This is a genomic window from Ruegeria sp. CG11 (assembly GCF_056537245.1).
Map to the genome: position 1 here is coordinate 1 of NZ_JBQFRE010000002.1, position 113,418 is coordinate 113,418.

Annotated in this window: 105 protein-coding genes, 2 tRNA genes and 1 riboswitch (1 of these 108 only partly in view); of the genes, 71 read left to right on the forward strand and 36 right to left on the reverse strand. The window is 58.3% G+C overall.

Annotated features, from left to right (window positions below; all coding sequences use genetic code 11):
* Window positions 1-474: 474 nt before the first annotated feature.
* The gene (locus tag ACR0KW_RS06075) at window positions 475-3,549 is read right to left on the reverse strand and encodes a peptidoglycan-binding domain-containing protein (protein ID WP_480804200.1); all 3,075 of its coding nucleotides are present in this window, start codon (window positions 3,547-3,549) and stop codon (window positions 475-477) included.
* 249 nt (window positions 3,550-3,798) lie between these two features.
* Here ACR0KW_RS06075 and ACR0KW_RS06080 point away from each other — a divergent pair, with 249 nt between their 5' ends.
* Together ACR0KW_RS06080 and ACR0KW_RS06085 are read left to right on the forward strand one after the other, a co-directional pair.
* Window positions 3,799-4,095, forward strand: a complete 297-nt coding sequence (locus ACR0KW_RS06080; protein ID WP_480804201.1) for a hypothetical protein — start codon at window positions 3,799-3,801, stop codon at window positions 4,093-4,095.
* A 4-nt stretch (window positions 4,096-4,099) separates the two neighbouring features.
* Window positions 4,100-4,669 (forward strand): hypothetical protein, encoded by a 570-nt coding sequence (locus ACR0KW_RS06085; protein ID WP_480804202.1) that lies wholly within the window; start codon window positions 4,100-4,102, stop codon window positions 4,667-4,669.
* Between the two features lie 191 nt (window positions 4,670-4,860).
* On the opposite strand, the gene ACR0KW_RS06090 is transcribed toward ACR0KW_RS06085, so the two are convergent.
* Window positions 4,861-5,817: an NAD(P)-dependent oxidoreductase gene (locus ACR0KW_RS06090; RefSeq protein ID WP_480804203.1), complete on the reverse strand. Its 957-nt coding sequence runs from the start codon at window positions 5,815-5,817 to the stop codon at window positions 4,861-4,863.
* A 103-nt stretch (window positions 5,818-5,920) separates the two neighbouring features.
* Between ACR0KW_RS06090 and ACR0KW_RS06095 the strand changes: the two genes are divergently transcribed.
* The 8 genes from ACR0KW_RS06095 (at window position 5,921) to cobJ (ending at window position 15,128) form a co-directional block, all read left to right on the forward strand.
* Window positions 5,921-6,796, forward strand: a complete 876-nt coding sequence (locus tag ACR0KW_RS06095; RefSeq protein WP_480804204.1) for a LysR substrate-binding domain-containing protein — start codon at window positions 5,921-5,923, stop codon at window positions 6,794-6,796.
* A gap of 72 nt (window positions 6,797-6,868) precedes the next feature.
* Window positions 6,869-7,077: riboswitch (cobalamin riboswitch) on the forward strand.
* A gap of 94 nt (window positions 7,078-7,171) precedes the next feature.
* Window positions 7,172-7,552, forward strand: a complete 381-nt coding sequence (locus ACR0KW_RS06100) for a DUF1636 family protein (protein WP_170325555.1) — start codon at window positions 7,172-7,174, stop codon at window positions 7,550-7,552.
* The gene (cobW, locus tag ACR0KW_RS06105; protein ID WP_480804205.1) at window positions 7,549-8,604 is read left to right on the forward strand and encodes a cobalamin biosynthesis protein CobW; all 1,056 of its coding nucleotides are present in this window, start codon (window positions 7,549-7,551) and stop codon (window positions 8,602-8,604) included. Before ACR0KW_RS06100 ends, cobW begins: the two co-directional genes overlap by 4 nt.
* A 3-nt stretch (window positions 8,605-8,607) precedes the next feature.
* Window positions 8,608-11,898, forward strand: coding sequence for a cobaltochelatase subunit CobN (gene cobN, locus ACR0KW_RS06110; protein ID WP_480804206.1), 3,291 nt, complete (start codon window positions 8,608-8,610; stop codon window positions 11,896-11,898).
* Entirely contained in the window at window positions 11,898-13,025 is a 1,128-nt protein-coding gene (gene cobG, locus ACR0KW_RS06115) for a precorrin-3B synthase (RefSeq protein WP_480804207.1), read from the forward strand. Before cobN ends, cobG begins: the two co-directional genes overlap by 1 nt.
* Window positions 13,025-13,654 (forward strand): precorrin-8X methylmutase, encoded by a 630-nt coding sequence (locus ACR0KW_RS06120; protein ID WP_170325435.1) that lies wholly within the window; start codon window positions 13,025-13,027, stop codon window positions 13,652-13,654. Before cobG ends, ACR0KW_RS06120 begins: the two co-directional genes overlap by 1 nt.
* Window positions 13,651-14,379: a precorrin-2 C(20)-methyltransferase gene (locus ACR0KW_RS06125; RefSeq protein WP_170325436.1), complete on the forward strand. Its 729-nt coding sequence runs from the start codon at window positions 13,651-13,653 to the stop codon at window positions 14,377-14,379. The genes ACR0KW_RS06120 and ACR0KW_RS06125 overlap by 4 nt, the downstream gene beginning before the upstream one ends.
* Complete coding sequence (gene cobJ / locus ACR0KW_RS06130; RefSeq protein ID WP_480804208.1) at window positions 14,376-15,128, forward strand: precorrin-3B C(17)-methyltransferase; 753 nt, start codon at window positions 14,376-14,378, stop codon at window positions 15,126-15,128. The genes ACR0KW_RS06125 and cobJ overlap by 4 nt, the downstream gene beginning before the upstream one ends.
* Here the strand turns inward: cobJ and ACR0KW_RS06135 are convergent.
* Window positions 15,101-15,850: a cobalt-precorrin-6A reductase gene (locus ACR0KW_RS06135; RefSeq protein ID WP_480804209.1), complete on the reverse strand. Its 750-nt coding sequence runs from the start codon at window positions 15,848-15,850 to the stop codon at window positions 15,101-15,103. The two genes, cobJ and ACR0KW_RS06135, sit on opposite strands and share 28 nt — an antisense overlap.
* Here ACR0KW_RS06135 and cbiE point away from each other — a divergent pair.
* The 13 genes from cbiE (at window position 15,849) to mdoH (ending at window position 30,532) form a co-directional block, all read left to right on the forward strand.
* Window positions 15,849-17,048, forward strand: coding sequence for a precorrin-6y C5,15-methyltransferase (decarboxylating) subunit CbiE (gene cbiE, locus ACR0KW_RS06140; protein WP_480804210.1), 1,200 nt, complete (start codon window positions 15,849-15,851; stop codon window positions 17,046-17,048). The two genes, ACR0KW_RS06135 and cbiE, sit on opposite strands and share 2 nt — an antisense overlap.
* The gene (locus ACR0KW_RS06145; RefSeq protein WP_480804211.1) at window positions 17,045-17,413 is read left to right on the forward strand and encodes a cobalamin biosynthesis protein; all 369 of its coding nucleotides are present in this window, start codon (window positions 17,045-17,047) and stop codon (window positions 17,411-17,413) included. Before cbiE ends, ACR0KW_RS06145 begins: the two co-directional genes overlap by 4 nt.
* Complete coding sequence (gene cobM / locus ACR0KW_RS06150; RefSeq protein WP_480804212.1) at window positions 17,410-18,204, forward strand: precorrin-4 C(11)-methyltransferase; 795 nt, start codon at window positions 17,410-17,412, stop codon at window positions 18,202-18,204. Before ACR0KW_RS06145 ends, cobM begins: the two co-directional genes overlap by 4 nt.
* Window positions 18,197-19,513 carry a cobyrinic acid a,c-diamide synthase CobB gene (locus tag ACR0KW_RS06155; protein ID WP_480804213.1) on the forward strand — a complete coding sequence of 439 codons (1,317 nt, stop codon included), beginning with the start codon at window positions 18,197-18,199 and terminating at the stop codon, window positions 19,511-19,513. Before cobM ends, ACR0KW_RS06155 begins: the two co-directional genes overlap by 8 nt.
* Window positions 19,510-20,238: a uroporphyrinogen-III C-methyltransferase gene (cobA, locus tag ACR0KW_RS06160; protein WP_480804214.1), complete on the forward strand. Its 729-nt coding sequence runs from the start codon at window positions 19,510-19,512 to the stop codon at window positions 20,236-20,238. The genes ACR0KW_RS06155 and cobA overlap by 4 nt, the downstream gene beginning before the upstream one ends.
* Complete coding sequence (cobF, locus tag ACR0KW_RS06165) at window positions 20,231-20,977, forward strand: precorrin-6A synthase (deacetylating) (protein WP_480804215.1); 747 nt, start codon at window positions 20,231-20,233, stop codon at window positions 20,975-20,977. Before cobA ends, cobF begins: the two co-directional genes overlap by 8 nt.
* Window positions 20,978-21,038: 61 nt before the next feature.
* Window positions 21,039-21,497 (forward strand): DUF302 domain-containing protein, encoded by a 459-nt coding sequence (locus ACR0KW_RS06170; protein WP_480804216.1) that lies wholly within the window; start codon window positions 21,039-21,041, stop codon window positions 21,495-21,497.
* Between the two features lie 79 nt (window positions 21,498-21,576).
* On the forward strand, window positions 21,577-23,196 hold the full coding sequence (locus ACR0KW_RS06175) for a thiamine pyrophosphate-binding protein (RefSeq protein WP_480804217.1): 1,620 nt from the start codon (window positions 21,577-21,579) through the stop codon (window positions 23,194-23,196).
* A complete protein-coding gene (locus tag ACR0KW_RS06180; RefSeq protein WP_480804218.1) occupies window positions 23,183-24,367 on the forward strand; it encodes a CaiB/BaiF CoA transferase family protein in 1,185 nt (394 codons plus the stop codon). The genes ACR0KW_RS06175 and ACR0KW_RS06180 overlap by 14 nt, the downstream gene beginning before the upstream one ends.
* A 181-nt stretch (window positions 24,368-24,548) precedes the next feature.
* Window positions 24,549-25,919, forward strand: coding sequence for a tetratricopeptide repeat protein (locus ACR0KW_RS06185; RefSeq protein WP_480804219.1), 1,371 nt, complete (start codon window positions 24,549-24,551; stop codon window positions 25,917-25,919).
* A 34-nt stretch (window positions 25,920-25,953) separates the two neighbouring features.
* Window positions 25,954-27,171 (forward strand): OpgC family protein, encoded by a 1,218-nt coding sequence (locus ACR0KW_RS06190; protein ID WP_480804220.1) that lies wholly within the window; start codon window positions 25,954-25,956, stop codon window positions 27,169-27,171.
* Window positions 27,168-28,667: an OpgD/OpgG family glucan biosynthesis protein gene (locus ACR0KW_RS06195; RefSeq protein WP_480804221.1), complete on the forward strand. Its 1,500-nt coding sequence runs from the start codon at window positions 27,168-27,170 to the stop codon at window positions 28,665-28,667. The genes ACR0KW_RS06190 and ACR0KW_RS06195 overlap by 4 nt, the downstream gene beginning before the upstream one ends.
* Window positions 28,664-30,532 (forward strand): glucans biosynthesis glucosyltransferase MdoH, encoded by a 1,869-nt coding sequence (mdoH, locus tag ACR0KW_RS06200; protein WP_480804222.1) that lies wholly within the window; start codon window positions 28,664-28,666, stop codon window positions 30,530-30,532. The genes ACR0KW_RS06195 and mdoH overlap by 4 nt, the downstream gene beginning before the upstream one ends.
* 97 nt (window positions 30,533-30,629) lie before the next feature.
* Here mdoH and ACR0KW_RS06205 read toward each other — a convergent pair whose 3' ends face one another.
* Together ACR0KW_RS06205 and ACR0KW_RS06210 are read right to left on the reverse strand one after the other, a co-directional pair.
* Window positions 30,630-31,454: a CE1 family esterase gene (locus ACR0KW_RS06205; RefSeq protein ID WP_480804223.1), complete on the reverse strand. Its 825-nt coding sequence runs from the start codon at window positions 31,452-31,454 to the stop codon at window positions 30,630-30,632.
* A complete protein-coding gene (locus ACR0KW_RS06210) occupies window positions 31,451-31,924 on the reverse strand; it encodes a rhodanese-like domain-containing protein (RefSeq protein WP_480804224.1) in 474 nt (157 codons plus the stop codon). Before ACR0KW_RS06210 ends, ACR0KW_RS06205 begins: the two co-directional genes overlap by 4 nt.
* A 224-nt stretch (window positions 31,925-32,148) precedes the next feature.
* On the opposite strand from ACR0KW_RS06210, the gene ACR0KW_RS06215 reads away from it, so the two are divergent.
* The 7 genes from ACR0KW_RS06215 to selD are packed head-to-tail and all read left to right on the forward strand — an operon-like array spanning window position 32,149 to window position 40,232.
* Window positions 32,149-35,016: a monovalent cation/H+ antiporter subunit A gene (locus ACR0KW_RS06215; RefSeq protein WP_480804225.1), complete on the forward strand. Its 2,868-nt coding sequence runs from the start codon at window positions 32,149-32,151 to the stop codon at window positions 35,014-35,016.
* Window positions 35,016-35,375 carry a Na+/H+ antiporter subunit C gene (locus ACR0KW_RS06220; protein WP_170325456.1) on the forward strand — a complete coding sequence of 120 codons (360 nt, stop codon included), beginning with the start codon at window positions 35,016-35,018 and terminating at the stop codon, window positions 35,373-35,375. The genes ACR0KW_RS06215 and ACR0KW_RS06220 overlap by 1 nt, the downstream gene beginning before the upstream one ends.
* The gene (locus tag ACR0KW_RS06225; protein ID WP_480804226.1) at window positions 35,372-36,910 is read left to right on the forward strand and encodes a monovalent cation/H+ antiporter subunit D; all 1,539 of its coding nucleotides are present in this window, start codon (window positions 35,372-35,374) and stop codon (window positions 36,908-36,910) included. The genes ACR0KW_RS06220 and ACR0KW_RS06225 overlap by 4 nt, the downstream gene beginning before the upstream one ends.
* Window positions 36,910-37,407 (forward strand): Na+/H+ antiporter subunit E, encoded by a 498-nt coding sequence (locus tag ACR0KW_RS06230; RefSeq protein ID WP_170325556.1) that lies wholly within the window; start codon window positions 36,910-36,912, stop codon window positions 37,405-37,407. Before ACR0KW_RS06225 ends, ACR0KW_RS06230 begins: the two co-directional genes overlap by 1 nt.
* Entirely contained in the window at window positions 37,404-37,673 is a 270-nt protein-coding gene (locus ACR0KW_RS06235) for a K+/H+ antiporter subunit F (protein WP_170325459.1), read from the forward strand. Before ACR0KW_RS06230 ends, ACR0KW_RS06235 begins: the two co-directional genes overlap by 4 nt.
* 7 nt (window positions 37,674-37,680) lie before the next feature.
* On the forward strand, window positions 37,681-38,067 hold the full coding sequence (locus ACR0KW_RS06240) for a Na+/H+ antiporter subunit G (RefSeq protein WP_480804227.1): 387 nt from the start codon (window positions 37,681-37,683) through the stop codon (window positions 38,065-38,067).
* A gap of 5 nt (window positions 38,068-38,072) precedes the next feature.
* Window positions 38,073-40,232 carry a selenide, water dikinase SelD gene (gene selD, locus ACR0KW_RS06245; protein ID WP_480804228.1) on the forward strand — a complete coding sequence of 720 codons (2,160 nt, stop codon included), beginning with the start codon at window positions 38,073-38,075 and terminating at the stop codon, window positions 40,230-40,232.
* On the opposite strand, the gene mnmH is transcribed toward selD, so the two are convergent.
* Both mnmH and ACR0KW_RS06255 read right to left on the reverse strand, forming a co-directional pair.
* The gene (gene mnmH, locus ACR0KW_RS06250; protein ID WP_480804229.1) at window positions 40,223-41,275 is read right to left on the reverse strand and encodes a tRNA 2-selenouridine(34) synthase MnmH; all 1,053 of its coding nucleotides are present in this window, start codon (window positions 41,273-41,275) and stop codon (window positions 40,223-40,225) included. The genes selD and mnmH overlap by 10 nt on opposite strands.
* 44 nt (window positions 41,276-41,319) lie before the next feature.
* Window positions 41,320-41,985, reverse strand: coding sequence for an SOS response-associated peptidase (locus tag ACR0KW_RS06255; protein ID WP_480804230.1), 666 nt, complete (start codon window positions 41,983-41,985; stop codon window positions 41,320-41,322).
* Between the two features lie 55 nt (window positions 41,986-42,040).
* Here ACR0KW_RS06255 and ACR0KW_RS06260 point away from each other — a divergent pair, with 55 nt between their 5' ends.
* Entirely contained in the window at window positions 42,041-43,693 is a 1,653-nt protein-coding gene (locus ACR0KW_RS06260) for a tetratricopeptide repeat-containing sulfotransferase family protein (protein WP_480804231.1), read from the forward strand.
* Window positions 43,694-43,756: 63 nt separating this feature from the next.
* Here the strand turns inward: ACR0KW_RS06260 and ACR0KW_RS06265 are convergent, their stop codons facing one another.
* Entirely contained in the window at window positions 43,757-45,334 is a 1,578-nt protein-coding gene (locus ACR0KW_RS06265; RefSeq protein WP_480804232.1) for a bifunctional metallophosphatase/5'-nucleotidase, read from the reverse strand.
* A 108-nt stretch (window positions 45,335-45,442) separates the two neighbouring features.
* On the opposite strand from ACR0KW_RS06265, the gene ACR0KW_RS06270 reads away from it, so the two are divergent.
* The 4 genes from ACR0KW_RS06270 to arsC are packed head-to-tail and all read left to right on the forward strand — an operon-like array spanning window position 45,443 to window position 47,602.
* Window positions 45,443-45,781 carry a DUF952 domain-containing protein gene (locus ACR0KW_RS06270; protein WP_480804233.1) on the forward strand — a complete coding sequence of 113 codons (339 nt, stop codon included), beginning with the start codon at window positions 45,443-45,445 and terminating at the stop codon, window positions 45,779-45,781.
* Window positions 45,778-46,209: a DUF1330 domain-containing protein gene (locus tag ACR0KW_RS06275; protein ID WP_480804234.1), complete on the forward strand. Its 432-nt coding sequence runs from the start codon at window positions 45,778-45,780 to the stop codon at window positions 46,207-46,209. Before ACR0KW_RS06270 ends, ACR0KW_RS06275 begins: the two co-directional genes overlap by 4 nt.
* Entirely contained in the window at window positions 46,206-47,264 is a 1,059-nt protein-coding gene (locus ACR0KW_RS06280) for a quinone-dependent dihydroorotate dehydrogenase (protein ID WP_480804235.1), read from the forward strand. Before ACR0KW_RS06275 ends, ACR0KW_RS06280 begins: the two co-directional genes overlap by 4 nt.
* Window positions 47,261-47,602: an arsenate reductase (glutaredoxin) gene (gene arsC / locus ACR0KW_RS06285; RefSeq protein ID WP_480804236.1), complete on the forward strand. Its 342-nt coding sequence runs from the start codon at window positions 47,261-47,263 to the stop codon at window positions 47,600-47,602. Before ACR0KW_RS06280 ends, arsC begins: the two co-directional genes overlap by 4 nt.
* Here the strand turns inward: arsC and ACR0KW_RS06290 are convergent.
* The 3 genes from ACR0KW_RS06290 to ACR0KW_RS06300 are packed head-to-tail and all read right to left on the reverse strand — an operon-like array spanning window position 47,599 to window position 49,859.
* Window positions 47,599-48,915: an MATE family efflux transporter gene (locus ACR0KW_RS06290; protein ID WP_480804237.1), complete on the reverse strand. Its 1,317-nt coding sequence runs from the start codon at window positions 48,913-48,915 to the stop codon at window positions 47,599-47,601. The two genes, arsC and ACR0KW_RS06290, sit on opposite strands and share 4 nt — an antisense overlap.
* Before the next feature lie 6 nt (window positions 48,916-48,921).
* Window positions 48,922-49,440 (reverse strand): PaaI family thioesterase, encoded by a 519-nt coding sequence (locus ACR0KW_RS06295; RefSeq protein WP_480804238.1) that lies wholly within the window; start codon window positions 49,438-49,440, stop codon window positions 48,922-48,924.
* Entirely contained in the window at window positions 49,440-49,859 is a 420-nt protein-coding gene (locus ACR0KW_RS06300; RefSeq protein WP_170325473.1) for a PaaI family thioesterase, read from the reverse strand. Before ACR0KW_RS06300 ends, ACR0KW_RS06295 begins: the two co-directional genes overlap by 1 nt.
* Window positions 49,860-49,973: 114 nt before the next feature.
* On the opposite strand from ACR0KW_RS06300, the gene ACR0KW_RS06305 reads away from it, so the two are divergent.
* The 8 genes from ACR0KW_RS06305 to ACR0KW_RS06340 all read left to right on the forward strand — a co-directional run bounded on the left by ACR0KW_RS06305 (window position 49,974) and on the right by ACR0KW_RS06340 (window position 57,798).
* Window positions 49,974-50,342 (forward strand): MerR family transcriptional regulator, encoded by a 369-nt coding sequence (locus ACR0KW_RS06305; protein WP_170325474.1) that lies wholly within the window; start codon window positions 49,974-49,976, stop codon window positions 50,340-50,342.
* 284 nt (window positions 50,343-50,626) lie between these two features.
* On the forward strand, window positions 50,627-51,028 hold the full coding sequence (locus tag ACR0KW_RS06310) for a MerR family transcriptional regulator (RefSeq protein WP_170325475.1): 402 nt from the start codon (window positions 50,627-50,629) through the stop codon (window positions 51,026-51,028).
* Window positions 51,029-51,074: 46 nt separating this feature from the next.
* Window positions 51,075-52,856 carry an acyl-CoA dehydrogenase C-terminal domain-containing protein gene (locus ACR0KW_RS06315; RefSeq protein ID WP_480804239.1) on the forward strand — a complete coding sequence of 594 codons (1,782 nt, stop codon included), beginning with the start codon at window positions 51,075-51,077 and terminating at the stop codon, window positions 52,854-52,856.
* A gap of 53 nt (window positions 52,857-52,909) precedes the next feature.
* A complete protein-coding gene (locus ACR0KW_RS06320; protein WP_170325477.1) occupies window positions 52,910-53,122 on the forward strand; it encodes a hypothetical protein in 213 nt (70 codons plus the stop codon).
* Window positions 53,123-53,254: 132 nt separating this feature from the next.
* Entirely contained in the window at window positions 53,255-53,893 is a 639-nt protein-coding gene (locus ACR0KW_RS06325; RefSeq protein WP_480804240.1) for a glutathione S-transferase family protein, read from the forward strand.
* A gap of 11 nt (window positions 53,894-53,904) precedes the next feature.
* Window positions 53,905-55,116: an acetyl-CoA C-acetyltransferase gene (locus ACR0KW_RS06330; RefSeq protein ID WP_352988026.1), complete on the forward strand. Its 1,212-nt coding sequence runs from the start codon at window positions 53,905-53,907 to the stop codon at window positions 55,114-55,116.
* Window positions 55,116-55,604: a cupin domain-containing protein gene (locus tag ACR0KW_RS06335; protein ID WP_480804241.1), complete on the forward strand. Its 489-nt coding sequence runs from the start codon at window positions 55,116-55,118 to the stop codon at window positions 55,602-55,604. The genes ACR0KW_RS06330 and ACR0KW_RS06335 overlap by 1 nt, the downstream gene beginning before the upstream one ends.
* Window positions 55,597-57,798 (forward strand): 3-hydroxyacyl-CoA dehydrogenase NAD-binding domain-containing protein, encoded by a 2,202-nt coding sequence (locus tag ACR0KW_RS06340; RefSeq protein WP_480804242.1) that lies wholly within the window; start codon window positions 55,597-55,599, stop codon window positions 57,796-57,798. Before ACR0KW_RS06335 ends, ACR0KW_RS06340 begins: the two co-directional genes overlap by 8 nt.
* A 66-nt stretch (window positions 57,799-57,864) precedes the next feature.
* Here the strand turns inward: ACR0KW_RS06340 and ACR0KW_RS06345 are convergent, their stop codons facing one another.
* Together ACR0KW_RS06345 and ACR0KW_RS06350 are read right to left on the reverse strand one after the other, a co-directional pair.
* A complete protein-coding gene (locus tag ACR0KW_RS06345) occupies window positions 57,865-58,623 on the reverse strand; it encodes a Hint domain-containing protein (RefSeq protein WP_480804243.1) in 759 nt (252 codons plus the stop codon).
* Between the two features lie 256 nt (window positions 58,624-58,879).
* Complete coding sequence (locus tag ACR0KW_RS06350; RefSeq protein ID WP_480804244.1) at window positions 58,880-59,800, reverse strand: DMT family transporter; 921 nt, start codon at window positions 59,798-59,800, stop codon at window positions 58,880-58,882.
* A 140-nt stretch (window positions 59,801-59,940) separates the two neighbouring features.
* Here ACR0KW_RS06350 and ACR0KW_RS06355 point away from each other — a divergent pair, with 140 nt between their 5' ends.
* Window positions 59,941-60,957 carry a hypothetical protein gene (locus tag ACR0KW_RS06355; RefSeq protein WP_480804245.1) on the forward strand — a complete coding sequence of 339 codons (1,017 nt, stop codon included), beginning with the start codon at window positions 59,941-59,943 and terminating at the stop codon, window positions 60,955-60,957.
* Window position 60,958: 1 nt separating this feature from the next.
* Here ACR0KW_RS06355 and upp read toward each other — a convergent pair whose 3' ends face one another.
* From upp to ACR0KW_RS06390, 7 genes are all read right to left on the reverse strand, one after another.
* A complete protein-coding gene (gene upp, locus ACR0KW_RS06360; RefSeq protein WP_170325485.1) occupies window positions 60,959-61,591 on the reverse strand; it encodes a uracil phosphoribosyltransferase in 633 nt (210 codons plus the stop codon).
* Window positions 61,588-62,574, reverse strand: a complete 987-nt coding sequence (locus ACR0KW_RS06365; RefSeq protein ID WP_480804246.1) for an adenosine deaminase — start codon at window positions 62,572-62,574, stop codon at window positions 61,588-61,590. The genes upp and ACR0KW_RS06365 overlap by 4 nt, the downstream gene beginning before the upstream one ends.
* Window positions 62,571-63,782, reverse strand: a complete 1,212-nt coding sequence (locus tag ACR0KW_RS06370) for a phosphopentomutase (RefSeq protein WP_480804247.1) — start codon at window positions 63,780-63,782, stop codon at window positions 62,571-62,573. The genes ACR0KW_RS06365 and ACR0KW_RS06370 overlap by 4 nt, the downstream gene beginning before the upstream one ends.
* Window positions 63,779-65,086 carry a thymidine phosphorylase gene (locus ACR0KW_RS06375; RefSeq protein WP_480804248.1) on the reverse strand — a complete coding sequence of 436 codons (1,308 nt, stop codon included), beginning with the start codon at window positions 65,084-65,086 and terminating at the stop codon, window positions 63,779-63,781. Before ACR0KW_RS06375 ends, ACR0KW_RS06370 begins: the two co-directional genes overlap by 4 nt.
* A 4-nt stretch (window positions 65,087-65,090) precedes the next feature.
* Window positions 65,091-65,483 carry a cytidine deaminase gene (locus ACR0KW_RS06380; protein ID WP_480804249.1) on the reverse strand — a complete coding sequence of 131 codons (393 nt, stop codon included), beginning with the start codon at window positions 65,481-65,483 and terminating at the stop codon, window positions 65,091-65,093.
* Window positions 65,484-65,572: 89 nt separating this feature from the next.
* Window positions 65,573-66,670 carry a cupin domain-containing protein gene (locus tag ACR0KW_RS06385; RefSeq protein WP_480804250.1) on the reverse strand — a complete coding sequence of 366 codons (1,098 nt, stop codon included), beginning with the start codon at window positions 66,668-66,670 and terminating at the stop codon, window positions 65,573-65,575.
* Window positions 66,639-67,328, reverse strand: a complete 690-nt coding sequence (locus tag ACR0KW_RS06390; RefSeq protein WP_480804251.1) for a hypothetical protein — start codon at window positions 67,326-67,328, stop codon at window positions 66,639-66,641. Before ACR0KW_RS06390 ends, ACR0KW_RS06385 begins: the two co-directional genes overlap by 32 nt.
* 180 nt (window positions 67,329-67,508) lie before the next feature.
* On the opposite strand from ACR0KW_RS06390, the gene ACR0KW_RS06395 reads away from it, so the two are divergent.
* The 3 genes from ACR0KW_RS06395 to ACR0KW_RS06405 all read left to right on the forward strand — a co-directional run bounded on the left by ACR0KW_RS06395 (window position 67,509) and on the right by ACR0KW_RS06405 (window position 73,479).
* The gene (locus ACR0KW_RS06395) at window positions 67,509-69,782 is read left to right on the forward strand and encodes an NADP-dependent malic enzyme (RefSeq protein WP_480804252.1); all 2,274 of its coding nucleotides are present in this window, start codon (window positions 67,509-67,511) and stop codon (window positions 69,780-69,782) included.
* Window positions 69,783-70,055: 273 nt separating this feature from the next.
* Complete coding sequence (prpE, locus tag ACR0KW_RS06400; RefSeq protein WP_480804253.1) at window positions 70,056-71,945, forward strand: propionate-CoA ligase PrpE; 1,890 nt, start codon at window positions 70,056-70,058, stop codon at window positions 71,943-71,945.
* A gap of 94 nt (window positions 71,946-72,039) precedes the next feature.
* Window positions 72,040-73,479, forward strand: a complete 1,440-nt coding sequence (locus tag ACR0KW_RS06405; RefSeq protein ID WP_480804254.1) for an amidase family protein — start codon at window positions 72,040-72,042, stop codon at window positions 73,477-73,479.
* A 255-nt stretch (window positions 73,480-73,734) separates the two neighbouring features.
* On the opposite strand, the gene ACR0KW_RS06410 is transcribed toward ACR0KW_RS06405, so the two are convergent.
* Window positions 73,735-74,496 carry an NAD kinase gene (locus ACR0KW_RS06410; protein WP_480804255.1) on the reverse strand — a complete coding sequence of 254 codons (762 nt, stop codon included), beginning with the start codon at window positions 74,494-74,496 and terminating at the stop codon, window positions 73,735-73,737.
* A gap of 165 nt (window positions 74,497-74,661) precedes the next feature.
* Here ACR0KW_RS06410 and glyA point away from each other — a divergent pair, with 165 nt between their 5' ends.
* A complete protein-coding gene (gene glyA, locus ACR0KW_RS06415; protein ID WP_480804256.1) occupies window positions 74,662-75,957 on the forward strand; it encodes a serine hydroxymethyltransferase in 1,296 nt (431 codons plus the stop codon).
* A 61-nt stretch (window positions 75,958-76,018) separates the two neighbouring features.
* On the opposite strand, the gene ACR0KW_RS06420 is transcribed toward glyA, so the two are convergent.
* On the reverse strand, window positions 76,019-76,393 hold the full coding sequence (locus ACR0KW_RS06420) for a hypothetical protein (RefSeq protein ID WP_480804257.1): 375 nt from the start codon (window positions 76,391-76,393) through the stop codon (window positions 76,019-76,021).
* 49 nt (window positions 76,394-76,442) lie between these two features.
* On the opposite strand from ACR0KW_RS06420, the gene ACR0KW_RS06425 reads away from it, so the two are divergent.
* Window positions 76,443-77,243, forward strand: coding sequence for an alpha/beta fold hydrolase (locus ACR0KW_RS06425; RefSeq protein ID WP_480804258.1), 801 nt, complete (start codon window positions 76,443-76,445; stop codon window positions 77,241-77,243).
* A gap of 89 nt (window positions 77,244-77,332) precedes the next feature.
* Here ACR0KW_RS06425 and ACR0KW_RS06430 read toward each other — a convergent pair whose 3' ends face one another.
* The 4 genes from ACR0KW_RS06430 to ACR0KW_RS06445 form a co-directional block, all read right to left on the reverse strand.
* Window positions 77,333-78,685 (reverse strand): HlyD family type I secretion periplasmic adaptor subunit, encoded by a 1,353-nt coding sequence (locus tag ACR0KW_RS06430; RefSeq protein WP_480804259.1) that lies wholly within the window; start codon window positions 78,683-78,685, stop codon window positions 77,333-77,335.
* 12 nt (window positions 78,686-78,697) lie between these two features.
* Complete coding sequence (locus ACR0KW_RS06435; RefSeq protein WP_480804260.1) at window positions 78,698-80,719, reverse strand: type I secretion system permease/ATPase; 2,022 nt, start codon at window positions 80,717-80,719, stop codon at window positions 78,698-78,700.
* Window positions 80,720-80,968: 249 nt separating this feature from the next.
* Complete coding sequence (locus tag ACR0KW_RS06440) at window positions 80,969-82,909, reverse strand: type I secretion protein (protein WP_480804261.1); 1,941 nt, start codon at window positions 82,907-82,909, stop codon at window positions 80,969-80,971.
* Between the two features lie 128 nt (window positions 82,910-83,037).
* Window positions 83,038-85,350: a hypothetical protein gene (locus tag ACR0KW_RS06445; protein WP_480804262.1), complete on the reverse strand. Its 2,313-nt coding sequence runs from the start codon at window positions 85,348-85,350 to the stop codon at window positions 83,038-83,040.
* Between the two features lie 599 nt (window positions 85,351-85,949).
* On the opposite strand from ACR0KW_RS06445, the gene ACR0KW_RS06450 reads away from it, so the two are divergent.
* Window positions 85,950-86,717 (forward strand): helix-turn-helix transcriptional regulator, encoded by a 768-nt coding sequence (locus ACR0KW_RS06450; protein WP_480804263.1) that lies wholly within the window; start codon window positions 85,950-85,952, stop codon window positions 86,715-86,717.
* Entirely contained in the window at window positions 86,698-87,207 is a 510-nt protein-coding gene (locus ACR0KW_RS06455; protein WP_480804264.1) for a hypothetical protein, read from the forward strand. The genes ACR0KW_RS06450 and ACR0KW_RS06455 overlap by 20 nt, the downstream gene beginning before the upstream one ends.
* A gap of 9 nt (window positions 87,208-87,216) precedes the next feature.
* On the opposite strand, the gene ACR0KW_RS06460 is transcribed toward ACR0KW_RS06455, so the two are convergent.
* The 3 genes from ACR0KW_RS06460 to ACR0KW_RS06470 all read right to left on the reverse strand — a co-directional run bounded on the left by ACR0KW_RS06460 (window position 87,217) and on the right by ACR0KW_RS06470 (window position 90,997).
* Window positions 87,217-87,312 (reverse strand) — tRNA-OTHER (locus ACR0KW_RS06460).
* A 1,003-nt stretch (window positions 87,313-88,315) separates the two neighbouring features.
* The gene (locus ACR0KW_RS06465) at window positions 88,316-88,657 is read right to left on the reverse strand and encodes a hypothetical protein (protein ID WP_480804265.1); all 342 of its coding nucleotides are present in this window, start codon (window positions 88,655-88,657) and stop codon (window positions 88,316-88,318) included.
* A 492-nt stretch (window positions 88,658-89,149) separates the two neighbouring features.
* A complete protein-coding gene (locus ACR0KW_RS06470; protein ID WP_480804266.1) occupies window positions 89,150-90,997 on the reverse strand; it encodes an adenylate/guanylate cyclase domain-containing protein in 1,848 nt (615 codons plus the stop codon).
* Window positions 90,998-91,153: 156 nt separating this feature from the next.
* Here ACR0KW_RS06470 and ACR0KW_RS06475 point away from each other — a divergent pair, with 156 nt between their 5' ends.
* Entirely contained in the window at window positions 91,154-91,441 is a 288-nt protein-coding gene (locus ACR0KW_RS06475) for a tyrosine-type recombinase/integrase (RefSeq protein WP_480804715.1), read from the forward strand.
* A gap of 112 nt (window positions 91,442-91,553) precedes the next feature.
* Here the strand turns inward: ACR0KW_RS06475 and ACR0KW_RS06480 are convergent.
* From ACR0KW_RS06480 to ACR0KW_RS06490, 3 genes are all read right to left on the reverse strand, one after another.
* Window positions 91,554-91,638, reverse strand: a tRNA-Leu gene (locus tag ACR0KW_RS06480).
* A gap of 234 nt (window positions 91,639-91,872) precedes the next feature.
* The gene (locus ACR0KW_RS06485; protein ID WP_480804267.1) at window positions 91,873-93,636 is read right to left on the reverse strand and encodes an acyltransferase family protein; all 1,764 of its coding nucleotides are present in this window, start codon (window positions 93,634-93,636) and stop codon (window positions 91,873-91,875) included.
* Between the two features lie 258 nt (window positions 93,637-93,894).
* Window positions 93,895-94,080: a hypothetical protein gene (locus ACR0KW_RS06490; RefSeq protein WP_480804268.1), complete on the reverse strand. Its 186-nt coding sequence runs from the start codon at window positions 94,078-94,080 to the stop codon at window positions 93,895-93,897.
* Window positions 94,081-94,562: 482 nt separating this feature from the next.
* Between ACR0KW_RS06490 and ACR0KW_RS06495 the strand changes: the two genes are divergently transcribed.
* The 9 genes from ACR0KW_RS06495 to ACR0KW_RS06535 all read left to right on the forward strand — a co-directional run bounded on the left by ACR0KW_RS06495 (window position 94,563) and on the right by ACR0KW_RS06535 (window position 99,959).
* Window positions 94,563-95,873, forward strand: a complete 1,311-nt coding sequence (locus ACR0KW_RS06495; protein WP_480804269.1) for a tyrosine-type recombinase/integrase — start codon at window positions 94,563-94,565, stop codon at window positions 95,871-95,873.
* A complete protein-coding gene (locus tag ACR0KW_RS06500; RefSeq protein ID WP_480804270.1) occupies window positions 95,870-96,310 on the forward strand; it encodes a hypothetical protein in 441 nt (146 codons plus the stop codon). The genes ACR0KW_RS06495 and ACR0KW_RS06500 overlap by 4 nt, the downstream gene beginning before the upstream one ends.
* A gap of 85 nt (window positions 96,311-96,395) precedes the next feature.
* A complete protein-coding gene (locus ACR0KW_RS06505; RefSeq protein ID WP_480804271.1) occupies window positions 96,396-96,596 on the forward strand; it encodes a helix-turn-helix transcriptional regulator in 201 nt (66 codons plus the stop codon).
* 102 nt (window positions 96,597-96,698) lie between these two features.
* Window positions 96,699-97,076, forward strand: a complete 378-nt coding sequence (locus tag ACR0KW_RS06510; RefSeq protein WP_480804272.1) for a hypothetical protein — start codon at window positions 96,699-96,701, stop codon at window positions 97,074-97,076.
* 100 nt (window positions 97,077-97,176) lie between these two features.
* Window positions 97,177-97,383: a transcriptional coactivator p15/PC4 family protein gene (locus ACR0KW_RS06515; RefSeq protein ID WP_480804273.1), complete on the forward strand. Its 207-nt coding sequence runs from the start codon at window positions 97,177-97,179 to the stop codon at window positions 97,381-97,383.
* On the forward strand, window positions 97,384-98,217 hold the full coding sequence (locus ACR0KW_RS06520) for a hypothetical protein (protein ID WP_480804274.1): 834 nt from the start codon (window positions 97,384-97,386) through the stop codon (window positions 98,215-98,217).
* A 10-nt stretch (window positions 98,218-98,227) separates the two neighbouring features.
* Window positions 98,228-98,674 carry a DUF5681 domain-containing protein gene (locus ACR0KW_RS06525; RefSeq protein WP_480804275.1) on the forward strand — a complete coding sequence of 149 codons (447 nt, stop codon included), beginning with the start codon at window positions 98,228-98,230 and terminating at the stop codon, window positions 98,672-98,674.
* The gene (locus tag ACR0KW_RS06530; protein ID WP_480804276.1) at window positions 98,671-98,943 is read left to right on the forward strand and encodes a hypothetical protein; all 273 of its coding nucleotides are present in this window, start codon (window positions 98,671-98,673) and stop codon (window positions 98,941-98,943) included. The genes ACR0KW_RS06525 and ACR0KW_RS06530 overlap by 4 nt, the downstream gene beginning before the upstream one ends.
* Before the next feature lie 182 nt (window positions 98,944-99,125).
* The gene (locus ACR0KW_RS06535) at window positions 99,126-99,959 is read left to right on the forward strand and encodes a hypothetical protein (protein ID WP_480804277.1); all 834 of its coding nucleotides are present in this window, start codon (window positions 99,126-99,128) and stop codon (window positions 99,957-99,959) included.
* Between the two features lie 1,008 nt (window positions 99,960-100,967).
* Here ACR0KW_RS06535 and ACR0KW_RS06540 read toward each other — a convergent pair.
* Complete coding sequence (locus ACR0KW_RS06540; protein WP_480804278.1) at window positions 100,968-101,423, reverse strand: TniB family NTP-binding protein; 456 nt, start codon at window positions 101,421-101,423, stop codon at window positions 100,968-100,970.
* A 339-nt stretch (window positions 101,424-101,762) separates the two neighbouring features.
* Between ACR0KW_RS06540 and ACR0KW_RS06545 the strand changes: the two genes are divergently transcribed.
* From ACR0KW_RS06545 to ACR0KW_RS06570, 6 genes are all read left to right on the forward strand, one after another.
* On the forward strand, window positions 101,763-102,194 hold the full coding sequence (locus ACR0KW_RS06545; protein WP_480804279.1) for a hypothetical protein: 432 nt from the start codon (window positions 101,763-101,765) through the stop codon (window positions 102,192-102,194).
* 37 nt (window positions 102,195-102,231) lie between these two features.
* Window positions 102,232-103,041 carry a hypothetical protein gene (locus tag ACR0KW_RS06550; RefSeq protein ID WP_480804280.1) on the forward strand — a complete coding sequence of 270 codons (810 nt, stop codon included), beginning with the start codon at window positions 102,232-102,234 and terminating at the stop codon, window positions 103,039-103,041.
* Entirely contained in the window at window positions 103,038-103,259 is a 222-nt protein-coding gene (locus ACR0KW_RS06555; protein ID WP_480804716.1) for an HGGxSTG domain-containing protein, read from the forward strand. The genes ACR0KW_RS06550 and ACR0KW_RS06555 overlap by 4 nt, the downstream gene beginning before the upstream one ends.
* Complete coding sequence (locus ACR0KW_RS06560; RefSeq protein WP_480804281.1) at window positions 103,256-105,205, forward strand: transglycosylase SLT domain-containing protein; 1,950 nt, start codon at window positions 103,256-103,258, stop codon at window positions 105,203-105,205. Before ACR0KW_RS06555 ends, ACR0KW_RS06560 begins: the two co-directional genes overlap by 4 nt.
* Window positions 105,202-107,184, forward strand: coding sequence for a hypothetical protein (locus ACR0KW_RS06565; protein ID WP_480804282.1), 1,983 nt, complete (start codon window positions 105,202-105,204; stop codon window positions 107,182-107,184). Before ACR0KW_RS06560 ends, ACR0KW_RS06565 begins: the two co-directional genes overlap by 4 nt.
* 301 nt (window positions 107,185-107,485) lie before the next feature.
* A complete protein-coding gene (locus tag ACR0KW_RS06570) occupies window positions 107,486-107,740 on the forward strand; it encodes a hypothetical protein (protein WP_480804283.1) in 255 nt (84 codons plus the stop codon).
* A gap of 687 nt (window positions 107,741-108,427) precedes the next feature.
* On the opposite strand, the gene ACR0KW_RS06575 is transcribed toward ACR0KW_RS06570, so the two are convergent.
* Complete coding sequence (locus ACR0KW_RS06575) at window positions 108,428-108,601, reverse strand: hypothetical protein (protein ID WP_480804284.1); 174 nt, start codon at window positions 108,599-108,601, stop codon at window positions 108,428-108,430.
* Window positions 108,602-108,864: 263 nt separating this feature from the next.
* Window positions 108,865-109,449: a hypothetical protein gene (locus ACR0KW_RS06580; protein ID WP_480804285.1), complete on the reverse strand. Its 585-nt coding sequence runs from the start codon at window positions 109,447-109,449 to the stop codon at window positions 108,865-108,867.
* A gap of 1,118 nt (window positions 109,450-110,567) precedes the next feature.
* Between ACR0KW_RS06580 and ACR0KW_RS06585 the strand changes: the two genes are divergently transcribed.
* Entirely contained in the window at window positions 110,568-110,891 is a 324-nt protein-coding gene (locus ACR0KW_RS06585; protein WP_480804286.1) for a hypothetical protein, read from the forward strand.
* A gap of 56 nt (window positions 110,892-110,947) precedes the next feature.
* Window positions 110,948-111,385 carry a lecithin retinol acyltransferase family protein gene (locus ACR0KW_RS06590; protein WP_480804717.1) on the forward strand — a complete coding sequence of 146 codons (438 nt, stop codon included), beginning with the start codon at window positions 110,948-110,950 and terminating at the stop codon, window positions 111,383-111,385.
* 142 nt (window positions 111,386-111,527) lie between these two features.
* On the opposite strand, the gene ACR0KW_RS06595 is transcribed toward ACR0KW_RS06590, so the two are convergent.
* A complete protein-coding gene (locus ACR0KW_RS06595; RefSeq protein ID WP_480804287.1) occupies window positions 111,528-112,685 on the reverse strand; it encodes a hypothetical protein in 1,158 nt (385 codons plus the stop codon).
* Window positions 112,686-112,763: 78 nt separating this feature from the next.
* Here ACR0KW_RS06595 and ACR0KW_RS06600 point away from each other — a divergent pair, with 78 nt between their 5' ends.
* The gene (locus ACR0KW_RS06600) at window positions 112,764-112,955 is read left to right on the forward strand and encodes a hypothetical protein (protein ID WP_480804288.1); all 192 of its coding nucleotides are present in this window, start codon (window positions 112,764-112,766) and stop codon (window positions 112,953-112,955) included.
* A 102-nt stretch (window positions 112,956-113,057) separates the two neighbouring features.
* Window positions 113,058-113,418, forward strand: partial view of a hypothetical protein gene (locus tag ACR0KW_RS06605; protein WP_480804289.1) — the 5' portion only. Its footprint extends 92 nt past the window's final position; only the first 361 of its 453 coding nucleotides appear in the window; the start codon lies at window positions 113,058-113,060; its stop codon lies beyond the right edge, outside the window.

Genomic DNA, 113,418 nt, shown 5'->3' on the forward strand with positions numbered 1-113,418 from the left:
GGTCAGCCAGAAAAGATCGCTCATGTTACCGCTCCGTTTGTGGAGCCGTGAATCACGCGGCGCGGCGGAATTCAATGCATCCTGACCCTAGACTTCTTGCGCTGAGTTGCCTTTGCAATCGCATCATCCAACTCACCAGCTTCCGTCGCTGCTTTCAACGTTTTCAGCGCGCCAGCGACATCTTTCAACGCTTTCACAAAGACTGCGTTTCCGCTGCCAATCGTCAGCGCCTTGTTTCCGTATTTGCACTGCACGTACCAGTCTAAAGAAACGATTTGCTGTAGCGGTTGCTGATGCGAAGCAGCAGCAAAGTACGGTGCAAAGAGGTCATCGTATTTAGGCTTTCAAGCACCACTGTCTGCCCGTGGCGCTTGAACCAGCCCCAACTTGCGCAGGGCTATCGCCTGCACTCGCTGTTACAGGCTGTGGCCTCCACCAATGCTGGCACAGGCTCTGGGCTTTTCTAAGATAAGGTTAATTGCGCTTGGGGTTGGAAAAACCCATGCGCGAACTTAAACAAAGCTGTTTAATTTCCTGTTCAAATGCAATGTCATCATGAATCGTGCCGCGAAATGCGCGTGACGCTGCCATCAGAAGATTCGACCTACTAATTTCATCTATTCTTGTATTTCTATTCCACATATCAAAGTTGTAAAGGTATTGTTCTTGTAGTCGCGCTGGGTCATTGACTAGGAGATTATTTTGTCGAGCCATTCCAGCAGCCCAATCACCTAGCTCTACGCAATCAACAATTAATATTCCTGATGATTGTCGCTTGCGCTCAGGCTGCGCAACCTCGAACCGTTTGCGTTCCGCCCGCTTCTCAGCAAGACGTTCCAGTTCCAAATATGCGCCCTCAAATCGCTCGAGATCCATTTTCCCTGATTTCAAACCAGAAAGGCAAAGTATCAGCGTGCGTTTGACTGCGCCAGGATCGCGCATCATCAGTTCCTTCAATTCTGAATTCACAAGGGGTGTAAAGCCGTCAAAGCCAGACTCGGCTACTTGGGAGTTGATGTGAACAAACAACGCTTTTGTGTCGATCTTCTTTTTTCCCAAAGCCTGCAACGCTTCGTTTGCTAGAGGCACCGCTGTCGGACACGTGTAAACCATTGTGAAGACTTTGGAATTTTTCGCAGCCAATTTACCACACGCAGAATTTTTTTGATCCTCGCAGCTACCTTTCAAATCTACGTCGCGCGGGAGTAGTTTCTCATGTTTCCTAACCAGATTCTCAAGTTCTGCCTGCTCAGCAGCCAACCATTCGTTTTCCGCTTCCTCCGCTGCAACTCGCTGTCCATCCGTTAATTCACTTTGGGAACCGCTGCACTCCCGCCAGCTTTCTTCAAACGAGGCGCTGCTATCTTGGCCGTGACACCAGCTCATTCCCTCCAACACCTGCCCTATCGAGCTACGAATTTCACACCAATCCAATGTCGCTTGCGCATTTCCGCTGTCACCACGACAACGCCCATTCGCTTGATGCCACTGAGCAACCAATTCTAACGCACCTGCATCACCTGGAGAAACTTCTGGCTCATTCCGTTCGTTAGAGAACTTTTTTTGAAGGTTGTCAGGCGCTGCGCAACTCTGCCACTCTGCTGAAAACCCGTCACCGCTGAAGACAACACCAAAGTTAGTTTTTCTAAACGAATATTTGGCGTTGTACTCACTTCCCTCAATCGCGCACTGCGCGTCAAATGCCACCTCTGAAGTGCCTTTATTTTCAGTTGGATTACTCAGAGTGCAGGCTTCCTCAATCAGAGTGAGCTTATTTCCGCGAATGCCAAGAGCACCACCGTCTTGGCCAACACTCTCACAATCCCAATGAGAAAATTCCGCTCCGCGCGGTCTATAGAGACCGTCAAAAATATTAGCCGCTGCCTCAACGGAGTTTCCATTTGCCGTCTGGCCCACCTCATCATTGAGCGAAGCGTCTATTGCACACGGCGGTAGGAAATATGCGATATGCTCCAAAGCCTCAGATGAGCCTAGAAGCGATATTGGCGGCAGATCAACACCATTGACTGTAATAACGACACTGTCGTTTTCCATGAAACGCTCAGCGAGCCAAACCCAACTTCCTGTCGCAGCGCGATGTGTGCCGAACGACAAACGAGCAGCGTACCCCTGTGCATTTGCAGTACCATAAGGATCTTCCAGTGTGCCTACGTACAGTTCAGCACCATAGCTTTCATCCCATTCTAAAGTCTGCCCCTCGTCGAAGGAAAAGGATAGCTCCTGCTTACCCTGCAAGGGAACAGGTGTGTCAAAGAACACTTCTAAGGTAGGTCCCAGAAAACCAACTTCTGGAGAAGCGCAGGTAAATGCAACGCTCTTGTCTGCAGACAGCGCGACCTGACCATCGAAATCGTTAAACCATGCAGCAGCAAGTTTCGGAGCTATAGCTTCTCGCTGTGCGAGGCGCTTCTGCTCTACTGTTTCCGCCTCAAGTTTTTCACGTTTTGTTTTCTCAATCACCACCTGCTTCAGCGCCTTGGGCTGTTCTGCCGCTGGATCAACATCTGTATTCGAATGTAGCTGCTGCTTTAGGTTCGCAATTTGTTGGCGCAGTTTAGCGTTTTCTAGTTCAAGCCTTAACCGTTCATTTTCTGCTGCAAGTTTTTCAAGAGGTTTGGCGTCTTCGCTGTCAGTTGGCTGTTTCGCTGCGGATATTCCCAAAGTTTCTCGTAGAGCGTTCGCTTGCGCTAGTTGTTGCTCTTGAATTTGCGACGCCAGTTTTTCTGTTTCACTTTGAGTCGATGTATCAGCGGCTGATTTATAAGCTCTGTTTCGCTTCGCCTCCGCTTGGGCGACGAGCTTTGCTAGCTCCTTGTCGTCCAAGATACCGTTATCTGGTCCAACAGTTACTCTCTCGAACGCTTTGATCGCTCGCCTAGTTTGAGGACCTGACAGACCGTCAATATCGCCATTGTAGTACCCAAGCTCTGAAAGCAGTGGTTGGATCACTGTTCTTAGTTTTTCGTTGCCGCCACTAGAAGCAACTCGCTGTGGTTTGGCTTTTGATGCCAGCTTGGGATTTGGGTTTGCGAACAACTCAAGCGTTTTGACAGAAATGTGGGCTTGGAAAGCTTCGTCAAAGCCTTTGGGTTTCACGGTAGCGATATTCCCAACTTTTGGCCGTGCGCTAAGTTGGACAGACGGACGGACGGTAAACGGAGAGTTTTTACCTGCTCCAAGTAGTTTGTTCACCGTGACACTGAACCTAAAGACCCCATCCTTATTGACGCGACCTTTGAAGTTAGAAAATACAGGACCAGCTAGAGCGTTATTGGCCTCCAGCTTCAAAAAACGAGCCTTGTTGTTTCGAACTTCTATCATTGCAGCTTGAATTAGGTTCGTTTTCCCAGGCCTGTAAGCTGGGTCATTTCGACCGCTCCAATAACTATCTATCCAAATACGGCTGATACGGACCTCGTAAATCCCATCAAATTGCGCTTCACTTGTCGCATTTTGGGCCAAAGCGACGGACAACTGAGCGAAGAGAAATAGCAAGGGTAGAACCAAGAGCTTTAAAACAGAATTCATCCTATAGTCCTAAAATACCAATGCATGGTCTTGTGCCCATCAAAGTCACCAAGAGGCCAAAGGCAACTGCGCCAATGTTGTTCCTGACACCTGCACGACTCGCACGCATCCGTGTTCCTTATGTTCATTTTCCACTCGCCAGCAATAAGCCGCGAATGCGAATGCATATAAGTGCCAAATTGGAACTTGCTAACACGAATAGTCAAGCCATAATATCCTGTACTCAATCCATAACCTCTTGGCTTAAATATGGCAGGCATTGAAAAATTAGCGCGTCTGAAGCAACTGCTCCTTGGTATGGAACGCGACATAGGCATAGATGATTTAAGTGCCGTGCAGAGAAACATCGTGTACGCAGCAGCGCTGCTGAGCGAAACTTCAAAAACGGTTGAGACGGAAGAACTGCGGCAACATGAATTGCTGAGTGGCGTATCGCGCAGCGCTTTTTTTCGAGCCTTACGGGAGCTTGTAGAGGCAGGGTATTTGCAACACACGCAGGGGCGACAACGATCATCGTATGTCGTGTCGAAAGAGCTAGGTAGCTGAGCAATTGAAAGCACTTAACACCCAAATCCTGCTGACACCGTTCCTTATTATTTCGCTTGCGCACTTACTCGCATTTGGAATCTCAATTTACATTCTACTCCCCCTACAAGCCCAGTACACGCCAGAGCTAGCACCCTATGCCAGTTTACTTTTCCTTCCACATGGCGTCCGCATATTGTCAGCATGGATGATGGGCTGGAAAGCTATTCCGTTATTCGCACCAACTGCCTTGCTAACGCACTGGATAAACTTTGGGGCCGCGGGTTTCACACTCGCGGGACTTGCAGGTGTATTCTCTGGAATAGTGTGTGCCGCGGTAACTTTTTGGGGGCTAGCAAAGTTTGGGTTGGACTTTCGAATAACGGCAAATCGTGCAGCAAATTGGCGAGATGTGATGGCCGCAGGTGCAATTGCCTCGGCAATCAATACCTTTGGAATGGGTTGGGCTTTTAGCCACAACACAGATACGTTGATTGGTTATTTCATTGGCGACGTAAGTGGATTGTTCGCATGTATGTTTGTCCTCATGCTGGCTTTTAAGATCGCGCGCGAAGCGGAAGAAAAAGCCAGCTAAATCAGTTATATGCGGAAAAACTTAATCGTACACAAAACGGAACACAAGCGAACTTGATCAACATATAACATTGAATTTCTTTAGTTATTTTGGGTGTCGATCTCTTGCAAATCCGTGTATACTGACTCGATTGCGGCACTCGCCTCCACTCCACCACATTGGCAACTGAATACTATGCGCCACTTGGCGTGTCATTCTGCTCGTCGGCCTTGCGGGATGACTTCGTAGCCCGGCTCTTCAGGTTCGTCGTCCAGCATCTCGGGCGGGAAGCCGGGGGCGGTGATGTCCAGGCCAGTGGCCTCTTCCAACCGCTTGATAATGTTCGGGGACAGCTCACGCTCGCCGAAACGAGCGATGCCGTCGTTAAATATCTTGATCATCACCGGGTTGATTTCCAGCGGCACTCCGGCACGGTCGGCGACGTCCTGAAACAGACCAATATCCTTTTTCACAAGATCCATCGTGAAAGAGATATCGCGCGATCCGTTCAGGATGACCTGACTCTCGGTTTCATGCACGAAGGACGTGCCGGATGAAATCTTGATCGCCTCATAGGTGGTGTTGAGGTCCATGCCGGCGGCTTTGGCAGTCACCAACGCCTCAGCGCAGGTGATCAGGTTGGCGGTGGCCAGATAGTTGGTCAGCACCTTCAGAACCGAGGCTGTGCCCAGTTCCCCGGTATGCAGCACACGGCGGCCCATCGTGGTCAGAAACGGCAAAATCCGCTCGAAGGTTGCACGGTCGCAGCCGGCAAAGATCGAAATATTGCCGGTCGCCGCCCGGTGGCACCCACCGGACACGGGGCAATCGACGGCGGCGCCGCCGCGTTCGATCACCATCGCACCCAGACGTTTGACCTCGGCCTCGTCGGTGGTCGACATCTCCATCCAGATTTTGCCCGGGCCGACCTCAGGCAGCATCTGCTGCATCACGGCATTCGAGGCGGCGGGGGACGGCAGACAAGTGATGACCGCATCGCAATCCCGCATCATCTGCGCCGGGTTTTCGGCTGCTTTGGCGCCTTGGGCCACAAATTCTGCCACCAGATCGGGGTTGAGGTCATGAACAGTCAGATCAATTCCGTTGCGCAGCAGCGAGCCGGACAGCTTCCCACCGACATTTCCCAATCCGATAAATCCGACTTTCATATTACCCTCCCGAAGGTCGCTGTTTGCGCCGAGTAAACCTGTTGCCTGCCGGAAACAAAAATGAATAATAAAGCTAGTTATGGGCAAAATTTTTTGGTGATAGATGGATCGCCTTCCAAACCCCGCATGGCTACGCAGTTTTGAATCCGCCGCGCGCCATCTGAATTTCACCACAACCGCGCAAGAGCTTGGCCTGACGCAGACAGCGGTTTCGCTGCATATTCGGTCCCTCGAGGCCGAGCTGGGGCAAAAGCTGTTCACCCGAAATGCACGGCGACTGGAGTTGACCGAGCTGGGGCAGTCCTATTCGCTGACGGTGCGGCGAGCGTTGTCAGATATCGCGCTGTCTACCAACAGCCTGTTTGGCCCGGCCTCACGTCAGACCCTGACGATCCGGGCTGCGATTTCGACGGCGACCTACTGGGTGGCCGCTGAACTGCCAGACTTCTCTGCCCGGCATCCGGATATCCCTGTCCGTCTGGTCTCGCACATCTGGAACGACAGTGGGACGCCCGGCGATGTGGATGTGGAAATCCGGTTGGGTTATGGCGACTGGCCGGGGGTGCGGTCCGAAAAACTTACCGATGAAAGGCTGGTTCCAGTCTGCCGCGCCGGGGACGGCTCGCCAATACTGAACAACGGTCCGCTGATTCACATCCTCGGGTACGAGGACAACTGGGCGCGGTATTTTCAGGCCAACGGCACTGCGCCCCCCGACCAGCCACCTCGACATTCGGTGGATACGACAGTGGCGGCGCTGCAACTCGTGATGGCCGGTGCGGGATATGCAACGATCCTGGAGCGGTTCGCAGTAAACGCAATCCGGCAGGGCGCGCCGATTGCGATTGCAGGTCCGGCGATTCCCTTTGCCCAATCCCATTACCTGGTCAGCGCCCAGAGGGCTGCGCAGCCAACGGCGGCAGCGGGATTGTTTTGCGCCTGGTTGCGGGATCGGCTGGCAACCGATGCCGCTGATTGACATAGGCTGGTCGCTTTTCCGTCCTTGGGCGTTTCCTTCCATGTCTCACGCTTGACAACCCCCCTGCCCGTGCCGCATGTCGCTTGCGTTGGTGTCCATCCCCGGATGGATGAAAAGGGAATGCGTCAGCGGTTATCCGTCAAACGCAGCCGCCCCCGCGACCGTGACCGGAGAGGGTGCCCAAAGCCACTGGCCCAAAAGGCCGGGAAGGCGGGACATCCGACAGAGGCCCGCCTCTGACATCCGCAAGCCGGGAGACCTGCCAGCACCCGAAGATGAAACCGGGCGGGGTGTTCCGGTGTCGGGTCCATGTCGCAACACGTGGCCCGCATGAAACCCCGTCCCCCGCAATGAGGATTTGGGGGGATGAGAGACATGACCGTGACCGCACCAGTCGAGCTGCTGGTCTGTACCACGTGCCGCCGCGGCCTGCCCGTCGAGGACGACGCGCAACGGCCCGGAACCTTGCTTCACAAAGCATTGGAACAGGCGGATCTGCCCGAGGGCATCACGCTGAAAGCCGTGGAATGCCTGTCGAACTGTGACGAAGGCTGTTCCATCGTGCTGCGCGGTGGTCCGGGTCGTTGGACCTTTGTCTACGAACACCTCAACGAAAACGACCATGTCGAAACCATTGTCGAAGGTGCCACCAAGTACCTCGCGACTGAGGACGGCTTGGTCAAATGGCGCGAGCGCCCCGAACATTTCCGCAAAAACTGTGCGGCCCGTATTCCCCCGATTGGAGCCCTGAAATGAGCAACCTCGAGAAACTCCCCGTTACTGTGATCACCGGCTTTCTGGGTTCGGGCAAGACCACTCTGGTCAAGCACCTGATGCAGAACCCGCAGGGCAAGCGTCTGGCCGTGGTCGTCAACGAATTTGGCGATGTGGGCGTAGACGGCGACATCCTGAAATCCTGCGCCATCCCGGATTGCCCGGCAGAAAACATCATGGAGCTGGCAAACGGCTGCATATGCTGCACCGTGGCAGATGATTTCATTCCGACCATCGAGGCACTGATGGCGCTGGAGCCGCGCCCGGATCACATCCTGATCGAAACCTCCGGCCTCGCCCTGCCCAAGCCGCTGCTGAAAGCGTTCGACTGGCCGGATATCCGGTCAAAGATCACCGTGGATGGCGTGATCGCTCTGGCCGATGCCGAGGCCGTCGCCGCAGGTCGTTTTGCCCCCAATGTCGAGGCCGTTGACGCCCAGCGCCTGGCCGATGACTCGATCGACCACGAAACACCCCTGTCCGAGGTGTTCGAAGACCAGATCTCCTGCGCCGACATCATCCTGCTGACCAAGCCCGATCTGGCTGGTCCCGAAGGTGTGGCCAAAGCCAAGGAAATCATCGCCGCCGAGGCCCCACGCCCCCTGCCCATGGTCGAGGTTGCTGAAGGCGCCGTGGACGTGCGGGTCGTTCTGGGTCTGGAAGCCGCAGCCGAGGATGACATGGATGCGCGCCCCTCGCATCACGACGGCCACCACGATCACGAGCATGACGATTTCGAAAGCATCATCGTCGAGCTGCCGGAACAGACCGATCCCGCCGATCTAGTCGCCAAGATCGAACGTCTGGCCAATGAGCTGAACATCCTGCGCGTCAAAGGCTATGCCGCCGTCGAAGGCAAACCGATGCGTCTGCTCGTGCAGGCTGTTGGCGCCCGTGTCCGTCACCAATATGACCGTCCGTGGGAGCCCGGTGAAGAGCGCCGCTCGCGTCTGGTGGTCATCGCCGAGCATGACGACATCAAAGAAGCCGCAATCCGCGATATCCTCGTGGGTGTGACCGAGGCTGCCGAGTAAGCCATGCACGTCGTCTTCCGCGAAAGCCACGGGTTAGAAGAAACCGAAACCCCGACCGATCTGGGCCAGAGCCCGGCGGATCTGGTGGTGCTGTCCTTTTCCGACAGCGACCTTGGCGCTTTCGCGGCGGGCTGGCATCGCGGTGGCGGCCCCGAGGGGCGGATGCCGACGATGCGGCTGGCCAATCTGACGGCGCTGAAACATCCTCTGTCCGTCGACACCTATGTCGAGCAGACGCTGGAGGGCGCCAAAGGCATCCTGATCCGCCTGATCGGTGGTGTGCCTTACTGGTCCTATGGGTTGCAGCAAGTTCTGTCGCTGGCGCAGGCCAAGGGCATTGCGCTGGCCGTTCTGCCCGCGGATGGACGCGAGGACACGCGGCTGGATGACTATTCCACCCTGCCCGTCTCGACCCTGCGGCGGCTGGCGCATCTGTGCGACACCGGCGGAGAGGTTGCCGCACAAGCCGCGCTGGCGCAAATGGCGCTGGCAGCGGGTCTTTATGCTGGCCCGGTGATGGGGGCCAAAACCCTGCCCGAGTGTGGTGCATGGTGCCCGGATCGTGGCGTGATCCCAGCGGAGGCCGCCTTCTCAGGCGACGCGAAACGTATCCTCGTGACCTTCTATCGCGCCTATCTGACCTCGGCGGATACCGCCCCAGTCGCGGCCCTGATCCGCAGCTTGCGAGACCGCGGGTTCGAGGCTGTCGGCATGTTCGCCCCCTCTCTCAAAACGCCCGCAGCCGCCGAGTGGCTGCGCGAGAACATCGTCGCGTTGGAGCCCTCGGCGATCATCAACGCCACTTCTTTCTCGGGCAAAGGGGCGTCGGGCACCTCGCCACTGGACGCGGCCAATGTACCGGTGTTCCAGGTCGCCCTCGCCACCTCGCGCCGCAAAGCGTGGGCCGAGGCGGAACGTGGTCTCTCGCCCGCCGACCTCGCCATGCATGTGGTGTTGCCCGAGGTGGACGGGCGCATTTCGGCAGGCATCGCATCCTTCAAAGAACCCGGCAAGCGCGACCCGCATCTGGAATATTCCCGCTTTGCCCATCGAGCCGAACCCGAACGGATCGAAGCCATCATCGACCGCGTCACCGGCTGGCTGAGCCTGAACGACAAACCCAAGGCGGATCAGGTTCCCGCACTGGTTCTGTCCACCTACCCCGGCAAGGACTGGCAGATGGCCCATGCGGTGGGCCTGGACGCTTTGGCCTCGGCCGAGGCGATGCTGTCGGACCTGCAAGGCGAAGGCTATGACACTACGCCGGCAGAACCGATTGCTGAATCCCTGCTGAACGCGCGCCTTTCGTGGTCGCTGCAGGATTATCAGACCGCGTTGGCGGATTTGCCGGAGCAACTGCGCGCGGACCTGCACACGGTCTGGGGCAACGCCGAGGACGACCCAAACTTTTCGGATGGTGCATTCCACTTCACCGCGCTGCGCCGTGGCAAGGCCCTGATCGCCTTGCAGCCCGAGCGCGGAACGCCCGAGCTGCGCGATGACGACTATCACGACCTGTCGCGCACCCCGCGTCACAGCTATGTCGCCTTCTATCTGTGGCTCCGCAAAGGGCTGGGCGCGGATGCGCTGATCCATACCGGCGCACACGGAACTCTGGAATGGCTGCCGGGCAAATCGGTCGCCCTGTCCGCTGACTGCTGGCCTGAGGCGTTGATCCGCGATCTGCCGGTGATCTACCCCTTCATCGTCAACGACCCCGGCGAGGCCGCGCAGGCAAAGCGCCGGATCGGAGCCGTCACGCTGGGCCATATCCCGCCCGCGCTGAAGGAAAGCGGTACGCCGGATCGGATGGTGCGGTTGGAATCGCTGCTGGATGAGTTCTCGAACGCCGATGGGCTGGACCCCAAACGCCGCGACCGGCTGCAGGAAGACATCCGCGACGAGGCGCAAGCTATCGGGCTGGAAAGCGACCTTGGCCTAGATCAGGCCACCTGCACCGCCGAGGCGATCACCCGCATCGACCGTTTTGTCTGTGACATCAAGGAAAGCCAATTCGGCGACGGATTGCATGTCTATGGTCGCGTGCCCGAGGTAACGGGCAATTTTGACCCCGCGCCCTCGGCCCATGCCGAACGCAACGCCCTGATCGACGCGCTGGCCGGTAAACGGATCGAGGCCGGGCCGTCCGGCTCGCCCTATCGTGGGCGCTCGGATGTGCTGCCGACCGGGCGAAATCTCTACACCACCGACCCGCGTTCCGTGCCAACGCGTGCGGCCTATACCCAAGGCGTCAAGCTAGCCGAGGAACTGGTGCGCCGCCACCTGCAGGAAGAAGGCGATTACCCCAAAGGCCTGATCGTCGATCTGTGGGGCTCGGCCACCATGCGGACCGCTGGCGAAGAATTTGCCATGGCGCTGCACCTGTTGGGCGTAAAACCGGTTTGGGACAAAGGGTCCGAGCGGGTCTCGGGCATCGAAGTGCTGCCCATTACCGACCTCAGCCGCCCACGTCTGGACGTGACACTGCGCGTCTCGGGCCTGTTCCGCGACGTATTCCCGACGCTTTCGGCGCTGTTTGGTCAGGCCGTACGGGCGCTGTCCCAGCGCGATGAGGCCCCGGACTGGAACCCCTATGCCGGTCAGGTCCCCGCCGCCCGCGTCTATGGGCCGGCCCCCAGCAGCTATGGCCTGAACATGACCCATCTGTCCGAGACCTATACGGACGAGGCGCGCACGCAGGCCGGTGAGGCGTGGCTTGAGGCCAGCTCTTTCGCGTTGGAAGGCGAGCACATCGCTCAGGACAAAGACGGCATCACCCAGCGTGTCGCCAGTGCCGACAGTTTCGTGCACCTGCAGGACCTGACCGAGACCGACCTGCTGCTGGCCAATGACTATGCCACGCATGAGGCCGGGTTCGCCGCCGCAAAGAAGATTACAGGCGGCAGCGCGCAGCTGTATCATCTGGACAATACCAACCCGGAGAACCCGCGCGCCCGCACCTTGCCCGAAGAGATCAGCCGCGTCGTCCACGCCCGTGCTGCCAATCCCGGCTGGATCGCGGGTATGCAACGTCACGGATTCCGTGGCGCGGCCGAGATCGCGGCCACGCTGGATCACATGGCCTCGTTCGCGCATCTGTCCGGCACTGTCGCACCGCATCTGTTCGACCTCTACCACGATGCCACGCTGGGCAACGAAGAGGTCGATGCCTTCCTGCAAGAGGCCAACCCGCAGGCGCATCAGGCCATGCAGGACCGGTTCCGCGCGCTGTTGGAAGCCGGGCTTTGGAATACGCGCCGCAATTCGATCCGCGCCGATCTGGAGGGTCTGTGATGAGCGCCCCCGTTGTCCAGGGATGGTGCCCCGGCGCACATCGCCCGATGATGTCCGGAGACGGATTGGTTGTACGAGTACGGCCACGGCTGGCCCGGCTGAGCGCAGAGCAAGCGCTCGGTCTGTGTGAGCTAGCTGAACGGTTCGGCAACGGTACAATCGACCTGACCAACCGCGCCAACCTGCAATTGCGGGGGGTGAACGAGGCCGACCATCAACCCCTGCTGGCGGAACTCGCGGCACTGGACCTGTTGGATGCCGAACCCGGCATCGAAGTGCGGCGCAATACCCTTGTTTCGCCCCTGTACGAAACAGGCGATCTGACCGCGCGATTGGCACAAGAGCTTATCAATCGGCTGGGTGACCTGCCCGCCCTGCCAGCCAAATTCGGCTTTGCCATAGATACTGGTCCCGAACGTTTGCTGGCTGGTGACTCGGCAGATATCCGGCTTGAGACCGATGCCGCGGGTCTGATCCTGCGCGCCGACGGATGTGAAACAGGATGCCGCGTGTCGGAAGAGGACGCCGTCGACCGGGTGATCGCTCTGGCCGAGTGGTTCGCTGAACACTTCACACCCGAAACACGCCGCATGGCGCGGGTGGTTGCGGCGCAGGGCTTGCCGCAGAACTGGCTGGGCAGCACCCCGGGTCCCATCGGCACGCCATTGCAACCCGGCGCCTATGATCTGGGAGCCCTGTACGGCGCGGTCTTCGGCCAACTGCCTGCGCGGCGTCTGCACTCCCTGATCAAGGACTCGGGTGCCGCCGCCCTGCGCGTGACCCCGTGGCGGCTGATCCTGTTGGAAGGCGGGACAGCGATTCCTGCTTCGGCCTTTGTCACAGATGGTGCTGACCCGCTGATGACCACCGACGCCTGCCCCGGAGCGCCGTTCTGCCCTCAGGCGCAAGCGGAAACACGTAACATTGCCCGCGCATTGGCGCCGCGTGTCGCTGGCAGCCTGCACGTTTCCGGCTGCGCCAAGGGCTGCGCCCGGATGGGCGTGGCGGATGTCACTTTAGTCGGCCGTAACGGACGATTTGATCTTGTCAAACAAGGCCGCGCGGGGGATGAGCCCTGCCAGCACGGCCTGACCGAAGAAACACTTATGACCATGGACTTCACCTGATGCCCTATGAATACGAAACCGACGGCGCGGCGATCTATAAAGAGAGCTTTGCCACCATCCGGTCCGAGGCCGATCTGGCCCGGTTCGACGCCGACGAAGAGCAGGTCGCCGTCCGCATGATTCACGCCGCCGGGATGGTCGGGCTGGAAGAGTTCGTGCATTTCTCGCCGGGATTCGTGGCAACCGCCCGCACTGCGCTGGAAAACGGTGCGCCGATCCTGTGCGACGCGCGCATGGTCAGCGAAGGCGTAACCCGCTTTCGCCTGCCTTCCGACAACGAGGTGATCTGCACCCTGCATGACGAACGCGTGCGCCCGCTGGCCGCCGAGATGAGCAACACCCGCTCCGCTGCCGCGCTGGAACTGTGGCGCCCGCATCTGGAAGGCGCGCTGGTCGCCATCGGCAACGCGCCCACTGCCCTGTTCCACCTGTTGAACATGCTGGAAGATCCTGATTGCCCGCGCCCCGCCGCCATCATCGGCTGCCCGGTGGGCTTTGTCGGTGCGGTCGAATCCAAAGACGCCCTGTGGGAGGCGCAACCGGTGCCGTCCTGCATCGTCAAAGGCCGCCTGGGTGGCAGCGCCATCACCGTGGCCGCCGTCAACGCCATCGCGAGCCGCGCCGAATGAGCGCGGGCAAGATATACGGCGTCGGCCTCGGCCCCGGTGACCCGGACCTGATGAGCGTCCGCGCCGACCGCCTGCTGCGCAATGCGCGTCATGTGGCGTTCTTTCGCAAGCCGGGCCGCAGCGGTCAGGCGCGCAAAATCGTCAACGGCATGATCCCCGGTGACGCGGTTGAATTCCCGATGGAATACCCCGTCACCACAGAAATTCCGGTGACCGATCCGCGCTATAACGAGCTGCTTTCGGCCTTTTACAAGGACTGCGCCGCACATCTGAAAACCTTGTCTGATCAGGGTGAAGACGTTGTGGTTTTGTGTGAAGGCGACCCGTTCTTCTACGGCTCTTTCATGCATCTTTACAGCCGTTTGCGCGACGAAACTGATGTTGAGGTTGTACCCGCCATCACCGGCATGTCCGGCGCTTGGACAGCAACCGGCGACCCTATCACATGGGGCGACGATGTACTGACTGTGTTGGTCGGCACCCTGCCCGAGGAAACGTTGGCCGAGCGCATGGCGCAGACCGACGCTCTGGTCGTGATGAAGATCGGACGCAATATCGACAAGGTGAAACGGGCGCTGAAAACGGCCGGTCTTTATGATCGCGCCTGGATCGTGGAGTTCGCGCAAATGCCGAACCAGACCGTGACGAAACTGTCCGAGGCCTGTGAGAAGGTTACCCCCTATTTCTCGATCATCATCGTGCATGGTCAGGGGCGGCGGCCATGAGCGGCTGGGTCAAGATCGCGGGCCTCGGGCCCGGAAACGAAGACTTGGTGACGCCCGAAGTATCCGCTGCGCTGGCCGAGGCCACGGACCTCGTTGGCTACATCCCCTATGTCGCACGTGTTGCGGAACGCCCCGGCCTGACGCTGCACGCCAGTGACAACCGGGTCGAGATTGACCGCTCGCAGCACGCGCTGCAAATGGCCGCCGAGGGGAAACGGGTTGTTGTCGTTTCGTCCGGTGATCCCGGAGTGTTTGCGATGGCGGCGGCGGTATTCGAGGCGCTGGAGAACGGCCCCTCCGAGTGGCGTGACATTCCCATCGACGTCCTGCCTGGCATTACCGCGATGCTGGCGGCCTCGGCCCGGGCAGGCGCGCCTCTGGGGCATGATTTCTGCGCCATCAACCTCAGCGATAATCTGAAGCCCTGGTCGTTGATCGAGAAACGCCTGCGCCTTGCCGCACAGGGGGATTTCGCGATGGCGTTCTACAACCCGCGCTCGAAATCCCGCCCGGAAGGCTTCGTGAAGACGCTGGAAATTCTGCGTGAAGAATGCGAGCCCGAGCGCCTGATCCTGTTCGCCCGCGCCGTATCCCGAGCGGATGAAGCGATCCGGATTTCAACGCTGGCCGAAGCCACGCCGGACATGGCCGACATGCAGACCGTGGTCATTGTAGGTTCATCCCTGACCCGCGTGATCGAGCGGGACAGCACCCCGATCGTCTACACCCCGAGGTTCACGCCCGAATGAGCCAGCCAGTCCAGAACCTGTGCGACACTCGACAGCTCGGTCCGCTGCGGCAGATCCGGACGGTCGATCATCAGCACGGGCACGCCAAGCGCCCGTGCGGCGTCCAGCTTGGCGCGCGCGCCGGTGCCGCCCGCGTTCTTGGACACCACCAGCTCAATGCCGTGCTGCCGCATCAGCGCCTGGTCATCCGCAAAGGTGAACGGCCCGCGCGAGACAACAACATCGCAGTTCGGCAAAGGCAGCGCGCCCGGTTCATCGACAAGCCGCAGCAGATAATGGTGCTGGGGTTGGGCAGAAAAGTCCTCAAGATGCATCCGACCAACAGCCAGAAAGACGCGCTGCGGCGCACCGGACATCGCGGCGACCGCGCCGTCGATATCGGGGACGTGGTGCCATCGGTCGCCCTCTTGCGCCGTCCATGCCGGGCGGGTCAGCGCGGCCAATGTCACTCCGGCTTCGCGACACGCTGCGACGGCATTCCCGCTCATCTGCGCGGCAAAGGGGTGGGTGGCATCAACCACGTGGGTCACAGCTTGGTCGCGCAGGTAACGCGCCAACCCTTCAGCTCCGCCAAACCCGCCGACGCGTACCGGCAAAGGTTGCGGGCGTGGGTTTTCAACGCGACCTGCATAGGAATAAGTGGCTGGAATGCCCTGTTCGGCCACGGCTTTGGCCAGCGCGTTGGCCTCGGTCGTGCCACCAAGAATCAGGAGGTGTGTCATGCGTGAAGCTCCGTGGCTGACCGTTCTGGGCTTGGGCGAAGATGGACTGGATGGCCTGCCGCCCGCAAGCCGTCAAGTGCTGGAACGAGCTGAAATCATCATGGGCCCGCCACGCCACCTGTCGCTGGTGCCCGAGACCGGCGCACAACGCGTCGAATGGCCCGTCCCGTTTGCAGATGGCCTGCCGATTCTGACCGAATTTCGCGGGCGACCGACCGTTGTATTGGCGTCCGGCGACCCGTTCTGGTTCGGCGCAGGCTCGGTCATCGCACGCAATTTCGAGGCCGGGGAATGGGCAGCCCTGCCCGGTCAGTCGACCTTTTCTCTGGCCGCCGCTCGGCTGGGCTGGCCGCTGGAAAGCACGTTGACCTTTGGCCTGCACGCCGCGCCTTTGACCCGGCTGCGGCCACATCTGTCACCCGGCCTGCGTGCCATCCTGCTATTACGCAACGGCGCAGCGGTGGCGGAACTGGCGACTTATCTGACCGAGACCGGATTTGCAGACAGCGCTCTGCACGTGATGGAGGCCCTTGGCGGCCCCCGCGAACGCGCACGGACCGTGTCACTGACCGAGGCTCTGCTGAGCAGCTTTGACCATCCTGTCTGTGTCGGGCTTGAGGTCGCGGGCGAAGGGCGCGCTTTCCCGAAAGCCTCGGGCAAACCGGACGAGATTTTTGAAACCGACGGCCAGATCACCAAACGCCCGGTGCGCGCGCTGACGCTGTCGGCTCTGGCACCTCAGCGGGGCGAGCATCTGTGGGATATCGGCGGCGGTACTGGCTCGATTAGCATCGAATGGCTGATGTGCGACCCGACCTTGACCGCCACGACAATCGAACCCCGCGCAGATCGCGCCGAACGTATTCGCCGCAACGCCGATGCGCTGGGACAGGACCGTCTGAACGTGGTCCATGGTATCGCGCCTGATGCGCTGACCGGGCTCACCCCGCCGGATGTCGTCTTTATCGGCGGCGGGCTTAGCGCCAATCTGCTGGCATGGCTCCGCGACGCGCTGCCCGAAGGTACCCGGCTGGTCGCCAATGCGGTGACGCTGGAAAGCGAAGCGCTGCTTGCGCAATGGCACGAGCAATTGGGCGGTGAGCTGTTGCGGATTGAACTGGCACAGTCTGCGGCCCTAGGGCCCCGACGCGGCTGGAAGTCCGCCTACCCCGTCGTGCAATGGAGCGTCACCCTATGATCGTCGCGGGATTGGGATTTTCATCTAAGGCCACGGTGGACAGCCTGCAGGCGGCCTTCGATCGCGCCAGCGCGGGTCAGACCATCGACGCGCTGGCCACTGTCGCTGACAAAGAAGGCCACGCCGCACTGACCCAATTCGCAGCATCCACGGCCCTGCCCCTGCATTTCATTGCGCCCGCCGATCTGGCCGGGCAGCGCACCCTTACCTGCTCGAACCGCAGCCGCGCCACCTATGGCACCGGCAGTGTGGCCGAAGCATCCGCCCTTGCCGCCGCCGGCCCCGGCGCGCGGCTGACCTCACTCAGACATATCTCGGACGACCGGCTAGCAACCTGCGCCGTCGCCATCGGAGGACAATCATGACCGTTCATTTCATCGGTGCCGGACCGGGCGCTGCCGACCTGCTAACCCTGCGTGGGCGCGATATCATCGCCTCGTGCCCCGTGTGCCTGTACGCCGGATCGCTGGTGCCCGAGGAAATCCTGGGCCACTGCCCCGAGGGCGCAAAGATCATCAACACGGCGCCGATGGATCTGGACCAGATCATGGCCGAGATCGAGACCGCACATAAGGCCGGTCAGGATGTGGCCCGGCTGCATTCCGGTGATCTGTCGGTCTGGTCGGCGATGGGCGAGCAGATCCACCGTCTTAAAGAGATGGGCATCCCGGTCAGCGTAACACCGGGCGTGCCGTCATTCGCGGCTGCCGCGGCCTCGCTGGGAACCGAACTGACCCTGCCCGGGCTGGCGCAATCGGTGGTTCTGACCCGGACGCCGGGACGTGCGTCGTCAATGCCCGAGGGCGAAACGCTGGAAAACTTCGCCCGCACCGGGGCGACGCTGGCCATTCACCTGTCGATCGGCAATCTGGACAAGGTCATCGCCGACCTGACCCCGGCCTATGGCGCAGACTGTCCGGTTGCCGTCGTGTACCGTGCAAGCTGGCCGGATGAGCGGATCATCCGCGCCACATTGGCCACGCTGAAAGAATCGCTGGACGAGAGCATCTCGCGTACCGCACTGATCATGGTCGGGCCTGCGCTGGCCGGTGAAGGCTTTGACGAAAGCTGCCTGTATTCCAAGGATTACGACCGCCGCTATCGCCCGCAGAGCGCCGACAGCCCGTGGTCGAGCTGGAGCCACGGCGATGACTAACCCTCCGGGTCTTTTGATTTCCGCGCCCTCTTCGGGCACGGGTAAAACCACCGTCATGCTGGGCCTGTTGCGAGCGCTGGCCGAGGACGGGCTGGCCGTACAGCCGTTCAAGAGCGGACCGGACTATATCGATCCGGCCTTCCATCACGCGGCAGCGGGGCGGGCCTCGTTCAACCTCGACAGTTGGGCGATGGGTGATCCTTTGCTTGGTGCCATTTCAGCGCAGGCCGAAGGGGCTGATATCGTGGTCGCCGAAGGCTCGATGGGGCTGTTTGACGGCGTCGCCAAGCCTGGGGAACTAGGCCACGGATCGAGTGCTGAGACCGCGTTGCGGATGGGCTGGCCCGTGGTGCTGGTGCTGGATGTTGGTGGTCAGGCGCAATCGGCTGCGGCCACGGCGCTGGGGTTCCGGATGTATAACCCGGATCTGCCGTTCGCAGGTGTGATCCTGAACCGCTGTGCCAGCCCTCGGCACGAGCGCCTGACGCGGTTGGGGATGGAGCGTGCGGGCCTGCCGGTTCTGGGTGTGTTGCCCCGCCGTGGAGACCTGACCCTGCCCGAACGGCATTTGGGTCTGATCCAAGCGGTCGAGCACCCCGATCTGGAAAGCGCGATAGCCGGTTATGCGGCGTTTCTGCGCGAACATGTGGATCTGGAGGCGATCAAGGCGGCGGCTTCCTCAGGCCCTAAAGGGCCATCGTCAGCCGCGCTGCCGCGCCCTCCGGCGCAACGGATCGCGCTGGCTCGGGATGCCGCATTTTCCTTTACCTACCCGCATCTGCTGGAAGGCTGGCGCGCGGCGGGGGCAGAAATTCTGCCGTTTTCTCCGTTGGCGAATGAGGCCCCGGCAGCGGATGCCGATCTGGTCTGGTTGCCCGGTGGATACCCCGAATTGCACGCCGGGACGTTGGCTGCAGCCGAAACCTTTCTGACCGGATTGCGCGAGCACGCTGAAACCAAACCTGTTCATGGAGAGTGCGGCGGATACATGGCGCTGGGTCAGGCGCTGATCGACAAGGAAGGTGTTCAGCACCAAATGGCCGGTCTGTTGGGGCTGGTGACCTCGTATGAGAAGCGCAAATTCAACCTAGGTTATCGCAAGGCGGAACTGTTGGCGCCGATGCCCGGCTTTGCGTCCGGAGCGGCTCTGCGCGGGCATGAGTTCCACTATTCCTCGATTGTCGAACAACCTGATGCGCCGTTGGCGCGGGTCTTTGACGCCGAAGGGGCCGAGGGCCCGCAGACCGGATCGGTGCGTGGCAACGTCACCGGCACATTCTTTCACCTGATTGCGGAGGCCACGGCATGAGCGGTTTCGTTTCCTTTATCGGCTCTGGCCCCGGTGATCCGGAACTTCTGACACTGAAAGCGGTCGACCGGATGCAAAAGGCCGATGCGGTGCTATTTGACGACCTCAGCAGTGGCCCGATCTTGGGCCACGCGCGCGACGACACCGATCTGGTAGGCGTGGGCAAACGCGCCGGGCGCCCCTCGCCCAAGCAGGACCATGTCAGCCGCCTGTTGGTGGATTATGCCAAAACCGGTGCCCGCGTGGTGCGCTTGAAATCCGGCGATGGCGGGCTGTTCGGTCGGCTTGAAGAAGAGCTCGTCGCCCTGCGCGAAGCCGGTATCGAATACGAGATCATTCCCGGCATCCCCTCGGCCGTGGCGGCAGCGGCGGCGGCAGGTATCCCTCTGACGCGACGCTTGACCGCCCGTCGGGTGCAATTCGTCACTGGCCACGATGTCAGCGGCCAACTGCCCGATGACCTGAACCTGCCCGCTCTGGCCGATCCGGATGCGACAACAGTTGTATTCATGGGCAAGCGGACGTTCCCCCTCCTGGTCGAGACCCTGCACGCGCACGGCCTGCCGCTGGATACTCCCGCGCTGATGGCCGAGTCGGTTTCGACCCCTGACCAGAACCTGCGTCGCGCCACCATCGGCGCATTGTCGGAGCAACTGGCAACCGAGATTGGCACCGCACCGGCGCTGATCCTCTATGGCCCGCTGGCAGAGTTCGACGATGTATGACCTGACCCTGATTGGTATCGGCACCGGCAATCCGGATCACGTGACCTTTCAGGGCGCGCAGGCAATCCGCGATGCGGACCTGATCCTGATCCCCCGCAAGGGCGAGAACAAGGCCGATCTGGCCGGGCTGCGCGAAGAGATTATCGCGGCCGTAACAGACACACCGCCGCAGATTGCTTACTTTGACATCCCCAAGCGCCGCTCGGATGACGGTTACCTGCGTGGCGTGGATGAATGGCACGACGCAATTGCCCTGCGCTGGCACGAGGCGATCCAAGCCCACCCGGATGCGCAGCATGTGGCTTTGTTGATCTGGGGCGACCCATCGCTGTATGACAGCTCGCTGCGGATCGCCTCGCGGTTGGACCCGCAGCCGGAAACCCGAGTGATCCCTGGCATCACCGCGCTGCAGGCGCTGACGGCAGCCCATGCGATTCCGATCAACGATCTGGGCGCGCCTTATGTCGTCACCACCGGGCGTCGTATCCGGGATGAAGGCTGGCCTTTAAATGCCTCGAAAGTGGCGGTTATGCTGGACGGCGAATGCTCGTTCCAAAGCCTTGAGATGCAGGGCTATGACATCTGGTGGGGCGCCTATGTGGGCATGAAAGAGGAACTGCTGATCAAGGGACCTCTGACCGGCGTGGCGCAACAGATTCTGGACACGCGCGCCCGCGCGCGGGCCGATCATGGCTGGATCATGGATATTTATCTGCTGCAGAAACGCACAGAATTGTGAGTGCGCCGTATCCGGTTCTCTGTCATCAATAAGACCAGTTTTGGTGCTGGAGGTGACAAGAATGCGTGTTCTATGGGCGTTGCTTTGCTGTCTGACGCTGCCTGCCTGGGCCGAAGAACCCCTATCGGGCTGGGCGGTTTATCCAACTGACAAAAGCTACGAGGATCTCGTGGCCGACACCAAGGCTGCGGTGAAAGAAAACGGGTTGATCGTGGTCACACAGGCCGGGCCAACCAAGGCAGCGGCGGCGCGGGGCATCATCATTCCCGGCAATCTGGTGATTGGGGCCTTTAACAACGACTACGCGGTCCGCGTTCTGGAAACCTCGGTCCGGGCGATGATCGAGGCTCCGATCCGGTTCTATGTCACCGAAAACGAGGACGGCACCGCCACCCTGTCCTACAAAACGCCCAGCTTTGTGTTTGCGCCTTACGTCTATGAGGGTGGCGAACCGCTGAGCGACATTGCCTCTGAACTTGACACAAAGTTTCAGGCGGTTGCGGAATCCGCAGTCAAATAGTCACACTGACGTGAACCCGCTTGCGTCCGGGCGTGTCCTCCGCAATCTGCAATGCAGCAAAGAATTCGGAGTTTGACTGATGCAGGACCTGTCCCCCCGCGCGGCTGACCTTTTGGCACAACGTCTCTACGAGGCCGGGTGCCGCCACGCCTTTGGTATGCCCGGAGGTGAGGTTCTGACGCTGGTGGATGCGTTGACGCAGGCGGGGATCACCTTTCACCTGACCAAACACGAAAACGCCGCCGGGTTCATGGCCGAGGCCGTGCATCACCGCGACGGTGCGCCCGCGATTCTGGTGGCCACCCTAGGCCCCGGTGCGATGAATGGTATCAACGTAGTGGCCAATGCGTTGCAGGACCGTGTGCCGATGATCGTGCTGACCGGCTGCGTCGATGCGGATGAGGCGCTGACCTATACCCATCAGGTTATGGATCACGCGCAGGTCTATCGTTCGATCACCAAGGGCACGTTCACCCTGACCGCGCAGGGTGCGGATATCGTGGCGGATAAGGCCGTATCGCTGGCCAATCAGCCGCGCCCCGGTCCGGTGCATATCGACGTGCCGATCTCGGTCGCGGATACGCGTGTATCCGGAGTGAAGCGTCGCCGTCTGACCAAACCTGCAGCCGTCGCGCCCGAAGGAAATTGCGTTGAAAAAGCTCGCCGCTGGGTGGCCGAGGCCGAGCGTCCCATCGCGATTGTGGGTCTGGACGTGCTCTATGACGACTCGCGCAACGTGGTGCAGGCGTTTCTGGAACATTTCAACATTCCCTTCGTGACCACCTATAAAGCAAAGGGCGTGGTCCCCGAGGATCATCCCCTGTGCCTTGGCGGCGCGGGTCTGTCGCCACTGGCCGACAAACATCTGGTGCCCTTAGTTGAACAATCCGATCTGGTGCTTTGCCTAGGCTATGACCCGATCGAAATGCGCCCCGGCTGGCGCGAGATCTGGGACCCCGAGGAAAAGCGCGTCATCGATATCTCTGCCGTGGTCAACGATCACTATATGCATCAGGCCGGGCTGAATCTGGTGGCCCATACCGGTGCCACGCTGGAGGCCATTGCTAAGGGCAACCCTGCCCGCGCGACATGGTCGAGTGGTGAGCCCGCGCGAGTCAAGGCCTCGCTGGCGCAGGCCTTCCCTACCGATGACGAGTGGGGTCCTGCCGCTGTGATCGCCGAAACCCGCGCCGTCCTGCCGCCTGAAACACTGGCGACCGCTGATAGCGGTGCGCATCGCATCCTGCTGAGCCAGATGTGGGACTGCCACGAAGAACGCGGGCTGATCCAGTCCTCGGCTCTGTGCACCATGGGCTGCGCCGTTCCGATGGCAATCGGTCTGAAACTGGCTGAACCGGAACGTCTGGTGATCAGCTTTTCAGGCGATGCCGGGTTTCTGATGGTCGCCGGAGAGCTGTCGACCGCCGCTGAAATGGGCGGCAACCCGATCTTTCTGGTCTTTGTCGACGCCAGCCTTGCGCTGATCGAGTTGAAACAACGGCAGCGCCAGATGGGCAATATGGGCGTCGATTTCGACCGCCACGATTTTGCCGCCATGGGCCGGGCCTTTGGCGGCAACGGTCACACGGTCCGCAACCGCGCCGAACTGCGCGCCGCACTGGACGCCGCTGTTAAGGCCGATACATTCACCGTGATCGCCGCCGAGATTGACCGTGGAGGCTATGATGGCCGGATCTGAAGGACCGCTGAAGGGTATCAAAGTACTGGACCTCAGCCGCATTCTGGCCGGGCCGACCTGTACGCAGTTGCTCGGTGATCTGGGCGCAACTGTCATCAAGATCGAAAACCCAGCGACGGGCGGGGACGACACCCGGCAATGGGGCCCTCCGTATGTCGAGGACGCAGACGGCAACCGCTCGGACCTAAGCGCTTATTTCATGTCGACCAACCGGAACAAGAAATCGGTGGCCATCGACATCACCACGGCCGAGGGTCAGGCACAGATCAAACGACTGGCCTCGCACGCGGATATCCTGATCGAGAATTTCAAACCCGGCGGGCTGGCGAAATATGGGCTGGACTACGCGACCCTGTCGCCAGAGTTTCCCAGCCTCGTCTATTGCTCGATCTCGGGATATGGCCAGACCGGGCCGAACGCGTCCAAACCCGGATATGACCTGATGGCACAGGGCTATGGTGGGATCATGTCGCTGACCGGTGACGCTGACGGGGCCCCGATGAAGGTGGGCGTCGGCATCTCTGACGTGATGTGCGGGATGTACGCGACTGTCGGTATTCTGGCAGCGCTGCGCCACCGCGATCAGACCGGCGAAGGCCAGCAGATCGATCTTGCACTGGTCGATACGCAAGTGTCATGGCTGATCAACGAGGGTGTGAATTACCTGACCTCGGGCGAAGTCCCCCAACGGCGCGGCAACGGTCATCCCAATATCGTGCCCTATGACGTCTATGAAACCGCCGATGGTCACGTCATTCTGGCCGTAGGCAACGATGGCCAGTTCCGCCGTTTTTGTGAGTTCATCGGCCATCCGGAACTTGCCGACGACCCGCGCTTTGCCACCAATCCCGCGCGGCTGGAAAACCGCGACGCCCTAAACGCTGTGCTGCGCCCGGCGGTACAGACCTACGCCACAGCTACTGTCATCGCCGAGTTGGAGACCCGCAAAGTACCCGTCGGACCGGTGCAGACGCTGGACCAGGTTTTTGCCACAAACCAGGTCGCGGCTCGGCAAATGCAGATCGCCATGCAGGCCGCCCCGGGCGAGGTGAAATTGATCGGCAACCCGCTGAAACTATCCCGTACACCTGTAACATATCGCAGTGCGCCGCCCGTATTTGGGGCGGACACTCAGAGCGTTCTGAACGCTGAAAATCCATTCGAAGATTGAAACACAGCACCCATTTCGGCGGCATGTTGCTGAAACATGCCGTTGAATCGGCGGTTTTTTTCACGTTTTCCCCACACGGCATTTCACCAATTCGAGAGCAGCGGCGATACTGATACGACGCCGCCAAAGTCTCTGCTAAATCAGATATTGTACAAATTCATAATTGGATCGGATCGCTCCCATGAAACAAGATGTGTTCGGACAGATGAACACCCTCAACCAGCCCGCAAGCGTCGAGGCGTGGAATGGTGTTCTGCTTGGCTTCATGGCGCATTCGGCCAGCACGCCGCAGCATCTGGGCAAAGTGCTTGAGCTTGAGCCCGACTTTGCCCTGGGCCATGCGATCAAAGGTCTGTTCATGGTCCTGCTGGGTCGGCGTGAGATGACAGCAGTCGCGGTTGAGGCGTTGTCAGCCGCCAACGCAGCGGCAGAACAGCAGCCGGTTTCCGCGCGCGAGCAACTGTATATCGACGCGCTGGGTCTGTATCTGGCCGACCTGCCCTCGCAGGCAATTCAGAAGTTCGAAGAAATCCTGCGCGCCCATCCGCAGGATACGCTGGCAATGAAGCTCAGCCATGCGACACGGTTTGTTCTGGGTGACTCGGCCGGGATGCGCCGGTCGATCGAACGGGTCATGCCCGCCTATGCGCCCGATCACCCCGGTCGCGGCTATCTGCTGGGCTGTCATTCCTTCGCGCTGGAGGAAACCGGCGCTTATGAAAAGGCCGAGATCGCCGGACGCCAGGCCCTGTGGATGGTGTCGGACGACGCATGGGGCCTGCACGCAGTGGCCCACGTGCATGAGATGACGGGCAACGCACAGCTGGGTCTGGACTGGCTAGCCGGGCGCGAGGACGCTTGGACGCACTGTAACAATTTCCGCTATCACGTCTGGTGGCACAAAGCGCTGATGCATCTGGATCTGGGTCAGGTCGAACAGGTGATGGAGCTGTATGACAACTACATCCGTCAGGACAAAACCGACGACTACCGCGATATCTCGAACGCCACCTCGCTGCTGTCTCGGTTGGAGTTGGAAGGCATTGATGTCGGCAACCGTTGGGAAGAGTTGGCCGATCTCAGCGCAGCCCGGACCGAGGATGGTTGCCTGATTTTTGCCGATCTGCACTACCTTCTGGCCCTGACCGGGGACAACCGCACCGACGCGACAAACAAGATGCTGAAGCGTATCCAGAAGGACGCGCAGCGCAATCAGGGGGACACCCCGATCCGCATGTCCGATCCGGGCATTGCAGCCGCCAAAGGGCTTGAGGCCTTCGGTGAAGGCCTTTACGGTTCGGCATTCGACTTTTTATCGAGCGCCCGTAGTGGTATGCAGCTGGCAGGGGGCAGCCACGCCCAACGTGATGTATTCGAGCGCATCACAATTGATTCCGGCTTGCGCGCGGGCCGTCTGGATGCTGTAGAGCGCATCCTGGACGATCGCCGCGCCAAACGCGCCGGAGGCGAGGATAATTACGCTCTGGCGCGCCGCGCATTAATAGACGCGGCCCGCGATGACCGAGACGCACAAAGCGTTCCGGCTGAATAACAAAACAAAAAAGACCAAGAAGGACAGAATACGTATGGCGACAGCTTCGCCCGCTTCTGATTTTGCGCCTGTGGTGGCCTCGACGGCTGCCCCTGCGCGCACGCGTGACCCGCGGCTGGATTTCTATCGCGGCATCGCGATGTTCATCATTCTGATCGCGCATATCCCCAACGACCCGTGGGCCAAGTGGATACCGGCCCGCTTCGGGTTCTCGGACGCGACCGAAATTTTCGTGTTCTGCTCGGGCATGGCCTCGGCCATCGCATTTGGCGGTGCGTTTTTGCGCAAAGGCTGGTGGATGGGCACGGCCCGTGTCGCCTTCCGAATCTGGCAGGTCTACTGGGCGCATATTGCGCTGTTCTTCTTTGTCGCCATGACCATGGCGGCGCTGGATCAAAGCGGGCTGTTCGAGAAAAGCTACATCTCATCACTGAACCTTCAGCATTTCTTCAACGACCCGGCACCGCAAATCGTCGGGATGTTCACCCTGACCTATGTGCCGAACTACTTTGATATTCTGCCGATGTATCTGGTGGTTCTGGCGATGATGCCGCTGGTCATGGGCCTGTCTCGGATCGGGTTTTGGGCGGTTGCTTTGGCCTCAGTCACGTTGTGGCTGGTGGCGCAAACTGACGTTCTGGACTTGCCGGCCGAGCCGTGGTCGGACCGTCAGTGGTTCTTCAACCCCTTTGGCTGGCAGTTGCTGTTCTTCACCGGGTTCGCCTTCATGCGCGGCTGGATTCCTGCCCCTCCGGTATCGAAGACCCTGATCTGGGCGGCGACACTGTTTCTGATCTTCTCGATGCCATTTGGTTCGTGGAAAGTGTTCACCTGGATTAACGCGGCTGCCCCCGATCTGGCCGAGGAAATCCGCAAGGTCTGGCCGGTTACCAAGGAACTGCGTGACAAGACCGACTTTGGGCTGTTCCGTTACTTGCACTTCCTATCACTGGCCTATCTGGGCTGGGTCGTTGCCGGAGAGCACGGCCACCGCCTGATCGCCACCGGGCACGGAGCAGCCGCCAAGGTCTGGCAATTCCTGCTGACCGTGATCACCAAGGTCGGGCAGCAATCGCTGGCAGTGTTCGTGTTTTCCATGGCAGCAGCACGACTTATCGGCGTCGGACTGGATCTGAGTGGGCGGGATGTTGCCAGTGTGTTCGTCGCCAACATGATTGGATTTGCGATGATCATAGGCGTTGCTTACATGGCCGCTTGGTTCAAGTCACAACCTTGGAAGTCGAAAAAATGAATTTTACACGTCGCGCATTTCTGGCCTCGACTTCGGCGCTTGCCTTTGCGCCGGCCACGTTTGCCACCGGTGGGGAAACTCCGTTTGACCGCAACGACGTCATTGCAATGGCCCGGGAACTGGCCAGCCAGCCTTATGCTGAACGCGAGATGGTGCCGCAGGAATGGCAAGATCTGACGTATGAGCAATACCGCTCGATCCGGTTCCGTCTGGACCGCGCGCTTTGGTATGAGACCGAGACGCCTTTCAACGTCGATTTCTTCACCCCCGGCCTGTACTTCCCGCGTACGGTTAAGGTGATGACGGTCGAAAACGGGATGGCCTCGCCTGTCGCCTTTGACCTGAGCATGTTCGACAAATCCGAGGACGTGCCAGAATTGCCGATCGACGACACGCTGGGTTTTTCCGGCCTGCGCCTGCGCACCGAAATGCACCGACCCGGCAAGACCGACGAATTCTGCGTCTGGCAAGGAGCCAGCTATTTCCGCGCCATTGGCCTGCACGAAGTCTACGGCCTGTCCGCCCGCGGTCTGGCCCTGAAAACCGGCGACCCGGATGGCGAGGAATTTCCCGAATTCATCCGCTTTTGGCTGGAACGCCCGAAACCTGGTCAGCGTGAAATGGTGGTCCACGCGCTGATGGACAGCCCCAGCGTGACCGGTGCCTACCGGTTCAAAGTGACCGCCGGTGCAGATTGCGTGATGGATATCGAGGCCACTCTGTTCCCGCGCGAAGAGCTGACCCATGTCGGCATCGCGCCCGGCACCTCGATGTTCCTTTTCGATCAGACCAACCACAGCCGCTTCGACGATTTCCGCCCTGCTGTCCATGACAGCGACGGCCTGCTGATCCGCAACGGCGCCGGAGAGGTGCTGTGGCGTCCGCTTGCCAACCCCACGCAGTTGCAGTTTTCGTCCTTTGTCGACATGAACCCGCGCGGGTTTGGCCTGTTGCAGCGCAAGCGTGAGTTCTCGGACTACGCCGATCTTGAGGCGAATTACCACAAGCGCCCGGGCCTGTGGGTCGAACCCAACGGCGATTGGGGTAAAGGGGCCGTCACTCTGGTCGAGATTCCGGCCGATCAGGAAATCTATGACAACATCGTCGCCTATTGGCGCCCGATGGAACCCTATGCGGCAGGCAGTCAAGTCGATCTGTCCTATCGCCTGATCTGGGGCGAGGAACCCCAGCGCACGCCGATGCCGCGCGTGATCAATACCGCGATGGGCGACAACACCTTTGGCGAAGGCCGTCTGGCCGTCATCGACTTTGAGGAAAGCGAGTTGTTCGACGACCCCGAAGCGATGACGATCTTTGTCGACTCGCCCCATGCCGAAACATCCGAGGGCGTATTGCAACGCAACCCCGACACAGGCGGCCTGCGACTGGCATTTTCGTTCCAACCGGGCGACCGCAACCACGTGGAACTGCGCGCGCAGTTGCTGAAAGACAAACAACCGGCCTCTGAGGTCTGGCTTTATCGTTGGACCGCATGACCCAGGATTTGCACATCATGCCCCCCGAGGCACCCTTGGCCATGCCCGCGCAAGATTTCAGCGCTGATTTCCGGGATGCGCAGGTGCCATCGGGTCAGCGCCCCTCGGCCGGGTTCTGGCGTACATTGGCGTTTTCCCCGGCCATGGCGGCCACGCTGGGCCTGTTATGGGTCATGAGCGATTGGTTCGGCGCCGAAGGGATCAACCTGATCGAAGGCATCCTGCTGGCGCTGATCTCGTTCAACTTCTTCTGGATTTCCTTCACGGTCTGCACCGTGTTGCTGGGCATGGTGTCCCTGTCGCGGCAGGAGCAGCCGAAACGCGAAACTCGCCCGCAGCCGCTTCGCGTGGCACTGCTGACGCCGGTCTACAACGAAGTGCCGTGGAACGTGCTGGGCAACGCCCGCACGATGCTTGAAGATCTGCGTGCTCGGGGTGGTCAGCACCACTATGCCATGTTCATCCTGTCCGACACCCGCAATCCCGAAATTGCGGCGCAGGAGCAGGCCAGCGTCGAGGCCCTGCGCACCACCCTCGCCCCCGGTCTGGAGCTGTATTACCGTCGCCGAGCAGAAAACACCGACCGCAAGGTTGGCAATATCGCCGACTGGGTCAGCCGCTGGGGCGCTGATTGGGACGCAATGCTGGTACTGGATGCCGACAGCCTGATGACGGGTCGCGCGATCCTGCGCCTCACGGATTCGCTGGCGCGTGATCCCGGCGCCGGTCTGATCCAGAGCTACCCGCAACTGATCGGCGCACAATCGGTCTTTGCCCGGATGCAGCAGTTCGCCAATGGTGTTTACGGCATCGCCTTTGCCGAAGGTCTGGCCCGCTGGTGCGGTCAAGAAGGCAACTATTGGGGCCACAACGCTATCATCCGCACACGTGCCTTTGCCACAAGCGCAGGTCTGCCAAAGCTGCGGGCCTACAATGGTCAGGAAAAGCTGATCATGAGCCACGATTTTGTCGAAGCCGGTCTGTTGCGTCGCGCCGGTTGGGGCGTGCGGTTCCTGCCGCGTATTCGGGGCTCTTACGAAGAAACTCCGCCCACACTGATCGACCACGCCCTGCGCGACCGTCGCTGGTGCCAAGGCAACCTGCAGCACCTTAAACTGCTGGGCTCGACGGGTTTCCGCGCCGTGTCGCGCTTCCACATGTTCCATGGTGCGGTTGGATATCTGATGTCGCCGCTATGGTTCGCGCTGCTGGTGATGTGGGCACTGATCGGTCAGGGCGAGGATGCCTCGGTCCTGCATTATTTCAGCCCCGACAACCCGATGTTCCCGCAATGGCCTGAGATGTCGGAAACCCGCCACGTGCTGATCATTCTGGTGATGTACGCGATGTTGCTGGCCCCCAAGGTTCTGGGCGTTCTGGCCCTGCCCCTGAGCGGTGTGCGTTATGCCGAGTTCGGCGGCGGGTCCAAGTTCGTGACATCCTTCCTGGCCGAGGTGCTCCTGTCGATCCTCTACGCCCCGATCCTGATGGTACAGCAGATGATCGCTGTATTCCGCACAGCACTTGGCATTCAAAAGGGCTGGTCCCCGCAGGCCCGCGACGGTGGCACCTATAGCCTGCGCACCCTGATCCTTTGCCACACGCTGGAAACCATCAGCGGCGCCGCGCTGAGCGTCGGCATCCTGTCCGGTCTTGTCTCGGTCTGGCTGGCTCCGATCGCGATCAGCCTTGCGCTGGCGATACCACTGTCCGCGCTCAGCGGTGTCTCGGCTGGCGCGGCGCGGCTTATGGTCGGGATGCGTGAGGATTTCCGCGAGCCCGCAATCACCCGCTCGGCCCGGCGTCACCGGGATGAATTGAAGCGTCTGATCGAAGGTAAAGGCGTGATGACCCCTGCCGAATAATGCGCTTTGCGTTTCCTCTGAGGGTTGTCAAACGAATGCGCGGCCAATCTAAGTGAGAGGCCGCGCGCTTTTTAAGTCCAAACGCAAAGCGCCGGGATCAGCCGCCCGGCAAACCTTCGTACCAATCCACCATCATGTCAGCCCAGCCCTTGGGCACTCCATGACCACCGGGGAACAGCGCGAATTCCAGCGCGCTGCCTTCGGCGCATCCGGTCCAATAGCGGCGCATGAACTGGCCGGTGGTGGAAAACCCGCTGGGTTTGGTGTCAACGCACTCGTTGGCAACGCGCCAAATCTCCAGACCGGCAAAGATGTCGCCCTGATGGAACCGGCCACCGCCGAGCAGACGCCCCTCTAGCGGCACCACATTGTCGGTCCAGCCATGGGTGTGAAACAACCGCACAGGACCGTCGCAAGCCTCGGGATGCGGACGCCAGAATCCACCCGAGACGGGCACATAGGCTGAAAACGTATCCGGCGCGGCGCAGGCGAGGTAGTAGACCATGAACGCACCGGCAGAAAACCCGCCCAGAACAACCCTCTCGGAGTCGATCCCGAACCTTTCTTCCGCATCTTGAACGGTTTCGGTCAGAAACGCGGTCTCATCTCGCTCGCCAAATCCCGGATAGAAGTTCCAGCTTTTGATACCCTCGCGATTTGGTCGCTCAAGCCCTTCAGGTGCCATTACGGCATATCCGCGCGCCAGCAGGGGTTCGACCATACTGCGGTTTTTCATCGTCCCTGTACCGCTGCCGCCATAGCCGTGCAGGAACACGACCAGTGGTGGGTTTTCAACCTCGGGCAGTTCGATGTGGTAGCCACCCGATGCGGTTTCGCACATGCCTTCCTGATCGGCACAAGCGGCAAGACTTGCCTGCCCGGCCAGCACCAGCCCGGTTGCCAGCGTCAATTCACGGATCATCCAGTCTCTCCTGTATTGCGCTCAACCGGCAACCCGGCGCGCACCCATCCCGGCCCTGCGGCCGACCCCAACATACCCTCAGGCACATCTAAGATATTTGTAAACCCGGCCTCAGATAGCCGGTTGCTCAGACGGGCCGAACGCACCCCGCGGGCGCAGATCAGCGCAACCGGAATAGTACGGTCTCCGCCGGTCAGTTGCGCCAGCGTCTGCTCGAAATCATCGCGACGCATATCCAGCGGGTACGCTCCTTGGCCAACGCCCGTGACCTTCCATTCCCGCGGAGTTCGGATATCTACCAGCAAGACATCGCCCGACAGCGCCTGCTGATGGGCTTCCTCGACGCTCAGCTGGCCACCTGCATAATCCGGAGGGATCAGGCGATATTGCCGAATAGCGAAACCGGCGGTGACGACAGTGCCACCGCCCAACAAAACCCACCTTCGGGTTCGGTTCACCGTTTCTGCCATACAGCACCCTCCTGCGCAGACAGGCTGGTTTTATCACAATCGCGGGGCAGGCGCTGTGCAGAAAACCGGCCCGTAGATCAAGATCGCGTCATTATTTCGCACCTGAAACGCCACCTGTTCCATGGTCCTAGGGCGCAGTGAAATTCTTGCAATAGCTGGACAGTCGGAAAATTATCCTTACAAAATCAGGACTACTATTGACCGCTCAGACCGGAGTATCGCACTTGTCCCTATTCCTCATCGCGGCCCTTCCCTTCCTCGGAGCTGTATTCCCAGCCCTTCTGATCCGGGCAGGACGAAACGCAGCCGCCTCGGCAGCAGGCCTGACCACATTCCTGGCACTCATGGGACTGTTGATCCACATCCCCGCAGTCATGCGCGGCGAGGTCGTGACCGCCCGGTTCGAGTGGATACCTGCACTGGGTCTGAATGCGAATTTCATGCTGGACGGTCTGGGGTTCCTGTTTGCCCTGCTGATCCTGGGTATCGGGTTGCTGATCATCCTTTACGCGCGGTTCTACCTGTCGCGCGAAGATCCGATGGGGCAGTTCTATACCTACCTGCTGCTGTTTCAGGGCGCGATGGTCGGGATTGTTCTCTCCGACAACATCCTGCTTCTGCTTATTTTTTGGGAACTTACGTCGCTCAGCTCATTCCTTCTGATCGGCTATTGGAAACACCTGCCCGAGGGCCGCCAAGGCGCGCGGATGGCGCTGGCCGTGACCGGTTCCGGCGGGTTGGCGATGATTGCCGGGATGTTGATCCTTGGCAATATCGTGGGGTCCTATGACCTGAGCGTCATTCTGCAGAACAAGGAACTGATCCAGGCCTCGCCCTATTACATGCCGGCGCTGATCCTGATCCTTCTGGGCTGTTTCACCAAGTCGGCGCAATTCCCGTTCCACTTCTGGCTGCCGCACGCGATGGCCGCACCGACGCCGGTTTCGGCCTATCTGCACTCGGCCACGATGGTGAAGGCCGGGCTGTTCCTGATGGCGCGGATGTGGCCGGTTTTGGCAGGGACCGATGCGTGGTTCTATATCGTGGCAACCACCGGTCTGATGACCATGCTGATCGGCGCCTGCATCGCGCTGTTCAAGGACGACCTCAAGGCGCTGCTGGCGTTTTCGACCGTGTCGCATCTGGGTCTGGTCACGATGTTACTGGGCTTTGGCACCAAGATTGCCGCCGTGGCCGCGATCTTCCACATCATCAACCACGCGACCTTCAAGGCCGCGCTGTTCATGACCGCCGGGATCGTCGATCATGAGGCCGGAACCCGCGATATCAAACGGCTGGGCGGGCTGCGGCAACTGATGCCGATCACCTTTACCATTGGTACGATTGCCGCCCTGTCCATGGCGGGCCTGCCGCCGCTGAACGGCTTCCTGTCCAAGGAAATGATGCTGGAGGAGACGGTCCACACCACGTGGCTGAACTCGCATTATCTGGTGCCGGGACTGGCGCTGCTGGCGGCGCTGTTCTCGGCGGCTTATTCCTTCCGCTTTGTCAGCCATGTCTTCCTTGGCCCGCAACGCACCGATTACCCGCACCACCCGCATGACCCACCTGTCGGGCTTTGGCTGGCCCCGGCCCTCCTTGTGGTGCTGGTGGTTCTGATCGGTCTGTATTCGGCGGCCATCGTCGGACCTCTGGTTGCAGTGGTGTCCAGCGCGGTAATCGGTGGTGAGAAACTGCCCTATTACTCGCTGAAACTGTGGCATGGGTTCACGCCCGCGCTGTACATGTCCGCTGTGGCCACGCTGGGCGGTCTGTTCCTGCTGGCGCTGCACCGTCGGGGAGAGGCGCTTTGGAACGCCCTGCCCCGCCCCGAGGCCAAGACGATCTTTGAAGCCGTGATCGGCGCCTTGACCGCGTTCAGCCGCTGGGTCACCGACACGCTGCACAACGGCGTGATCAGCCGCTATGCGATCATCCTGATCGCCTTCACCGTCGGGCTCGGCTACTACGCCTATACGACCGGGACGATTGGTCCGGAAACGCGCGAGCCCTTGCCGATTCAGATCATCCCGTTCATCGGCTGGATCTGTCTGGTAGCGGCAACGCTGGCGATCATGTGGTTCCACCGCAACCGCCTGTTGTCACTGGTGCTGATCGGTGTAGTCGGCCTGATCGTCTCAATGGCGTTCAACTATCTCTCGGCCCCTGATCTGGCGTTGACGCAGATCTCGGTCGAGGTGGTGACGATGATCCTGTTGCTGCTGTCGCTGAACTTCCTGCCTACGGACACACCGTGGGACAGCAGCGCCGCACGCCGCTGGCGCGATGCGGCGATTTCGGTCGTGGCGGGCCTTGGCACCGGTGGGCTGATCTATGCGCTTATGCTGCGGGATTTTGCCTTCCCGACCATCTCAGAGTTCCATCTGGCGAACTCTTACAAAGGCGGTGGCGGCACCAACGTGGTCAACGTGATCCTGGTCGACTTCCGGGGCTTTGATACCTTTGGCGAGATCATCGTTCTGGGTATCGCCGCCCTGATCATCTTTGCCCTGACAGAAGCTGTTCTGGGCTCGAACGTCCGCGCCTATCTGCTGAACCGCAAGCCGCATTGGCCACAATCGGGGGACTCGCATCCGCTGATGATGGTGGTCGCGACCCGCGTAATGATGCCCATTGCCCTGATGGTTGGAGCCTACATCTTTTTCCGCGGACACAACCAACCGGGTGGCGGATTCATTGCCGGACTGGTCGTGGCCATTGCGTACCTGATGCAATACATGGCCAGCGGCTACACCTGGGCCATTGAACGGCAGCGGTTCTATTACCACGGCACAATCGGTTGGGGCGTCCTGATCGCCGCTGCGACCGGTTTGGGCGCATGGTTCAACGAACGCCCGTTCCTGACCAGCGACTTTGGCTACATCCACTGGCCACCGCTGGAAGAGTTCGAATGGGCCACCGCGATCCTGTTTGACACCGGCGTGTTCCTTGCCGTTCTGGGCGCGGTGATGCTGGCGCTGGACAGCCTGTCTCGGTTTGCGTGGCAGCCGGGCATGGCACAGGAATTCCCGATGGATATCAACCCGCTGCGGGATGACCTGAAAGAAGACGAAAAGAAGGAGCAGGCCTGATGGAAGCGCTCGTAGCCTCAGCCGTAGGCATTCTGACCGCTGCCGGGATTTTCCTGATCCTGCGCCGCCGGACATTCCCCGTGATCCTGGGCCTGTCACTGATCACCTATGCGGTGAACGTGTTCCTGTTCGCCACCGGGCGGCTGGCGCTGGATGCGCCCGCTGTTCTGAACAAATACGAAGACGTCCCCTATACCGATCCGCTGCCACAGGCGCTGGTGCTCACGGCCATCGTGATTTCGTTCGGAATGACGGCGGTGATCGTGATGATTGCACTTTCAGCCTATCTGTCCTCGAAGGATGACCATATCGACATGACCGCGCAGGACAGCGTGGACGCGCCGGGAGAAGACGCATGAACCATTGGATCGTAGCGCCGATCGTCCTGCCCGCGATCCTGGCCCCGTTCATCATCATGGTTCTGCGGTACCATCTGGACCTGCAGCGTATCTTCTCGGTCGCCGGTGTGGTGGGCCTGCTGGGGATTGCCCTGACCATCACCGCGCAGGCCTCTGGCGGCGATATTCAGGTCTATGAGCTGGGCAACTGGCCCGCGCCGTTCGGCATCGTGATGGTGCTGGATCGGCTGTCGGCCATGATGGTCCTGCTGACCGCCCTGCTGGCCTTGCCTATTGTGCTATATGCCATTGCCTCGGGCTGGGACGAGAGGGGCAAGCACTTTCACGCGCTGTTTCATTTCCAGCTCATGGGTGTCTGTGGTGCCTTTCTGACTGGCGACGCATTCAACCTGTTCGTGTTCTTCGAGGTCCTGTTGATCGCATCTTACGGCCTGATGACGCACGGCGGTGGCGCGGTGCGCCTGAAGGCAGGCGTTCAGTATGTTGCCTATAACCTTCTGGGCTCGACCCTGTTCTTGTTTGCGCTGGGGACGCTCTATGGCGTGACCGGGACGCTGAATATGGCGGACATGGCAGTGCGCGTGGCGGAACTGCCCGCCGACGATACGGCGCTGCTGCGTGTGGGGGCCGTGCTGCTGCTGCTGGTGTTCTGCATCAAAGCCGCCGTTTTGCCGCTGCACTTCTGGCTGCCCGCCAGCTATGCCAACGCGCCCCTGCCCGTGGCCGCGCTGTTTGCGATCATGACCAAGGTCGGCGCTTATTCGATCCTGCGGATGTACACGCTGGGCTTCGGCCCCGAGGTCGAAGCGACGCAGGGACTGGTCGGCGCATGGCTGCAACCGGCGGCACTGGTGACACTGGCCGTTGGGGTTATCGGCATTCTGGGAACGCGGCACATCGCGCGGATGGTCGCCTTTTGCGCCATCGCATCGATGGGGACGCTGCTGATTGCCATTTCACTGTTCACGGAGACCGCCACTGCCGCGGCGCTCTACTACATCTACCATTCAACCCTTGCGACGGCATTGCTGTTCCTTGTGGCTGACCTTGTGATGGAGCGTCAGGGCGGTTCCATCGAACCCAAGACACCCATGCCACAGAGCGGTCTGATCTCGGCCCTGTTCTTTGTCGGCGCCATCGCGCTGGCGGGGATGCCGCCGCTGTCGGGCTTCATTGGCAAACTGCTGGTTCTGGACGCGTCCCGCGACGCGCCGGATGCAAACGCGATCTGGGCCGTTGTTCTGATTGGGTCGTTTGTCACCATCGTCGGGCTGGCGCGAGCGGGTTCGCTGATTTTCTGGAAAAGCCACGACGCCCAACACAACCCAACGCCAGAAGCGGAAGAAGAAGCCCCCGCCCAACCTGCGCCCGAGCCGAACGCAGGGCTGGCCTTCACGTCCGTCTTTGGGCTGGTGCTGGGCCTTGTCATGCTAACCCTGTTCGCGGGTCCGGCTCTGAATTATGCTGGTAAAACAGCCGAGCAGCTGTTCACGCCTGAACACTACATCTCGGCCGTTCTGGGAGGAGAAGAATGATGAGACTTCTGCACCGGATTTTCCCGCACCCGCATCTGACCTTCCTATTGACGATTGTGTGGGTTCTGCTGGCCAACAAACCCTCGCTGAACTCGCTGGTCTTTGGCCTGATCCTGGGGATCATCATCCCGTTCATCACCCAGCCCTACTGGCCTGACCGGCCCAAGCTGCGCAACTGGCCGATGGTGGTGGAATATATGCTGGTGGTGCTGTGGGATATCGTGATTGCCAATATCACTGTCGCTCGGATCATCCTGTTCAAACGCGATGCCGACCGGCAACCCAACTGGATTTGCATCCCGCTGGAACTGCGCACGCCCGAGGCGATCACGGTTCTCGCCGGAACCATCACCATGACCCCCGGCACCGTCAGTTCAGACCTGTCGGCGCAGGGGCACAACCTGCTGGTTCACTGCCTGGATGCGCCCGATCCCGACGCGGTGCGGGATCAGATCAAACAGCGCTATGAGCGTCGCCTGAAGGAGATTTTCGAATGATCGAGGTTGCGATCTGGTTTGCCTTCGCCTGTTTTGGAACGGCTATCATGCTGTGCCTGTATAGGATTATCTCGGCCGAAGGTGTCGGCACCCGGGTTCTGGCGCTGGATACGATGGTGATCAACACCATCGCGCTGATGATCCTTTACGGCCTGGCTCTGGGAACCGAAATTTTCTTCGAGGCCGCCATGATAATTGCCATGCTCGGCTTTGTTTCAACCGTGGCCTATGCGCGCTTCATGCTGCGCGGCAATATCATCGAGTGAGGCGGGTATGGAGTTCATTTTCGAAATTCTGATCGCCTTCTTCCTGATCATCTCGGGCATCTTCGGCTTTGTCGGATCCTTCGGGATGATCAAGCTGAAAGACCCGATGTCCCGTCTTCACGCCCCCACCAAGGCGACGACGCTTGGCGTGGGCGGCGTGTTGCTGGCTTCGATCTGCCACTCGGTCCTGATCGAGCAGCACCTATCGCTTCACGAACTGCTGATCACCCTGTTCCTGTTCCTGACCGCGCCGATCACGGCTCTGTTCATTGCCAAATGGCACATTCACCGCCATGAAAAGCCCAGCGATCTGCCGGACGCGGGCGAGGATGAGCTTTGGGCCACCCACGCGGTCGAACAGGTCGAAGACGTCCCTGAACACACAGCGAACTAACACACATGCATCACCCTCCGCTGCCCTTGACCCGTGATCTGGTTCTGATTGGCGGAGGGCATACCCATGCGCTGGTGCTGCGGAAATGGGGGATGAACCCGCTGCCGGGCGCGCGGGTGACGGTAATCAACCCCGGCCCCACTGCGCCCTATTCCGGGATGTTGCCCGGCTTTGTCGCGGGACATTATGAGCGCGGTGAACTGGATATCGATCTGGTGCGCTTGGCCCGGTTCGCCGGTGCGCGCGTTATTCTCGGCCCGGTTGAAGGGATCGACGTTGATCGGCGTCTGGTTCACGTGCCTGATCGCCCACCGGTCGCGTTCGACGTGGCCTCGGTCAATGTAGGGATCACCTCGGACATGCCCGCCCTGCCCGGTTTTGCCGACCATGCGATCCCGGCCAAACCGCTGGGGCCTTTCGCGGCGCGGTGGGCGGAATATCAGCAGGGCACCGGCCCCGCCTCGGTCGCGGTAATCGGCGGCGGCGTGGCGGGGGTTGAACTGGTGATGGCTATGGCCCACGCCCTGCGCGCCAAAGGCCGCGCGGCGCGAGTGGCCCTGATCGACAACGCCCAAGCCCTGACCGCGACAAGGCCCAAGGCGAGCGCGACCATTCGCAAGGCAATGGCTGATCTGAACGTTGATCTGATCGAAAACACGCCCATTTCCCGCATCGAGGCTGATCATATTATTCTGGGTGATGGTCGCGAAATTCCAGCCGCTTTCGTGACCGGCGCCGCTGGTGCCCGCCCGTACGACTGGATCGCTCAAACGGGTCTTGATCTGCAGGACGGCTACGTTCGGGTGAACGGCTTCCTGCAATCCAGCGATCCAGAGATCTTTGCCGCCGGCGATTGTGCCCATCTGTCGGAAAACCCGCGCCCCAAGGCGGGAGTTTATGCAGTGCGAGAGGCTCCGGTTCTGTTCAACAACCTGCGTGCTGCACTCGGGGCGGGTCGGATGCGGCGGTATAAGCCGCAAAAGGATTACCTGAAACTGATCTCTCTTGGCGGAAAATCTGCCCTGGCCGAGCGGCTGGGCACCTCGTTCAGCGGGCCCTTGATGTGGCGCTGGAAGAACCACATCGACCAGACCTTCATGAACAAGTTCCGCGATCTGCCCGAAATGCCGCCCCCTTCCGTGCCGTGGCTTCACGCGGCGGGGCTGTCGGACGCACTGGGCGAAAAGCCCATGTGCGGTGGTTGCGGAGCAAAAGTTGGACGCGGCGCGCTGCAGGCTGCGCTGCTCAACCTGCCCGCGCCAGAGCGCTCTGACATCACCCCCCTGCCCGGCGACGACGCGGCCCTGCTGACAACCGGCGAGGCGCGGCAGGTCATGACTTCGGACCATCTGCGCAGCTTCACCAATGACCCGGCGCTCATGACCCGCATCGCCGCCGTTCACGCGCTGGGGGATATCTGGGCCATGGGCGCCAGCCCGCAGGCGGCAACTGCAACGATCATCCTGCCCCGCATGTCGCCGGACTTGCAGCACCGGACCATGGCCGAGATCATGACCACCGCAACCGCGGTCATACGCGATGCCGGGGCCGAGATTGTCGGCGGCCACAGCTCGATGGGTGATGAAATGACCATCGGTTTTACCCTGACCGGCCTGTGCGAGAAAGACCCGATTACTCTGTCGGGTGCACATTCAGGTGATGCGCTGATCCTGACCAAACCGTTGGGCAGCGGCGTGCTGATGGCTGCCGAGATGGCGGGCAAGGCCCGGGGCGAATGGGTCGTCGATGCCTTCCAGCAAATGATCCAACCACAAGGCGAAGCCTCAGGCCTTTTAGCAGGCGCCCATGCGATGACAGATGTGACAGGGTTTGGTCTGGCCGGGCATCTGCTGGGGATGTGCGAAGCCTCGGACTGCGGCGCGGAAATTGATCTGGACGCAATTCCGCTGATGGCTGGCGCGCTAGAGTTGAGCACCCAAGGCGTCCGGTCAACGATTTTCGGCGAGAACAGGTCCATCGTCCCGGACCTGCCGCTTGATGACAAGGCTGACCTGTTGTTCGACCCGCAAACCGCCGGAGGCCTGCTGGCCGCCGTCGCACCGGACCAGGCGCAGGAACTGTGCGAACAGCTGAGGCATGCGGGCTATCCGGCGGTCATCATCGGACACATGTCCGATCTACTGGGCCTGCGCCTTCAAAGCTGATCCAGAATCCGCGCGATACGCGCGGCAGTGTCTTTCAGGCCTGCATCGTCAAGTGCGGTCGCATGGACCCGCGCCACAACCTCGGCCCTGCGGGCCCGGCTGGACTTGGCATAGGACGGGTCATAATGCTGCTCCATCAACGCCTGCGTCAGCGCCTGTTTGTCACCGGCGTCGATCAGGGACAGCCAACCATCCACAACTTCATGGCCCCGATGGAATCGCAGCGGAGAAAGCCGGTCGCGCAACCGCTCTGCATCCGACAGAATGTCGTCATAGGCGCGGGCCAGATAGGCGGCGCGCGCCTCGATCGAGGCCTGAATCACAACGCGCGGCGCGTTGCGCAAAGCGGTCCAGACGCTTGGTGGCAAAATCAACGATCCGATCTTGGAGGACTCGGCCTCAACCACGACCGAGCGCGTTGGATCGAGCCTGCACAGCGCAGCGGCCAGAGCGGATTCGAACGCCTTCTGGCTGGGTTGCCCGCCGGGCATCTCGCCCAGCAATGAGCCGCGATGATTGGCCAGCCCTTCCAGGTCCAGAACCTGAACACCGCGCGTTTTCAGATGCGCCAGAAGGTCGGTCTTGGCGGTGCCCGTGTAACCGTCCAACGCGATCAGACGATGGGACAGAGAGTCCTCGTAAAGAAACCGGTTCACCAAGCGCCGATAGGTGCGATACCCGCCCTCGACCACCTCGGCCCGCCAGCCGATCTGTTGCAACATCCAAGTGAACGACCCTGACCGCTGCCCGCCCCGCCAGCAATAGACCAGAGGTTTCCAGCCCCCTTCGTGATGCGACAGGCTGTGTTCGATGTGATTGGCAGCGTTGCGAAACACCAGCGCCGCGCCCAGTTTGCGGGCCAGAAAGGGGCTTTCCTGCACATAGATCGTGCCCACCTGGGCCCGTTCTTCGTTATCCAGAACCGGCAGATTGATGGCGCCGGGCAGATGATCCTCGGCAAACTCTGACGGGCTGCGCACATCGATCACCGTATCGAAGTCATGCGCATAAAGGCTGGGCAGGTCGGTGAAGTTCAAAGCCATATCAACGGTCTATCCTGCAAGGGCTACATTGAAAAGACACACTGTCAGGCCGGAAGCGGTGCGATCAGCTCGGACCCGCTGGCGCGGTTCGAATTCACCGCCGGATCAACACGGTAAAAGTTCAGCACATCCTCGGCGCCGGGCTGCATCAGGCGCGCGGCCCCCTTCCCGGCCTCACCCAGCCAGAGCGGCCAGTCGTCAGGTTCTAGGATCAGCGGCATCCGGTGATGGATGGCACTGAGATTGTTGTTGGCGGGTGTCGTCACGATGGCACAGGTGCCTTGCCGGGCCTCATCAGCGCCCCAATCCTGCCAAACCCCGGCAAAGGCGATCGGCACACCATCCATGCGGTGGATATACCAAGGCAGGCGCGTGCCCTGTTCGGTCTTTGTCCATTCGTAGAATCCCGTCGCCACAATCAGGCACCGCCGTTCCCGGCAGGCAGCGCGAAACGCGGGCTTTTCGGCCAACGTTTCGGCCCGCGCATTTATCAGCAGGGGACCAGCCGATTTGGTCTTGTACCAATGCGGCAGGAACCCCCAACGCAGCGGGTCCAGCCTGCGCCCGCTTTCTCCGGCCCGGACCACGTGCACCTGATTTGTCGGGCAGACGTTGAAGTTTGGCACCGCTGGCAGGGTGTTCGCCGGTCGCGCAGAAAACAGCTGCGCCATTGCGTGATTGGGAAGGGTTATTGCAAACCGTCCACACATAGGTAATGAACCATCAACAGTCGTTTCAAACAGGCATAGGGTGTCACGGGGTCTCATGCAAAATCAAACAGCGAAAACCCTCAAAGGCAAGGCCGTGGCCGCTCTGGAGGCAGGCAAGCTGCAACAGGCGCTGAAAAAGGCACAGCTGGGTGTCAAGAAATTCCCGAAGGATTCAGATTTCCACGCCATCTCGGGCTTTGTTCTGACCGAGATGGAACAATACAAGAAATCGATCCCGCATTTCGTTGAAGCGTCCCGCATGAAACCGGACGATCCGCAATTCGTGGAAAACCTGGCCAATGCTCTGATGCAGACCGGGCAGATTTTCAAAGCGCTGGAATATACCGAGCAAAAACTGGAGCAGTTCCCGAACAACAAAGAACTGACCCGCGTCCTGGATGAGCTTCACCTCAAGGGCAACAATTGGCGCAGGATCATCGAATACGCGACCAAAAAGTTGGCAAACGAGCCCGACAATGTGGACCTTTTGGCCAAGCGAGGCCAAGCCTATGGGAAAATCGGGTTTGTCGAGGATAACTTGCGTGACATCGCCCGTGCATATGAGTTGGACCCCGAGAACGTCAAAGTCGCTTTCCAAAAATCCGCAAATCTGCACCAAAGCGGTGACAAAAGCGGCGCCAAAGAGGTTCTGCAGCACATTCTGGACAAAGAGCCCGAACAAATTTCGGCCCTGCTGCGAATGTCGACAATAGTCTCGAAGGAAGAAGCTTCGGAACTACTCGGGGCTGTTGAAACAGCCATTTCCAACAATGACGACGACCTGCTGGAGCTTGAATTCGCCAAGGCACATTTGGTCTCAAAGATCGATGGACTGAACGCGGCCATGCCGCAATTTGCGCGGGCCAACACGATACAGCATGGCGCCAACCCCTATGACTCGGCCAAGGAAGAAGAGAAATTTGGCCGGATAGTCAGCCTGTTTCCCGTCGGGGCCGAGTTGCCGGCCTCCGGGCTAAACGACACACCGGTTCCAATCTTTGTTATCGGGCAACCCCGTTCGGGTACCACCTTGATGGAAATGATGCTGAGTTCGGCCCCCGATATCGCGGGTTGCGGAGAATTGACGCTGGGGAACGATCTGTCGCGCGAATTCGAAAAGGACGGTCAGAGTTTCGACGCTTCAAACGCCACAGAATTTGCCCGGCAATTCCGTGAACTGATGCCGCCGATCCCAGAAGGTTCGGTCGCGTTTGTCGACAAGATGCCACATAACTATCAGCGCGTCGGGTTCCTGCTGGCCGCTTTCCCCAATTCAAAGATCATCAACATGCTGCGCGACCCCCGCGATGTCGGGTTGTCCAAATGGATCAGACGGTTCCCGGCAGGAGGGATGAGCTATGCCTCCAATCTCTCGGCCATTGCACATTCTGCGAATTTGTACCGCCGATACATGGCCCATTGGGATGCCGTGTTCGGAGACCGAGTTCTGACTGTTTCTTACGAAAAACTGGTGGCGGACCCGAAAACCTATAGCCAGCAAGTCGCCGCGTTCTGCGAAATCGAGTGGAACGAAATCATGATGAGTCCAGAGAAGAACACCAAGCAGGTAGCGACGGCCAGTATCGATCAGGTCCGCAACAAGATTTCGACCAAGTCGGTTGGCGGCTGGCAAAGTGTGTCTGAACATCTAAGCCCGATGCTGGATGGGTTCGACCCGGCGCTTTGGCCGGAATTCGACCTCGGCTGAACAGGCAGGAAAACAAAGAAGGCCGCATCACTGATGCGGCCTTCTTTGTTTCAGGGCGCAGGGTTATTTCTGCTTGATACGACCGTCCAGATAGGGCTGATACGGTGCGTTTTCGGCCAGGTACTCCGCTGTCACGTCGGCCAGGTCGGGCCCGAAATCATAGGCGTTCTTATCGTCACCTTCGAACATGGAATAGCCATCACCACCATTGCGGACATAGTTGTTGGTGACCACCAGGTAAGTGGCGGCGGGATCAATCGGAACGAACCCGTCCCCGTCGGCAACCATGACCTCGGCGACACGCCCTTCGTTCGGGGCAACCGAGGGGTCCCAGGTAAAGGTCAGCCCGGCAACCTGTGGAAAGCGACCTTTTACTTCCTCAACCTGGCTGACACCGTTTTCAAGCGCGTCGATCACACCTTGTCCGCTGATCTCGAAGGTCGACAGCGTGTTCTGGAAAGGCAACACGGTCAGCACCTCGCCCATAGTCACCTCACCTGGATCGATCGAGGCCCGCAGTCCACCCGAATTGGCAATCGCGATCTTAACGCCCTGATCGGCAACACGCGCCAGCATGGCATCGGCCACCAGATTGCCCATCTCGCATTCCTGCACACGACAGACCGAGCGGTCACCTTCGATCGAATCCGCGGCATTTGCCACCACCTTGTTGCGGATTTCCTCCAGCGGCACGGCCAGTTCCGCGATGCGGTCCAGCGCGGCCTGATCCTCGGTCACGGTGTTGTCCATGATCAGCGGCTCACCTACGGCCTCGACCACGTTGCCGTCATCATCGAAGGTCACATTCAACTCACCCAGAAACTTGCCATAGGCATAAGCTTGCACAATCTGAACACCATTGACGACGGTCGGATACGGACCAGCCGCCTTGTCGGACACATTCGACAAGTAAGTGTTCGAATGGCCGCCCACGATGACATCCACGCCGGTGGTTTCCTGCGCCACGCGCTGATCGACACCATAGCCCGAGTGGCTGAGCACGATAATCTTGTTCACCCCTTCACCGGTCAGTTTGTCGACTTCGGCCTGCACCGCCGGAACCGGGTTCGAGAAAGTGATGTTGGGCCCGGGCGAGGCAAGATCGTGGGTGTCTTCCGGGGTCAGGCCGATCAGGCCGATCTGTTCTCCGCCCACCTCGATAACCGTCGATTTCTTGATCTTGTCAGTCAGCAGTTCTTCGTCACGGATATCCGCGTTCGACATCAATACCGGGAAATCCACCGAGTCGATGAACCCACGCAGCACTTCGGGGCCATCATCGAATTCGTGGTTACCCACGGTCATCGCATCATAGCCCAGCTTGTTCATGAACTCGGCCGCGACCTTGCCCTTGTAGTAAGTGTAGAACAACGAGCCCTGAAACTGGTCCCCACCATCGACGAGGATCGAGTTTTCGGCCCGCCCCCGCGCTTCGTTTACGGCCGTAACCAGACGGGCAGAACCGCCGAAACACTTGCCTTCTGCGTTGTCTTCCGCATCGCATCCGCTGTCATATTTGTTGATCGGCTCAAAGCGCGCGTGGAAATCGTTGGTGTGCAGAATCGTCAGCTTGTATTCCGCCGCGGCCATGCCTGCGGTCAGGCCCAGAACGGCCACTGACGCCAGAAAACGGGTGAACATATTGATACTCCCTGTATTTGTTTGACGCGATGGTGCGCTCAGCGACAGGAAGAGTCAAAGGGGGAAATCCGGCTTGATTCTGCCCGTCACGCGGGGCATCACCACCTCATGCTGATTTACAAGATTTTCCGGGCCGACGAATGGGCCACGTTGCAGGATCACGGTGCCTCGGACGGCGCGCCGATTGATGTGTCGGACGGATTTGTCCATTTCTCGACCGCCGAACAGGCTGCCGAAACGGCTGCCAAACATTTTGCCGGGGTTGAGGGGTTGACCCTGCTGGCCTGCGACGCGGATGTAATGGGCGACGATCTGAAATGGGAAGTGTCGCGTGGCGGCGCCCTGTTCCCGCATCTCTACCGCCAGATCCGCATGACCGATGTTGTGTGGTCCCGCCCCCTACCCTTTGATGGGCAAGCGCACCAATTCCCGGCAGAGATGGTATGACCGTATTCATCGACCCAGACCGCGCCCAGTTCGAGGCGTTCAAGGCGCTGGACCGCAACCACCCGATCGAGATGCTGAATCTGGTGAAATTCCGCGCTAAAGCAGAATACCCTGCGGGACACGAACTGGCCGAAGCCGGGCTGACCGGTGCGCAGGCCTATCGCAATTATGGCGCGGAAACCGCTCCGATCATCGAACGGCTTGGGGCGTCGATCCTGTGGCGCGGCGCGTATCAGACCACTCTGATCGGTCCGCAGGATGAGGCCTGGGATGAGGTGTTCATCGCCCGATATCCAACAGCGCATGCGTTCCTTGAGATGGTGACGGACCCGGTTTACCGGGCCGCTGTCATTCACCGGCAGGCGGCGGTTGAAACCTCGCGCCTGATCCGCTGTGCACCCACCCAAAGCGGAGAGGCTTTCGGATGAAACTAACCGAGAAACTGGGGCTTGCCGTCCTGCACAAGATGGACCCCGAAGCCGCCCATGGCATGTCGATCAAGGCGCTGAAGGCCGGGCTGGCACCGATGCCCGGGCCGGTGACGTCGCCCCGACTGAAGACCCAGGTGGCTGGTCTGAACCTGCCTAACCCGGTCGGTTTGGCCGCAGGGTTCGACAAGAACGGAGAGGTTCTGACACCTCTGTCCCGTACTGGATTCGGCTTCATCGAAGTGGGTGCCGTCACCCCGCGCCCGCAGCCCGGCAACCCCAAACCCCGCCTGTTCCGCCTGTCCGAGGACAAGGCCGCCATCAACCGCTTTGGCTTCAACAACGAGGGCATGGAGGTGATGGCAGGCCGTCTGGCCAACCGCCCAAAAAACGCGGTGATCGGCCTGAACCTTGGAGCGAACAAGGACAGTGACGATCGGCCCGGCGATTTTGCCAAAGTGCTGGCCCATTGCGCCGCACATCTGGATTTCGCCACGGTCAACGTCTCGTCCCCCAACACCGAAAAGCTGAGGGATTTGCAAGGCAAGGCGGCGCTTGGCGCGCTACTGGGTGGCGTGATTGAAACGCGCAACACGCTGTCGCGCCCGATCCCGATTTTCCTGAAAATCGCCCCCGACCTGACCGAGGCGGAATTGCAGGACATCGCCGAAGTCGCAGTTGAGACCGGCGTGGACGCGGTTATCGCCACCAACACCACTCTGTCGCGCGACGGTTTGCGTAGCGCCTACAAGGGCGAGACCGGCGGGTTGTCCGGTGCCCCGCTGTTCGAGAAATCGACCCGCGTTCTGGCCCGTCTCAGCAACCTGACCGAGGGGAAAATCCCGTTGATCGGTGTGGGTGGCATCAGCAATGCGGAACAAGCCTATGCCAAGATCTGCGCCGGGGCCTCTGCCGTGCAGTTTTACACGGCGCTGGTTTATGGCGGGATATCTCTGGCCGCTGAGATTGCACAGGGCTTGGATGAATTGTTGGCGCGGGACGGGTTCAACTCTGTCGCGCAAGCCGTTGGAAGCAAACGAGAGGATTGGCTGTGATCGCATATTGGCACAACCCGCGCTGTTCGAAATCCCGCGCTGGTTTGGCGCTGTTGGAAGAGAATGGCGCGCAGGTCGAAGTGCGCAAATACCTTGAGGATGCGCCCTCGGCAGATGAAATCCGCGCGGTGCTGGGTCAGCTGGGTATCAACGCCATCGACCTGATGCGGACAGGTGAGAAACGGTTCAAGGAACTGGGCCTGACCAAGGACACGCCCGCGGTTGACCTGATCGCTGCAATGGCCGAGAACCCGATCCTGATCGAGCGCCCCTTGGCCATTGCCGGTAACAAGGCCGCCATAGGACGTCCGCCCGAGAACCTGCTGGCGCTGCTTTAAGCCACCTGCGCCTCAAGCCGGGGGTAACGCCAGCCCAGCGTGATGCCGCGCGCGATGTTCAGAACCATCAGCGCGGCCCACAGCCCGTGATTGCCCAGCGTCGGCACCAGAATGAACAGCGCGACGATATAGATCGCGACCGACTGGATCATCGCGTTGCGCATGGCGCGGGTCCATGTGGCCCCGATATAGATGCCGTCGAACATCCAGCTCGCCACTCCGATAGCGGGGGCCAGAGCCGCCCAGATCAGGTAGTCCCGCGCGGCCTCCCGCACCTCGGGAGAAGTGGTCATAAGGTCGATCAGGGCGGGACCAGACAGATAAAACACGGCGCCCAGCGCAAGGGCTCCGCCCACGCCCCATTGCGACGCCATGATCGACGCGCGGCGGACCTGATACCGGTCGCGCGCACCCACGGCGCTGCCGACCAGAGCCTCGGCAGAGAAGGCAAAGCCGTCCAGCGCAAAGGCGGTAATCTCAAGGAATTGCAACAGCACCTGATTGGCCGCGAGGTTCACGTCGCCCAGATCAGAGCCGACAAACAGAAAGGTGGTGAACGCTCCGGTCAGCAGGACCGAACGGATCATGATATCCGTGTTCACCTGCATCATCCGCCGCAGCCGGGCCGCATCGAAAATGCGCGGCCAGTCGCGCCACTGGTTTCCGCCAAACGCATCGTGGCATAGCCACAAACCCAGCGCCAGACCGGTCCATTCGGCGATCAGCGTGGCGATGGCGACACCTTCGACGCCCCAGCCAAGCCCAAGCACGAACCAAAGGTCCAACAGGATGTTCAGCCCGTTCATCCAGACCTGCAACAGGAACACGCCGCGTGTCCGCTCGACCGCGATCAGCCAACCTGTCACCGCAAAAAGGGCAATCGTCGCTGGCGCCCCCCAGATGCGGATTTGCAGGTAATCCCGCGTCAGCGACTCGACCTCGGGGCTGGCGGGTGACAGGGCAAACGCGCCCCAGAACACCCAGATTTGAGTCAGGATAAAGAACAGCCCCGCCGCGCCGCCCAACAGCAAACCGCGCATCAAGAGCGCACCGGTTTCAGCAGTGTCCCCAGCCCCGCGCGCCTGCGCTGCCAGCCCGGTGGTCCCCATGCGCAGGAAGCCAAAGATCCAATAGATCGTCGCCAGAATAACCGCACCCATGCCCACGGCACCGATGGGGGCTGCCTGCCCCATCTGCCCGACCACGCCTGTGTCCACGGCCCCCAATATGGGCACCGTGGCATTGGACAGCACGATCGGAAACGCGATCTTCAGCACCCGTTTATGGGTGAGAGGTGCCGAGGCGGTCTGCACGGTATGTTACCCCGCTTTGGGTCTGGACTGCGGCATCAGGAAATGCCCGGTTGCCTGTGCTATCGGACGCGCGTGATTGTCCTGCCATGCCTCGACCCGGACTGACGCATAGCGCCGACCGGACCTGCTGACAAAAGCGCGGGCATAGGCATCACGCGGCAGGCCCGAACGCAGGTAATCTACCGTGAAATCTACGGTCTTGGGAAAGCGCACTGAGTCGGCCTTGAACAGCTCTTCCGCCTCAATCTCTCCGCTTTCGATCATGGGAAAGAAATACTCCCAACTCAGCGTGATGACGGCGGTGACCTCAAGGAACGCCGCCGTGACCCCGCCATGAAGCGCCGGCAACAGAGGGTTACCGATCAGCTTATCATCGAAATTAAGCACTCCGGTCAGTTCATCGCCGCGCCGGTCAAATGTGATATTCAGGAACCGGATATACGGCACCCCTTCGACAATTGCGTTCAGCGCCGCGTCGCGGCGTTGCTTGACCACCTGCATTGGTTCGGGACGGGGACGCGCCATCACAGACCCTCCACCGTAAAGGAGCCCGCGGCGGTTGCGACCGGCAAGTCCTGATTCTCGTCCATCGCCGTAGCCCGGACAAAGGCGACATTGCGGGTGATGTGATAGCAGGTGGCATGTGCGGTGATACTCTGCCCTGGTGTCGCGGCGCGCATATAATCGATCCTCAAATCAATCGTGGCAGTTCCCCCGGGTGCCGACGGGTGGCACATGACAGCCGCACCGCAGCAGGTGTCCAACGCGGCAAACACGGCGCCGCCATGGATGACTCCGGTTCTGGGGTCTCCGACCAGATCGGCGTTGTACGGCATGGAGATCGCGGCCTCACCGTCGCTTATCGTGGTCAGCTTGAGCCCCAGCGCTTTGGCGTGCGGAATCGCTTCGATGAACCGGCGCGCAATTTCTACTTTATCGACCATGTCGTGGTGCCCCCCTTGATTTCCTTCTTTATGAGCCTGTGCTTTACAAAAGAGCAAGACCGCCTGTTGCGCTTGCCACGACGACGGCCTAGTTTGCAGCCTAGGAGGCCGAGAATGACCGACAACCGTTTGTCATTAAACGAGATGTGCGAAGAGTTCGACGTAACCAAGCGCACCTTGCGTTACTACGAGTATATCGAGCTGTTGCAGCCGGAACGCGAAGGCCGCAGCCGGTATTATGGCCCCCGTGAATGCGCGCGGATGAAGCTGATCATGCGCGGACGGCTGTTTGGATTCTCGCTGGAAGAAATTCGCCAGTGGCTGTTGATCTATGAAGATCAGGGCAATCAGGCACAGATGGCCGAGTTCGTGAAACTGGCTGACCGGCAGATGCCGGAACTGCAGAAGCAGCGACAGCAGCTGGATGAGGCGATGGACGAGCTTCAGCGCTTGCGTGACCAGACTGCCAAGTCCCTGCGTTAAACCTTCTCCTATCTTCATTCTAAGCTCTCTGAAGCCCGGGCAATGCAGCCTTGGGCCCTCGGGTTATGTTTCAGCATCGGATGCCCGGCGCCCTCTCGTGGCTGAAATTCCGTTACGTCAATTCTCAAAACCCGGGCATCAGGCACCTTGACGCGAAAGGATGCTACGTCAACTTTCAATGTGACGTAGCGTTTGCATTACGTGAACGTCATCTACGTGTTGTAACGTGCGCATCGACTGCGCACCTGACTTTTATAGACGCCAGTGACGAGAGTGCTGAAACCATGACCGAAGACCTGATGACCATCCGTGAAATGTGCGAGACCTACGAGGTCACGCCGCGCACCTTGCGTTTTTACGAGGCAAAGGAACTTTTGTTTCCGATCCGCGAGGGCCAGAAACGCCTGTTCACCAAACGGGACCGGGCGCGCCTGAAACTGATCCTGCGCGGTAAGCGTTTCGGCTTCAGCCTGGAAGAGATCCGGCAACTGCTGGACCTGTACCATGTGGGTGACCAACAAAAGACCCAGATGATCCGCACGATTGAAATCGCGCGGGAACGTCTGGCCGACATGGAAGCCCGCCGCGAAGAGCTGACCCAAGCCATTGACGATCTGAAAGAGCAGTTGCGCTGGGGCGAAAAAGTCATCGCCTCGATAAACCACGAGAAAAAAGCCGCCGGCTAACTCCAGCGGCTCAATCCCCGGACATCTGAATTTAAGGGAGCTTCAAATGCCCGTCTACAACGCGCCAACCAAAGACACTCAGTTCATTCTGCACGATGTGCTGAAAGTCTCGGAATCCGACATTCCAGGCTATAGCGAGCTGGAGGCCGAATTTACCGGCGCGGTTCTGGAAGAAGCCGGCAAAGTCGCCACCAACGTTCTGCATCCGTTGAACGTGGTCGGCGACACTGAAGGATGTCGTTTGGAAAATGGCATCGTCTACACCCCTACCGGGTTCAAGGACGCCTTCGAACAGATGAAGGAAGGCGGCTGGACTGGCCTCGACATGCCGGAAGAGTATGGCGGTCAGAACATGCCCTATGTGATCGGCACCGCCGTGGGCGAGATGTTCTCGGGCGCGAACCAAGCGTTTGTCATGTATCAGGGTCTGACCCACGGCGCGGCCTCGGCCATTCTGGCGCACGGCACCGAAGAGCAGAAGAACACCTATCTGCCCAACATGGTCAGCTGCGAATGGACCGGCACCATGAACCTGACCGAACCGCATTGCGGCACCGATCTGGGCCTGATGCGCACCAAGGCGGAACCGCAGGGCGACGGCAGCTATAAGATCTCCGGTCAGAAGATCTTTATCTCGTCCGGCGATCACGACATGGCTAACAACATCATCCATCTGGTACTCGCCAAGATCCCCGGCGGTCCCGAGGGCATCAAGGGCGTGTCGCTGTTCATCGTTCCCAAGTTCATCGTGAACGAAGACGGTAGCCTGGGTGAGCGCAACGGCGTGTCGGTCGGCAAGATCGAAGAAAAGATGGGCATCCACGGCAACTCGACCTGCGTCATGAACTATGACGAAGCAACCGGCTGGCTGCTGGGCGAAGAGCACAAAGGCATGCGCGCCATGTTCACCATGATGAACGAAGCGCGTCTGGGCGTGGGGATGCAGGGCCTGTCGCAGGCCGAGGCCGCGTTCCAGAACGCCTTGGAATATGCCAAGGACCGTCTGCAGGGCCGCGACGTCACCGGCGTGAAGAACCCGGACGGCCCCGCCGATCCGCTGATCGTGCATCCGGATATTCGCCGTAATCTGATGGATCAGAAAAGCTTCACCGAAGGCGCGCGCGCGTTCATCCTGTGGGGCGCGACCATGATCGACAAAGCGCACCGCTCGGGCGACAAGGACGCGGACGGGCTGATCTCATTGCTGACTCCGGTCATCAAGGGCTTCTTGACCGATCAGGGTTATGACATGACCGTTCAGGCGCAGCAGGTCTATGGCGGTCACGGCTACATCGAAGAATGGGGCATGTCGCAATACACCCGCGACGCCCGTATCGCGATGATCTACGAAGGTGCGAACGGCGTGCAGGCGCTGGACCTTGTCGGTCGCAAGCTGGCGCAGGATGGCGGCAAGCACGTCATGGCCTTCTTCGACATGGTCAAAACTTTCTGCAAGGAAAACAGCGGCAAGGACGAAGCCTATGACAAGGCCTTCATCGAACCGCTGAAAGCCGCGTCGAAAGACCTGCAGGCCGCTGGCATGTACTTCATGCAAGAAGGCATGAAGAACCCGAACAATGCCCTGTCCGGTTCCTATGACTTCATGCACATGTTCGGCCATGTCTGCCTGGGCCTGATGTGGGCGCAGATGGCCAAGGCCGCGCAAGACGCGCTGGACGGTGGGGCCTCGGATAAAGAGTTCTACGAGACCAAGATCAACACCGGTCGCTTCTACATGGCCCGCCGCCTGCCCGCCACGGCGCTGCATCTGTCGCGCATCCAGACCGGCGCGGATACGGTCATGGCGTTGGAGGCCGCGAACTTCTGATCAATCTCCGGTTCCGGGGTTCAACCCCGGAGCCGGTTTTCGGAGGAGACACTATGCCAAAACGTTTTCGCCTGACCCGACGCTTTCCCGTCGCCATGACCGAGGATGGCTACCGCAAGCTCAGGGCTTTTGCCCGTGAGGCCGGGTTGGACGAAGGTGAAGCGCTGTCTTTTTTGTTCGAGAACTTCAACAGCGTCACAGATGAGGGAAAGCTGACGCGCCGACTGCGCGAATTCAATTCCGAGCTTGAGGCCCGCAAACGCTGACGGGTTCATTCACACACGCTTTGGGCGTGCGTGTTTTCAGAAAGATGAACTGCAGATCGCAGCCAAAGGTTCACCTTTCTCGAAATACGCGAATTGCAGCACGGCACCATGCGCCACGGGAGGGGCGAACGTATGACCATCAAACTTCACTGTTTCGGCGAGAGTGGGAACTCGTACAAAGCCGCACTGGCATTGGAAATGTCCGGGCTGGATTGGGAGCCGGTCTTCGTCGATTTCTTCAATGGTGTTACGCGCAGCCCTGAGTTCCGCTCGGAAGTCAACGTGATGGGCGAAGCGCCCTTCTTGATCGATGGTGATTTTCAAACCTCCCAGTCCGGTGCCATTCAGGCCTACGTCACCGAGAAATCTGGCAAGTTTGGCGGCAAGACACGGGAAGAGAATTACGACATTTTGCGCTGGGTTCTGTGGGACAACCACAAGCTCAGCTCGATGGCGGGGTTGACCCGCTTTCTGATCAACTTCCTGCCTGAAAAGCACCGTAACCCGGATGTGATCGCCTTTAACCAAGGGCGCCTCAAGGCAGCATACGAGGTCCTCAACGCCCACCTGGATGGGCGTGACTGGATCGTCGGCGATGGCGTGACCAACGCCGATCTCAGCTGCTGCGGCTATCTTTATTACCCTGAACCATTCGGCTTTGACCGCGCCGACTGGCCCCATATCGACGCCTGGCTGACTCGCCTGTCCGAACAGCCCGGCTGGAAACACCCATATGACCTGATGCCCGGCAAACCGTCGGATCGAGCTTAAGGAGAAGACCCATGACCGAAGCTTATATTTATGACGCCCTGCGCACCCCGCGCGGCAAGGGCCGTAAGGATGGCAGCCTGCACGAGGTAACCTCGGTGCGCCTGTCCGCCCTGACCCTGAACGCGATGAAAGAGCGTAACAATCTGGAAGGTCACGCCGTTGAGGACGTGATCTGGGGCAACGTCACACAGGTGATGGAGCAAGGCGGCTGTCTGGCGCGTTCGGCGGTTCTGGCCTCGGATCTGGATCAGTCGATCCCCGGTCTGGCGATCAACCGTTTCTGCGCCTCGGGTATGGAGGCCGTGAACCTGGCGGCAAACCAAGTCAAGGGCGGGGCTGGCGAGGCCTACATCGCAGGCGGTGTCGAGATGATGGGTCGTGTGGCCATGGGCAGCGACGGTGCCGCGATCGCCGTTGATCCGACGCTGGCGATGGACACCTATTTCGTGCCGCAGGGTATCTCGGCCGATATCATCGCCACCGAGTATGGCTTCAGCCGTGACGACGCCGATGCGCTGGCGGTTGAATCGCAGAGACGCGCGGCAGAGGCATGGGAAGACAACCGGTTCGAAAAATCGGTCATCACCATCAAGGATCAGAATGGCCTGACCATTCTGGACCGCGACGAATACATGCGCCCCGGCACCGACATGCAGAGCCTTGGGTCGCTGAACCCGTCCTTCGCGATGATGGGCGAGCAGATGCCCGGCTTCGACAAGGTGGCAATGTTGAAATATCCGCATCTTGAGCGGATCAACCACATCCACCACGCGGGCAACAGCTCTGGCATTGTGGACGGTGCCGCCGCTGTTCTGATCGGCAACAAGGAATTTGGTGAGAAATACGGCCTGAAGCCGCGCGCCCGCATCAAGGCAACCGCCAAGATCGGCACCGACCCGACCATCATGCTGACCGGCCCGGTTCCGGTGACCGAGAAGATCCTTGCCGACAACGGCATGAAGATCAGCGATCTGGACTTGTTCGAAGTGAACGAAGCCTTTGCCTCGGTCGTGTTGCGGTTCCAGCAAGCGTTCGACGTCGATCCTGCGCTGGTAAACGTCAACGGCGGCTCGATCGCGATGGGTCACCCGCTGGGTGCGACCGGAGCGATGATCATCGGCACGCTGCTGGATGAGCTTGAGCGTCAGGACAAGGAAACCGGTCTGGCCACGCTTTGCATCGCGTCCGGCATGGGTGCCGCAACTATTATCGAGCGGGTCTGATGCCCAAGCTGGATCTCTCTCAGATCCCGTTCAAAGGGGGCTCGTCCTATCCCGGCAAGCTGGCCGAGGCGACTGCGGGTCGTTTCGTCCAGCGCGTGGGCGACGCAGGCGGGCTGACGCAGTACGGGGTCAATATCGTGCGGCTGGAACCGCAGGGCATGTCTTCGCTGCGCCACTACCACATGGAGCAGGACGAGTTTGCCATCATGTTGTCAGGCACATGCGTGCTGATCGATGACGATGGTGAGTATGAGATGCTGCCCGGTGACTGCGCCGCCTGGCCCGCAGGTGAGGCCAATGGCCACCACCTTGTGAACAAAACCGATGCGCCCGCGACCTTTCTGGTAGTGGGCACACGGACCCCGACCGAGACCGGCTATTACAGCGACATAGACATGATGGTGAAGGATGCCGAGAACGGATTCGCCTTCACCCGCAAGGATGGCAGCCCGCTGACGGCTGACCAGATTGGAGATGACAATGACTGATTTCACTCTGAGCAAAGACGCGGACGGCGTCGCCTTCGTGACCTGGGATGCCCAAGGCAAATCCATGAACGTCCTGACCCGCGAGGCCTTTCAGGAGGTCAGCCAACTGATCGATCAGGCCCTGAACGATGATGAGATCAAAGGCATCGTCATCACCTCGGGCAAAGAAGGCTCATTCGCTGGCGGTATGGACCTGAACACGCTGGCCACCATCCGTCAGGAGGCAGGAGACGAACCAGCGCAAGCGCTGTTTGATTTCGTCATGGGCGGCCACCACATCCTGCGCAAGATGGAATTGGCGGGCATGGACCCCAAGACCAAGAAGGGCGGCAAACCGATCGCCTGCGCCATCAACGGCACCTGCGCCGGGATCGGGACCGAGATCGCGCTGGCCTGTCACCACCGCGTCATGACTTCGAACCCCAAGGCCAAGATCGGTCTGCCCGAAATCATGCTGGGTATTTTCCCCGGCGGCGGTGGCACCATGCGTTTCAGCCGTATGGTTGGCGCGATGGCTGCGGCCCCGGTCCTGCTGGAAGGCAAGATGATGGACCCGGCCAAGGCCAAGGGCGCGCAGTTGATTGACGCTGTGTCGGACGATCCGGTCGCAGCAGCCAAAGAATGGGTTCTGAACGCCAAGGACGCTGATCTGGTCAAACCTTGGGACGCCAAGGGCTACAAGATGCCCGGCGGAGCCCCCTATCACCCTGCCGGTTTCATGACCTTCGTCGGCGCCAATGCGATGGTGAACGGCAAAACCCAAGGTGCCTTCCCCGCGGCTAAGGCTCTGCTGAGCTCGATCTACGAAGGGGCGCTGGTCGACTTTGACACCGCTCTGAAAATCGAAGCACGCTGGTTTACCAATGTTCTGATGAACCCATCCTCATCGGCGATGATCCGGTCGCTGTTCCTGAATAAGGAAGCGCTGGAGAAAGGTGCCGTCCGTCCGAAAGATGTGCCCGATCAGCGCGTCAAAAAGGTCGGCGTGCTGGGCGCAGGCATGATGGGTGCCGGTATCGCTCTGGTCTCAGCCCAGGCCGGGATGGAGGTTGTTCTGGTCGACCGTGATCAGGAAGCAGCCGACAAGGGTAAAGCCTATACCGAAAACTACATGGACAAGGGCATCAAGCGCGGCAAAGCCACGCCTGAGAAGAAAGAGGCCATTCTGGCCCGCATCACCGCAACCCCGGACCTGGATCACCTGAAGGGCTGCGATCTGATCATCGAGGCTGTATTCGAAGACCCCGGTGTCAAGGCCGAGATGACCAAGAAGGTCGAGGCGATCATCCCCGAGGATTGCATCTTTGCCTCGAACACCTCGACCCTGCCGATCACCGATCTGGCCAAAGCCTCGGCTCGGCCCGAACAGTTCATTGGCATCCACTTCTTCTCACCCGTTGAGAAGATGTTCCTGGTCGAAATCATCAAGGGCAAGGAAACCGGTGATCGTGCGGTCGCCAAGGCGTTGGACTATGTCCGTCAGATCCGCAAAACGCCGATTGTAGTCAACGATGCGCGCTTCTTCTACGCCAACCGCTGCATCATCCCGTACATCAACGAAGGTGTTCGGATGATCGCCGAAGGTGTGAACCCTGTGCTGATCGACAATGCCGCGCGCCAATTGGGCTTCCCGGTGGGGCCGATCCAGCTGACCGACGAGACCTCGATTGATCTGGGTGCCAAGATCGCACGTGCAACCAAGGCGGCGATGGGCGATGCCTACCCGGAAAGCCCCTCGGATGATCTGATCTTCTGGATGGAGGAACAGGGGCGTCTGGGTCGCAAGGCCAATGCGGGCTTCTTCGACTATGACGACAAGGGCAAGCGTGTCGAATATTGGAAAGGTCTGCAGGAGAAATACCCGCATGCCGAAGACCAACCTGACCTGATCGAGGTGCAGGAGCGTCTGATGTTCGCACAGGTTCTGGAAGCGGTCCGCGCACTGGAGGAAGGTGTGCTGGAAGACATCCGCGAAGGCGACGTGGGCGCGATCCTTGGCTGGGGCTTTGCGCCGTGGTCGGGTGGCCCGCTCAGCTGGCTGGACATCATCGGCACGCCCTATGCCGCCGAGCGTTGCGACCAACTGACCGAGGCCTATGGCGAACGCTTCGCCTGCCCGCTGCTGCTGCGTGAGATGGCCGAAAAGGGCCAGAGCTTCTACGGTCGCTTCGCACCCAAAGCCAAGGCTGCCTAAACAAAAAACGCTGGCGCATGCCCCCCATGCGCCAGCGTCACCTTGTAGTTTCAGATAGTTCCCCGTTCAGATCATCATCACAGGCCGACCCGGCCGCCCGGGCCGACGCGCGCCCCTGACCGGCCTAACCGGAACAATGGGATGATCAAAGACAGGTGCGGGAACCGAGCCCAGCGAATTTGCCAGAACTCCGATATCGCCACGTCTTGTCGTCAGATAAATCAAATCCGCAGCGGCCTCACCCGCGACGACCTCATACGACGCACCACCATTGATGCCGCCAGATCCAAATCGGCCCGCCGGGCAAAAGGCCCGAAATCCGCCTTCGATATAGATCACCTCATCCTGATCGAAAAACAGCGTGCTGATGTCGAAACAGGACGCTGGCACATCCGAGGTGATCCGGAACATACCGCTCAGCAATCTGGCGGAAACAATCGGCATACTGACGGGCAATGTGATCGGATCATGGTTCAACTTGGTGTTGTCCAGTGCGACGCCCTGCTCGGGCATTAACCAGACCGGACGGCCGTTGTAGGCCGCGTTTGATGGCACCCGGATCGGCATGTTTTCGGCATTGATTTCGCCGGGCGGCACCATGATGCAATCTGTCGCAACGCGACTTACCGGTCTGAAACCATTATCCAATGTTCGAACGAAATCACCGGCCCGCAACTCTTCGACCAGCTTCCATCCGGCCTTTGTTGCAACTTTAGTTCCATGTACCAGCCCACCGCGGCGCGCGTTCAGCGCAGCCTGTGGCTCTGCGCCCCCTTGGTATTCGGACCTTTCCGCAAAATCTATTATACTCTCTACCTTCAACAAGTACCCGCCCACCTATTACACACAACAACTAAGATTCATGCGTATCACAGGATTTAGCAGCGGGACTTATTTTTGACACATTGCGGCCCAATTTGGACCATTTCGGGCCCGCCAAGCATCCAAACCATAAACAACGTTAAAAATGTTAATGGCATTGAGCTCAATCTGGAAACTATGTTCCGCAAGGTGGATCAATAGCTTACCCGAATCTGGCGATGTCCTCGGCACAGGCATTGGCAAAGCCTGCGCGTGGTGATCACACGGTCTCTCCCAACGCGGCGGCGCGTCTTGATCGCCAACCCAGCAGCGCCCCAGCTGCGGCGATCAGCCCGATCCCGGCAATCTGCATGACACCGATCACCTGACCCAGCGCAACCCAGGCGAAAAGCGGGCCGAAAATCATCACCGAGTATTCGAACACCGCGACATATGAGGTTTCCCCAATCTGATAGGCCTTGATCAGCATAAAGACCGCAATCGTGGACCCAACCGCCTGCACAACGATCCATTTCAGCGCCGGTTGCATGTCCCAGACCATACCCCGCGTCACGAAACCATCGGGCAAGGAAAGCATCGAGAACACAGCCAGGCCAAGCGCCCCGGCCAGCCCAAGGGTCACGATCATGGCAGCCAACAGCGCTACGGTGCTTTCCTGTGCACAATGGCTGCGGGTGATGATGGAACTGAGCGCGTAGAAAAACCCTCCGGCCACCGGCAGCAGGGTTTGCGCGTCGAATTCATAGGGGTTTGGCTGCAGCACACAGAGGATGCCGGAAAACCCGATCAGAACGGCCAGAATGCGCCACGGGCCGATCCTCTGCCCCATCGCAATGGCCGAGATCAACAGTACAAAGATCGGCGAGGTGAACAGCCCCGCCAGCGCCTGCGCAATCGGCATCAAGGCCAGCGAGGCAAAATAGAACAGCATCGCCAGCGTGATCAGAACGCTACGCAGAATGACCGGCCCCAGCCGCAGCGGGCGCAAACTGCCCATCCCCAACAGGGACAGGCCACCGATCAGTGGCAACATCAGCAGGGCACGAGTTAGGTGGAACTGCCATAGGCCGATCGTCTCGGCCAGTAGGATCACCACGTTGTCGATCACCCCGATGATCGCCATCGCGCTGACCATCAGGACCGATGCCAAAATCGGTGAGGTCTGAGTGTCCGCCTGCATTCTGTGCCCCGGTTGCAATGCGACGTTGATTGCCGCGCATCGTGTTATCCAGCACATTTCACAATCCGGGCGCAACAGGTTTGCGCCTTTGGATTTTACCATGCTAAGCTAAGCCAAAATAAACACGAGCATACCTCACCTTGAAGACGGCACTCAAACAGTACCAACGGATCGAAGCCACCGGTCTGTGGCGCCCCTCGCCCGACGTGCAGCGGCGAGAGGTCGTGGTGTCGTTGGGTGAAGCCACGCTGACCATCTCGGATTTCAACGAACAGGCTCTGACCCATTGGTCTCTGGCCGCGTTAGAACGGCAGAATCCGGGCGTCTTCCCGGCGATTTTCAATCCTGATGGCGACCGGGACGAAACGCTGGAACTGGAGGACTCCGAGACCACGATGATCGAAGCCATCGACCGGCTGCAACGGGCTATCGACCGAGCGCGGCCCCATCCGGGCCGGTTACGCTGGTTCAGCGTCGCCGGTGTGGTGGCCGCCGTGGCGGCGCTGTTGCTGCTGTGGATGCCGTCGGCTTTACAAAACCACGTTGTCTCGGTCGTGCCCGAGATCAAGCGCCAGGATATCGGCAACGCGATTCTGCAGCGGATCGAGCGGGTGTCGGGACGGGCCTGCACATCTGAGGACGCAGAGGCGGCGCTGACCCAATTGGCCACGCGCACCGGGGTTCGAAAGGTCATCATTCTGCCTGCCGGGGTGCAAACCAGCCTCAGCCTGCCAGGTGGGATCGTGCTGCTGAACCGGGCCTTGGTCGAGGACCACGAAGACCCCTCGGTCGCTGCGGGCTACATCATCGCTGAACGCGCGAGGACCGAGGCACAAGATCCGCTGGACGATCTGCTGGACCGTACCGGCGCAACGACAGCCTTCCGCCTGCTGACGACCGGAGAGCTGACGCCCGAGAATGTGGACACTTACACCGAGCAGGTTCTTTCGGAACCTCGCCCCACCCTGCCCGATGATGATTTGCTTGAGGTCTTCGCCCAGGCCGCGCTGCCATCGACGCCTTATGCGTATGCGACGGATGTCACCGGCGAGACGGTGTTGGGCCTGATCGAGGCCGACCCGATGGCGGGTCGCCCCCTGCAACAGGTTTTGCCGGACCGCGATTGGGTCCGGCTGCAGAATATCTGCGGCGAATAACTTACTTGGTGCCGAACATCCGGTCCCCGGCATCGCCGAGACCGGGCATGATGTAACCCTTGGAATTCAACTCGCGGTCCAGGGACGCGGTGACGATTTTCACATCCGGGTGCGCCTCTTTCATGCGCGCGACACCTTCGGGCGCGGCCAGCAGGCAGAGGAACCGGATATCAGTCGCGCCCGCCTCTTTCAGCAGGTCAATTGCCGCGGCCGAGCTGTTGCCGGTGGCCAGCATCGGGTCAACGGCGATAACCAGACGATCCTTCAACCCTTCGGGTGCCTTGAAGTAATACTGCACCGGCTTCAGTGTCTCTTCGTCACGATAGAGCCCGACAAACCCGACGCGCGCCGAGGGGACCAGTTCCAGAACGCCGTCCAACATTCCGTTGCCCGCACGCAGGATCGACACCAACGCCAGTTTCTTACCGGCCAGAATTGGCGCGTCCATCTCCTCCATCGGGGTTTCGATATGGCGGGTGGTCAAAGGCATCTCACGCGTGACCTCATAGGCCAGCAACAGCGTGATCTCGCGCAGCAACTGCCGGAATTCGGCGGTCGAGGTGCCCTTGTCCCGCATGAGCGTCAGTTTGTGCTGGACCAGCGGGTGGTCAACGACGGTCAGGTGTTCGCTCATGATCTCTCCAGTCTTTTCTTGACCCGCGCGCGGGTGTCATCATCGCAGAAGGCCGCTTTCAGGGCCGTTTCGTTCAGGGCAGCAAAATCTTCGGCCTCCCAGCCGAAGGCTTGGCTCAACATCTCATATTCGCGCCGCATGGTGGTATGGAAAAACGGCGGGTCGTCGGTTGATACAGTGACGTTGACCCCGTGGTCGCGCAACCGGGCAATCGGATGCGCTGCGAAATCGGGGAACAGGCCCAGAACCACGTTCGAGCCCGGACACACTTCAAGCGTCACCTCACGGTCGACCAGTTCGCGGATCAGGTCGGGGTCTTCGATGGCGCGGACGCCGTGCCCAACACGCTCCACCCCCAGATCGCGTACCGCATCACGCACGCTTTCGGGGCCACCGAATTCACCGGCATGAGTGGTCAGGCGCAACCCGGCTTCGCGGGCGCAGTCAAAGGACCACTTATAGTCGCCCTGCGTGCCGACGGATTCGTTGCCACCCATGCCAAATCCGGTGATCCAATCTCCGGCCGTCTCGGCAGCGCAATGGGCGCTGTGTTTGGCCTGCTCGGGCCCGAAATGGCGCACGCAAGTCACAACGCCGCGAAGCGTGATATCGTATTTGCGCTCGGCCTCATCTGCCGCGTCCTGAATAGCATTCAGATAGTCGCGCCAGGCGTGCAGGTCGCCGCCGCCGCAGAAATCTGGGCTGAGGAAAGTCTCAGAATAAACCACACCGTTCGCCGCGCTTTCTTCCAGGATCGCCAGCGTCAGGCGACGGAAATCCTCGGGCGTTTTCAGCACTTCGCAGGCGGCCTCGTAGACGCTGAGGAAATGCGCGAAATCACGGAAGCCATAGCTGCCGTCGGGCTTGAATATCCCGCTCAGGTCGATGCGCTTTTCATGCGCCAGCTGACGGATAAAGGCGGGTGGAGCCGCGCCTTCGTGATGCAGGTGCAACTCGATTTTGGGCAAGTCTGCGACGGTCATAGAAAGCTCTTCCCCGGCCCTTGTGCCGGAATGTTGAGGTGATGTGCGATGCTGCCGGCGACGTCAGCGAAATTGACCGGGCCGATCTGCCCGGCACCCTGCCCTGCGATAAGAACAGGAACCTGCTCGCGCGTGTGGTCTGTCCCGATCCAGCTGGGATCATTGCCGTGATCGGCGGTCAGCAGCATCAGATCGCCGGGGCGCAAACGCGACAGGATCGCACCGATCTCTCGGTCGAACCACTCCAGCGCGCGGGCATATCCGCTGATGTCGCGTCGGTGCCCATAGAGGCTGTCGAACTCAACAAAATTGGCGAAGGTCAGGCTGCCCTCTTCGGCTTCATCTACCAGATCGGACAGGTGGCCCATAAGCTCGGCGTCCGAGCCTTTGCGCAGCGTATCGATCCCCTGCATCGAGAAGATGTCGCCAATCTTGCCCACCGCGTGGACGCGCCGCCCGGCATCCTGCGCCCAGTTCGTCAGAACCGGCGCAGGCGGCAGGATGGCGAAATCCTTGCGGTTGGTGGTGCGGGTGAAACCCTCTTCCGGCGAGCCGTCAAAGGGTCGCGCGATGACACGACCCACTTTCATCTCATGTAGACGTGGCGCCAAGGCCCGGCACATGTTCAGCAGACGGTCGAGGCCAAAGCTTTCCTCATGAGCCGCGATCTGGAACACGCTATCAGCTGAGGTGTAGCAGATCGGCCAGCCGGTCCGCATATGCTCGGCCCCCAACTCGGCAATGATGGTGGTGCCTGAGGCGTGGCAGTCGCCCAGAATGCCATCAGTTCCGGCGGCTTCGGCAGCAGCGCGGCTCAAATCGGCGGGAAAGGAAGGCGTCGTGTCCGGAAAATAATGCCAGTCCCACGGCACCGGCAACCCGGCCAATTCCCAGTGCCCCGAGGGCGTATCCTTACCCGGCGAATGCTCGCGCGCGCAGCCCCATAGGCCCGTTGGCGTAGCATGTAATCCGGGTGTCTCTGCGCCCGAGGCCAGACGCGTCGCGGCGCCCAGTCCAAGCGCATCCAAATTAGGCAGGTGCAGCGGACCAGAACGACCGTCCTCAGCTCGCCCATCGGCGCAGGCCTGCGCGATATGCGCCAAGGTGTTGGCCCCGGTATCCGGGATTTCGCCGTTAAAGAACCGATCCGCATCTGGCGCACCGCCGATACCAACCGAATCCATCACAACAAGAAAAGCGCGTGTCACGGTGTGATCCTTTCGTGAACAAGCGTCGGCATCGGCCCTGCATCCGGGCCGATCGTTATGGCCTTCTTCACAGCGTCAGCGGCCTGCTGGGCGGCGTCTTCACGGGCCGCGTGGACCACTGCCAACGGCGCGCCCTTTTCGACCCTGTCACCCAGCCGGACGATCCCAGACAGACCAACCGCCGGGTCGATCACGTCATCCTCGACCTGCCGACCGCCGCCCAGCGCGACCACGGACAGGCCCAGCGCCTCACCATCTATTGCGGTGATGTAACCGCTGGTTTCGGCAGAAACCTCGAGGATCACGCTAGCTTCGGGTAGGTAGCGTGACCAGTTGTCGACAAACTGCAATGGCCCGCCCACGGCGGCCATCATGCGACCAAACCGTTCGGCCGCACGACCATCCCGGATGACATCGGTGATCTTGTCACGGCCTTCATCAGCGGTTGCGAACATACCCGCATCGGCTAGCAACACCCCGCCCAGCTCGGCCGAGATTTCGGCCAGCGGTTCGTAATGTGCTTTGGTCAGAACTTTCATCACCTCAGCCACTTCCAGCGCGTTGCCCAGCGCAGGCGCCAGAGGTTGGTGCATATCGGTGATCACGGCCGAGGTCCGGCACCCCGCCGCATTGGCCGTTTCCGTCAGGGCCTGCGCCAGACTACGAGCATCCTCAAGCGTCTTCATGAACGCGCCGGAACCGACCTTGACGTCCAGCACCAAAGCCTGCGGGCTAGCAGCTAGCTTCTTGGACAAGATCGAGGCGGTGATCAGGTCCAGACTTTCCACCGTCGCCGTCACATCGCGGATCGCATAAAGCCGCTTGTCCGCCGGCGCAATCTGCCCCGTCGCACCGACAATAGCCGCGCAGGTGTCGCGCAGGATCTGGGTCAGACGCTCCTGCCCGATTTGAGTGTTGACGCCTGGAATGGATTCCAGCTTGTCCAGCGTGCCACCGGTGTGGCCCAGCCCCCGGCCCGAAATCATCGGAACATAGGCCCCGAGTTCGGCCAACGCAGGTGCCAAAACCAGTGAAACGCAGTCGCCCACCCCACCGGTCGAGTGCTTGTCGATCACTGGGCCGTCGAAATCCCAGCTCAGCACGTCGCCGCTGTCGCGCATGGCGACTGTCAGATCGGCACGTCCCTGCGCACCCAGCCCGCCCATGCAAACGGCCATGGCAAAGGCCCCGGCTTGCGCGTCGCTGACGCCGCCATCGGCCAGCCCCTGCGCGAACCATGTCAGTTCCTCACCGGTGGGCACCTGCCCGCGGCGCAGCTTTGCGATGATCGAACGGGCGTCCATGGGCTCAGACGTCCTCCATATGCGAGGCGTCGAAGGCCCCTGGCAGCAGGTCGCCGATGGTGGTCTCGAGCTCGGCCCCGTCTACCGTGGCCAGCGTCACCTTGACGTCGCGTTTGCCGAATTCGGCCAGCTTCTGACGACATCCCCCGCAGGGTGGCACGGGTTGAGGTGAGGACGCGACCACGTAAACCTCGGTCAGGGTCTGCTCGCCCGCAGCAACCATGGCGGCGATGGCCCCGGCCTCGGCACAGGTGCCTTCTGGGTACGCCACATTTTCGACGTTGCAGCCGGAATAAACCTCACCCGAGGCCGACCGGACTGCTGCGCCAACCTTGAAGTTCGAATAGGGCGCATAGGCTTTTTCCCGGACGGACAGTGCGGCGTCTTTCAAAGTCATGGCGATTCCCCAATTTTTGATCATCTGGTCAGAAAGGCATACCCTAAATGAAACTGACCGGGGATTTGAAGCCCCGGGCAGCAGATTCCTTAGCTCAAAGTCGTGTTGAACGTCCCCGGAAGCGTAACCTCCAACAGCTCAACATCCTCTGACGGATCAGCCAGGCGGGTACGCATACCGGGCGGGATAACAAAAGCATCCCCCTGTTCAAGCCGGAACGGATCGCGGCCTTCACCTTCAAGCGTGACTTCCCCGTTCATGACAAAGGTAAAGTGGATATCCGTATCATGGGCCGCCCAGACCGGATCGCCCTGCCCTTTGCGTACGACCTGCACTCCGGCAACGCCCTTGGTGTTCTCTGCAATGGTCGTGTCGCGGCAAATATAGCCCGGCAGACGGAACGGAATCCATTCGGCGCCTTCGGCCCGATTGAAGACGAACCGCTGACCCTGCCACTCCCGATCCGGGCGGTAGTGGGGCGTGGGCAATTCCATCTCATGATCGATCTCGGTGACGTGCTCGGCGGGAACGCCGATCTCGATCACCTGCACATTGTCCGAGGCTTCGAGCACGCGGTGGCGAATCTCCGGCGGCTGGATAAAGCAATCGCCCGCGGTCAGGCGCATCTTGTCACCCTGGTCTTCATAGACCACGTCGACCCAACCGTGGATACAGAAGATCAGCTGAAACCCGACCTTGTGGAAATGCACCATATCGGGCACCGGCCCACCGTCGGGAATGCGAATATGGCTGGCGATGATCGAGCCGCCCAGCCGGTCCGGCACCAAATCGCGATAATGCATCCCGGCCCGACCGATGATCCACGGCGCCTGATCCTTGAGCCTGCGCACCACGAAGGAATGCACCGTTTCCGGCATGATCAGTGGCGGGGTCAACTCGTCGATCTCAACACGGGTACCGTTAGGCGCGACAAGGCTGCGCTGACCCTCCGCGAAGTCATCCGGGTTGTCAGTCAGAATGCGCAGCGTTCCGGGCGGTTCGGGTGCGTCTTTCTCGACCCGCAGGCGCAGGCCGTGGCCCGAGAAAACGGCGATACGCGGGTCATCGGCGGGATAGATCATGTCCATCCGCATCCCAAGAACCTTGGTGTAAAATGGGATGTCGTTACGCAACTCCTGCGTGGGCAGGCGGATTTCAGCTTGGGTCTGGGCGTGCGGTTTGCTCATGGGTGGTCTCATCGGCCTTGGCTTTCGGCCATCCGATCAGAACGGCGGCCAAAATGCCAATCGAAAAGAACATCTCGAGCGTTTCTTCCAGTACAAACAGACGGGTCACCATGACGGTCGTCATGTCGGCGCCGATGGCACTGCTAACCTCTTCCAACCCCTGCGCGATGACGGCGCACAATCCGGCCAGAACAAACACCAGCAAAAACGGCGCCCGTTCCTTCAGCGCCCGCCATGCGTTCGGCACCCCATGCCAGACGACCCCGCCCAGCACAATCACCGCCAAAACAACGCGCACCGCCGTCATATCCAGCAGGACATCCAGACCGTGCAGAATAAAGTAGGGCGTGCTGTCCACGGCATAAATATCGGCCTCAAGCTCTCGTTCCGCCAGCAACAGCAGGACCACGCCAATATACAAACGGCTGAGCCCGCGATACCGGAAAAGCGCCACCAAACCGGCGACCAGCAACGCCGCGGCCGAGCCGGTTTCGATCAGTCCACCCTCTTGATTGAACCCCGCCGCCTGCATCGGCCACAGCGAGATGGCGCACAGGATCACAACACCCAGAATGATGGCTGCGCTGAATGCAGTTCCAAATTTGCGTTTGTTCGACGAAAGGCCCGCGACCGTCTCGACGTCTTTCAGATAGCTCATGCCGGTTTTCTCGATGCGAAAGGGGATGGGTTCGAAAGTTGCGGGAATGTAAGTGTTTTGAGGCGGAAATCAAGCACAGCGGCAAAACAGCCCGTTCCGAGTTCTCAAGTGACGCAACATAGCCAAGCCGAAAAAAATAGTTTAAGGCTAAATTAAATTTCAGAAGGGAGCTGAATTTCGATGTCGGATACACCCAGTTTGCGGCAGGCCGCGCTTGAATATCACGCCCATCCAAAACCCGGGAAGCTGGAAATCAAGGCGACCAAGCCGATGGCCAACGGCCGTGATCTGGCGCGCGCCTATTCGCCCGGCGTGGCCGAGGCCAGCCTCGAGATCAAGGCGGACGCATCCAACGCGGAACGCTATACCGCACGTGGCAATCTGGTGGCGGTTGTTTCGAACGGAACGGCGGTTCTGGGACTGGGCAACATTGGCGCGCTGGCCTCGAAGCCGGTGATGGAGGGCAAGGCGGTTCTGTTCAAGAAATTCGCAGGCATCGACTGTTTCGATATCGAGGTCGATCAGCCCGACCCGGAAAAGCTGGCCGATATTGTCTGCGCGCTGGAACCGACCTTCGGAGCAATCAACCTGGAAGACATCAAGGCCCCCGACTGTTTCATCGTCGAAAAGCTGTGCCGCGAGCGGATGAACATCCCGGTCTTTCACGATGACCAACACGGCACCGCCATCGTGGTGGGTGCGGCAGCCAAAAACGCACTGCATGTGGCCGGAAAGAAGTTCGAGGATATCAAGATCGTCTCGACCGGCGGCGGCGCGGCGGGCATCGCCTGCCTTATGATGCTGGTCAAACTGGGCGTCAAACGCGAGAATATCTGGCTGTGCGACATTCACGGGCTGGTCTACGAGGGCCGCGCCGAGGATATGAACCCACACAAGGACCAGTTCGCGCAGAAATCCGACCTGCGAACGCTGGATGATGTGATTGGCGATGCCGACCTGTTCCTCGGCCTTAGTGGTCCCAATGTGCTCAAACCCGAGATGGTTGCGAAAATGGCCAAGCGCCCGATCATCTTCGCGCTGGCCAACCCGACGCCCGAGATTCTTCCTCAGGCCGCGCGTGAGGTCGCACCGGATGCGATCATCGCCACCGGCCGCAGCGATTTCCCCAATCAGGTCAACAACGTGCTGTGCTTCCCCTTCATCTTCCGAGGCGCACTGGATGTGGGGGCAACCGAAATCAACGACGAAATGCAGATCGCCTGCGTCGACGGCATCGCCGAGATGGCCCGCGCCACCACCAGCGCCGAGGCCGCCGCGGCCTATAAAGGTGAGCAACTGACCTTCGGGCCGGACTATCTGATCCCGAAACCGTTTGATCCGCGTCTGGTGGGCGTCGTGTCCTCATCCGTGGCCAAGGCGGCGATGGAAAGCGGCGTCGCCAAGCGCCCGATCGACGATATCGAAGCGTATAAGGAACGCCTGAACCAGACTGTCTTCAAATCCGCCCTGCTGATGCGCCCTGTGTTCGAAGCCGCCGCCGCTGCTTCGCGCCGGATTGTCTTCGCCGAGGGTGAGGATGAGCGCGTGCTGCGCGCTGCACAGGCCATTCTGGAAGAGACCACCGAAACACCGATCCTGATCGGTCGCCCGGATGTTATCAAAGCCCGATGCGAACGGCTGGGCTTGACGGTTCGCCCCGGCGAGGATTTCCAGATTGTGAACCCGCAGGATGACCCTCGGTACTATGACTATTGGAATTCGTATCATGCGATCATGCAGCGCCGTGGCGTGACACCCGATCTGGCCAAGGCGATCATGCGCACGAACAACACCGCGATTGCTGCCATCATGGTGCATCGGGGTGAGGCCGACAGCATGATCTGCGGCACCTTCGGCGAGTACCGCTGGCATCTGAACTATGCGCAACAGGTTCTGGCCGATGGCGACCTGCGCCCTCATGGCGCGCTGTCGTTGATGATCCTCGAGGATGGCCCGCTGTTCATTGCGGACACCCATGTGCGGCAGCTGCCGACGCCCGAAGAACTGGCTGAATCCACAATCGGGGCCGCGCGCCACGTGCGCCGGTTTGGGATCGAACCCAAGATCGCCTTCTGCTCGCAATCGCAATTCGGCAATCAGACGGAAGGATCGGGCAAACGCTTGCGCGCCGCGCTGGATATCCTCGATTCCGAACCACGCGACTTCACTTATGAAGGAGAGATGAACCTCGACCTAGCCTTGGACCCAGAGCTGCGGTCACGGATTTTCCCGAATTCGCGCTTGGACGGCTCGGCCAATGTTCTGATCTTTGCCCATGCGGATGCGGCAAGTGGCGTACGCAACATTCTGAAGATGAAAGCGGACGGGCTGGAAGTTGGGCCGATCCTGATGGGGATGGGCAACAAGGCGCATATTGTGACCCCGTCCATCACGGCCCGCGGATTGCTGAACATGGCCGCCATTGCCGGAACTCCTGTGGCTCATTACTGCTAACGCCGAAAACAGATGCTCGGGTGACCGCGTCGGCACCCGAGTGCATTCCGAGTGACAGTGATTCTTTGCACGCGGAACTTTGCAGATTTGCAAACAGTGGCACTCCATGCGTGCAAATTTAATCTCTCAAATCACTTTGCAAAACTTTGCAGGTGGTTTTGGCTCATTCTGCAAATATTTTGCGATAAAGTGACGCCCCGTTATGTCCCTCGCTTGTGCGCAGCCCCCCGCCCCCCTTACACACGTCACAAGGGATTTAAGGAGGAGACCAACGTGGCCTATCAGGACGTTTACGAAAGCTGGAAATCCGATCCGGAGGCATTCTGGATGGAGGCCGCAAAAGGGATCGACTGGGTCCAACCTCCGACCAAAGCACTGTTTGACGACAATGCGCCGATGTATGAATGGTTCTGCGACGCCAAGGTCAACACCTGCTGGAACGCAGTGGACCGCCACGTCGAAAACGGCCGTGGAGAGCAGACGGCCATCATCTACGACAGCCCGATCACCCACACCAAGCGCGAGATTTCCTATGTCGAGCTGCGCAACCGTGTGGCCAATCTGGCCGGGGCGCTGCGGGCCAAGGGTGTCGAAAAAGGTGATCGGGTCATCATCTATATGCCGATGATCCCCGAAGCGCTCGAGGCGATGCTGGCCTGTGCCCGTCTGGGTGCCGTGCATTCGGTTGTATTCGGCGGCTTTGCCAGCAACGAACTGGCCGTCCGCATTGACGACGCCAAACCCAAAGCAATCATTGCCGCGTCCTGCGGGATGGAACCGGGCCGCGTGGTCCATTATAAACCCCTGCTGGATGGCGCCATCGAGATGGCCAACCACAAACCCGACTTCTGCGTCATCTTCCAGCGCGAACAGGAAGTAGCGCAGCTGGTCGAGGGCCGTGACTTTAACTGGCACGGGTTCCAATACGGTGTCGAACCGGCGGAATGTGTGCCGGTGGACGGCAACGACCCGGCCTATATCCTTTACACCTCGGGCACCACGGGTGCGCCCAAAGGCGTCGTGCGCCCGACTGCGGGCCATCTGGTTGCGCTGAACTGGACGATGAAGAACATCTATGACGTCGATCCCGGTGATGTGTTCTGGGCGGCGTCTGATGTGGGGTGGGTCGTTGGGCATTCCTACATCTGCTATGCCCCGCTGATCCACGGCAACACCACCATCGTCTTCGAAGGCAAACCGGTCGGCACCCCCGACGCGGGCACCTTCTGGCGGGTGATTTCCGAGCACAAGGTCAAAAGCTTCTTCACCGCCCCCACCGCTATCCGCGCCGTGAAACGCGAAGACCCCAAGGGCGAGATGCTGGAGAAATACGACCTGTCCAGCCTGCGCGCTCTGTTCCTGGCGGGCGAGCGGGCCGACCCGGACACGATCGAATGGGCGCAGGACGCTTTGAAAGTTCCGGTGATCGACCACTGGTGGCAGACGGAAACCGGCTGGGCCATCGCTGGCAACCCGCTGGGGATCGAGGAACTGCCGGTCAAGCTGGGCTCTCCAGCCAAACCGATGCCGGGATATGACGTGCAAATTCTGGACGAGGGCGGCCATCAGATGATGCCGGGTGAGCTGGGCGCAATTGCGGTCAAGCTGCCGCTGCCTCCGGGCACTTTGCCGACACTGTGGAACGCGGAAGAGCGGTTCAAAAGCTCGTACCTGAACCATTTCCCCGGTTACTATGAAACCGGCGATGCGGGCATGATTGATGAAGACGGCTACCTTTATATCATGGCGCGCACCGATGACGTGATCAACGTCGCGGGCCACCGCCTGTCCACTGGCGGGATGGAAGAGGTTCTGGCCGCCCACCCCGACGTGGCCGAATGTGCCGTGATCGGTGTGACCGATCAGCTGAAAGGGCAGATGCCCGTTGGTTTCCTGTGCCTGAACGCAGGTTGCGACCGCGACCATGGCGAGGTCGTGCAGGATGTGGTCAAGCTGGTCCGCGAAAAGATCGGCCCGGTAGCCGCCTTCAAACAGGCCGTCGTGGTGGATCGCCTGCCCAAAACCCGCTCGGGCAAAATCCTGCGCGGTACGATGGTGTCAATTGCGGACAGCCAGGACTACAAGATGCCCGCGACCATCGACGATCCGGCCATTCTGGACGAGATCACCGTGGCGCTGAAATCCATCGGCTACGCCCAGTAAACTCGCTGCGGGCGGTCTCTGGCCGCCCGCCTTGCGCCTTTCCCTTGCAACCGGGAACAGGGCCCCTACTGTCTGACCAAGACAATGAGGCCGCATGACACATTCCGACATCTGGCGACTGAGCGCCACCGACCTGACCGCCCTCACCCGCAGCGGAGACCTGAGCGCCGAAGGCGCAGTGCGCGCATCCATTGACCGGATGCATCGGGTCAACCCGGACCTGAACGCGGTAGTCGAGGACCTGAGCGCCGAGGCAATGGAGCGTGCGCGCGAACTTGATCAGGCCCGGGCAAAAGGATCGCCAACCGGGCCGCTGCACGGCGTGCCGGTGACGATCAAGATCAACGTCGATCAAACAGGTCATGCCACGTCGAACGGCGTCGTGGCATTGAAAGACGTGATCGCACCCGATGACGCTCCGGTCGTTCGCAACCTACAAAACGCAGGGGCCGTGGTGATCGGGCGCACCAACACACCCGAGTTCTCGTTCCGCGCCGATACCGACAACCCCTTGCACGGGCGCACGCATAACCCTTGGGGATGGCATATCTCACCCGGCGGTTCTTCGGGCGGTGCCGGGGCGGCTGTCATGGCCGGGGTCGGCGCTCTGGCGCATGGCAACGACATTGGTGGCAGCCTGCGTTTTCCGGCGGCTGCGAACGGAGCGGTAACCGTAAAGCCCGGCTTGGGCCGCGTACCGGCATGGAACCCCAGCCAACAAGCCGAGCGTGGCCTTCTGGCGCAATCCATGTCGGTGCAAGGGCTGATCACACGATGCGCCGCCGATCTTCACCTGTCGATGCCCAACCTGATCGCGGCCGACCCGCGCGATCCGTTCCATGTACCGATGCCCTGGCGCGGCGAACTTTTGGACGGTCCCATCAAGGTCGCCTTCACCAAGGACACTTTTGGCTATGCCCTGCACCCCGAGGTCGACAAGGCGCTGGATACGGCCCGCGATGCTCTGATCGATGCAGGCTATCAGGTTGAAGAAGTCAGCCCGCCCGATGTGTTCGACTGTGGCCGAACGGGTTACCGCACGCTGATGGGTGAGGTCCTGACCCTGTTGAAAGGCGATATCGAGGCAGCCGGGTCCGAGACAATACGCGACATTTTTGACGTCTATTTTCAGGAATTCCCGCCCATCACCGGCACCGACATGGTGAAGATGCTGGCCAAGCGCACCCACTATGCGCGGGAATGGTCGCTGTTCATGCAGGACTACCCTTTGGTCCTGACCCCTTTCCTTCCGCAACCGTTCTTTAAACCCGACCGCGACACCGAGGGCGTCGAGGGTGTGCACGAGGTTCTGGGCTGCGCGGTGTATTCCTATGCGATGAACTTTCTGGGCCTGCCCGCCGCCAGCGTTCCCGCGCGGCTGGCCGACCTGCCGCAAGGGCCGCAACCGATCAACATTCAGATCGCCGCCCGCCGCTGGCGCGAGGACATGGCCGTGGACGCCGCCGCCGCGATCGAGGCGCGCGTGGGCCAGATGTGCGTGCCGCTTTGGGATAAAATGGACAAGGCCAAATAGGCCGGATCAAAAAAATTGACCCCGGGTTTTTGTGCCCGGGGTCCTCTTGCTTAAATAAACCCGGAAATCGGTCAACGAGCGTAGCACCACCTACCCTCGCCGGCGCGAAAACTGCGCAATCATTCGACAACGCCGCTTGGTGGCCACTCACTCCCACCTAGGCGTGTTATCCGGGCAAGTTAAGATTAACAAAAGACGAATCAAAGGCCTGTGAACTGGATCACATAAGCCGCAAAAAGCCTTGTTTCCGACGCGTCAGGTGAATTGTTCCGAGATCAGGCGCTCTTCCAGACCATGCCCCGGGTCGAACAGGATGCGGTGCTGGATGGACGGTTCCGAGCGAATCTCGACCCAGTCGATACCTGCAAAGGAAACCGAATCCGCGTCAGCCATGACCGGGCGCTTGTCAGCGTCCAGCACATCAAAACGAACCTTTGCGATCTTGGGCAATAGCGCCCCGCGCCACCGGCGGGGACGAAACGCGGCAATCGCCGTCAGGGCCAGCACATCGGACCCAATGGGCAGAATTGGCCCATGCGCCGAGTAGTTGTACGCCGTCGATCCGGCTGGCGTTGACAGCAGGGCTCCGTCACAGACCAGTTCAGGCATTCGCACCCGTCCGTCGACGCTGATCTTCAGCCGCGCTGCCTGCGGACCGGCGCGCAGTAGCGACACCTCGTTGATGGCCAGAGCTTCATGCAGCTTACCGGATTGATCCATGGCCTGCATTGCCAGTGGGTTGATGACCTCTTCTTCGGCCGCGGCCAGACGCTCCATCAGGTCGTCTTCGTGAAACTCATTCATCAGGAACCCGATGGTGCCCCGGTTCATGCCATAGACCGGTGTGTCGAGGTGCTGCATGTTGTGCAGCGTGTGCAACATGAACCCGTCCCCGCCCAGGGCGACCACCACATCCGCATCCCGGGGGGCCGCATTGCCGTACAGTTTCACAAGGCTGTCCCGCGCGGTTTGCGCCACTTTGACGTCACTGGCGAGAAAGGCGATTCTCTTTGTCATGTTTTCCGGTTTCCGGTCTTGCACATTTGGTTCCGAAACAAACATACCTTTCCCCGATAGGCCAGTCTTGACGCCACAGCGGGCCAAATCGTCGCTTTACAGCTTTTGCGAATGTGCCGTTTCCGATAGGAAATCCGCAAGATAATTCCAGCATGTGGAGCCCCCATGAACGCCAATCTTCGTGATACCGGTTTTTTCACCCAGTCCCTTTCGGACCGTGATCCTGAGCTTTTTGGCTCGATCACATCCGAGCTGGGCCGTCAGCGCGACGAGATCGAGCTGATCGCGTCCGAGAACATCGTCTCTGCCGCCGTGATGGAGGCGCAGGGCTCGGTGATGACCAACAAATACGCCGAGGGCTATCCCGGCCGTCGCTATTATGGCGGCTGCCAGTTCGTCGACATCGCCGAAAACCTCGCCATCGACCGCGCCAAGCAGCTGTTCGGCTGTGAGTTTGCCAACGTCCAACCGAACTCGGGCTCTCAGGCCAACCAGGGTGTGTTTCAGGCGCTGATCCAGCCCGGCGACACCATTCTGGGCATGAGCCTGGACGCAGGCGGCCACCTGACCCACGGCGCCGCGCCAAACCAGTCGGGCAAGTGGTTCAAGGCCGTCCAGTATGGTGTGCGCAAAGAAGACAACATGCTGGACTACGATCAGGTTGAGGCGCTGGCGAAAGAGCATAACCCCAAACTGATCATCGCAGGCGGTTCGGCCATTCCGCGCCAGATCGACTTTGCCCGCATGCGCGAGATCGCCGACATGGTTGGCGCCTACCTGCACGTGGACATGGCGCATTTCGCCGGTCTGGTTGCGGCGGGTGAGCACCCCTCGCCTTTCCCGCACGCCCATGTTGCGACCACCACCACCCACAAGACCCTGCGCGGCCCGCGCGGCGGCATGATCCTGACCAATGACGAGGCGATCGCCAAGAAAGTGAACTCGGCCATCTTCCCCGGCATTCAGGGCGGCCCGCTGATGCATGTGATCGCGGCCAAGGCCGTGGCCTTTGGAGAGGCGCTGCAGCCGGCGTTCAAGGATTACATCAAGCAGGTTGTGGTGAACTCGCAAGCGCTGTCGGATCAGCTGATCAAGGGCGGCCTGGACACCGTGACCCACGGCACCGACACCCATGTGGTGCTGGTCGACCTGCGCCCCAAAGGCGTCAAGGGCAACGCGACCGAAAAGGCCCTGGGCCGCGCGCATATCACCTGCAACAAGAACGGCGTGCCGTTTGATCCGGAAAAACCGACAATCACCTCGGGCATCCGTCTGGGCTCGCCCGCCGGTACAACCCGCGGGTTCGGTGAGACCGAATTCCGCCAGATCGCCGACTGGATCATCGAAGTGGTCGACGGCCTGGCCGCCAATGGCGAGGACGGCAACGGCGAAGTCGAAGCCAAGGTCAAAGCCGAGGTCGCAGACCTCTGCGCCAAATTCCCGATCTATCCCAACCTGTAATCAGGTTTAAAATCAAAGACCTGAGCGGCGCCTGATGGGCGCCGTTCTTTATTGGGGCAGATCAGATAAACCCCTGCCACCGCAGGAAAATGATCAGCAGAGCCAACAAGGCCAGCAGGTTGAACGCCAGCCCGCCCAGCATTCCCAGAAACCACCCCAATCGCCGGTCGGCACGGTTAATACCGCTGAGATGCGCTTGAACCTCTTCGGACGCGCGCGCGAGTTTCGGAGTATCCAGCACCAGCCGCAGCTTGGGATGTGCCGCCATTTGCTCGGCATTCGCCAGCATCAGCGCCTGTTTGTATATACGTCGGGGCAGCAGCCGTTTGGCCTTGCGGATCGAGTCCGCCAGCGTCTTGTCCTTCACACCCAGTTTCTTGCGCAACAGCTGAACCGTTTGCGCAATCTGGCTTTGGATATCTGTATTTTCCGACATGACGGGGCCTCCGAAGCTGCCAACTTAACCCCCGTGGGCGAAGGCGACAATGGGGCTGGTTGTTTCTGATCGCGACGGGTATCACAGCCTTATGCTGAACACGATCATACATGGCGAACCGACTGCGAACCCTCCTCTGCTGATTGCGCACGGGCTTTATGGCTCGGCCCGGAATTGGGGCGTGATAGCCCGGCGCCTGGCGGATGAGCGGCAGGTTGTAGCCGTCGACATGCGCAACCACGCCTACAGCATGTGGACCGATCAGCACAGCTATCCCGAACTGGCCAATGATCTGGCCGAGGTGATCGAACATTTCGGCGGCATGGCCGACGTGGTGGGTCATTCGATGGGCGGCAAGGCGGCGATGACGCTGGCCTTGCAACATGGGCATCTGCTGCGAAAGCTGGTGGTGGCCGATATCGCACCGGTGACCTACACGCACAGCCAGATCCAGTTCATCGAGGCCATGCGCGCCGTCGATTTCTCGGCGATCGAACGGCGCTCGGACGCGGCACAACAGCTAGCCGATCAGGGCGTCGAACCGGCATTGCAGAGCTTTTTCACGCAATCGCTTGATATCAAGGGGAAACGCTGGCTTCTGAACCTTGATGTGCTGGCGGCCGAGATGCCGAAGATCATGGGTTTCCCGGAACTGGATGGATCATGGGACGGCCCGACCCTGTTCCTGTCGGGCGGAGAATCCGATTATGTCCTGCCCGAGCATCGTAATCTGATCCGCGCGCTGTTTCCGGCCGCCAAGTTTGCCAATATTCCCGGAGCGGGCCATTGGCTGCACGCCGAAAAACCACGCGAGTTCGAGGCCGCCATCCGGGCGTTCCTGAACGCCTGATCCTTCAGGTCGAAATTTACCCTCCGGCACTTATCACCGGAGGGTGATCTCCTTGGCTGAGGATACAGGTCGGTCTATTGGCCAGCCCGTTATTGTTCGCGGAAAGCGCGTGACATACTGTCTGTCACAGGTTTCGCAATATAGGCCGCAAACGTGCGCTCTTCCGTCTGGATCATAATCTCGGCGGGCATACCCGGTGTCGGGATAAAGCCCCGTACGCGCTCAATTTCTTCCGGTTCTAGCGAGATGCGAGCCAGATAGACCTCTTGCGGCGCGCCAGTGGTATCCTCAATCACTGAGTCCGCCGACAGATAGAACACTTGGCCTTGCAACACCGGCGTTGTCCGCTGGTTCAGAGCGACCAGACGCACGGTCGCGTTTTGCCCGGTCACCACGCTGTCGATCTCGGTGCGCGGAATCTGCGCCTCGATGATAAGGGGGGCGTCTGCCGGCAGTATCTCGGCGATGGGTTCACCGGTTTCGATCACACCACCCGGCGTATGATAGTGCAGCCGAACCACCGTACCCGTCACCGGAGCCCGCACAACCGCGCGGTCCAGAACACTGCGGGCCTGACGGGCTTTTTCGCGGACACTTTCCAGATCCGCTTCGATCACGCCCAGCTCGTCCAAGGCTGCCTCACGATAGGCTGCCCGGGTGCGGGAAATCTGTTCTTCGTATTTCAACAGCATCTGGCTGATTTCAGCCGCCTCGGCCGCCAGCCGCGCCTGCTGGCCTTCGGCTTCGGCCTGAACCCGGCGAATGGTGTTCAACTCGCCCTTGCGCACCAGCCCTTTTTCGAAAAGCGCCTGTTTGGTGTCGAACTCTTCCTGAAGGATTTCTGACCGCCGTACCATGCTGTCCAACTGCGCCTCAAACCCGCTGGAGCGAATGCGCAGAGCTTCCATATTGCGCTCCAGCAATGCGATGTCGTTCAGCAAGGTCTTGCGGGACAAGTCGAAGGTGATCTTCTGTCCGTCAAGGATACTCATCACTTCGATATCATCCGAAGCCGCGATCAGGTTCGGGGAAAACTCCAGCCGTTGTTCTTCGCCGTATTCCGCATTTAGACGCTCGGACATGGCTTGAAGACGGATTTTGCGGATGAACAATTCACGCTCATTCGCTTCTGCCGAAGTCTGGTCCAGTGTCATCATCACTTGCCCAGCTTTGACGGACTGACCTTCGACCACCTGAATTTCCTGAATGATGCCGCCTTCCAAGTGTTGCACAATCTTGTTGCGGCCAGTTGCGACAAAGCTGCCCTGCGCGATCACCGCAGCCGCCAGAGGCGCACTGAAGGACCAGACACCAAAGCCGCCAAAGCAGACGACCAGCAGTACGAACCCGATGACGATCAGACGGTTGATTGAACGCGGAACTTCGGCGTACCAGACCGTCGGGTCCTTGGGATCGTTGTTAACGGGTACCAGTTCATTCATATCGCACCCTCCTTACTGCTTTTGAATACCGGGCTGGTTGTTACGCGGCCCGTTCAATTGTTGCAGAACTTGTTCGCGGTGGCCAAACAGCGCCACTCGGCCATCCGTCAGCAGCATGATCTTGTCGACCGCATTCAGAAGCGTCGGCTTCTGCGTGATCACGACCACGGTAATCTTGCTTTCTTTAGCCTGTTCGATGGCCCGCGCCAGCGCCTTGTCGCCCGCCACGTCCAGGTTTGAGTTCGGCTCGTCCAGCACCACCATACGCGGATTTCCGAAGAAGGCGCGTGCCAGCGCGATCCGCTGTTTCTGACCACCGGACAGCGGTGAGCCGTCCGCGGCCACCACGGTTTCATAGCCCTGCGGCAGCGTCGCGATCATGTTGTGCACATCGGCCAGAACAGCAGCGTCGTGGATCTGTTCATCCGTCGCGTCCGAACGCATCCGGCCAATATTGTCCTTGATGGTGCCTGGGAACAGCTGCACGTCCTGTGGCAGATATCCGATGCTTTCGCCAAACTGACGCGGATCCCAGTTGCGGATATCCATCAGGTCAAGACGAACACTGCCCGATGTGGGCAGGATCGACCCGACCAACGTTTTACCCAGCGTGGTTTTACCAGCACCGGAATTGCCGATAATGGCCAGCGTCTCACCCGGGTTCAGCGAGAAGCTGATCCCGTTCAGGACGACGCGCTTGGTGCCGCCGGGTACGTAAAGCAGGCGCTCCACATCCAGCCGTCCCTCGGGGCGCGGCAGGCGCAGTTTTTCGAATTGCAGCGCCGAATTGGACAGCAGTTGATTGATGCGGCCATAGGCAGCGCGGGTCAGCAGGAAGCTGTTCCACCCTTCGATCGAGCCTTCGATCGGCGCAAAGGCCCGACCTGCAATGATCGAAGCCGCAATAACCATGCCGCCGGTGATCTCGCCTTGCAACGCCAGAAACGCGCCCCAGCCCAGAATGCCAATCTGCGTCAGCAAACGTACCGCCCGCGAAATAGCGGCGAAAATCACGTTCCGGTCCTGCGCACGAACCTGCCATGTCAGAGATTGCGCGGTATCGCGGCCCCAGATGCGCACGGCCTCGGGGATCATGGCCAGAGCATTGATGATCTGGCTGTTTCGCGACATCGAATCCAGATGCATGTTGGCCATGGACTGCGCCTTGTTTGCCTCGGCAAAGGGTTTTGCCGTCATGCGCTGGTTGATGAATGCGATCGTCATCAGCAACAGGGCCGTTACGATCACGATCATCCCCAACTGCGGATGCACCAGAATGATCATCAATATGAACAAGGGGGCGAAGGGGACGTCCAGGAAAGATATCAATGTACCGGAAACCAGAAACCCCCGCACTTGCTGAAGATCACCCAGCGTCTGATATTCGCGCCCGTTCCCATGCAAAGAGGCATGCGCCGCCGCACTGAGAACCGGAGCGCCCAGGCGGGCAGCGACCTCGACCGCCGTTCGCATCAGCATGAACCGCCGCACCGCATCAAAAGCCGACTGGAAGATCACCGCCCCGGCGACAATCGCCGTCAGCATGATCAGCGTGTCCAGCGACCGACTGGTCAGAACACGGTCACTGATCTGGAACAGATAGATCGGGATCGCCAGGATCAGAACGTTCGTCGCACAAGTTAGGACCAGCACAAACGCCAGGTTTCGGTAGATCGCACGCAGCGAAGTGCGCAACGTCTTCCGGAAATCCTCAGGCGGGGTTCGTTTGTGGAATGTTTGGGGTGGCCCTTTCCCATCGCCGTCACCTGAATTGCTGCGCAGCAATGGTTCGTTCGCCTTGGCCTCGATAGTGGTGCCCATGCCATCACCGCCATTCGAGCGCGACGCCGGGGGTATACGGTCGCTCGTTTTATTGACGGGATCGGGATCGGGGCTCTCTGCGTCGGCCACCCCAGCACCGCTGCCCTGTTGGTCACTGTCTTCGGCAGGCTGCGGCTGCTTGCGCCGGGGGGGAGGCCCGGCGCGCAATTGCGGTTCCTCTTTCGCTTGGTGATGAGCAGGTTTTGCTTTCACGGTATTTTCGGCGCTCGCATCGCTTTGGGCGACTGCCTCCCGTTTACCGTCTTGCGGATCACTGATGCGTAAATCTTCGCTAAGGCGTAATCCGGGTGTTTTCTTCGGCTTCTTATCAGACTGGCCCGCGCTTGGCGGTTTTGAAACGCCACCGCCGTTACGATCCAATGGGCTGGCGTATCGACTCGGACGAGACGGAAAAACAATCGACATGTTAAAACTTTCAGATCACTCGTAACAAACAAAGTACTACGCTAGCATAGATTGCAGACCGTCGTCGACGGTCACCTGTTCCGAAGGGGTCAGCTTGTTATGGTCCGGGCAGTTCTTAGCTTCGGCCGCAGCATCCAGTTCTTCCATCATAAGAGCGACGGCTTCGCTGACGATCTCGGCCTTTTCTTCCTCCACACTGTCGATCAGGCTCGCCTGATGCAGCATGAGTTCCGAGTATTCTTCTTCCTTCGCCATAACGACGGAGTCGACACCCATCTTTTTAATGCTGGCTTTGTTCAGAAGGGCATTACCTGCGCCCAAGGCAGAAGCGACTTGCCCATTGGTGTTTTCGACATAGACGTCATCTTCATCCTGCAACATGGTAACCTGGTCGATAACATTGACCTGAAGTAGGTCGCCCTCGATCTTAAGGACTCGAACCAATTCGGCTCCGGCGAACATAGGATCATTTAACAGCGCATCTTCCAGCGCGTCGGTATCGACCTCCTGTAAATCCACCGTACTGGCCAGATTTTGGCTCAGTTCTTCGTGGGTATCTTCACCCTCTGTGGTCAAAGAAATCTGGTTCATCACCAGATTGTCTTCAGCCTCAGTCGGTTGTGCACCGTGCATCACATCACTATCCATCAGCACGATGGTTTGATTGATTGCATCAATCGAGATCATGTCGCCGCCGATGATGATCATGTCATAGAAGGTGCCCAACTGGAGAATATTGGTCACGTTGGTCATGACATTCTCACCCAAGGTATAAGCGGTCGACGTGGCGAAAATTTCGGTGGAAATCTGGTCGATATCCGTTGCGTCGATAATCTGTTTAATGAAATTCGTCACCAACAGGTCACCGCTGATCCAGTCGATCACGACATTCGGATCTTGCTCGGACTCGGCAACTTCGCCTTCAAGCCATGGCGCCGCTTTTGCCTCAGAGTTGATTTCCGAGGCCTGAACGACATGGGTCATGCTCTGAGCGCCGGGTTCACCTTCGTCGATATCGGTGACAACGGCAACCTGGCTGAAGGCGGTCAGGCTCAGGGCTTGCCCACCGACCACAATGTTGGGTGCATCAATCCACCCCACAGTGATCGCAACTTCGTTCACCGCCATATTGCCACCTGCAATTATCGAGTGGCCTTCCGCGAACCCCGAGTCTTCAGACTGGTCCCACTCTGCCGGCAACGCTTCTGCAAATTGGTCTGCGGTGTCTTCCTCTTCGTCTGACTTGTGATGCTCAGGTAGCAGATCCATAAAGTCAGGCATTTCATCCACATACACACCATTAACAATCACGCCCACAGCGTCCTCGCCGTGGAATTGATATACAGTGGCGCCTTCGATCTCTACATTCACGGGCGACTGCATCTGTTCTATCAATAACTCAACCGCGTCGCCTGAAAGGTAGTCCTCGATATGGATCGAAGGGGAGGACACTGCGTGCAAAGATAGGGCGGTGCCCATCATACCCTCGGCTTTTGCCATCAGCGCTTCGACGTTGCGGAAATCCCCCTGCCCCACGGTGTCGTTGTCTTCCAAATGAATTTTCTGAAAAGTATAGGTCACCGCCGAGCCGATCAGCTCAGAAATAAAAACCGGTTTCATAATAATGTTCAACTGAGTGGCGGTCACAAACTGCGCATCAGGAAAGTAGACATCCGGGCCAAACACCGGTCCGGAATGCTCGCCGGAGTCATCTATTAACTCAGGCATCTCGGATGACGGGGGGGCGTCGGCTTTGACGTTAGAAAACTTGTAAGGAAGCGGGTCGTAATTTCCCGGGTCCAACTTCAGATCGGCTTTGACTTTAATGCGTGTGGGATCTTCCAGTTCTTCAAGCTCAGCTTTTCGACGCAGCGTGGTAAATTCTTCGTACTGGTCACGCAGCCGGGCCTGTTCAGTCGTTAACTCAAATGTTCCAACGAAATGTGCAATTTGTTCCGTAATACTGTCGAGCGACATATCGGTTTCCTTTCCCCGCACCGGCCTGAAATTTCCGGATTAGGTTCAGCTAGGCCGAGGCCACCTAGCGCGGCCTCGGCGTTTTCTTTAAAGAGGTCAGAGCCCGCCTGAGCGGGCTCTGTCTCCAATTAAACGTCGGTATCGTCGCTGGAATAGCTCGACGACATGTTACCGCCAACCATCGTCGTATCGACCGAGTTACCAAGGACGTTGGCACCCATCACGATTGACTGGTTGAAGGCCGATGTATCGACGACCGCTGCAGCGGACGCATAGGATTCACCGCTCACAATTCCGTCACCGGCATTGTTCGAACCCCACGTTCCTGCGTTTCCGCCGTCACCGCCATTACCCGAGTATGCACCCGAGGCGTTGCCGCCGGTGTTCGTGCCGCCGTTGGCATCACCTGCATCAGCATATCCATGCGCGGTACCGCTGGTTCCGCCGAAAGCTTGTGCGGCACCGCCGCCACCACCGACGCCGGATTCCGACGAACCTGTGGCTTCACCGGTTCCGGTCGAAGTTGCATCGTTGTCGGAGTTTGCCGCACCGCCGTAACCCGAAATCGCTTCGGACAGGCTGTCGGCGCTTCCATCAACTTCGGCAGTTGCGAAGACTTCGGCCAGGCCGCCGTCACCCGCAGTGTTGGTCGCATCAACGGAACCGGTACCAGTACCGTTCGAAGTTGCATCCTGATCGACAGCGCCACCGCCGCCGCCAACACCATCTGCCGTCGCATCAGCGGATCCGCCGGCATCTGCCCAACCGTCGGCATCGTTGAAGCCGCCATCTCCGGCATCGGAATCTGCGTCCTGATCGCCAACACCGCTTGCATCGACATTTGCGTCGCCCGTGCTGCCACTGCCGTCGGCACCGTTGCCGTCGCCGCCGTCACCGTCAGCGCCATCGCCGCCAGCACCGCGTCCGCCGTCGCCGCCGTCGCCGTCACCGCCTATTCCTTTAGCGCCGTCGCCGCCGTCACCGTCACCGCCGTCACCGCCGTCACCGCCGTCACCGCCGTCGCCGCCGTCACCGCCGTCACCGCCGTCATCGCCGCCACGGCCATCTCTGCTTTCAGCAACTCGCAGGAACGGAAGACCACCGCCGTCGCCGCCGTCGCCGCCGTCACCACCATCGCCGCCAGCGCCACCGTAGCCACCGTCTCCTCCGGTTCCGTCACCACCGTCGCCACCTGTGCCGGAAGCACCGTCGCCGTCGCCGCCGTCACCGCCGTCACCGCCTGCGCCGTCGCCGCCGTAACCGTCGCCGCCGTCACCGTCGCCGCCAGTACCGTTTGCGTAATTGGCCGCAAGACCGCCAGCAAGGCCCAGTCCGATGTTACCTGCGCCACTGTCGCCGCCGTCTGCGTCGCCAGTCGATGTGTCATTGTCTGCATCGCTCTTTTGGTCGGCATCTGCGTCGGAGTCATTGTCTCCGCCGGAGGAATCAGCACCATTGCCGGCACCCGACAGTCCAAGACCCAAACCAAGGCCAAGCGAAGCTGCGTGTCCACCATCACCGCCGGTACCATCAGCGTCTACATCCGAATCGCTCTTTTGGTCAGCTTCAGAGTAACTGTCTGCGTCGCCGCTGTCGCCACCGTAGCTGTCGCCGTCCGCAGAGGCTTCGGACTTACCAACACCCAAGCTCACATTATGTGCTTCACCCGAGTCACCGCCGTCACCTGCTTCTGCATCCGCGTTGGCATCACCAGTGTAGCCGCCACCGGCAATTGCTGTGGCACCTTTAACATCTGAACCCGCGTCACCAGCGTCTGTCGAGCCGCCATTGCCGGAATCGCCACCAGTTGTGCTGGTTGAGATACCTTCGCTGGCTTCGGCAGTTCCACCGTACGCATCACCGTTTTGCTGGAAATCACCATAATTTCCAACCGTGGCGTTACCCAAATCATCGTTGTCCTGAAGATGTGCCATCTGGCTATTGAAGGATGCCATATCGTTGCCGGCACCGTCCAACGAGACATCGATGTTGATGTCGTCACCTGGATCATAGTCGAAATCGCCACCAACGGTGATAACGTCTTCTACAGAACCACCTTTGGAAACGTCGATATCTACGTGATCATCGTCGCGAGGAATCCACTCGCCTTCGCCAAAATCAATGTTGACGGAGTTCGAGTTGTCATTGCTGTCATCGCCGCCATTATTGTTTTGCTGTTGCTGCTTCTGATCCTGATCCTGATCCTGATCTTGCTTCTGATCCTGTTCGTTTTCGTTGTCGACTTTTGTGTCTTGATCTTGTTTCTGTTGCTGTTGCTGATCGTTATCGACGCTGTTGTCGTTCGTCTGCTCCTGTTCATTCAGGTTCGCATCGATTTCAGCATTTTTAACATGAATATCGGCGTCAATCGGAACGTTTGCTTCTTCAACGTTCACTTCACCGATTGCTGTCACATCATTATAAGGTTGACGGTTTTTCATATCAATTTTCCACTTATTAAGCGTCTGACCGTCATTCATCTACAAAACGGCTACCGACGCGGTTGAAACAAACTTTGGACACGCGGGCGCAAAACACACCTGGTGCGGATTCTTCTGTGAAGTTTTTCCACCTCCCTTTCCCGGCTAAGCCGATGCGCTGTCTGCGGTATTTAAGCGCGCTAAAAATTGCGAATCGCAGACACGTCAGGAACGAAGCTTCCCAAATTGAAGCAGGGTCATGGTTGCAGCAGGAAGGCGGTCTGAATAGCTGCCCGAAAGCACTAGTCCGGTTAAAATACTGTTTTCATTAGCACTAATAACATTAACTCTGAGAAACCGCGCATAGGCACGAAAATTGGGCAGAATTTCGGCCGATCGGTTAAAACCATATTTTTGCAATACTTTTATGAGAGGGCCGAGGGTGAACCTATACTAAAGTTCTAGTCCCTATCGCCAGGACAACACGGAATATTGATGAAAAATAGACTTTCAGGTATAGTTACTTGGCAATAGCTGTTAATTTACCGTTAATTTAAGCACCGCGTGTTGTTTTACGATTTCGCCGCAGATTTGGTGGCGTGTGTTTATAGGGGGAAGTTATGAGCAATCCGTTGCAGGATAGTGCTGCCCAACTAAATGTTTGTTCCGAGGACTTTTCGATCAATTTCATCGGCAAGGAACTCTTCTATTCAAATCAAACTCTACGAAGTGTTCAGTCGGAGTTCGGCGTGTCCGCGCACCGCTATGAGGACATCGCCGATCTGAAAGCGATAGGAGATCCTGGCTCGGTGGCCGGCAAGGTGGTGGTGGTTGATCAGATCATGCTGGATGATCTGCTTGCCCGTCCGAGCGCCTATAAAGAAGCCGCCGGGACAGGCTGTCTGGCCTTCGCCTACCGCAAGGAGGACACCGCGCGGACATTGTTCGAAACCTGGGACCGGGCTCAGTTCGGAGATATCGGCTATCTCCCCATGAATGTCGCGCCGGACGTTTGGCGCTCGATCTTGCGGCTGCTGATGCATGAAGAGCTTTATCTGCCCAGCTTCCTTGCCGATTGCGTCTCTGCGCCCCGCCCCCAGAGCAAACCCCGCCTGCTGAGCGAAAGCCCCGTAGAGCCGAAACCGAGACCGAAAGAACCCCATCCGATCTATTCCCGGCTGACCCGGCGGGAAAAACAGGTTCTGCAACTGGTCTCGAAAGGTCAGAGCAACAAGATCATCGCTGCAAACCTCGGCATCACCGAGCACACAGTAAAGCTGCACATGCACAATGTTGCGGGCAAGTTAGGCGTCAGCAACAGGACTGCAGCCGCGCAGTTCTATTTCGAAGTGACTGCAGACCAAGCGCATGGTCAGACCGTTGACTGAAACACTCGAAACCCGCTTTGACCGCCTGATCCTTCTGGTCGGCAAGTTGAACTATATGTGGACCAACACGGAAAGCCTGTTGATCCACCTGATTGCCGGCCTGAGCGGCACCAACAAGGATGTCGCGGTCATCATCTTCCTGACTCTCAACACCACGCGGGCCCGGATCGGTCTGGTCGAGCGGCTTGCCAAGATGGAGGGCCGACCCGCCGAAATCCGCGATCCGATCCTGGAACACACCCAACGGCTGAGCAAACTGTCCTTTATACGCAATAGGTACAATCATTGCATCTACTCGTTCGATGCCGACAGCGGAAACCCCAAGACCATCCTGATGCGCATCGCGGATCGAAAGACCGACATAAAACTGGGGCGTGAAGATACCGTCGATGAAAAGGCCATTCAGGAAATCGAAGACATCGTGGCACAGCTCTCAGCTGCGAACCGTGACATCTGGCGTCTGATCACTCAGTTGGGTTTCCCGGTCTGAAAGGTTGAGTGGTGCGGATGGCGGGGATCGAACCCGCAAGTCCTAGGACGAGGAGTTTTAAATTAATTCGACTTTGTTTTATTTCAGCCGCTTAACGTTTTCCGCTCACACAAACATATCAAGAACGTATGGTGAAAGTGTGAGTGGGCATTGTCGGCCTCAATACGTCACCGTATCCGGCTTAGGTCATCCCGGCAGTTTCTCAGGCGCCGGCACATCATGGCGTTTCAACCATTTCCTGATGACCACCCAATGATCCTGCGGTTGGCTGTGAGGGGGACAGGATTGATTGATATTTGGAAGTTGCGCTACACTTTTAATGCGAGATTTTCGCTAAAACAATAATATTTTTCAAGATCTTACTAAGGGGTTTGTTGTGCCTGAGATTGAAAACACCGAATTAAGTTTCCGCAAAGACGGCGATGACTTGTATGCTGACATTACCGTGTAGGTCCGATTCTCGGCGAGGGAGGTTGCGGAGGATCTCTCTTATGGAGTTTCAGCTGCGGTCATAAAGTACGACCCGCAGGTGGTCGTCATTCCAAGACGATCTGGCCCTGCCGCAATGACGCTTTATGTAACTCCTCCAAACAAGGCTAACGACGTTCAACTAACCTATGGCAGCACGACGATAAAGCCAGGCGGAAGCGCCACGTTGAGGGTTCCTCTAACTGGTATTGTCAATGATCCACCCAGTCCCGGAACGCAAGCCCAGGCAATATCTGTCGTGGCGCCTGAAATGGCAGACGTCGAAGGAAGCTCAGCAGTCGTAGCTACAATCTAACAACCAAATCGCTAAAAGAACGCCCGGCCCTAGTGGCCGGGCCAACGTAAGAAAAGGTGGACTAGGCGTGGAATGAAACCGGTATGAACCGGCAAGCGCTCCCTATTTTTGAACTTAAATTGCCCGCTTTGAGCCCAGAGCGTGCGTTCGGCGAATTACTTTTCGCCGTAGGATGCTCAAAGCTGTAAGCTGGCCTTTTCAGGTTTCACCGTCTCGCTGGGCTAGGTGATTCAACAACCGAGTTTGGAGCTCATGCTTCCCGTTCTGACGACGAGAAGGGGAAGAGAACGGCTCATGCAGAGTTTCAAACGAAAGCGAGGCTTGCTAAAATCCGCCGCCGTTTCTTCCTTCATCTATATCGGCCTGCCGTGGTGTGGCGGGCAGCTGGTCATGCACCTTACGCAAGCTTTGACACTTCGTGCGCAGCACGTCCTTGCCGGAGTTCTTCAGAGGAAGAGCGCCCATTGAGCGTCGGTGTGACTGCTTTGTGCTGTCGCTCAGCGTCGACTGAATGCGCTTTTCGGTGCGCCAGGCTTCGACCAGCGATTGCCACGTGTATTTCTCAGTCTTCTGCTGCTTTTCGTGGCGGCCATGGGCCCATTCAAGTTTAAGGGTGAGGTTAATGGGAATCCGATGTTTTGGCTTGCGGATGGCAGGCGTTTTCAAAACGGCAGGTCAGACCCCTGGGATTTGGATGATAGCGCTCTTGAGGCCGTCACCCTATGAAGATGGCTTCACAATAAGGAGCGAAAATGGCATTTTTGAATGCCCGTCATGCGAACATCAAGTGGCGGTAAGTGCAAATAGCTGCCCGAATTGCGGTGAAGTTGCACCTGGTGCATCGGTTTATGACGCAGCAGACAAACGCAGAGCTCAGAGGGTGGCCTGGGCTAGTCGTTGTGGTTTCGTTCCTCATCATCGGCGCATCGATGCTGAGCTATCTGTAAGAAAACACTAGAGGTCCACAAATAAGAGGCGACGTCCGCAATAGCGGGACAAAGCTGAAACTCAGCACATTTTTTTGTCATCACTGCCATCAATCGAGCCTGGTTATTAAAATGGTCTGCGCCCCGGCCCGTTTTCTGTCGGTATTCGACCAATATTTGCTGATTGCTCCGGAGCCAGCTTAGCGCCCTTACTGAAATTCAGGTTTCGCGATTAGGTGATATTCAGAGAATAAATTTCCACCAGCTCGTCTCTGCCGCGAAGCTTGTGTGCACCGATGCGCTTAAACTCTATTGGCTTAACCAAGGCACTGCGAACAGAGCTGGAAACAAGAATATTCACTTCAGCTTGGGTGTCACCCAGTACTTTTCCGGCTTCTTCCAAACGTTGCGCGACATTCACTGCATCACCAACGACAGTATAGCTCAGCCTCCCTTCACTGCCGATGTTCCCAACAACCACGCGACCGATGTGAATCCCTATGCGTAGCCTGACAGAATAGGGCAAGCCAGCCGCTATTCGTTCATTTTGATTATATTTCTGAATCCAACGAGCGATCTCAATTGCTGCCTGACAAGCCAGATCGGCCGCATCGTCCTGATGTTCCAAGGCGCCCCAGACCGCCATCACCGAATCTCCGATGAACTTGTCGATGGTACCGCGGTTTTTCTGGATGCACTCGGCCAGCCCAGCAAAGTGGTCATTCAGGAAAAATGCCGTTTGAGAAGCCGTAAGATGTTCCGACAGTGTCGTGAACTCAACAATATCCGTAAACATAATGACTACATCTCGGTGAGATGAGTTGATCTGTTTGCCTGCGTGGTGGCGCATCAATTGGCGGACCAAACGCTTGGGCACATAGAGTTCAAACCAACGCAGGCCTTCAAGCATGAAATTGTATGATCGTGCCGCCTCATCCAGTTCTCGGAAGAAGGATCCTTCGATTTCGGCAATATTCGAAATATCCAGATCATGTACACGCTTTGCACTGTCGGAAAGCCGCCGTACAGGTTTGGCAATTTTCTGACCGATCAATGCCGCCACCCCGGCCGAAATGACCGCCATTATAGCGCAGAACCATATCGCCCATCTTAATCGGGCTGCTTCCGCAATGATGTCGTGGGTTTCAAAATATGTGGCTACGGTAAGTGCTTGATCGCCATAGTTGGTTAGCTCTTCAAAGAAAATGACATACTCCCAATCAGCGTAGGCAACGAAACGAGTGTTCGCACCGGTCAGAAAGTACTTTGCAACGCTAAGGTGATCATTCGGCTGCCACATGGCGGCAACGATTGGATCGGAGAAACGGTCTTGCTGCGGAAGTGGTGCCGCACGATTTAAACCAGCATAACCAAATGCCATGAGTGGGTGGGCCAATACGGCATTTCTACCGTAAAGCATGAACACATTTGCACCGAATTCCATTTCCTGATCAGCCAAGAATTCGGAAAGTTTCACGACCGAAACCCAAGCTGATAAGACCCCGATTATTCTACCTTTCTGAATGATTGGACTTTGGTAGGTCAGCACCGATTGGCCATATTCTCCGCGCCAAAGAATATTGCCCCAACGAGCTTTCCCGGTTTCAATTGCTTCATCGATAAGGTGGCGCAGATCGACATCGTCCCCGAGCTTCAAGAAAATGGGTAGCGTCTCTTCTTCGGTACGTTCAACGCCTGTTAGAATTTGGTTTCTGTCAATAAATTGTATCCGAACAATCTGGGGGGTCGCTGAAACGGCGCCCAGCAAAAGGCTAACAAACTCTTCTGATCCGTCCGCGTCCACTTCTCCCGAGGCAATCCTGCTCGCAATAAAATCGACTTGGTCAGAAGCTGCTGTCAAATAGCGCTCTACCTGTTGGCGTTGGGTGCCGATGATTAGCTGCGCCTTCTGTGTCAGCAAATCCGAGGTATTGCGGTAGCCAACAACTAGACCCACACCCAATACACCTGCGACTGAAGTAAGTACAAAGAAGCCCAGCCCAAGCGCCAAGGCGACCGACATCGAGGCATGCCACTCGCCACCCTTCCCTTGAGAAGTATTTGCTTTTTTGCCCCCCATGACGCGCCCCGTGAACGAGACAATCTTTTGGTGTAATTGGGTGGATTATATACATTTTCTTGAATTTTTAAAGTTTTGCTTACTTAGGGTCACTTTCGGACAAACTTGATCCAGCCTCAGCTTCGCCAGTAGGTCAGCTCTGGATACCTTGAAAAGATTGCCCAAGAGCGGCAAACATGTGCTGGCCAAGAGCCTCACCAGCCGCTGGACTATCATGCCGTAGAGAAAGCGTTTCGCGCCTGGCGCAAGGATCTGGGCACCAATGCAAAACCCTATTTTCTGCACGGCCTTCGGAAATTAGCTTTCGTCCGCTTGGCCGAGGCCGGGTGTTCAGACGCTGAGATACAGGCCGTCACGAACCAAAGCGCCGAAATGGTCGCTTACTATCGCAAGCGGGCCAACCGCCGCAGGCTTTCCAAGGCTGCCCAAATACGCAGATTCTGAAACGAGAACAGAACAGGTCCAGAACGGGACTGCGTGAGTTAGCACTGTAAGTAAAGAAAACCGCCGTTTTAGAGGCAGCTCCATGTTTCCGGTTAACCCGTTTTTTTAAAAGTGGTGCGGATGGCGGGGATCGAACCCGCAAGTCCTAGGACGAGGGATTTTAAGTCCCTTGCGTTTACCAGTTTCGCCACATCCGCGTGTCACCGAAGCCTCAAGGCCGGTGGCGTCTAAAAACTCTTACTGCCAACCAAACTGATTGAAAAGCCGCTAAGTCGGCCTTTTCAAACGGAACCGGTCAAACGCTCTTATTGCAACAGGTCTCACTGGTTGACCGCTACAACCCGATCCAATCCTAGGCTTCGCTGAAGGGTTGCCTCAGCGCATTCGGACATGGACAGAAAGAGGGATACGGCAAGCATAGGCCAACTGTTTCACTCAAAGAAATCAAGGGCGGGATGGTCCACAATCCGGCTTGCGAAAAACTGTGAGCCGGCGCGCGTTATATGCACACGATCAGCCGAAATGATGTCACCGTTTCCGTCGAATACGTGTATCCGGGTTCCATCCTCTGAAGCGTAGTCAATCAGGCCAATATAGCGCTCGGCGGGCAGGACCGAGGCGTTGCGTATGTTTGCACTTACGATCTCATCGAGTATTCGCGCTGTGTATTTCGGCCGTCCTTCTTCGGGTAACCGAAGAAAGGCGTTCAAATTGTAGCCAAAATGCTTGGGTCCGACGAAAACAACCTTGTTGTGGATGTCCTGCCGCTCCGCGATGTAGGACGGACAATCCTCGGAAAGGTCTACAATCGGGAAAAAGACAATATCGGCGTCGGACACCAGCCGCGTATCGGTTTTTGTCTGCTTTGCCGGGTCGCACAAAGAAAGACCCGAGCGATAGATCAGTTGTACGTCCTCCATGACCCCCATCTCGAAAAGGATATTGGCGAAGTCCCGCGCTTGACTATTTCCAATGATCAAAACACGTGCGCCACCTTCGGGGTCGAATTGCGTCGCATTGTAGCTGCTGATGCGGTGGTTGTAGTCAATGTGCATACCCGCAGCAATCTCTCGGTCAGTATTGAAAACACGACCGGGAAACCCTTGACCGAAATGAAACGACAACCCCAATGCACTAAGGCCCACGGTAGCCACCGTGCATACGGCGACGAGGCGCGGGGTCGACGCCACCGGGCGACGACGAAAAGGTTGCTCGACAAAGCGCCAACTCAAGTAAGAAAAAAGGACCGTTAACGGCACGAGCCCGAGCAGAACGAGGGTGTCAGGCTCCTCAAAACTAAGGATCCGCGCAAAGGCAAACATCGGCTGATGCCAGAGATAAAGGCTATAGCTGATAAGCCCGACCCCCATCAAAACTCTGATGCTCAAAACTCGCGCAACCCAAGTCCCCTCTTTCGCAAAGAGAAGAACAAGCAAAGTGCCAAGCACCGGGATCAATGTTGGGTATGAGGGATGCGGAGTATGCTCGTCGAAGATAAGGATCGGCGCTATGATCGCCGCCATGCCCAATAGTGAAAGCCCCTGATTTGCCTCGAGCCTGCGCCTGTGCTCCCAGAACGCCCCAAGCGCACCGACCCCAAGTTCCCAAGCGCGCGTGTGCAAAAGATAGAATGTACTTGTCGGATAGCGCTCAACCAACAAGGTACTCACCATAAAACTGACGACAACAATAGCCCAAACGACCGAGACGGTTCGGTAGCCCAATAGCGGATAAAGCGCCATCAGGATCAATGGAAATAGAATGTAGAATTGCTCTTCTACAGCGAGGCTCCAGGTGTGAATGAGCGGTTTGAACTCTGAAGCCAAATCCCAGTACCCACTGGTCAGCGTTAAAAGCACATTGTTGAGCGAGAGCATCGTGGCGAGAACGCTCTGGCCGAAATTCTCCAGCGGGTCCGGCAACATGAAGAACCACGCCATCGGAAGACAGGCGAGAACCACAACGCTCAGCGCCGGCAGGATACGGCGCGCGCGGCGCTCATAGAACCGCGCCAGCGAAAAATCCCCCTGCGCGAGCTCACTCAAGATGATGGTAGTGATCAAGTAGCCGCTAATGACGAAGAAAATATCGACGCCGAGGTACCCACCGCCAAAGATTCCAAGCCCTGCATGAAAGAAAATTACTGGGAGAACGGCAACACTACGCAAGCCGTCTATTTCCTTGCGATACTTCATAGAAATTTGTCCTGCAAAATTCTGGGGAGGTTTAGCCCACCCCTCTGACTTCGCCAAGCGTTTATCTTGTTAGCTTTTCAGGTTTGAGCTTTGGTCCGAACAAGGTTTCAACCATGTCCGGGCAGTTCAACAGTTCGGTACGGCCTCGCCGCCCCAAGACCCTCCTCGCTGGCAAATTTGGAAAGATCGAAGGCAGGCTTCAGCACTGGCGAGCGAGAGGATACAGCCGATGCAAGCACTTAGGCCAGACACTATGCCTCACTTCGCCGAAGCGGCCGCCATGGTCAAAATTCTTTCAAATTTCCGATCGTCACTTTGAATTGCTGCGAATTCCTGCTCCAAGCGCAGCACGATTGGAACAAATTTTCGGCCATCTTTTCTGTTGAAGACGATGTTCACCATTGTTTTCTTTGTATTTTCCAAACGCTTCGATTGGTCGCTCACGGCTATCCCCCAGCACGTCCGAAGGGGAAGTGGGACCGTCCGGCAAATCGCCATGCGCGTTTGACAAGAAAAGTGACTCTCTTTGCAGGGCAAAAAACTGGAGCATGCAAACCAAGGTTACACCGGCGAGTGAGTATTCGTTGCCGGAGTTTATTGTGTGGCAAAATGTGTGGCAGTTTTTCTCACCAAACGGTCAAATCAACTGAAAATCAAACATATTTGGAAATTTCTGCTTAAAAGTGGTGCCCCCACACGGACTCGAACCGCGGACCTACTGATTACAAATCAGAAACACCGTGATTTCTAAGGCAAGCCGCATTCAATCTCACTCAGTCACATAAAGACGCAATTGCCCCCACTTTAATAGGATTTCAAGCAGCCCCCTCTATTGTCCCCTGCATAAAACAGGTCTAAATTAGTCGCATGTGGTATCACCCAATCTTAGCGATTTTGTCCCCCATGTGTCCCCCAGAGGTAATTTCATGAAGCGGGAACTGACGAACGCGTTCCTGATGAAGCTCAAGCCACCGGCTGACGGCAGGCAGGAGATATCGGATACGAAACGCACCGGGCTGCGACTGAGGGTCTACCCTGCCCGTGCGGTATGGATGTACGAAAAGCGAATTAAGGGCGGCGCAAAGCGTAAGCACACATTCGGCACATATTGCACATGGTCACCTACTGGAAAGCGTGAAGATGGGGCGCTTGGTCTGGCTGAGGCACGGGCACTGGCCCTAGAAATAGAGGCTGAGGCTGCACGTGGGTTTGATCGAGTGCTTGAGGCCCAGCAAACCCGTAGGGATCAGGAGCGCGCCGCCGCGACGGCCCAAACCCTCAAAGACGTTTTGGACGTGTATGAAGAACTACACCTTTCCACCTTGAAGCGACAGGCCGAACGAAAACGCCAGCTTGAAGACGCATTGCGTAAACACCTTGCCCATCCAATCGGAGACTTGAACCGCGCCAGCCTTCAAAAGCCGATTGATGACAAAGCCAAGGAAGGCAAGCTGTTCATGGCTAACCGGATCAGGGCGGCTATGAAGCACTTCACGCGCTGGGCATGGCGTCGGGAATACTTGAATGAGGATGTGGGCGACCGGCTGGAACGCGCTACCAAAGAGCAAATTCGGGATCGAGTGCTTAGCCTGGATGAGATACGGGCAATATGGAGGCGAACCTATGAACTCGGAGACCTGTGGGGACCGCCTATGCGTGTTCTGCTGCTAACTGTTCAGCGCCGCACCTCAATCAACAATCTGCGCAAAAGCGAACTGGAACTTTCGAAGTCCCGATTCAGAAAGGCCATCTTACAGGAGAAGAACGACCGGGGACACATCACCCACCTATCAGCCCCGGCGCTGGCTGAGATTGAACAGGTCCTAGCTCGCCACGAGCAAGCTAAGGCAGAAGCCAAAGAAAACAAAAAATCCGGCAAGGTTCCTGCTACACCCGCTACATCAGAATTCCTGTTCACCACAACGGGCCACACCCCGATATCTGGGTGGAGCAAAATGAAAGCCCGGCTTGATAAGTTGCTTGGCGATGAGTTTGAGCCGTGGCGGCTGCACGATTTCAGAACGGCATTTGCAACACACATGGCCGAACGTGGGATATCTGAATCCGTGGTGGATCGCGTCTTGAACCATGCGGCTACAGCTTCGAAGGCAAGCGCCGTTGCGCGTGTCTACAATCAGGCCGAACTATTGGCTGAGCGCGCCGTTGCGTTGGATAAATGGGCTGAACTGGTGACGCAGGAAAGCGCGGATGTGATTGCTATTGGAGAATTACCATGACGAAGCGCCGGTTTGATTTAGCGCGACCGCAAAGCGCAGACGACCTAACCCGGCCTGACCTAAGATACCTAGAGCTTGCCAAGCAAAACGACTTAGAACCTTTGGCGGAATATATTGAGCGCGGCGGGGAGCTTCACCCCGATACGCGATATTGGTTGGCTGACTACCTCAGGGGCGAGATTAATTTCCCGAAGCACAGGCCCCGAACTCAACAAAAGAAGCTTGATGATTTTCGTATCTGGCGTGCGGTGGAGAAAGAAAAAAAGAAGGCAGGCATTACCACCAACGCGGCCTATGAGATTGTTGCAGCACTCCTGACAGAGCAGCGCCGCGCCCATAACCCCGACGCGGCAGACGTAACCGGACAGACAGTCAAAAACGCTCACCTAAGGGCGGACGCTGAATTGTCTGAGGTTAGACAGTCGGTTAACAAGTAAGAACTTATAAACTACTGATAATAATGACAACATTTATGTAAGGAGGCACTCTCAACACGTCGCAAACAACAGCGAGGTGTTGAAAATGAACGCATTCACAGGAGACCGCTTGCTCTCGGCAAGGCAGACTGCCGCCGCTTTGGGCATTAGTGTCGCTACTGTATGGCGCAGGGCCGCAACGGGGAAAATCCCTAAGCCGGTCAAACTAGAAGGCACGACCCGTTGGTCAGAAGCCGAAATCCAAAACGTCATTGAAGAAGCAAAAGCGCAGCGTGTGGCTGCCTAAAAGAAAACCCCCACCCGAGGCACGGGCGGAGGCGAATTCTTTTAGGTGGTACTGAGAGAATAGCCGAAAGCCCGATGTCTTTCAACAAATGAAGGACAATAAATGGATACTTTCGAGCAAAACAAAACAATCGGCACAGAACTCCCCCCAGCCAACGCACTGCGTGTCTACCGCTGGGCAGACCTCCCCAACCTCACGGCCCCTGCCCTCTACCGGGTCACCGATCCGGGCCAGGAACCGCGCGAAATCTTTGCGTCCAAGCACAAGCGCCAAGTTCTTGAAGGCCTGATGCGGTCGCCACTCTACGCGGCCAGCTATTGCCGCCTGTCGGACAATGTGCTGCCTCTGCGCCGCGATGACGGCGTGAACATCGATTGCAAGTTGTACCGCAATGACCCAGAAACGGGACGCCAGCGTTATGGTGTCTACTTTCTGCTCAGCAAGGTTGAGCTGATCGAAGAACGCGAGGTGGCGGCATGAGAACTATCGACCTCCAAACCCGCACCATCCGCCGCAAGCATGGCCTGTCTGAGGCTGCAGCTCGCCTTGTCGCAACTCTGCACTTTGGGGAGGGCCGCTAATGGCCCTCATCACCCAGATCCCGAAGAACAGCCGCGAGGAATACCGTGTCAGCCGAGACGATTTTCGGGGGCACGACCTCATCAACATCCGCGTCTATTTCATCTCTGAAGACGGTGAGATGCGCCCTGGCAAACAGGGTGTGTCGTTCCGTGCCGAGTTGCTGCCGGACTTCGTTGACGCGCTTAGCAAGGCGGAGGCAGCTTAGATGGGACAGAAGGCCTTCACTCAAATCAATTCCAGCATCCTGACATCCAAGAAGCTCAGGCAATGCAATCACGAAGAAAAGTGGGCGTATTTGTGCGCCCATCTTTCCCCGCTCGGCAGTTACACAGGGCAGTTCGAGTATCCCTTGGTCATGTGGCAACGAGATGCTCAGGTCGCGGATATTGAGCCCGTCATTGGCCGTCTTAGTGAAGTCGGGCTGATCCAATTCGACAGTGACGAAGAGTTTGTCAGGATAATTGGTTTTCTTCGCCAGAGGCCACCTGAGAACGCCTCACGTGCCCTCTCACTGGCCATGGACCTGAGTTATACGGCTCCGCTCGAAGGTGCGCGCGCTGACATGCTTATTGGCGGGGTTGCAGAACTGGCGGTTGGCGCGATTCAACGGGCTCAGAACTGGAAGCCTGACAGCAGCGATTGGCCGAAACTGAGAGACACAATCCGGTCACTGCTGAACACGACTTGGCAGCAATATGAAGATGCGCTTTGCGAACACCTGACCGGCGAACTTGAGACTGCTTCCGTGGCAACGCGGGCTGAAGTTGGCTCGCTGTTCGCCCCTCTCGTGGCATTCGGGAAAGACACCGTGTCGGCACCCTCTGCACACCCTGTCGACACACGAGACGTAGACGAGACGATACGAAGACAAGACGAAAACGAAACTAAGACGAAAACTTATACGCCGCGAATTTCTGAATTTCCCCAATCCCAAGGCTCCGGCCAAGAGCAGAGGTCGGATTGGCAGAGAACAGGGGAGTCCGCCTCTAGGGCAGCGCTGGATAGCGCCCTAGCGCGGTCGGCAAGGGCATCGAGTTAAGGAGGAATCAATGAGCAGTGATAATGACCGCAAAAGCGGAACGAATACGGACGAACGTAACCCGGATGGTACTTTCGCCACCGGCAATCCAGGCAAGCCACGTGGAACCCGCCATCGAGTCACGCGGGCGGTTGAGGAACTGCTTGAAGGCCAGTCTGAAGCTATCACGCAAAAGGCGGTTGAGATGGCCCTTGAGGGTGACAGCACGGCTCTGCGTCTTTGCTTGGAACGGATAGCGCCCACCAGAAAGGACGCGCCGGTCAATTTCGACCTGCCATCTATTAAATCCGCTGAGGACGCATCAGGGGCCGCACAAGCGGTTCTGCAGGCTGTTTCTCAGGGTGAGGTAACGCCTTTGGAAGGAGCGACCGTCATGGGATTGGTCGAGCAGTACAGGCGCGTTCTAGAAACGACAGAGCTGGAACGCAGAATAGCAGCATTGGAGGCACAGGAATGAGCCTGAAAAACCGTATGAACAAGTTGGAGCAGGAACGCGGTGGCGCTGAGCCAAGCATCCTTCAATTCCACACTCACTTCGAAGACAGGGACGGAAATGTCAATGAGGAAGAGGCCACTGTCTACGCTTTAGTCGATTGGGGGCTGGGCTGCTGTGCAATCGTTAGCCGCACTGACTCTGAGAGCATCGCTGAGTTCCAAGAGCGCCTTGACCGTGTACGCCAGCTAAGTCGGCAAGAGGCAAAAGATCAAAATGCGGTACAAAAGTGAGTTAGCTAGTCGGCACCTGCCTCAGGCTTTTAGCGACGTGCCCGCGACGTCGAAAATCGAGGCTGAGAAAACTGTAAAAAGCAAACAGTGGAGATGAGGGCATTTGGTCGCAAACTTCATCCATGCTAATTTTAACTCAATTTTATTGAATAAAGGTGATCATATTGCGGCTTACTAGGATCGTGGCGTTTCTTGTTATTTTAGCAGGTTGTAGTCAGTTTGACGGCGAAAAACCGACTTCCCCAGTGCTTTTGTCAGCAGAAGAACTAGAAGACCTGACTACTTTTCCAACTGCGGCAGTCAGCGGTGGTAATTCCACGTCAACGTCCGACAGAGAGAGAATCAAAGTTCTGAACGCAATGGAAGAACACGGTTACGAATTCGTTGCCTCTCGGTCTTTCTCCGGCCCTAGCCAATTTCCTCCAAAGAACTTCGCCGCCTATGGAATTTTGGCATTCCCGGCCAACCCCCAGTACAGCGCTTCGACGCGAAAACGTTTCATTAGATTCTGCGAGGCTTATTCGACCACAATTTACCCGTCATCTTCATTCGAAGAACGCGGCGTTCCGAAGCCACAACAAATGGTTACAGTACTTCCAATTTCATCGGATGCCGTCGCCTTGGCGGTTGGTGAACTGCGCTATCAGGAAGGGTGTCAACTGGCACTCAACAATTATGGCTTGGTTCAAGCTCAGAGAGCAATTGAAGAGGCAAATCAGGCATCTGAGCGAACAGATGGCATTAAGAAGCTTTCGGGGCGCGGGCCGTTCTTGATCGCGTGGTCACCTGCTTCAGACAAAGGTGCAACTGAAACTGTCGTACTTGTGGCGGATCTTACAAATTCAGTCTCTAGGGAACAAATTGCAGCCGATATGCGGTTGTGGGTCGAGACGATTCAATTGCAACCGGACCTTTGGCGAAAAGGCTGGAATCTCGAGGGATTAAGGTTAACCGGCCAAAGGTGGATAGATAGAAGAGCCACGGGAATACTAGAGGTATTGGGGGACGTGCTTTGAAGAAACTGTCTGTGAGGTTTCTGCTTAGTGGGTTAGGAGGACTAGTGGTTGGGCTGGTCGTAGCTTCATGGTTCGATGTGCAAAACGATGAAGCTTACTTTGCGGTAGTGAGCATTTTTGCATTGGTTGGGGCCGCCATTGGACAATGGGTATTTCCGAGCAAAAAATAAGCGATGAGATCCGCTATTATAGCCACTTTTTTAGGATACGACGCGCCGAACTCGTACCCCCTCGTTAAAATCGTTAACCCCCTCAAGGCGCGCCGCCCGACACTGATGCCTGAGCTAAATGTTCCAAATACGACGGTCAGATGAAAATTACAGTTACTTCCCAACATTCAAAAACCGCAATCCGAGTTTGTTTCAGGAAGTTTGGCCGTTCGTGGGGCGACAGGCCGAACTAAGTAACCCCCTCAAAACCAGCTTGAAAAACCAGAACGTTCTAAAATCAAGACATGCCGCCCGCAAAGCCAAGGTCGCATTGTGTCTAAAATGTGTCCACGACTCATTCTGAAACTTATAGTTTCAGCCTTGGAAACAACGTGTGTCGCTAAAATTGTCTGCCATAAGGGAAACCCCCAATATCATGTTTTACATGAATTGAGTATTTTGGAGTTATAAATACCACTCAAACCCCCTTCAGAAAAAGATAGGGGCTGGCTTTACCCCCTCGTCCAGCCCCTATCTCCACCCATCCCTCAATACTCGAGAGACAGGCAGTTCCGGTTTCTGGCGGCAGCTTGGTATAATTGCATCCTGTCAACCAGCTTGGATACACTCGCTATTTCTGGGGAGTTGAGCGGCAAGGGCTTCTAGTCGTCAATCTTCGTATCGTGCGAGGTACAAAAACTGATCCTTAAAAACTAGCAAGATGACGAGGCATAAGATCCCCATACCAAGGGATCGGAAGAGCTTGTCTATCTCTCGTCGCTCTGCTGGCTTGGAATAATCACATCCGGTCAAGAACAAGAGGAAACTTCTCACCTACCACTCCTTACTCCTAGAATAATCAAAAGGCATCCGCTGGAATATCAACAACGATGCCCTGCACTGATTTCATTGGATACTCTGCTACGTAGTCCAGCCACAGCTTTTCCATTTTCTGCGATACACCAGCTTCAGGACCCGTAACGCGAATAACAAAGTCAGGTTCGTACCTTGTTTCGTGAACCAACTTTTGGGCGGTGAAGCCCTCTACAATGATGGGTCGGTCTCTGGACTTGCGGTGATTGATTACCGCCCGAACTTCAGGGGTTCTGTAGCCAACTGCTGGCTTACTGCGGTCAATAAACAGGTCGCTTTCCAGCAAGGAAACGTTAAAGCGCCAGGCAAGAAATCGGCTAAGTGTAGTTTTACCAACGCCGGGTCGGCCATCGACTACAACAATCCTCGGAGGCAAATCATGCAAGACGGGCTGTAATGCCGTCAGCACTTGCCTGTATTCCTCTTTTTCAGGCGCGTTCATCACGCAGTCTGATAAATCAACTCTGCTTATCATTAGTATATTCCAAATCCATGGCCCTCAGCACAATCGAACGCCTACAAGAGTTTCTCAAAGTTGGGTGACGAAGCTTCGTTCGTCTTTGGACAATATAGCCACAAGTCAATTTGAACGCGCGCTATCGCCAAACCGTAGAAGGGTAGTTTCGAGCGTGCAACAGCCGCGAATTATCGCCTGAATGTTCATGATTTGTTCTTGCTTTGGGCAGTGTTTTATGATACCCATATTTTGCACGGCCTCAGAAGCCACAATCAAGACTACCGCCGAATTGGCGGATCGATTGAACTTCTACGAGGTACGCAAATGGCATCCACCCAAGACAACACTCAAGGCCGAAAGCAGAAGGCAGAACGAATTGTGCCTTCCTATGAACTCGGCGCGACTGAGTTCGAAGAACTGGCCGGTGAGGCAGCAGCAAGCCTGATCCGCAGCGGAGATGCCCAATACTGGAAGCTCAATGGCACCATGGGGGTATTTACCCAAAGTGCATTACAGGGCGTCTGGCAATTCGAAGTCTATTTTGACGAGGCTCAAGACAGCGATGATCCGGCCTCCGAGGTGAGGTCTATCTTGCAAGAGTTCTGGGATGCGGAGCAACCAGAATATATCACCGCGCATGGCACGACCGCATGGCCTGCCGTCCACGTTTTTCAGCAATCCGGGTTTCAGCAAGTCGGCGTCCTACCGCTGGCAGATGGTCCGCTAATCACGTGGGGGTGGCGCAAATGTCACTGATCCAAATCCCATCATTCCAAATTCATGAGGGCTTACAATGAGAAGCAGCAAGCCTCCCGCGCCGCCTGATCCAGCTGAAACGGCTGGGGCGCAAACCGCACAAAACATCGGCACGGCAGTTGCTCAACAGACGTTGAACAATACCAACCAGATCACGCCTGACGGTTCGCTGACCTATGAGCAAACAGGGACAACGAAATGGCGCGACCCGAACACAGGTCGTGTCCATGATATCCCTCAGTACACCGCCACACAGACGCTCTCCGAAACAAATCAGGCGCTCAAGGAACAGACCGACAAAGCGGATCTGGGTATGGCTACGCTGGCAAATGACCAGATTGGCCGGTTGAGCGGACTTCTGGGCACCCCTGCTGATATCAACAACGAGGCCACAGAGGCCCGATTGATGGAGTTGGGCAGGGCAAGGCTCGATCCGGCTCTGGACCGCCGTATGGAGTCGCTGAGGACCACTCTTTCTGGACAAGGCATCAAGGAAGGTAGCGAGGCCTTTGACAGGGCTATGGCACTGGAAACCGAGTCACAGAACGACGCATACAATCAGTTGCTACTCACTGGTCGCGGGCAGGCCGTTCAAGAGGCGATGGCTGAGCGCAACCAGCCGATCAACGAGATTACGGCGCTGTTGTCTGGTTCGCAGGTCTCGCAACCTAACTTTGTGGGCACCAACCCGGCGCAGATTGCGAATGTGGACCGAGCGGGCCTGGAAATGGGCGCGTATCAGGGACGCTTGGCGAACTGGCAGCAGGAGCAGGCGAACCGCAATCAAATTATGGGCGGCTTGTTTGGGTTTGGTGCGGATGCCATCAGGTGGAGGGCTATCCAATGATTTGCGGCGCAAAACTCCGCGACGGCAACCGCTGTATGGCGGCACCAGTTCCAGGCAAAACCCGCTGCCGATTGCATGGCGGGGCATCAACTGGCCCCCGGACGCCGGAAGGGCGGCAACGAAACTCGGAAGCACTCAAAGCGCGCTGGCGGGAAATAGCGAAAGCACTGGCGATGGCGCAGGCCAAAGCTCAGACAACTAAAGGGGCAAAGTCATGATTGGGCAGAAGAACCAAAAGCAGCCGGGTTACATCTTCGGGGGCGACACCGGCATTTCACACGAGCAGTTGCAGGCCAAGCGGCAGATTGCGCAGGCTCTTTCGGCAAACATGGGTAGAGCGCCTCGGGACATTGGTGAGGGCCTTCACGCCATTGGTAACGCCTTGGCGTATCGCGGCATGATGAAACAGATTGACGAAGGCGAAGCTCAAGGCCGGGGCAAGGCCAAGGAGTTGATTGCAGCGGCACTAATGAGCGGCAAACCCGCACCCGATCCAGGCTTTGGTACCTTCGACAGCTCGATAGCCACTACCGTCGGTACGCCTTTCATCGCCGCACGTTCAGAGTCGCAGGAAATCGGGGACGACACCATGGCTACACTAGGCAAGCCCGGTGCTATGTCCCTTCCCGGCCTGTTCGATAGCCTGGAACAGCAGCATGGTTTGCCCGCCGGATATCTGGCACGCACGGCCCAGATTGAAAGCGGTGGCAACCCAAATGCTCAGAACCCGAATTCGAGCGCTGGCGGAATGTTCCAGTTCATCGACAGTACGGCGCAACAGTATGGCTTGACCGATAAGGCCGATCCTCATGCCTCGGCACGGGCTGCGGCTCAGTTGGCGGCAGATAATGCGGCGCAGTTGCGTGAGGTTCTTGGGCGCGATCCCACCGCAGCAGAACTATACCTTGCTCATCAGCAGGGTGCGGGCGGTGCGGCTAAGTTGCTTTCAAACCCCAATGCAAGCGCGGCCAGCGTCGTCGGGAATGACGCGGTATCGCTGAATGGCGGCAACGCGAACATGACGGCGGGGGATTTCGCTAACCAGTGGGTCGGTAAATTCGAGGGCGGCTCTACCCCATCAGCCCAACCGCCCCAGCAGGACTACAGCGCCTTCTATGAAGCCTTTTCAAGCCCGTGGCTGGACCAAGGCCAAAGGGCCATGCTGATGGCCGAGCTAGAGGACCGCAAGGCAGCAGACGCCCGCGCCTATGACCAGTGGGCACAAACGAACGACCCTTTGCGGCAGATGCAGATTGAGCGCGCGCAGCTTGAAATTGAGCAGATGCGCAACCCACAGCCGCAAAAAACGACGTTGATGCAGAACTATGACGCTGCGGTTGCTGGCGGCTATGAGGGCGATTTTGTTCAGTACCAGACAGATATCAAGAAGGCTGGCGCAGCGCAGAACAACATCACTGTTGGCGGCGGCGATGCACCCGTACCAGCATATCCCAAAGCCCCGAACGGATACATGTACGTACGCGACCCGGCCACAGGGCAAGTTGTCCTGAATGAGCAGGGAATCGCGACAATGGCCCCGATTGTTGGCGGTCCAGAGGATACAAGCAAACAGGACGCCAAAGCCGCGCAGGCAGCGGCGCAGGCAGAAGCCAACCGCAGCAGTGTGGTGGTGGATACCGCGCAGGAAATCCGAAAGATACTAAAGAATGACGGCTTGTTTGACCTTCCCGAAGTCGGGGTCATTGGGAGTAAGTTGAGGGGCATCAATCAGGAGTCGGCTGATATGGCCGGGATGCTCGAAACCCTTAAGGGCATGGTTGTGTTCGACCGACTGGAAAAGCTCAAGCTAGCCAGTGCAACCGGCGCAAGTGGGCTTGGGCAGGTGACCGAAAGGGAAATCGACCTGTTGGGAGCCCAACTCGGCGCGCTGAAACAAGACATGTCCAAAGAGCGCATCCTCGCCACCCTGGACACCATTGAAAGTGTGTTCGGCAAGCTGTCCCCGGAGGCAGAGGCCTACCTTATGGGCCGGTCTGCGGACCTGCCAACTGGAAGCGCGCAGGGACTACCTTCGACACCAACAGCGGGGGGCTTCAACTTTTCCACCATGGAAGTTGGTGACCTCAACAGCATCGACATCGACAGCTTGACGCCAGAACAACAAGATGCCCTGTCGCGGCGCTATCAGGAGTTGGGATATTGAGTAACGACCCTATTACAGCCCTCAAGCTGCGTCAGTTGAAAGCGCGGCAAGCAGCAGCCCGACAGGCGGCGCAAAAACCGAATCTACCGCAGGGTGATGGCTCAACAGTCGCCCCTTACAATCCGTCCCTGTTTGAACGGGCCATGACCGGCCTGCGGCAGAGCGGGATTGTCCCCCGTGCCAACATCAGGGATTTCGAAGCCATCGGCGCAGGCGTCCGCAGTGCCGTAGACACGGCAGCTTTCGGATTTGGCGATGAGGCGGCGGCGCTGGCTCGAACAGTCAGCCCTACTGCCCTAGGATTGCCCCCCGGCACGTTTGGCGAAGACAACGCCAGTTTCAGCGAGAAACTTGCTGAAGAACAGGCCCGTTCAAAGATGGCGCGGGTTCAACATCCTACGGCATCGACCGTGGGCGACGTGGCAGGGCTTGCGGGTAGTGTTGCCGGGATCGGTAAAGCTGGCCTGAGTCTGGCGGCAAAAGCATCAACGCCGGGTAAGGTGGTCGCAGGATCAGTTGGCGATGGACTGCTGTATGGTGGCCTAGCGGGTTTCGGTCACACAGATGAAGGGCTTGAAGAACGTGCAGTTGGCGCGGCGCAAGGCGCTGGTGTCGGTATGGCCGTTGGCGGCGCAGCATCCGGGGTTCTGGCCGGTGCGCCAGCCGCAAGGGATTTCATTGCGCGACGTGTTGGCAAGCCTGTATCTCAGGCGCAGGCACGGATTGCGCAGGCTCTTTCAGCGAACACAGCGGCCAAGCTGGACGACCTCGGCCCCGAGGGGATGCTAATCGACGCCATGGGCGAACGTGGGCGCGCTCTGGGGCGCGCAGCCGCCAATGCCAGCCCTGAGGCCCGCGAAATGCTGGAACAAGCCTCTCGCGCCCGTATGGCGGGCCAGAGCGACCGTTTGACCGATAGCCTGCTGAAGGCATCCCGAATGGACGCGCCGCAGTCGGTTGACGAACTGGTCGGCGGCATTCGCAAGCGGACGCAGCCAGGAATCAACGCGGCGTATGACGAGGCCCGCTCATTGGGTCATGATATCGACCTGAGCGCCTTTGATGACCTGCTACAGGAAGGCATGGGCCAGAAAGCTCTACAGCAGGGCCAGCGCCTTGCACGGGACCGCATGGCGGCTGAGGGCGTGAGGGGCGAACCGTCTGCCTTGGCTGCCTTAGATGAGACCAAGAAAGCGCTAGATGACATGGCGCAGCCCGCCTTGGGTAAAAGGCAGAACAACGAGCAGGCCATTGCCGGAATGCTGTCAAAGCAGGTACGCCAACGCATTGACAACCTCATGCCGGACTACGGCGGGGCTCGGCAGTTGGCAGCGAGCGCGCGGACACGGGAAAACGCCGTCAACATCGGCGCAGAGGGTGCAAAGCCGCGTGTCTCGGCAGACTATGCCCGCCGCGCGGAAAAGGCCGCATTCGCGCATCCTGACGAGGTGGCGCAGGGCTACGCATCGGGCAAGATTGACCAGCTACAGAACCGCAGGGACACCCCTGGCGTAGTTGATAGCCTATTCGGCCCCCGTCGCCAGCAGGGCGCCATGCAAGCCGCTCTTGGGCAAGAAGGGGCAGACACAGTGCGCAAACAGATTGCCAGCGAACTTGCCTTTGCTGGCACACACCGGGCTTTGACGGGCAATTCCTCCACGGCGCGCCAACTCATCGAGCAAGGTTTACTGAGTGGCGTCGGCGGTGGGGCAGGTTTAGCAACAACGGGTGACATACAAGGAGCCGGTGCCGGTGCTGCGGCCATGCTGGCGGCACGTCACGGTGGCGGGGCATTACTCAGGAAGGCCACAGCGGGCAGAGAGGCACGTGTCGCCCCCGAGATAGTCGAAGCGCTCATAAAATCCGGCCTACCCGTCAAGCTACAGCAGGCCGCGTCCAAGGCCCCTAGCAAGGTCAGGGATATGATTGTCCGCGCCCTGATGCTGAACGGGGTCGGACCTCAGTTAAGCCCAGAGTAAAGAATCCAGGCCCCGTATAGCGCGGGGCCGACTACGCCAAACAGGCCTGCCAAGCCAATGGCGACAAAGCCCAGCCAAGAGAGTTGATTTTCAGCGTCAGTCGCGACCGCCCACAACGACCAGCAAGCCAAAACAAACAGAGAGGCCGTCGCCATTACCACGCAATACAGTTCGAAAAGGGAAAGGTCGGCAACTGTCATGCGCTCAAGATGGCCCCTGCCCGGCAGACTGTAAAGCCCACGGGGGAGTTAGCCCCGAATTCCTCAGCAATATCAAGGACAGTTCCCGGAAAAGGTACAGCATGACAGACCGAGAGAATGCATCAATCTGGATCGAAGAACTCAACCCGCCCTATGTGCGGATGGCCTACACGTCTTACCCTTGGCAGAACGCCCACCGGATCGCGCAGCGTGCAAACCGGCTGGGACGCAACTACTCTAAAGGCTGGCACTGCGCATACTGCGGGGGTCTCATGCCCTCGTGGAAACGGGTAGACGCCAAGTATTGCAAGGAAGGCTGTCGCAAGATGGCGGCGCGGAAACGGCGTTTGAAATAAATCAAAGGATATTAAAGGATCAAGCTGTCTCGCTGATAGCATCGGCGTAGCCGACCGAAATGTGGAGGTTCAATATTAGATGCTCTGATATGATAGCGCCGACTTATTATCTCAGGCGGTTGACACTATCCTGGTTTCGAGACCAAGTGGGTCAACTTTCAAACAACTTTTAGGTTTCTCGTGAGGACGTTATTTCTAATCTTACCCGTTGTTGCTGCTGGCTGCACAACACACCAGGAAGCCCTCCAATTAGAGGAGAGCCTGCAAGAGCTTTCAACTGCTTGTGTTGGTGGCGATAAATCCGCATGTGACTCATATGCAGAGCTTTATGATACGCGTCAGCAACCTTATCAACACAGTGCTGGTCCAGCGCGTTACCCAAAACGCCATATTTTGAAGTCTTCCCCGTAGGTGAGTTTAACTCGAGCCGATTTAGACGGTTCCTGAGCATACACACCGTCACGCGCCTTCAGGCCCCGTGGGGTGCCTATTCCGTGGCGGCGGGTGCAGTTTCCGTATCAGTAGCCGGAGCGGTTTCTTCGCTAGCCCCATCCTCGCCGCCTGACCTCATCATTGAAAAGACCAACACAAGAGCAAGGATCGCAACTGCAATTATCACGTAGTTTCTGTTCATATCTATTCTCCCAGAGCGGTGAACGGACCGAACAGCGGCTGACATCTATGGCTTCAAGCCGTCCGAAGCTTCGCAGGTGTCGCGTTTGAAAGCTGTTCGTACTGGTCGACCGCCGACAGATACTCTTTGAGCTGTTTGCCTTCGTCTGTGTCTGGTTCAGATCCCCACAGGTATTCGATTTCCCGAAGCGCGGTGCGGTACTCAGTCGGGGTGCGGACAATGGTCATGGCAATACCTCAAAGAAGAAATCAATTCTGAGTGCATACCTGAAAATGCGCGATTCTGATAGATGGCTAGCCCAGGCGCGTGCTAGCGCGTTATTGCCGAGCGTGTGCCGCTGTGGAACATATCCTATGTAGCGGGTGTAGCGAATGTAGCAGGGGTCAGGTTCAAATCTGAGTTTTTGGGAAAGGCCCGAGAAATCGATACCGGGACCGCCTGTTAATGCTGGAATCTACAGTGCTATTCTCCCTTGGGAAGTCGTTCGACACTAGCTCGCTAAGGGTTCTTTAGGCACAAAAATTACATAGTTTTCCTCGACAACATATCCAAATCGCTTTCTACTCCCGTTCAAAGGTGTACTCAGCATGTCTGTGGGCGGGGTGAGAAGTGGAATTGGCAAGTTCTCATCTAGCTTTGTGCCGTTCTTTTCCGCTTCTCTCTTCGCTTCCTCAAGCATTGCGTTTGCTGCGTCGCGACTAGCTTTCAGCAGTTGTTCTGGACCTCCGCGCTGAAGGTCTTTTTCCCTGACTAGAAGGTTGTTGCGCGTGTAAGGGCGCGACTGGTTTCGCTTTTCTATTACCCTCAAGGGGACCAAATTGTCTGAATCTGCCGAAAACTCATCAGTGGTCGGACAACCACAAAAATGCGGCCCGTCAAAGAAGCTGTACGCCAGTACCGCAACGGCAATGTCGCAATCATTTTGATCCAAAATCCAGGCGGCGACGTCAGCGACACCTTTGATGTCATAGTTAAGGCCCTCAAGCAGAGCGAACCATAACCATTGGTATCGATGCACTTTCAAAAAGGGGATCATTTCACCCAGCTCAACTACCACAGCATTGTCAGGAGTCATCCATCCGGATTCGGAGTATTCTGCGTCGGTGTAGGGCCGAAATTTAGAAGGGTCATGCCTCATAGAAAAGCTCGCGTTTAGATATCTCAAATCTCGACCCTGTTGAGTGATAGTCGTGAGTGAGTCAACCTGACAAAGTATTTCCAAGAACGGAAACGCTCCGAGGTTGTTGATTGGCCATTCCTCATATCTGAGGACCGAAGCATTCCAATCTGGGCGACCCGATTAAAGTGGGAGCAGTTGTTCCACTATAAGACCCCGGATAATCCGGCGTTTGTGGCCAGCGCAATTTTGCGCCCGTTTAATTGCGGGATTTTTCGCAGTATCGACACCCCCAATTGTGGGGCGGTTATAGGAGGGGGGATGCTCAATTTTGCGCACCCCCTCCAATTTTGGGGAGCCCCCCGTAAAGGTGACCAGATATCACCTTTTGGCAAACACCCGTACATGTGAGCTTGAGCCGATCCGAATACTCTCAATCTGGCTGAGGGTATCAGTCTCGGGACTCGGCGTTCCGATATCTGCCAACCGTCCATGTTCGGGCTGTCAGCGACCCTGCCAGTCAATCAGTCAGCCTGTAACCTTATCTGCATGTTCAAATTCGTTTTAGCGCAACGTGGTCCATAGCAGAGGGAGCCTGAGGGAGAGAAAGAGGCATAGGACGACCAGCCCTAGCACTTGGCTAGAGTTGGTCCCGCTGCCTTGCTGATCCATAGCGTCGGTCGCCGTCGGTCAGTCAGAGGCCCGTTGGTCGCAGAGGGGAAACGCCGCCGGTCGATTGCTACTTGCGAAAGCCTTCCCTGGCTTCCGGCAACCCCGCTTCAATCTTTCGGACTGCGGTTGGGTTTTGGTTGCGCCCATTGGTAACCCCTTAAACCTTGCCGCCAACGTCTGTGAACCACCCAGCAAGGCGGTACATGAATAATTGCATTACCTCGGTTTGTCCACAAATGTTCCGCTTTTAGACTCGCCTTGTTGCGAAAATATTCTATCTATGTTAAGTATTCCCGTGTGAACCACTACCCTATCTAGGGTCCGGCCCTGCACCGATTGCGCTCGGTGTGGGGCTTTCTATTGGCCAGGACTGGCACCTACTGCGGGAGATTGACGAAAACCTGATGCGGTCGGAACTGACGCCGACGCAGATGGCTGAGCATTTGGCCAAGCGAAAAGAGCTTTGGGAAGCGCGACGTCTAGCTGGAACAAATTGTTCCACTAAGAAGCCGCAGCACGAAAAGCAGTTCGCCACCGAAACTGCCGAAGTGACCGGGACAACCAGACAACAGGTTAACCGAGCAGTATCCCGCGCCGAGGGCGTCACACAGGAAGCCAGAGACACCATCAGAGGCACCGAACACGACAAGGGTGTGGTGTTGGATTCCGTACTGGACATTCCCTGTTCACAATGCATCAAAGCGAAAAAAACAAACCAAAACGGATAGAGGTAATTCGAGTGAAGGAAGTAGTGGTTTACCCAGGCAACATCGTTGTGACCCAGATGAGTGGGTATCAACATTGGTCCTTGGTCTCTGACAGGCGGTGTTACGCAGGTAAGTTCATGTTGATTTCGGCGACTAAGCGTACTGGAACGGTGCAAGAGGAAACTTGGGATGAAGTAATTGGGGGGCGACCAACATATGTCGCAAGCTTGACCCCTAAACTTCCAGTGTACGAAGTTCTGGCTCATGCGCGGTCTCATATTGGTCAATGGAATTATTCCGTTACGAGCAGTAACTGCGAGCATTTCGTTAAATTAGTTACAGGATTCGAGATGACCTCCCAGCAAGTACAGGCGGGTGTCGTTGGCGGGATCGGCGGCGCAGTTTTGGCGGGAAAGGTGTTAGATAACCCAAACACCTTTCAGATTTTGGGGTTTGCCGCCTTGGTGGCTGGAGTGGCGGTTTTTGCTTCAAAAGCAGCGGCGAAGCCGGAGTAAAACAGAGGGGCGCGCTTCTGGTGGGCACGCCCCAGTCTCAGGGAGGACAATAAAAAACTGCGCTCTCAAAAAACACCATGAGCGCCAACTCTTTAACTGTAACCAGTATTGACGGATCTGGTGGGGCGGTCAGTAACGCGGGTTACGCTTCGCTGGATTTCTTTAGTTCCGGAATGAAAAACGGGTCTAGTTCATCAATCTTTACTTTAGCCCACGTGATGTAGTCCTTTAGAGGCATTCCCTCTATTTCATACGCGAATTCGTCTTGCCGTTTCTGAATCTCGCTTAAGAACTTGCGTAGCCTAACCACCTCATCCCAATCGCTCGAAAACGCCTTGAACTGTTGCCAACGTTCGGCCTCAAGCTGGGCAAGTCGTAGAGAGTCTATTCTTCTTTGTTCTTCAAGGAAGTATTGTCGGTGGCGCTCCTCCGCTTCCTCGTGTCTACGGACAAGAATCGGCCCCATGTTCAGCACCTCACCAACCACTGATGCGAGAAACTCTCCCCCGTTCCAGGACTCGGTTTCGATCCATTGCTCTTTGCCCCCTGCACCGATGTAGGTCTTTACGTGAATGCGGAGTAAGCCTGCTGGGCGTAGTGCCGAGTTGTGATGACTAGGGTAAGCAGTCCACTCCTCTTTCTGCTGAGAAGGCTTACGACGGTCCTGTAACATTTTCTCTTTGACCAAAATGTTTATAGATTGACCGGAGCATGCAATTCTTAGTTCGCCATTGATTTTACCCTCAATTGCTTTCCCGCCATTTGCCTCAAGGCACTTCAAGAAAGCACTGGTCATATGAAGTCGGTACTTGTCGCGCTCGGTTAAGTCGATTTCAGCGTCACTTGGCCCCCAGTGAAGATCCCAATCATGATGCCTTCTTTCATGAGCTTCTTTACGCGCTTTGCCGTGCGCTCTTTTGTGTTCGTCAACCCAGCGCGCTACGATCCAATGCAAGTTCCTCATGTCAGTAGGAACCTTGATTGCAGAAATTTTAGTTTTGGTTGCCGCGCGGGCTTTTTGAATATCCCGTCGGTTCCTCTTGGCTACTTCCTTTGGCGGTCGCACGGTCTGAATTTGAACCGTGCTTGCGATTTCCTTGGAGAGTTTAGGCAAGGGCGATTGGGGGAGTTTCTGCCCGGCCTGCACCTTGGCCCAGTAACCTCGAGGCGGAGTTGGTATCTTGTGTCGTTTGCAGAGCTTAGAAAGCCCACGTCCAGACATGCCATACTCTTCCGCGAGTGTTTCAATCGGGGTGGCCCAAACTTTTTCGTACAGCTTTCTTCGGGTAATTCTAGTCATTTGGAAATCTGGGATTTTCTTCTTGGAAACATTCTCGATGGTATGATATCCGGACCTCTTTTTTTGAGGAGACCCGATATGAGCGACTATTCAGCACACGTAGCACTGCACACCGCCAGCGTTCTTATGGATTGCTACGGATCACATGTAGGCGAACACCCATGGGTGGAAGCTAATCCCGAAATCGCTGCCAAGGTTGAGACTGCCATGGAAGCGATGATGGAGGTGTATCAGGCCATTGGGCGGGTGCACCTGGTCCAAAAAGGCTGAAATTTTAAAGACCCGCCACGATACGCCACTGAACACGTTGCGGAATCAATTTATGCGTGTTGGTGTGCCCTCATATTTCCGTTTAACTGAAAAGGCATAGTGATGCTTGTGATTGTTCGCTGGTTCCGCGCTCTACTTGGATTGACAGTTGTGACCGGGCTCCTAGTTATTTTGGCTGCGTCAGTCAGCATCGCGACGGATGAAGGCGTTTTAATTGGGGCCCTATTCGGTATCTTTGCTGCTGCAGCCCTTATTCTCACCGTTGGGATTGCCGCAGCTATGGTGCTTGCTACCGACTATTTGCAAGAAATCCGGGACGAGCTTAGAGCAGCGTCCAACACAAGGGCTTCAACATCATCGGCTGCCACGGCGGTAACAAGCCTTAGATCAAGTAGTGGAAGCACATGTCCCGGACAGGGATCAGCATCTGGTCGAACAAAAATCAAAACTTACAAAGGTTTTT

Excerpts from the sequence above, each read along its gene's own strand:
- ACR0KW_RS06075 (WP_480804200.1), bottom strand. The coding sequence starts at position 3,549 with ATGAATTCTGTTTTAAAGCTCTTGGTTCTACCCTTGCTATTTCTCTTC.
- ACR0KW_RS06080 (WP_480804201.1), top strand. The coding sequence starts at position 3,799 with ATGGCAGGCATTGAAAAATTAGCGCGTCTGAAGCAACTGCTCCTTGGT.
- ACR0KW_RS06090 (WP_480804203.1), bottom strand. The coding sequence starts at position 5,817 with ATGAAAGTCGGATTTATCGGATTGGGAAATGTCGGTGGGAAGCTGTCC.
- ACR0KW_RS06095 (WP_480804204.1), top strand. The coding sequence starts at position 5,921 with ATGGATCGCCTTCCAAACCCCGCATGGCTACGCAGTTTTGAATCCGCC.
- ACR0KW_RS06100 (WP_170325555.1), top strand. The coding sequence starts at position 7,172 with ATGACCGTGACCGCACCAGTCGAGCTGCTGGTCTGTACCACGTGCCGC.
- cobW (WP_480804205.1), top strand. The coding sequence starts at position 7,549 with ATGAGCAACCTCGAGAAACTCCCCGTTACTGTGATCACCGGCTTTCTG.
- cobN (WP_480804206.1), top strand. The coding sequence starts at position 8,608 with ATGCACGTCGTCTTCCGCGAAAGCCACGGGTTAGAAGAAACCGAAACC.
- cobG (WP_480804207.1), top strand. The coding sequence starts at position 11,898 with ATGAGCGCCCCCGTTGTCCAGGGATGGTGCCCCGGCGCACATCGCCCG.
- ACR0KW_RS06120 (WP_170325435.1), top strand. The coding sequence starts at position 13,025 with ATGCCCTATGAATACGAAACCGACGGCGCGGCGATCTATAAAGAGAGC.
- ACR0KW_RS06125 (WP_170325436.1), top strand. The coding sequence starts at position 13,651 with ATGAGCGCGGGCAAGATATACGGCGTCGGCCTCGGCCCCGGTGACCCG.
- cobJ (WP_480804208.1), top strand. The coding sequence starts at position 14,376 with ATGAGCGGCTGGGTCAAGATCGCGGGCCTCGGGCCCGGAAACGAAGAC.
- cbiE (WP_480804210.1), top strand. The coding sequence starts at position 15,849 with ATGCGTGAAGCTCCGTGGCTGACCGTTCTGGGCTTGGGCGAAGATGGA.
- ACR0KW_RS06135 (WP_480804209.1), bottom strand. The coding sequence starts at position 15,850 with ATGACACACCTCCTGATTCTTGGTGGCACGACCGAGGCCAACGCGCTG.
- ACR0KW_RS06145 (WP_480804211.1), top strand. The coding sequence starts at position 17,045 with ATGATCGTCGCGGGATTGGGATTTTCATCTAAGGCCACGGTGGACAGC.
- cobM (WP_480804212.1), top strand. The coding sequence starts at position 17,410 with ATGACCGTTCATTTCATCGGTGCCGGACCGGGCGCTGCCGACCTGCTA.
- ACR0KW_RS06155 (WP_480804213.1), top strand. The coding sequence starts at position 18,197 with ATGACTAACCCTCCGGGTCTTTTGATTTCCGCGCCCTCTTCGGGCACG.
- cobA (WP_480804214.1), top strand. The coding sequence starts at position 19,510 with ATGAGCGGTTTCGTTTCCTTTATCGGCTCTGGCCCCGGTGATCCGGAA.
- cobF (WP_480804215.1), top strand. The coding sequence starts at position 20,231 with ATGTATGACCTGACCCTGATTGGTATCGGCACCGGCAATCCGGATCAC.
- ACR0KW_RS06170 (WP_480804216.1), top strand. The coding sequence starts at position 21,039 with ATGCGTGTTCTATGGGCGTTGCTTTGCTGTCTGACGCTGCCTGCCTGG.
- ACR0KW_RS06175 (WP_480804217.1), top strand. The coding sequence starts at position 21,577 with ATGCAGGACCTGTCCCCCCGCGCGGCTGACCTTTTGGCACAACGTCTC.
- ACR0KW_RS06180 (WP_480804218.1), top strand. The coding sequence starts at position 23,183 with ATGGCCGGATCTGAAGGACCGCTGAAGGGTATCAAAGTACTGGACCTC.
- ACR0KW_RS06185 (WP_480804219.1), top strand. The coding sequence starts at position 24,549 with ATGAAACAAGATGTGTTCGGACAGATGAACACCCTCAACCAGCCCGCA.
- ACR0KW_RS06190 (WP_480804220.1), top strand. The coding sequence starts at position 25,954 with ATGGCGACAGCTTCGCCCGCTTCTGATTTTGCGCCTGTGGTGGCCTCG.
- ACR0KW_RS06195 (WP_480804221.1), top strand. The coding sequence starts at position 27,168 with ATGAATTTTACACGTCGCGCATTTCTGGCCTCGACTTCGGCGCTTGCC.
- mdoH (WP_480804222.1), top strand. The coding sequence starts at position 28,664 with ATGACCCAGGATTTGCACATCATGCCCCCCGAGGCACCCTTGGCCATG.
- ACR0KW_RS06205 (WP_480804223.1), bottom strand. The coding sequence starts at position 31,454 with ATGATCCGTGAATTGACGCTGGCAACCGGGCTGGTGCTGGCCGGGCAG.
- ACR0KW_RS06210 (WP_480804224.1), bottom strand. The coding sequence starts at position 31,924 with ATGGCAGAAACGGTGAACCGAACCCGAAGGTGGGTTTTGTTGGGCGGT.
- ACR0KW_RS06220 (WP_170325456.1), top strand. The coding sequence starts at position 35,016 with ATGGAAGCGCTCGTAGCCTCAGCCGTAGGCATTCTGACCGCTGCCGGG.
- ACR0KW_RS06225 (WP_480804226.1), top strand. The coding sequence starts at position 35,372 with ATGAACCATTGGATCGTAGCGCCGATCGTCCTGCCCGCGATCCTGGCC.
- ACR0KW_RS06230 (WP_170325556.1), top strand. The coding sequence starts at position 36,910 with ATGAGACTTCTGCACCGGATTTTCCCGCACCCGCATCTGACCTTCCTA.
- ACR0KW_RS06235 (WP_170325459.1), top strand. The coding sequence starts at position 37,404 with ATGATCGAGGTTGCGATCTGGTTTGCCTTCGCCTGTTTTGGAACGGCT.
- ACR0KW_RS06240 (WP_480804227.1), top strand. The coding sequence starts at position 37,681 with ATGGAGTTCATTTTCGAAATTCTGATCGCCTTCTTCCTGATCATCTCG.
- selD (WP_480804228.1), top strand. The coding sequence starts at position 38,073 with ATGCATCACCCTCCGCTGCCCTTGACCCGTGATCTGGTTCTGATTGGC.
- mnmH (WP_480804229.1), bottom strand. The coding sequence starts at position 41,275 with ATGGCTTTGAACTTCACCGACCTGCCCAGCCTTTATGCGCATGACTTC.
- ACR0KW_RS06255 (WP_480804230.1), bottom strand. The coding sequence starts at position 41,985 with ATGTGTGGACGGTTTGCAATAACCCTTCCCAATCACGCAATGGCGCAG.
- ACR0KW_RS06260 (WP_480804231.1), top strand. The coding sequence starts at position 42,041 with ATGCAAAATCAAACAGCGAAAACCCTCAAAGGCAAGGCCGTGGCCGCT.
- ACR0KW_RS06265 (WP_480804232.1), bottom strand. The coding sequence starts at position 45,334 with ATGTTCACCCGTTTTCTGGCGTCAGTGGCCGTTCTGGGCCTGACCGCA.
- ACR0KW_RS06270 (WP_480804233.1), top strand. The coding sequence starts at position 45,443 with ATGCTGATTTACAAGATTTTCCGGGCCGACGAATGGGCCACGTTGCAG.
- ACR0KW_RS06275 (WP_480804234.1), top strand. The coding sequence starts at position 45,778 with ATGACCGTATTCATCGACCCAGACCGCGCCCAGTTCGAGGCGTTCAAG.
- ACR0KW_RS06280 (WP_480804235.1), top strand. The coding sequence starts at position 46,206 with ATGAAACTAACCGAGAAACTGGGGCTTGCCGTCCTGCACAAGATGGAC.
- ACR0KW_RS06295 (WP_480804238.1), bottom strand. The coding sequence starts at position 49,440 with ATGGCGCGTCCCCGTCCCGAACCAATGCAGGTGGTCAAGCAACGCCGC.
- ACR0KW_RS06300 (WP_170325473.1), bottom strand. The coding sequence starts at position 49,859 with ATGGTCGATAAAGTAGAAATTGCGCGCCGGTTCATCGAAGCGATTCCG.
- ACR0KW_RS06305 (WP_170325474.1), top strand. The coding sequence starts at position 49,974 with ATGACCGACAACCGTTTGTCATTAAACGAGATGTGCGAAGAGTTCGAC.
- ACR0KW_RS06310 (WP_170325475.1), top strand. The coding sequence starts at position 50,627 with ATGACCGAAGACCTGATGACCATCCGTGAAATGTGCGAGACCTACGAG.
- ACR0KW_RS06315 (WP_480804239.1), top strand. The coding sequence starts at position 51,075 with ATGCCCGTCTACAACGCGCCAACCAAAGACACTCAGTTCATTCTGCAC.
- ACR0KW_RS06320 (WP_170325477.1), top strand. The coding sequence starts at position 52,910 with ATGCCAAAACGTTTTCGCCTGACCCGACGCTTTCCCGTCGCCATGACC.
- ACR0KW_RS06325 (WP_480804240.1), top strand. The coding sequence starts at position 53,255 with ATGACCATCAAACTTCACTGTTTCGGCGAGAGTGGGAACTCGTACAAA.
- ACR0KW_RS06330 (WP_352988026.1), top strand. The coding sequence starts at position 53,905 with ATGACCGAAGCTTATATTTATGACGCCCTGCGCACCCCGCGCGGCAAG.
- ACR0KW_RS06335 (WP_480804241.1), top strand. The coding sequence starts at position 55,116 with ATGCCCAAGCTGGATCTCTCTCAGATCCCGTTCAAAGGGGGCTCGTCC.
- ACR0KW_RS06340 (WP_480804242.1), top strand. The coding sequence starts at position 55,597 with ATGACTGATTTCACTCTGAGCAAAGACGCGGACGGCGTCGCCTTCGTG.
- ACR0KW_RS06350 (WP_480804244.1), bottom strand. The coding sequence starts at position 59,800 with ATGCAGGCGGACACTCAGACCTCACCGATTTTGGCATCGGTCCTGATG.
- upp (WP_170325485.1), bottom strand. The coding sequence starts at position 61,591 with ATGAGCGAACACCTGACCGTCGTTGACCACCCGCTGGTCCAGCACAAA.
- ACR0KW_RS06365 (WP_480804246.1), bottom strand. The coding sequence starts at position 62,574 with ATGACCGTCGCAGACTTGCCCAAAATCGAGTTGCACCTGCATCACGAA.
- ACR0KW_RS06375 (WP_480804248.1), bottom strand. The coding sequence starts at position 65,086 with ATGGACGCCCGTTCGATCATCGCAAAGCTGCGCCGCGGGCAGGTGCCC.
- ACR0KW_RS06380 (WP_480804249.1), bottom strand. The coding sequence starts at position 65,483 with ATGACTTTGAAAGACGCCGCACTGTCCGTCCGGGAAAAAGCCTATGCG.
- ACR0KW_RS06385 (WP_480804250.1), bottom strand. The coding sequence starts at position 66,670 with ATGAGCAAACCGCACGCCCAGACCCAAGCTGAAATCCGCCTGCCCACG.
- ACR0KW_RS06390 (WP_480804251.1), bottom strand. The coding sequence starts at position 67,328 with ATGAGCTATCTGAAAGACGTCGAGACGGTCGCGGGCCTTTCGTCGAAC.
- ACR0KW_RS06395 (WP_480804252.1), top strand. The coding sequence starts at position 67,509 with ATGTCGGATACACCCAGTTTGCGGCAGGCCGCGCTTGAATATCACGCC.
- ACR0KW_RS06405 (WP_480804254.1), top strand. The coding sequence starts at position 72,040 with ATGACACATTCCGACATCTGGCGACTGAGCGCCACCGACCTGACCGCC.
- ACR0KW_RS06410 (WP_480804255.1), bottom strand. The coding sequence starts at position 74,496 with ATGACAAAGAGAATCGCCTTTCTCGCCAGTGACGTCAAAGTGGCGCAA.
- glyA (WP_480804256.1), top strand. The coding sequence starts at position 74,662 with ATGAACGCCAATCTTCGTGATACCGGTTTTTTCACCCAGTCCCTTTCG.
- ACR0KW_RS06420 (WP_480804257.1), bottom strand. The coding sequence starts at position 76,393 with ATGTCGGAAAATACAGATATCCAAAGCCAGATTGCGCAAACGGTTCAG.
- ACR0KW_RS06425 (WP_480804258.1), top strand. The coding sequence starts at position 76,443 with ATGGGGCTGGTTGTTTCTGATCGCGACGGGTATCACAGCCTTATGCTG.
- ACR0KW_RS06430 (WP_480804259.1), bottom strand. The coding sequence starts at position 78,685 with ATGAATGAACTGGTACCCGTTAACAACGATCCCAAGGACCCGACGGTC.
- ACR0KW_RS06440 (WP_480804261.1), bottom strand. The coding sequence starts at position 82,909 with ATGTCGCTCGACAGTATTACGGAACAAATTGCACATTTCGTTGGAACA.
- ACR0KW_RS06445 (WP_480804262.1), bottom strand. The coding sequence starts at position 85,350 with ATGAAAAACCGTCAACCTTATAATGATGTGACAGCAATCGGTGAAGTG.
- ACR0KW_RS06450 (WP_480804263.1), top strand. The coding sequence starts at position 85,950 with ATGAGCAATCCGTTGCAGGATAGTGCTGCCCAACTAAATGTTTGTTCC.
- ACR0KW_RS06455 (WP_480804264.1), top strand. The coding sequence starts at position 86,698 with ATGGTCAGACCGTTGACTGAAACACTCGAAACCCGCTTTGACCGCCTG.
- ACR0KW_RS06470 (WP_480804266.1), bottom strand. The coding sequence starts at position 90,997 with ATGGGGGGCAAAAAAGCAAATACTTCTCAAGGGAAGGGTGGCGAGTGG.
- ACR0KW_RS06485 (WP_480804267.1), bottom strand. The coding sequence starts at position 93,636 with ATGAAGTATCGCAAGGAAATAGACGGCTTGCGTAGTGTTGCCGTTCTC.
- ACR0KW_RS06495 (WP_480804269.1), top strand. The coding sequence starts at position 94,563 with ATGAAGCGGGAACTGACGAACGCGTTCCTGATGAAGCTCAAGCCACCG.
- ACR0KW_RS06500 (WP_480804270.1), top strand. The coding sequence starts at position 95,870 with ATGACGAAGCGCCGGTTTGATTTAGCGCGACCGCAAAGCGCAGACGAC.
- ACR0KW_RS06505 (WP_480804271.1), top strand. The coding sequence starts at position 96,396 with ATGAACGCATTCACAGGAGACCGCTTGCTCTCGGCAAGGCAGACTGCC.
- ACR0KW_RS06510 (WP_480804272.1), top strand. The coding sequence starts at position 96,699 with ATGGATACTTTCGAGCAAAACAAAACAATCGGCACAGAACTCCCCCCA.
- ACR0KW_RS06515 (WP_480804273.1), top strand. The coding sequence starts at position 97,177 with ATGGCCCTCATCACCCAGATCCCGAAGAACAGCCGCGAGGAATACCGT.
- ACR0KW_RS06520 (WP_480804274.1), top strand. The coding sequence starts at position 97,384 with ATGGGACAGAAGGCCTTCACTCAAATCAATTCCAGCATCCTGACATCC.
- ACR0KW_RS06525 (WP_480804275.1), top strand. The coding sequence starts at position 98,228 with ATGAGCAGTGATAATGACCGCAAAAGCGGAACGAATACGGACGAACGT.
- ACR0KW_RS06530 (WP_480804276.1), top strand. The coding sequence starts at position 98,671 with ATGAGCCTGAAAAACCGTATGAACAAGTTGGAGCAGGAACGCGGTGGC.
- ACR0KW_RS06540 (WP_480804278.1), bottom strand. The coding sequence starts at position 101,423 with ATGAACGCGCCTGAAAAAGAGGAATACAGGCAAGTGCTGACGGCATTA.
- ACR0KW_RS06545 (WP_480804279.1), top strand. The coding sequence starts at position 101,763 with ATGGCATCCACCCAAGACAACACTCAAGGCCGAAAGCAGAAGGCAGAA.
- ACR0KW_RS06550 (WP_480804280.1), top strand. The coding sequence starts at position 102,232 with ATGAGAAGCAGCAAGCCTCCCGCGCCGCCTGATCCAGCTGAAACGGCT.
- ACR0KW_RS06555 (WP_480804716.1), top strand. The coding sequence starts at position 103,038 with ATGATTTGCGGCGCAAAACTCCGCGACGGCAACCGCTGTATGGCGGCA.
- ACR0KW_RS06560 (WP_480804281.1), top strand. The coding sequence starts at position 103,256 with ATGATTGGGCAGAAGAACCAAAAGCAGCCGGGTTACATCTTCGGGGGC.
- ACR0KW_RS06570 (WP_480804283.1), top strand. The coding sequence starts at position 107,486 with ATGACAGACCGAGAGAATGCATCAATCTGGATCGAAGAACTCAACCCG.
- ACR0KW_RS06575 (WP_480804284.1), bottom strand. The coding sequence starts at position 108,601 with ATGACCATTGTCCGCACCCCGACTGAGTACCGCACCGCGCTTCGGGAA.
- ACR0KW_RS06580 (WP_480804285.1), bottom strand. The coding sequence starts at position 109,449 with ATGACTCCTGACAATGCTGTGGTAGTTGAGCTGGGTGAAATGATCCCC.
- ACR0KW_RS06585 (WP_480804286.1), top strand. The coding sequence starts at position 110,568 with ATGCGGTCGGAACTGACGCCGACGCAGATGGCTGAGCATTTGGCCAAG.
- ACR0KW_RS06590 (WP_480804717.1), top strand. The coding sequence starts at position 110,948 with ATGAGTGGGTATCAACATTGGTCCTTGGTCTCTGACAGGCGGTGTTAC.
- ACR0KW_RS06595 (WP_480804287.1), bottom strand. The coding sequence starts at position 112,685 with ATGACTAGAATTACCCGAAGAAAGCTGTACGAAAAAGTTTGGGCCACC.
- ACR0KW_RS06600 (WP_480804288.1), top strand. The coding sequence starts at position 112,764 with ATGAGCGACTATTCAGCACACGTAGCACTGCACACCGCCAGCGTTCTT.